This is a genomic window from Jeotgalibaca ciconiae (genome assembly GCF_003955755.1).
Classification (GTDB): Bacteria; Bacillota; Bacilli; order Lactobacillales; family Aerococcaceae; genus Jeotgalibaca; species Jeotgalibaca ciconiae.
In genome coordinates this window covers 1,095,759-1,211,101 of record NZ_CP034465.1, presented here as the reverse complement: position 1 = coordinate 1,211,101, position 115,343 = coordinate 1,095,759, and the positions used below count along the sequence as shown (strand labels likewise).

Annotated in this window: 102 protein-coding genes, 4 tRNA genes, 3 rRNA genes, 1 other RNA gene, 1 riboswitch and 2 other annotated features (1 of these 113 only partly in view); of the genes, 81 read left to right on the top strand and 29 right to left on the bottom strand. The window is 38.4% G+C overall.

The window, feature by feature from the left end; translation table 11 throughout:
* Positions 1-272: 272 nt before the first annotated feature.
* Positions 273-1,004, bottom strand: coding sequence for a prepilin peptidase (locus EJN90_RS05580; RefSeq protein ID WP_164544016.1), 732 nt, complete (start codon positions 1,002-1,004; stop codon positions 273-275).
* A 237-nt stretch (positions 1,005-1,241) separates the two neighbouring features.
* On the opposite strand from EJN90_RS05580, the gene EJN90_RS05575 reads away from it, so the two are divergent.
* From EJN90_RS05575 to EJN90_RS05530, 10 genes are all read left to right on the top strand, one after another.
* On the top strand, positions 1,242-2,129 hold the full coding sequence (locus EJN90_RS05575; RefSeq protein ID WP_227872592.1) for a DUF368 domain-containing protein: 888 nt from the start codon (positions 1,242-1,244) through the stop codon (positions 2,127-2,129).
* Positions 2,130-2,728: 599 nt separating this feature from the next.
* Positions 2,729-4,282, top strand: a 16S ribosomal RNA gene (locus EJN90_RS05570).
* A 211-nt stretch (positions 4,283-4,493) separates the two neighbouring features.
* Positions 4,494-7,411 (top strand): 23S ribosomal RNA (locus EJN90_RS05565).
* A 95-nt stretch (positions 7,412-7,506) separates the two neighbouring features.
* A 5S ribosomal RNA gene (gene rrf / locus EJN90_RS05560) occupies positions 7,507-7,622 on the top strand.
* Together the 16S, 23S and 5S rRNA genes with 4 tRNA genes alongside form the textbook arrangement of a ribosomal RNA operon.
* Before the next feature lie 45 nt (positions 7,623-7,667).
* Positions 7,668-7,740: transfer RNA gene (locus tag EJN90_RS05555), tRNA-Val, on the top strand.
* Between the two features lie 78 nt (positions 7,741-7,818).
* Positions 7,819-7,891: transfer RNA gene (locus EJN90_RS05550), tRNA-Lys, on the top strand.
* Positions 7,892-7,901: 10 nt separating this feature from the next.
* Positions 7,902-7,974: transfer RNA gene (locus tag EJN90_RS05545), tRNA-Thr, on the top strand.
* Positions 7,975-8,022: 48 nt separating this feature from the next.
* Positions 8,023-8,096, top strand: a tRNA-Arg gene (locus tag EJN90_RS05540).
* Between the two features lie 261 nt (positions 8,097-8,357).
* On the top strand, positions 8,358-8,822 hold the full coding sequence (locus EJN90_RS05535) for a CtsR family transcriptional regulator (protein ID WP_126109336.1): 465 nt from the start codon (positions 8,358-8,360) through the stop codon (positions 8,820-8,822).
* Positions 8,823-8,857: 35 nt separating this feature from the next.
* Positions 8,858-11,365, top strand: a complete 2,508-nt coding sequence (locus EJN90_RS05530; protein ID WP_126109334.1) for an ATP-dependent Clp protease ATP-binding subunit — start codon at positions 8,858-8,860, stop codon at positions 11,363-11,365.
* 198 nt (positions 11,366-11,563) lie between these two features.
* Here EJN90_RS05530 and EJN90_RS05525 read toward each other — a convergent pair whose 3' ends face one another.
* Positions 11,564-12,739, bottom strand: a complete 1,176-nt coding sequence (locus EJN90_RS05525; RefSeq protein WP_126109332.1) for a cation diffusion facilitator family transporter — start codon at positions 12,737-12,739, stop codon at positions 11,564-11,566.
* A gap of 169 nt (positions 12,740-12,908) precedes the next feature.
* Here EJN90_RS05525 and EJN90_RS05520 point away from each other — a divergent pair, with 169 nt between their 5' ends.
* The 5 genes from EJN90_RS05520 (at position 12,909) to EJN90_RS05500 (ending at position 19,160) form a co-directional block, all read left to right on the top strand.
* Positions 12,909-13,253, top strand: a complete 345-nt coding sequence (locus EJN90_RS05520) for a hypothetical protein (protein ID WP_126109330.1) — start codon at positions 12,909-12,911, stop codon at positions 13,251-13,253.
* Between the two features lie 230 nt (positions 13,254-13,483).
* Positions 13,484-14,794, top strand: a complete 1,311-nt coding sequence (gene xylA, locus EJN90_RS05515) for a xylose isomerase (protein WP_126109328.1) — start codon at positions 13,484-13,486, stop codon at positions 14,792-14,794.
* Positions 14,795-14,806: 12 nt separating this feature from the next.
* Positions 14,807-16,300 (top strand): xylulokinase, encoded by a 1,494-nt coding sequence (gene xylB, locus EJN90_RS05510; protein ID WP_126109326.1) that lies wholly within the window; start codon positions 14,807-14,809, stop codon positions 16,298-16,300.
* 178 nt (positions 16,301-16,478) lie between these two features.
* A complete protein-coding gene (locus EJN90_RS05505) occupies positions 16,479-17,588 on the top strand; it encodes a glycosyl hydrolase family 8 (RefSeq protein WP_227872591.1) in 1,110 nt (369 codons plus the stop codon).
* Between the two features lie 36 nt (positions 17,589-17,624).
* Positions 17,625-19,160 carry a glycoside hydrolase family 43 protein gene (locus EJN90_RS05500; RefSeq protein WP_126109324.1) on the top strand — a complete coding sequence of 512 codons (1,536 nt, stop codon included), beginning with the start codon at positions 17,625-17,627 and terminating at the stop codon, positions 19,158-19,160.
* A gap of 73 nt (positions 19,161-19,233) precedes the next feature.
* Here EJN90_RS05500 and EJN90_RS05495 read toward each other — a convergent pair whose 3' ends face one another.
* A complete protein-coding gene (locus tag EJN90_RS05495) occupies positions 19,234-20,397 on the bottom strand; it encodes an ROK family protein (protein WP_126109322.1) in 1,164 nt (387 codons plus the stop codon).
* Between the two features lie 866 nt (positions 20,398-21,263).
* On the opposite strand from EJN90_RS05495, the gene EJN90_RS05490 reads away from it, so the two are divergent.
* The 5 genes from EJN90_RS05490 (at position 21,264) to arfA (ending at position 27,158) form a co-directional block, all read left to right on the top strand.
* Positions 21,264-22,970, top strand: coding sequence for a type 2 periplasmic-binding domain-containing protein (locus EJN90_RS05490; RefSeq protein WP_126109319.1), 1,707 nt, complete (start codon positions 21,264-21,266; stop codon positions 22,968-22,970).
* A 98-nt stretch (positions 22,971-23,068) separates the two neighbouring features.
* Complete coding sequence (locus EJN90_RS05485) at positions 23,069-24,016, top strand: ABC transporter permease (protein WP_126109317.1); 948 nt, start codon at positions 23,069-23,071, stop codon at positions 24,014-24,016.
* Positions 24,017-24,027: 11 nt separating this feature from the next.
* Positions 24,028-24,915: a carbohydrate ABC transporter permease gene (locus EJN90_RS05480; protein WP_227872590.1), complete on the top strand. Its 888-nt coding sequence runs from the start codon at positions 24,028-24,030 to the stop codon at positions 24,913-24,915.
* Between the two features lie 11 nt (positions 24,916-24,926).
* Positions 24,927-25,568, top strand: coding sequence for a YesL family protein (locus EJN90_RS05475; protein ID WP_126109313.1), 642 nt, complete (start codon positions 24,927-24,929; stop codon positions 25,566-25,568).
* 90 nt (positions 25,569-25,658) lie between these two features.
* Positions 25,659-27,158, top strand: a complete 1,500-nt coding sequence (gene arfA / locus EJN90_RS05470) for an arabinosylfuranosidase ArfA (RefSeq protein WP_126109311.1) — start codon at positions 25,659-25,661, stop codon at positions 27,156-27,158.
* Between the two features lie 343 nt (positions 27,159-27,501).
* Here arfA and EJN90_RS05465 read toward each other — a convergent pair whose 3' ends face one another.
* Both EJN90_RS05465 and EJN90_RS05460 read right to left on the bottom strand, forming a co-directional pair.
* Positions 27,502-28,476 (bottom strand): L-threonylcarbamoyladenylate synthase, encoded by a 975-nt coding sequence (locus EJN90_RS05465; protein WP_126109309.1) that lies wholly within the window; start codon positions 28,474-28,476, stop codon positions 27,502-27,504.
* A gap of 198 nt (positions 28,477-28,674) precedes the next feature.
* The gene (locus EJN90_RS05460) at positions 28,675-29,556 is read right to left on the bottom strand and encodes a helix-turn-helix domain-containing protein (protein ID WP_126109307.1); all 882 of its coding nucleotides are present in this window, start codon (positions 29,554-29,556) and stop codon (positions 28,675-28,677) included.
* Positions 29,557-29,684: 128 nt separating this feature from the next.
* Between EJN90_RS05460 and tadA the strand changes: the two genes are divergently transcribed.
* A complete protein-coding gene (gene tadA / locus EJN90_RS05455) occupies positions 29,685-30,194 on the top strand; it encodes a tRNA adenosine(34) deaminase TadA (RefSeq protein WP_126109305.1) in 510 nt (169 codons plus the stop codon).
* Between the two features lie 60 nt (positions 30,195-30,254).
* Positions 30,255-30,340, top strand: an RNA gene (gene ffs, locus EJN90_RS05450) — signal recognition particle sRNA small type.
* Between the two features lie 227 nt (positions 30,341-30,567).
* On the opposite strand, the gene EJN90_RS05445 is transcribed toward ffs, so the two are convergent.
* Together EJN90_RS05445 and EJN90_RS05440 are read right to left on the bottom strand one after the other, a co-directional pair.
* The gene (locus EJN90_RS05445; protein ID WP_164544015.1) at positions 30,568-31,311 is read right to left on the bottom strand and encodes a general stress protein; all 744 of its coding nucleotides are present in this window, start codon (positions 31,309-31,311) and stop codon (positions 30,568-30,570) included.
* A 111-nt stretch (positions 31,312-31,422) separates the two neighbouring features.
* Positions 31,423-31,764 (bottom strand): general stress protein, encoded by a 342-nt coding sequence (locus tag EJN90_RS05440; RefSeq protein WP_126109300.1) that lies wholly within the window; start codon positions 31,762-31,764, stop codon positions 31,423-31,425.
* Positions 31,765-31,985: 221 nt separating this feature from the next.
* On the opposite strand from EJN90_RS05440, the gene dnaX reads away from it, so the two are divergent.
* From dnaX to EJN90_RS05370, 14 genes are all read left to right on the top strand, one after another.
* Complete coding sequence (dnaX, locus tag EJN90_RS05435; protein ID WP_126109298.1) at positions 31,986-33,860, top strand: DNA polymerase III subunit gamma/tau; 1,875 nt, start codon at positions 31,986-31,988, stop codon at positions 33,858-33,860.
* 12 nt (positions 33,861-33,872) lie between these two features.
* Complete coding sequence (locus EJN90_RS05430; protein WP_126109296.1) at positions 33,873-34,187, top strand: YbaB/EbfC family nucleoid-associated protein; 315 nt, start codon at positions 33,873-33,875, stop codon at positions 34,185-34,187.
* Positions 34,188-34,215: 28 nt separating this feature from the next.
* Entirely contained in the window at positions 34,216-34,812 is a 597-nt protein-coding gene (recR, locus tag EJN90_RS05425) for a recombination mediator RecR (protein ID WP_126109294.1), read from the top strand.
* A gap of 30 nt (positions 34,813-34,842) precedes the next feature.
* The gene (locus tag EJN90_RS05420) at positions 34,843-35,154 is read left to right on the top strand and encodes a DUF2508 family protein (protein ID WP_126109292.1); all 312 of its coding nucleotides are present in this window, start codon (positions 34,843-34,845) and stop codon (positions 35,152-35,154) included.
* Between the two features lie 69 nt (positions 35,155-35,223).
* Complete coding sequence (gene tmk, locus EJN90_RS05415) at positions 35,224-35,871, top strand: dTMP kinase (protein WP_126109290.1); 648 nt, start codon at positions 35,224-35,226, stop codon at positions 35,869-35,871.
* A 20-nt stretch (positions 35,872-35,891) separates the two neighbouring features.
* Positions 35,892-36,221, top strand: a complete 330-nt coding sequence (locus tag EJN90_RS05410; RefSeq protein WP_126109288.1) for a cyclic-di-AMP receptor — start codon at positions 35,892-35,894, stop codon at positions 36,219-36,221.
* Entirely contained in the window at positions 36,221-37,204 is a 984-nt protein-coding gene (gene holB, locus EJN90_RS05405; protein WP_126109286.1) for a DNA polymerase III subunit delta', read from the top strand. The genes EJN90_RS05410 and holB overlap by 1 nt, the downstream gene beginning before the upstream one ends.
* A 36-nt stretch (positions 37,205-37,240) precedes the next feature.
* On the top strand, positions 37,241-38,047 hold the full coding sequence (locus EJN90_RS05400) for a PSP1 domain-containing protein (RefSeq protein WP_126109284.1): 807 nt from the start codon (positions 37,241-37,243) through the stop codon (positions 38,045-38,047).
* Between the two features lie 44 nt (positions 38,048-38,091).
* On the top strand, positions 38,092-38,445 hold the full coding sequence (locus tag EJN90_RS05395; protein ID WP_126109282.1) for a DNA replication initiation control protein YabA: 354 nt from the start codon (positions 38,092-38,094) through the stop codon (positions 38,443-38,445).
* On the top strand, positions 38,442-39,212 hold the full coding sequence (locus tag EJN90_RS05390) for a tRNA1(Val) (adenine(37)-N6)-methyltransferase (protein WP_227872589.1): 771 nt from the start codon (positions 38,442-38,444) through the stop codon (positions 39,210-39,212). The genes EJN90_RS05395 and EJN90_RS05390 overlap by 4 nt, the downstream gene beginning before the upstream one ends.
* On the top strand, positions 39,205-39,498 hold the full coding sequence (locus EJN90_RS05385) for a GIY-YIG nuclease family protein (RefSeq protein WP_126109278.1): 294 nt from the start codon (positions 39,205-39,207) through the stop codon (positions 39,496-39,498). Before EJN90_RS05390 ends, EJN90_RS05385 begins: the two co-directional genes overlap by 8 nt.
* Entirely contained in the window at positions 39,476-40,348 is an 873-nt protein-coding gene (gene rsmI, locus EJN90_RS05380) for a 16S rRNA (cytidine(1402)-2'-O)-methyltransferase (protein ID WP_126109276.1), read from the top strand. The genes EJN90_RS05385 and rsmI overlap by 23 nt, the downstream gene beginning before the upstream one ends.
* A gap of 14 nt (positions 40,349-40,362) precedes the next feature.
* The gene (locus tag EJN90_RS05375; RefSeq protein WP_126109274.1) at positions 40,363-41,376 is read left to right on the top strand and encodes a YdcF family protein; all 1,014 of its coding nucleotides are present in this window, start codon (positions 40,363-40,365) and stop codon (positions 41,374-41,376) included.
* Between the two features lie 173 nt (positions 41,377-41,549).
* The gene (locus EJN90_RS05370; RefSeq protein WP_126109271.1) at positions 41,550-43,310 is read left to right on the top strand and encodes a family 43 glycosylhydrolase; all 1,761 of its coding nucleotides are present in this window, start codon (positions 41,550-41,552) and stop codon (positions 43,308-43,310) included.
* A gap of 131 nt (positions 43,311-43,441) precedes the next feature.
* Here the strand turns inward: EJN90_RS05370 and EJN90_RS05365 are convergent, their stop codons facing one another.
* Positions 43,442-44,308, bottom strand: a complete 867-nt coding sequence (locus EJN90_RS05365) for an AraC family transcriptional regulator (RefSeq protein WP_126109269.1) — start codon at positions 44,306-44,308, stop codon at positions 43,442-43,444.
* A gap of 201 nt (positions 44,309-44,509) precedes the next feature.
* Between EJN90_RS05365 and EJN90_RS05360 the strand changes: the two genes are divergently transcribed.
* The 6 genes from EJN90_RS05360 (at position 44,510) to EJN90_RS05335 (ending at position 52,324) form a co-directional block, all read left to right on the top strand.
* Complete coding sequence (locus EJN90_RS05360; RefSeq protein WP_126109268.1) at positions 44,510-46,924, top strand: glycoside hydrolase family 2 TIM barrel-domain containing protein; 2,415 nt, start codon at positions 44,510-44,512, stop codon at positions 46,922-46,924.
* Positions 46,921-48,414, top strand: a complete 1,494-nt coding sequence (locus EJN90_RS05355) for a glycoside hydrolase family 30 protein (RefSeq protein ID WP_126109266.1) — start codon at positions 46,921-46,923, stop codon at positions 48,412-48,414. Before EJN90_RS05360 ends, EJN90_RS05355 begins: the two co-directional genes overlap by 4 nt.
* Before the next feature lie 23 nt (positions 48,415-48,437).
* A complete protein-coding gene (locus EJN90_RS05350; RefSeq protein WP_126109264.1) occupies positions 48,438-49,736 on the top strand; it encodes an ABC transporter substrate-binding protein in 1,299 nt (432 codons plus the stop codon).
* 83 nt (positions 49,737-49,819) lie between these two features.
* Positions 49,820-50,731, top strand: a complete 912-nt coding sequence (locus EJN90_RS05345; RefSeq protein ID WP_227872608.1) for a carbohydrate ABC transporter permease — start codon at positions 49,820-49,822, stop codon at positions 50,729-50,731.
* A 1-nt stretch (position 50,732) separates the two neighbouring features.
* Positions 50,733-51,602, top strand: a complete 870-nt coding sequence (locus EJN90_RS05340) for a carbohydrate ABC transporter permease (protein ID WP_126109262.1) — start codon at positions 50,733-50,735, stop codon at positions 51,600-51,602.
* A gap of 29 nt (positions 51,603-51,631) precedes the next feature.
* The gene (locus tag EJN90_RS05335) at positions 51,632-52,324 is read left to right on the top strand and encodes a DUF624 domain-containing protein (RefSeq protein WP_126109260.1); all 693 of its coding nucleotides are present in this window, start codon (positions 51,632-51,634) and stop codon (positions 52,322-52,324) included.
* A gap of 94 nt (positions 52,325-52,418) precedes the next feature.
* Here EJN90_RS05335 and EJN90_RS05330 read toward each other — a convergent pair whose 3' ends face one another.
* From EJN90_RS05330 to EJN90_RS05300, 7 genes are all read right to left on the bottom strand, one after another.
* On the bottom strand, positions 52,419-52,712 hold the full coding sequence (locus EJN90_RS05330) for a hypothetical protein (protein ID WP_126109258.1): 294 nt from the start codon (positions 52,710-52,712) through the stop codon (positions 52,419-52,421).
* 66 nt (positions 52,713-52,778) lie between these two features.
* Positions 52,779-53,186 (bottom strand): large conductance mechanosensitive channel protein MscL, encoded by a 408-nt coding sequence (mscL, locus tag EJN90_RS05325; protein ID WP_126109256.1) that lies wholly within the window; start codon positions 53,184-53,186, stop codon positions 52,779-52,781.
* 48 nt (positions 53,187-53,234) lie between these two features.
* Positions 53,235-54,368: an NAD(P)/FAD-dependent oxidoreductase gene (locus tag EJN90_RS05320; protein ID WP_126109254.1), complete on the bottom strand. Its 1,134-nt coding sequence runs from the start codon at positions 54,366-54,368 to the stop codon at positions 53,235-53,237.
* Between the two features lie 157 nt (positions 54,369-54,525).
* Positions 54,526-55,794, bottom strand: a complete 1,269-nt coding sequence (locus EJN90_RS05315; protein ID WP_126109252.1) for a glutamate-5-semialdehyde dehydrogenase — start codon at positions 55,792-55,794, stop codon at positions 54,526-54,528.
* Positions 55,795-55,808: 14 nt separating this feature from the next.
* The gene (proB, locus tag EJN90_RS05310; RefSeq protein WP_126109250.1) at positions 55,809-56,627 is read right to left on the bottom strand and encodes a glutamate 5-kinase; all 819 of its coding nucleotides are present in this window, start codon (positions 56,625-56,627) and stop codon (positions 55,809-55,811) included.
* Between the two features lie 645 nt (positions 56,628-57,272).
* Positions 57,273-58,787, bottom strand: a complete 1,515-nt coding sequence (locus tag EJN90_RS05305; RefSeq protein WP_126109248.1) for an ABC transporter permease/substrate-binding protein — start codon at positions 58,785-58,787, stop codon at positions 57,273-57,275.
* Positions 58,784-59,764, bottom strand: coding sequence for an ABC transporter ATP-binding protein (locus tag EJN90_RS05300; RefSeq protein ID WP_126109246.1), 981 nt, complete (start codon positions 59,762-59,764; stop codon positions 58,784-58,786). The genes EJN90_RS05305 and EJN90_RS05300 overlap by 4 nt, the downstream gene beginning before the upstream one ends.
* A 164-nt stretch (positions 59,765-59,928) precedes the next feature.
* On the opposite strand from EJN90_RS05300, the gene EJN90_RS05295 reads away from it, so the two are divergent.
* From EJN90_RS05295 to nrdF, 10 genes are all read left to right on the top strand, one after another.
* Positions 59,929-60,492: a general stress protein gene (locus EJN90_RS05295; protein WP_126109244.1), complete on the top strand. Its 564-nt coding sequence runs from the start codon at positions 59,929-59,931 to the stop codon at positions 60,490-60,492.
* Positions 60,493-60,516: 24 nt separating this feature from the next.
* Positions 60,517-60,945 carry a hypothetical protein gene (locus tag EJN90_RS05290; protein ID WP_126109242.1) on the top strand — a complete coding sequence of 143 codons (429 nt, stop codon included), beginning with the start codon at positions 60,517-60,519 and terminating at the stop codon, positions 60,943-60,945.
* Positions 60,946-61,227: 282 nt separating this feature from the next.
* A complete protein-coding gene (mgsA, locus tag EJN90_RS05285; RefSeq protein WP_126109240.1) occupies positions 61,228-61,656 on the top strand; it encodes a methylglyoxal synthase in 429 nt (142 codons plus the stop codon).
* 59 nt (positions 61,657-61,715) lie between these two features.
* On the top strand, positions 61,716-62,465 hold the full coding sequence (gene nfsA, locus EJN90_RS05280; RefSeq protein WP_126109238.1) for an oxygen-insensitive NADPH nitroreductase: 750 nt from the start codon (positions 61,716-61,718) through the stop codon (positions 62,463-62,465).
* A gap of 200 nt (positions 62,466-62,665) precedes the next feature.
* Positions 62,666-64,837 (top strand): anaerobic ribonucleoside-triphosphate reductase, encoded by a 2,172-nt coding sequence (gene nrdD / locus EJN90_RS05275; protein WP_126109236.1) that lies wholly within the window; start codon positions 62,666-62,668, stop codon positions 64,835-64,837.
* A gap of 17 nt (positions 64,838-64,854) precedes the next feature.
* Positions 64,855-65,409 carry an anaerobic ribonucleoside-triphosphate reductase activating protein gene (gene nrdG / locus EJN90_RS05270; RefSeq protein WP_126109234.1) on the top strand — a complete coding sequence of 185 codons (555 nt, stop codon included), beginning with the start codon at positions 64,855-64,857 and terminating at the stop codon, positions 65,407-65,409.
* 13 nt (positions 65,410-65,422) lie between these two features.
* Positions 65,423-65,653 carry a glutaredoxin family protein gene (locus tag EJN90_RS05265; protein WP_126109232.1) on the top strand — a complete coding sequence of 77 codons (231 nt, stop codon included), beginning with the start codon at positions 65,423-65,425 and terminating at the stop codon, positions 65,651-65,653.
* The gene (gene nrdI / locus EJN90_RS05260; RefSeq protein ID WP_126109230.1) at positions 65,650-66,018 is read left to right on the top strand and encodes a class Ib ribonucleoside-diphosphate reductase assembly flavoprotein NrdI; all 369 of its coding nucleotides are present in this window, start codon (positions 65,650-65,652) and stop codon (positions 66,016-66,018) included. Before EJN90_RS05265 ends, nrdI begins: the two co-directional genes overlap by 4 nt.
* Positions 66,005-68,203, top strand: a complete 2,199-nt coding sequence (gene nrdE / locus EJN90_RS05255) for a class 1b ribonucleoside-diphosphate reductase subunit alpha (protein ID WP_126109228.1) — start codon at positions 66,005-66,007, stop codon at positions 68,201-68,203. Before nrdI ends, nrdE begins: the two co-directional genes overlap by 14 nt.
* Before the next feature lie 36 nt (positions 68,204-68,239).
* The gene (nrdF, locus tag EJN90_RS05250) at positions 68,240-69,214 is read left to right on the top strand and encodes a class 1b ribonucleoside-diphosphate reductase subunit beta (protein ID WP_126112314.1); all 975 of its coding nucleotides are present in this window, start codon (positions 68,240-68,242) and stop codon (positions 69,212-69,214) included.
* Between the two features lie 116 nt (positions 69,215-69,330).
* On the opposite strand, the gene EJN90_RS05245 is transcribed toward nrdF, so the two are convergent.
* Both EJN90_RS05245 and EJN90_RS05240 read right to left on the bottom strand, forming a co-directional pair.
* On the bottom strand, positions 69,331-69,786 hold the full coding sequence (locus EJN90_RS05245) for a hypothetical protein (RefSeq protein ID WP_227872588.1): 456 nt from the start codon (positions 69,784-69,786) through the stop codon (positions 69,331-69,333).
* A gap of 190 nt (positions 69,787-69,976) precedes the next feature.
* Positions 69,977-70,870, bottom strand: a complete 894-nt coding sequence (locus EJN90_RS05240) for an SDR family oxidoreductase (RefSeq protein WP_126109224.1) — start codon at positions 70,868-70,870, stop codon at positions 69,977-69,979.
* A 168-nt stretch (positions 70,871-71,038) separates the two neighbouring features.
* Here EJN90_RS05240 and EJN90_RS05235 point away from each other — a divergent pair, with 168 nt between their 5' ends.
* From EJN90_RS05235 to EJN90_RS05225, 3 genes are all read left to right on the top strand, one after another.
* Positions 71,039-73,399: a phosphoketolase family protein gene (locus tag EJN90_RS05235; RefSeq protein WP_126112312.1), complete on the top strand. Its 2,361-nt coding sequence runs from the start codon at positions 71,039-71,041 to the stop codon at positions 73,397-73,399.
* Positions 73,400-73,577: 178 nt separating this feature from the next.
* Positions 73,578-74,225 carry an HD domain-containing protein gene (locus tag EJN90_RS05230; RefSeq protein ID WP_126109222.1) on the top strand — a complete coding sequence of 216 codons (648 nt, stop codon included), beginning with the start codon at positions 73,578-73,580 and terminating at the stop codon, positions 74,223-74,225.
* Between the two features lie 403 nt (positions 74,226-74,628).
* Positions 74,629-75,567, top strand: coding sequence for an aminoglycoside phosphotransferase family protein (locus tag EJN90_RS05225; protein ID WP_126109220.1), 939 nt, complete (start codon positions 74,629-74,631; stop codon positions 75,565-75,567).
* A 53-nt stretch (positions 75,568-75,620) separates the two neighbouring features.
* On the opposite strand, the gene EJN90_RS05220 is transcribed toward EJN90_RS05225, so the two are convergent.
* The 6 genes from EJN90_RS05220 to EJN90_RS05195 form a co-directional block, all read right to left on the bottom strand.
* Positions 75,621-76,472, bottom strand: a complete 852-nt coding sequence (locus EJN90_RS05220) for a CPBP family intramembrane glutamic endopeptidase (RefSeq protein WP_126109218.1) — start codon at positions 76,470-76,472, stop codon at positions 75,621-75,623.
* An 86-nt stretch (positions 76,473-76,558) separates the two neighbouring features.
* Positions 76,559-77,758: an amidohydrolase gene (locus EJN90_RS05215; protein ID WP_126109216.1), complete on the bottom strand. Its 1,200-nt coding sequence runs from the start codon at positions 77,756-77,758 to the stop codon at positions 76,559-76,561.
* Positions 77,759-77,835: 77 nt separating this feature from the next.
* Positions 77,836-78,702, bottom strand: coding sequence for a MetQ/NlpA family ABC transporter substrate-binding protein (locus EJN90_RS05210; RefSeq protein ID WP_126109214.1), 867 nt, complete (start codon positions 78,700-78,702; stop codon positions 77,836-77,838).
* Between the two features lie 88 nt (positions 78,703-78,790).
* Entirely contained in the window at positions 78,791-79,651 is an 861-nt protein-coding gene (locus tag EJN90_RS05205) for a MetQ/NlpA family ABC transporter substrate-binding protein (RefSeq protein WP_126109212.1), read from the bottom strand.
* Positions 79,652-79,704: 53 nt separating this feature from the next.
* Positions 79,705-80,385: a methionine ABC transporter permease gene (locus tag EJN90_RS05200; RefSeq protein ID WP_126109210.1), complete on the bottom strand. Its 681-nt coding sequence runs from the start codon at positions 80,383-80,385 to the stop codon at positions 79,705-79,707.
* A 2-nt stretch (positions 80,386-80,387) separates the two neighbouring features.
* The gene (locus EJN90_RS05195; RefSeq protein ID WP_126109208.1) at positions 80,388-81,461 is read right to left on the bottom strand and encodes a methionine ABC transporter ATP-binding protein; all 1,074 of its coding nucleotides are present in this window, start codon (positions 81,459-81,461) and stop codon (positions 80,388-80,390) included.
* Positions 81,462-81,531: 70 nt separating this feature from the next.
* Positions 81,532-81,777, bottom strand: a binding site (T-box leader).
* 55 nt (positions 81,778-81,832) lie between these two features.
* Positions 81,833-82,102 (bottom strand) — a binding site (T-box leader).
* Positions 82,103-82,311: 209 nt separating this feature from the next.
* Here EJN90_RS05195 and EJN90_RS05190 point away from each other — a divergent pair.
* The 12 genes from EJN90_RS05190 to EJN90_RS05135 all read left to right on the top strand — a co-directional run bounded on the left by EJN90_RS05190 (position 82,312) and on the right by EJN90_RS05135 (position 94,716).
* On the top strand, positions 82,312-82,803 hold the full coding sequence (locus EJN90_RS05190; protein ID WP_126109206.1) for a GNAT family N-acetyltransferase: 492 nt from the start codon (positions 82,312-82,314) through the stop codon (positions 82,801-82,803).
* Positions 82,804-82,820: 17 nt separating this feature from the next.
* On the top strand, positions 82,821-83,975 hold the full coding sequence (locus EJN90_RS05185) for an aminotransferase class I/II-fold pyridoxal phosphate-dependent enzyme (RefSeq protein WP_126109204.1): 1,155 nt from the start codon (positions 82,821-82,823) through the stop codon (positions 83,973-83,975).
* A gap of 39 nt (positions 83,976-84,014) precedes the next feature.
* The gene (locus tag EJN90_RS05180) at positions 84,015-84,440 is read left to right on the top strand and encodes an HTH domain-containing protein (protein WP_126109202.1); all 426 of its coding nucleotides are present in this window, start codon (positions 84,015-84,017) and stop codon (positions 84,438-84,440) included.
* A gap of 237 nt (positions 84,441-84,677) precedes the next feature.
* Positions 84,678-84,784, top strand: a riboswitch (THF riboswitch).
* Positions 84,785-84,826: 42 nt separating this feature from the next.
* On the top strand, positions 84,827-85,372 hold the full coding sequence (locus tag EJN90_RS05175; protein WP_164544014.1) for a folate family ECF transporter S component: 546 nt from the start codon (positions 84,827-84,829) through the stop codon (positions 85,370-85,372).
* 261 nt (positions 85,373-85,633) lie between these two features.
* Positions 85,634-86,581 carry a serine hydrolase gene (locus EJN90_RS05170; protein WP_164544013.1) on the top strand — a complete coding sequence of 316 codons (948 nt, stop codon included), beginning with the start codon at positions 85,634-85,636 and terminating at the stop codon, positions 86,579-86,581.
* Between the two features lie 297 nt (positions 86,582-86,878).
* Positions 86,879-87,820 (top strand): serine hydrolase, encoded by a 942-nt coding sequence (locus EJN90_RS05165; RefSeq protein WP_126109196.1) that lies wholly within the window; start codon positions 86,879-86,881, stop codon positions 87,818-87,820.
* Between the two features lie 25 nt (positions 87,821-87,845).
* The gene (locus EJN90_RS05160) at positions 87,846-88,820 is read left to right on the top strand and encodes a Gfo/Idh/MocA family protein (protein WP_126109194.1); all 975 of its coding nucleotides are present in this window, start codon (positions 87,846-87,848) and stop codon (positions 88,818-88,820) included.
* A gap of 213 nt (positions 88,821-89,033) precedes the next feature.
* A complete protein-coding gene (gene purB / locus EJN90_RS05155) occupies positions 89,034-90,329 on the top strand; it encodes an adenylosuccinate lyase (protein ID WP_126109192.1) in 1,296 nt (431 codons plus the stop codon).
* Positions 90,329-91,585: an adenylosuccinate synthase gene (locus EJN90_RS05150; protein WP_126109190.1), complete on the top strand. Its 1,257-nt coding sequence runs from the start codon at positions 90,329-90,331 to the stop codon at positions 91,583-91,585. Before purB ends, EJN90_RS05150 begins: the two co-directional genes overlap by 1 nt.
* A gap of 329 nt (positions 91,586-91,914) precedes the next feature.
* On the top strand, positions 91,915-93,348 hold the full coding sequence (locus EJN90_RS05145) for a 6-phospho-beta-glucosidase (protein ID WP_126109188.1): 1,434 nt from the start codon (positions 91,915-91,917) through the stop codon (positions 93,346-93,348).
* A 362-nt stretch (positions 93,349-93,710) separates the two neighbouring features.
* Positions 93,711-94,229, top strand: a complete 519-nt coding sequence (locus tag EJN90_RS05140; protein WP_164544012.1) for a VanZ family protein — start codon at positions 93,711-93,713, stop codon at positions 94,227-94,229.
* A gap of 70 nt (positions 94,230-94,299) precedes the next feature.
* Entirely contained in the window at positions 94,300-94,716 is a 417-nt protein-coding gene (locus tag EJN90_RS05135; RefSeq protein WP_126109184.1) for a hypothetical protein, read from the top strand.
* A gap of 221 nt (positions 94,717-94,937) precedes the next feature.
* Here EJN90_RS05135 and EJN90_RS05130 read toward each other — a convergent pair whose 3' ends face one another.
* The 3 genes from EJN90_RS05130 to EJN90_RS05120 form a co-directional block, all read right to left on the bottom strand.
* Positions 94,938-95,576 (bottom strand): hypothetical protein, encoded by a 639-nt coding sequence (locus EJN90_RS05130; protein ID WP_126109182.1) that lies wholly within the window; start codon positions 95,574-95,576, stop codon positions 94,938-94,940.
* 287 nt (positions 95,577-95,863) lie between these two features.
* A complete protein-coding gene (locus EJN90_RS05125) occupies positions 95,864-97,231 on the bottom strand; it encodes an HD domain-containing protein (protein WP_126109180.1) in 1,368 nt (455 codons plus the stop codon).
* A gap of 18 nt (positions 97,232-97,249) precedes the next feature.
* The gene (locus EJN90_RS05120; protein WP_126109178.1) at positions 97,250-98,083 is read right to left on the bottom strand and encodes a lipoate--protein ligase family protein; all 834 of its coding nucleotides are present in this window, start codon (positions 98,081-98,083) and stop codon (positions 97,250-97,252) included.
* Between the two features lie 175 nt (positions 98,084-98,258).
* Between EJN90_RS05120 and EJN90_RS05115 the strand changes: the two genes are divergently transcribed.
* From EJN90_RS05115 to EJN90_RS05075, 9 genes are all read left to right on the top strand, one after another.
* Complete coding sequence (locus EJN90_RS05115) at positions 98,259-98,690, top strand: DUF1934 domain-containing protein (protein WP_164544011.1); 432 nt, start codon at positions 98,259-98,261, stop codon at positions 98,688-98,690.
* A 44-nt stretch (positions 98,691-98,734) separates the two neighbouring features.
* On the top strand, positions 98,735-99,328 hold the full coding sequence (rpoE, locus tag EJN90_RS05110) for a DNA-directed RNA polymerase subunit delta (protein ID WP_227872586.1): 594 nt from the start codon (positions 98,735-98,737) through the stop codon (positions 99,326-99,328).
* A 176-nt stretch (positions 99,329-99,504) separates the two neighbouring features.
* Entirely contained in the window at positions 99,505-101,097 is a 1,593-nt protein-coding gene (locus tag EJN90_RS05105; protein WP_126109174.1) for a CTP synthase, read from the top strand.
* Positions 101,098-101,236: 139 nt separating this feature from the next.
* On the top strand, positions 101,237-102,094 hold the full coding sequence (gene fba / locus EJN90_RS05100) for a class II fructose-1,6-bisphosphate aldolase (protein ID WP_126109172.1): 858 nt from the start codon (positions 101,237-101,239) through the stop codon (positions 102,092-102,094).
* Positions 102,095-102,352: 258 nt separating this feature from the next.
* On the top strand, positions 102,353-103,150 hold the full coding sequence (locus EJN90_RS05095; RefSeq protein ID WP_126109170.1) for an AAC(3) family N-acetyltransferase: 798 nt from the start codon (positions 102,353-102,355) through the stop codon (positions 103,148-103,150).
* A 115-nt stretch (positions 103,151-103,265) separates the two neighbouring features.
* On the top strand, positions 103,266-104,531 hold the full coding sequence (locus tag EJN90_RS05090) for a UDP-N-acetylglucosamine 1-carboxyvinyltransferase (RefSeq protein WP_126109169.1): 1,266 nt from the start codon (positions 103,266-103,268) through the stop codon (positions 104,529-104,531).
* 39 nt (positions 104,532-104,570) lie between these two features.
* Positions 104,571-105,830: a transcription termination factor Rho gene (rho, locus tag EJN90_RS05085; RefSeq protein WP_126109168.1), complete on the top strand. Its 1,260-nt coding sequence runs from the start codon at positions 104,571-104,573 to the stop codon at positions 105,828-105,830.
* 48 nt (positions 105,831-105,878) lie between these two features.
* Complete coding sequence (locus tag EJN90_RS05080; protein WP_126109167.1) at positions 105,879-106,238, top strand: thioredoxin fold domain-containing protein; 360 nt, start codon at positions 105,879-105,881, stop codon at positions 106,236-106,238.
* Between the two features lie 621 nt (positions 106,239-106,859).
* A complete protein-coding gene (locus EJN90_RS05075; protein ID WP_126109166.1) occupies positions 106,860-107,123 on the top strand; it encodes a type B 50S ribosomal protein L31 in 264 nt (87 codons plus the stop codon).
* A gap of 68 nt (positions 107,124-107,191) precedes the next feature.
* Here the strand turns inward: EJN90_RS05075 and EJN90_RS05070 are convergent, their stop codons facing one another.
* A complete protein-coding gene (locus EJN90_RS05070) occupies positions 107,192-107,713 on the bottom strand; it encodes a VOC family protein (protein ID WP_227872585.1) in 522 nt (173 codons plus the stop codon).
* A gap of 209 nt (positions 107,714-107,922) precedes the next feature.
* Between EJN90_RS05070 and EJN90_RS05065 the strand changes: the two genes are divergently transcribed.
* A complete protein-coding gene (locus EJN90_RS05065; protein WP_126109165.1) occupies positions 107,923-108,486 on the top strand; it encodes an NADPH-dependent FMN reductase in 564 nt (187 codons plus the stop codon).
* Between the two features lie 208 nt (positions 108,487-108,694).
* On the opposite strand, the gene EJN90_RS05060 is transcribed toward EJN90_RS05065, so the two are convergent.
* The gene (locus EJN90_RS05060; RefSeq protein ID WP_126109164.1) at positions 108,695-109,834 is read right to left on the bottom strand and encodes an acyl-CoA dehydrogenase family protein; all 1,140 of its coding nucleotides are present in this window, start codon (positions 109,832-109,834) and stop codon (positions 108,695-108,697) included.
* A 60-nt stretch (positions 109,835-109,894) separates the two neighbouring features.
* Positions 109,895-110,623 carry an SMI1/KNR4 family protein gene (locus EJN90_RS05055; RefSeq protein ID WP_227872607.1) on the bottom strand — a complete coding sequence of 243 codons (729 nt, stop codon included), beginning with the start codon at positions 110,621-110,623 and terminating at the stop codon, positions 109,895-109,897.
* Between the two features lie 329 nt (positions 110,624-110,952).
* On the opposite strand from EJN90_RS05055, the gene EJN90_RS05050 reads away from it, so the two are divergent.
* The 4 genes from EJN90_RS05050 to EJN90_RS05035 all read left to right on the top strand — a co-directional run.
* Complete coding sequence (locus EJN90_RS05050; RefSeq protein WP_126109162.1) at positions 110,953-111,702, top strand: hypothetical protein; 750 nt, start codon at positions 110,953-110,955, stop codon at positions 111,700-111,702.
* A 120-nt stretch (positions 111,703-111,822) separates the two neighbouring features.
* Positions 111,823-112,908, top strand: a complete 1,086-nt coding sequence (locus EJN90_RS05045; RefSeq protein WP_126109161.1) for a D-alanine--D-alanine ligase — start codon at positions 111,823-111,825, stop codon at positions 112,906-112,908.
* A gap of 83 nt (positions 112,909-112,991) precedes the next feature.
* Positions 112,992-114,383 (top strand): UDP-N-acetylmuramoyl-tripeptide--D-alanyl-D-alanine ligase, encoded by a 1,392-nt coding sequence (locus EJN90_RS05040; protein ID WP_126109160.1) that lies wholly within the window; start codon positions 112,992-112,994, stop codon positions 114,381-114,383.
* A gap of 394 nt (positions 114,384-114,777) precedes the next feature.
* A protein-coding gene (locus EJN90_RS05035) for a 6-phospho-beta-glucosidase (RefSeq protein ID WP_126109159.1) crosses the window boundary here: on the top strand, positions 114,778-115,343 show its 5' end (the start). 832 nt of this gene lie beyond the right edge of the window; only the first 566 of its 1,398 coding nucleotides appear in the window; it begins with the start codon at positions 114,778-114,780; its stop codon lies off the right edge, out of view.

The following is a 115,343-nucleotide window of genomic DNA, read 5'->3' as shown; positions in this document are numbered from 1 at the left end:
CATAGGTCAAGGCGGACTTGTCCGCTTTTCTTATAGACTAGGGGATTATAAGTTCAGCCATCAATGTCTAGCTCCCAAGTCCTGACCTAGTGAAAAAAAGATAAATTTGGCCCATTGCGCGCTTCGCTGCTCATTCAGGGTCAAATTTCCTATTTTTTCATAGGCCAAGGCGGACTTGTCCGCTTTTCTTACCATTAATGTCTAAAAATCACAGACCGTCTCTGTGAAATTAAAGAACTCGTAACCGTTGTGCATACCGTATCTACAAGCAGCTAAAGCTGCAAAATCCCCTCCTTAATGAGCCAAAAGCTTATGACAAGAAAAGGGCCAAAAGGAATGGGAGAAGAAAGATTACGTTTATAAAAAAAATGACTAAAGGAAATAGATAATAGTCCAAGAAGCGCAGCAAAGCAAAGGACAAAAGAAGCGTTATAAAACCCCAAGTTTAAACCAAACAAACTCATTAACTTGATATCTCCTCCCCCTAAACCCTCTGGAACCATGGCACTGGCTAAAAAGCCGACTGCAAACATTCCTACTAATCCATAAAGGCAGCTCTTATCAAATGAAGCTCCGCTTAAGTAGCGATCCACCAACAAAAGAAGAAATAGGATGACTTGCAGTGAATCGGGAATGATAAAATATTGCTGATCAATGGCTGCTATAAGAAATAGTATGCTGTAAAGAAACATGTAAAATAAAAACATTCTTGGCGAAGTGATATAATGTAGTCCGTTCTGAATGAAAAAAATGCCGCCAACAAGTTCGAATATACAATAAGCGGCTGAAAGACTGTGACCGCAATAACGGCAACGGCCTTTTAAATAAAAATAAGAGAAAACAGGAAACAAATCCCAAAAACCTAAACGGGTATGACAGCTCTCGCACTTTGAACGTGTCCAAACAACTTTTTCTCTACGTGGAATACGCGCTGCTAACAGATAGTAGAAAGAAGCAAAAGAACTGCCGATAAAAAATAAATACGCATAATAAATAAAGTTCATACAAACACATCCTTTCATATATAAAGTACGCAAAAATATAGCAAACCTTTTTAAAATATTGATCAGGAGTTCTTTTAAGAAAAATGAAAGAAAACTTATCTTTTCAGAGATAGAAAAATCGATATAATAGTAGATAGAGTTAGTCTTCCATAGGACAGAAAACGATCTTTGCGTTATACTGGAACATTAGAAGCGCAATAATAAAGAAATATAAAAGATAAGTGAAGGTGAGATTGAGTGAAGGAAAATAATGCAATATTAGAAAAAGATAATCCGACTAAATGGTTGATTCGGATGCTAAAAGGAATAGCAGTAGGGATTGGTGCCATTTTACCAGGTCTTTCTGGGGGAGTATTAGCTGTTATTTTTAACGTCTACGACCCATTGTTGAAGTTTTTAGGTAATATTCGAAAGAACTTCATGGCAAATGTTCGTTACTTTATCCCAATTGGAATAGGGGGCGTTGTGGGAGTCGTCGTTTTTTCCGTATTTGTGGAAAAAGCATTTGGACAATACGCGGCGCAATTTACATGTCTATTTATTGGATTTGTCGCTGGAACATTCCCCTCCCTCTTTAGAACAGCTGGAAAAGAAGGCAGGAACACAGGAGATTGGTCTGTCTTGGTAATATCTGCCATTGCAATCTTCTTGGTAATGTTAATGGGAAGTGCAAGTTTAACTCAAATTGAGCCAAGTTTTCTAGCATGGATTTTCTCAGGAGCTATGGTTGGCTTGGGCATGATTGTTCCAGGTATGAGTCCAAGTAACTTCTTAATCTATTTTGGTTTGTATGACAAAATGGCGGCAGGAATCTCGGCGTTTGATTTCAGCGTAATTATTCCTTTGGCGATTGGTCTCGTCGCATGCGTTTTATTATTTGCAAAATTAGTGAATTGGTTATTTGGACGCTATTACTCAAAAATGTACCATTTTATTTTAGGGATGGTAGTTGGATCATCCGTTGCGATTTTCCCTACAACTGTGTTTCCTTCATTAACTACCGAAGGATTAGCAAATTCAGGTTTAAGTTTTCCTATGGCAATCATTTTCTCCATTGTGATGTTTATATTGGGAACTATCTTTTCTTTCTGGTTCAGTAGAATAGAAGATAAATACTCAAAATAATAATAACGAAGCTGTTTCATAGGGCTTTTTGCGTGTATTGACATCTGCAAAAAGCCCTTTTTGTATGCAGTAGGGCAGAATAAGTTTTTCCATTAAAGCAACAAGTCTCTCGGTAATTTTCTGAAAATTTTAGAATTTATTTTTTAAAAATCTAATACAAGGTAACGTAAAGAGGGTTGCTCTCCAAGTCGTGTTTGCTTTTTTTTCATAAGCAAAGGTGGATTTATCCGGCTTTTTTAATTTATTTAATTATTTAGGAATAAAAGTGTTGACGTTGAATGGAGCCAGTGGTATTATATAAAAGTTGCCAGTGACGAAAAACAAGTCGATAAAAAAACTTTTAAAAAAGTTAAAAAAACTATTGACACTTTAACAGTCAGGTGGTAATATTAAGAAGTTGTCACGAAGAGAGTTACACCTAATACGTGATAGCGGATTTGACCTTTGAAAACTGAACAAAGAATGAACGAACCAAACGTGCAGGGCATCTTTTCGAAGATGCACACAATAAAGCCGGTACTTTGTACCGCAAACATTAAGTCAGCAAAAAAAGAGCTATTCAGCTTATCATGTCGGATTTCTGTACAAGAGTCCACATTTAACATGAGAGTTTGATCCTGGCTCAGGACGAACGCTGGCGGCGTGCCTAATACATGCAAGTCGTACGAACCGAAGGGGAGCTTGCTCCCTGGACGTTAGTGGCGAACGGGTGAGTAACACGTGGGTAACCTGCCCTTAAGCGGGGGATAACATCCGGAAACGGGTGCTAATACCGCATAGTTTCCCTCTTCACATGGAGGGGGAAGGAAAGACGGCCTTTGTGCTGTCGCTTAGGGATGGACCCGCGGCGTATTAGTTAGTTGGTAGGGTAACGGCCTACCAAGGCGATGATACGTAGCCGACCTGAGAGGGTGATCGGCCACATTGGGACTGAGACACGGCCCAAACTCCTACGGGAGGCAGCAGTAGGGAATCTTCCGCAATGGACGAAAGTCTGACGGAGCAACGCCGCGTGAGTGAAGAAGGTTTTCGGATCGTAAAACTCTGTTGTCGGAGAAGAACAAGCAGGAAAGGAACTGTTCCTGCCTTGACGGTACCCGACCAGAAAGCCACGGCTAACTACGTGCCAGCAGCCGCGGTAATACGTAGGTGGCAAGCGTTGTCCGGATTTATTGGGCGTAAAGCGAGCGCAGGCGGTTCCTTAAGTCTGATGTGAAAGCCCACGGCTCAACCGTGGAAGGTCATTGGAAACTGGGGAACTTGAATGCAGAAGAGGAGAGTGGAATTCCATGTGTAGCGGTGAAATGCGTAGATATATGGAGGAACACCAGTGGCGAAGGCGACTCTCTGGTCTGTAATTGACGCTGAGGCTCGAAAGCGTGGGGAGCAAACAGGATTAGATACCCTGGTAGTCCACGCCGTAAACGATGAGTGCTAAGTGTTGGAGGGTTTCCACCCTTCAGTGCTGCAGTTAACGCATTAAGCACTCCGCCTGGGGAGTACGGCCGCAAGGCTGAAACTCAAAGGAATTGACGGGGACCCGCACAAGCGGTGGAGCATGTGGTTTAATTCGAAGCAACGCGAAGAACCTTACCAGGTCTTGACATCCCTTGCCATTCCCAGAGATGGGAGGTTCCCTTCGGGGACAAGGTGACAGGTGGTGCATGGTTGTCGTCAGCTCGTGTCGTGAGATGTTGGGTTAAGTCCCGCAACGAGCGCAACCCTTATTGCTAGTTGCCAGCATTCAGTTGGGCACTCTAGTGAGACTGCCGGTGACAAACCGGAGGAAGGTGGGGATGACGTCAAATCATCATGCCCCTTATGACCTGGGCTACACACGTGCTACAATGGATGGTACAACGAGCAGCGAACCCGCGAGGGCAAGCGAATCTCTGAAAGCCATTCTCAGTTCGGATTGCAGGCTGCAACTCGCCTGCATGAAGCCGGAATCGCTAGTAATCGCGGATCAGCACGCCGCGGTGAATACGTTCCCGGGTCTTGTACACACCGCCCGTCACACCACGAGAGTTTGTAACACCCGAAGTCGGTGGGGTAACCCTTACGGGAGCCAGCCGCCTAAGGTGGGATAGATGATTGGGGTGAAGTCGTAACAAGGTAGCCGTATCGGAAGGTGCGGCTGGATCACCTCCTTTCTAAGGAATTTAACGGAACCTGCCGAAGTTCATCATTCTTGTTCAGTTTTGAGAGGTCAACTCTCAATGAATCTTTGTTCCTTGAAAACTGAATAGCATAACATGAAATACAAAGTAAGAAACCAAAACATTTTACCGCGTTACACGTTGGACGATTTTTTAACGAAAACGTTCGATAGTAAAGGCCAGCAATGGCCGAAGCTTGACCACAGGTTAAGTGAATAAGGGCGCACGGTGGATGCCTTGGCACTAGGAGCCGATGAAGGACGGGACGAACGCCGATATGCTCCGGGGAGCTGTAAGTAAGCATTGATCCGGAGATTTCCGAATGGGGCAACCCAATATCTTTGATAGGATATTACAAACACGTGAATACATAGCGTGTTTGAGGTAGACGCAGGGAACTGAAACATCTCATTACCTGCAGGAAGAGAAAGAAAAATCGATTCCCTGAGTAGCGGCGAGCGAAACGGGAAAAGCCCAAACCAGAGAGCTTGCTCTCTGGGGTTGTAGGACTGGGACGTGAGACTGCAATGGATAGCAGAAGCCGGCTGGAAAGCCGCGCAAGACAGGGTAACAGCCCCGTATGCGAAATCCAACGCAGCTCTACCAGGATCCTGAGTACGGCGGAACACGAGAAATTCCGTCGGAATCCGGGAGGACCATCTCCCAAGGCTAAATACTCCCTAGTGACCGATAGTGAACCAGTACCGTGAGGGAAAGGTGAAAAGCACCCCGGAAGGGGAGTGAAATAGTACCTGAAACCGTGTGCTTACAAGTAGTCAGAGCCCGTTAAGGGGTGATGGCGTACCTTTTGTAGAATGGACCGGCGAGTTACGATCCCATGCGAGGTTAAGCCGAAAAGGCGGAGCCGCAGCGAAAGCGAGTCTGAACAGGGCGAATGAGTATGTGGTCGTAGACCCGAAACCAGGTGACCTACCCATGTCCAGGTTGAAGGTGCGGTAATACGCACTGGAGGACCGAACCCACGTACGTTGAAAAGTGCGGGGATGAGGTGTGGGTAGCGGAGAAATTCCAATCGAACCTGGAGATAGCTGGTTCTCTCCGAAATAGCTTTAGGGCTAGCCTCGGATCAACGAATCGTGGAGGTAGAGCACTGTTTGGACTAGGGGCCCTTCTCGGGTTACCGAATTCAGATAAACTCCGAATGCCATGGATTCAAGTCCGGGAGTCAGACTGCGAGTGATAAGATCCGTAGTCGAAAGGGAAACAACCCAGCCCACCAGCTAAGGTCCCCAAGTATCTGTTAAGTGGAAAAGGATGTGGGGTTGCACAGACAACTAGGATGTTGGCTCAGAAGCAGCCATCATTTAAAGAGTGCGTAATAGCTCACTAGTCGAGTGACCCTGCGCCGAAAATTTACCGGGGCTAAACAGATCACCGAAGCTGTGGATGGAACCCATTGGGGTTCCGTGGTAGGAGAGCGTTCTAAGGGCAGAGAAGCCGGACCGTGAGGACCGGTGGAGCGCTTAGAAGTGAGAATGCCGGTATGAGTAGCGAAAGACGGGTGAGAATCCCGTCCACCGAATGACTAAGGTTTCCTGGGGAAGGCTCGTCCTCCCAGGGTTAGTCGGGACCTAAGCCGAGGCCGACAGGCGTAGGCGATGGACAACAGGTTGATATTCCTGTACCAGTTGTTTTTGTTTGAACGATGGAGGGACGCAGGAGGCTAAGGAAAGCGTGCGATTGGAAGAGCACGCCCAAGCAGTGAGTCCGGGGGAGAGTCAAATGCTTTCCCCCGCACGGATGAGCTGTGACGGGGAGGGAAATTGAGTACCGAAGTTCCCGATGCCACACTGCCAAGAAAAGCTTCTAGTTAGAAACCAACTGCCCGTACCGCAAACCGACACAGGTAGTCGAGGAGAGTATCCTAAGGTGAGCGAGCGAACTCTCGTTAAGGAACTCGGCAAAATGACCCCGTAACTTCGGGAGAAGGGGTGCTGACCGCAAGGTCAGCCGCAGTGAATAGGCCCAAGCGACTGTTTATCAAAAACACAGGTCTCTGCAAAATCGAAAGATGACGTATAGGGGCTGACGCCTGCCCGGTGCTGGAAGGTTAAGAGGAGAGGTTAGCCGCAAGGCGAAGCTTCGAATTGAAGCCCCAGTAAACGGCGGCCGTAACTATAACGGTCCTAAGGTAGCGAAATTCCTTGTCGGGTAAGTTCCGACCCGCACGAAAGGCGTAACGATTTGGGCACTGTCTCAACGAGAGACTCGGTGAAATTATAGTACCAGTGAAGATGCTGGTTACCCGCGACAGGACGGAAAGACCCCATGGAGCTTTACTGCAGGTTGATATTGATTGTTTCTGCCACATGTACAGGATAGGTAGGAGCCGTAGAAGTCGGGACGCTAGTCTCGATGGAGGCGCCATTGGGATACTACCCTTGTGGCAGGAACACTCTAACCCGCTGCCCTTATCGGGCAGGGAGACAGTGTCAGTCGGGCAGTTTGACTGGGGCGGTCGCCTCCTAAAATGTAACGGAGGCGCCCAAAGGTTCCCTCAGAATGGTTGGAAATCATTCGCAGAGTGCAAAGGCAGAAGGGAGCTTGACTGCGAGACAGACAAGTCGAGCAGGGACGAAAGTCGGGCTTAGTGATCCGGTGGTACCGCATGGAAGGGCCATCGCTCAACGGATAAAAGCTACCCTGGGGATAACAGGCTTATCTCCCCCAAGAGTTCACATCGACGGGGAGGTTTGGCACCTCGATGTCGGCTCGTCGCATCCTGGGGCTGTAGTCGGTCCCAAGGGTTGGGCTGTTCGCCCATTAAAGCGGCACGCGAGCTGGGTTCAGAACGTCGTGAGACAGTTCGGTCCCTATCCGTCGCGGGCGTTGGAAATTTGAGAGGAGCTGTCCTTAGTACGAGAGGACCGGGATGGACACACCGCTGGTGTACCAGTTGTTCTGCCAAGAGCATCGCTGGGTAGCTATGTGTGGAAGGGATAAACGCTGAAAGCATCTAAGCGTGAAGCCCCCCTCAAGATGAGATTTCCCATCATTTTAAATGAGTAAGACCCCTGAGAGACGATCAGGTAGATAGGCTGGAAGTGGACGCGCAGCGATGTGTGGAGCGGACCAGTACTAATCGGTCGAGGACTTAACCAAGAAACAGACGGTAAGGCGGAAGAATGGTTTCTTTCCGGTAGATCATGTGGCTATTCAGTTTTGAGGGAACGAAGTTCCTTTGAAAACAAGATATGTGCGGTGGCGATGGCAAGAAGGTCACACCTGTTCCCATCCCGAACACAGAAGTTAAGCTTCTTAGCGCCGATTGTAGTGAAGGGTTTCCCTTTGTGAGAGTAGGACGCTGCCGCGCATTTTTTGTTTTATTTTTATGCTCTTTTATGTTTATTATAATCCCGGAGGTTTAGCTCAGCTGGGAGAGCGTCTGCCTTACAAGCAGGATGTCAGCGGTTCGATCCCGTTAACCTCCATTATCATGTCTATTGTTGTATTAGCAGCTTACGGACATGATGGACGTGAGCAATTGCTCATAGTAAACTTCATATAATGAGTCATTAGCTCAGTTGGTAGAGCATCTGACTTTTAATCAGAGGGTCGCAGGTTCGAGCCCTGCATGACTCATTTTTATTTAGCCGGCTTAGCTCAGTTGGTAGAGCATCTGATTTGTAATCAGAGGGTCGAGGGTTCAACTCCTTTAGCCGGCATTATTAAGGAAGTGAAGGTCGTTTTGTAGACTTCATCTTCCTTTTTTAGCACCCATAGCTCAATTGGATAGAGTATCTGACTTCGAATCAGACGGTTGCAGGTTCGACTCCTGCTGGGTGCATCATGCTTTAAAAGTTGAAGAAATCATTTTATTAAATGCATTTTTACTTATGATTTTGAAATCATATTGTAGAAATGCTTTTTTTTGCAAATTCTATTTAAGGAAGAATAGTTTATCTTTTAGACGGATTAAGCTATAATAGAAAGTCAATACAATATAAAAACCTGTATTTGTCAATCTTTCCATTTGACAGAGACTGCAGAATGCCTTACTATTTAATTGTAATAGTCAAAATTAGTCAGGTGAGAGGAGGCAGTTCTTTTGCAAAACCAAAATATGTCTGATATCATTGAAGATTATATTAAAAAGATATTGAAAACAGAAGAACAGGTAGAAATTCGCCGTAATGAGATGGCTGTACATTTTAATTGTGTTCCTTCCCAAATCAATTATGTAATTAATACTCGGTTTACTGAGCAGCATGGCTATTTGGTAGAGAGTAAGCGCGGCGGTGGTGGTTATATCCGCATTATGAAGGTAAAGTTCCTTGAAGAAGTTGATTTACTTAATGAGATGATTCGAATTATTGGAGATAGCATTAGTGAGCGAGATTCCTATGCAATTGTCCAAAATTTATATAATCAGCAGGTTATCTCAAAACGGGAAGGTAATTTGATTTTGTCAGTAATGGAAAAAGTCTTTTTACATTATTTTGAGATAGACGAAGATAGAGTACGGGCACAGTTATTAAAAAAACTATTAACCAGTTTGCGGTATGAAGCATAATCATTCGCAGATGCTAAGTAAAGGAGGCGTTAAGAATGGATGAACTATTTACAGACAAGGCTAGCAAGGCGTTGATCCTTGCAACAGAAGAAGCACATTATTTCAAACACCAGTCCATTGGAACCGAACATATTCTACTAGGCCTTATTCGAGAAACAGAAGGAATTGCTGGAAAAGTATTGCGTGGTTTTCATATCGATGAAACTCTTATACGTGAAGAAGTTGAACATTTAACCGGATACGGAACAGCACGTCCTTTAGCAAACCAATTTACGCCTATGCCATTTTCGCCTCGCGCTAAAAAAGTAATTATGTATGCAACAAATGAATCACAAAAATTAGCAGTTCCATTAGTTGGAACGGAGCATATTTTGCTAGGGATTTTGAAAGAAGAAATTTTAGCAGTTAAAATATTAAAAAATATTGGTGTGGATTTAAATCTACTTCAAAAAACGTTATATGAAAAACTTGGTTTAAAAGATGCCCCAAAAGGAAATGGGAAAGCTGGCAAAAAGCCACTCAAAAATTCTGAAGGTACGCCTACTCTGGACTCTCTTGCACGTGATTTAACGGATTTAGCTAAAAATGATAAACTAGATCCAATTGTAGGACGAGATCGTGAAGTGAGAAGGATTTTACAAGTTATTTCTCGTAGAACAAAAAATAATCCTGTCTTGGTGGGAGAACCAGGGGTTGGAAAGACAGCTATTGTGGAAGGTCTTGCACAAAAAATTGTGAATGGTGAAGTTCCAGAGCAATTAGCTAATAAGCGTCTCATGATGCTTGATATGGGGTCATTAGTAGCAGGTACGAAATACCGCGGTGAGTTTGAAGAGCGAATGAAGAAAATTATTGATGAAGTTTATCATGATGGCAATGTTATTCTCTTTATTGATGAACTACACACATTGATTGGTGCTGGCGGTGCAGAAGGTGCAATTGATGCATCAAATATTCTAAAACCAGCGTTAGCACGAGGAGAACTTCAAACAATTGGGGCAACTACCTTAGATGAGTATCAAAAATATATTGAAAAAGATGCTGCTTTGGAACGTCGCTTTGCACCTATACACATTGATGAACCTACAGCGGAAGAAACAACAGCAATTTTGAAAGGTCTTCGTAATCGATATGAAGAGCATCACCATGTGGAGATTACTGACGAAGCAATTGAATCTGCAGTGACATTAGCGGTTCGTTACATTACTGCTCGTCGCCTGCCGGATAAAGCAATCGATTTGATTGATGAATCTGCCGCAAAAGTTCGCTTAGATGTTACTCATGGCGATACGCCAGCCGGGAAATTGGAAGACGAATTAGAACGCTTAAGCAAAGATAAAGAGCAAGCGATCTTGAATCAAGACTTTACAAAGGCTGCTCAAATTCGTAAAAAAGAAATATCACGCAAACAACGTCTTGAAAAAGTAAGAGAAGCGAGCTCTATATCAGATGAGGGCGCATATACATTAAGTGTTGACGAAACAGATGTGGCGCAGGTTGTTGCTTTGTGGACGGGAATCCCTGTTTACCAAATGGAACAAAAAGAAAGCGAACGTTTGATGAAACTAGAGAAAGTCCTTCATGAGCGTGTGATTGGACAAGAAGAAGCAGTAAGTGCTGTGGCTCGCGCGATTCGCAGAGCCCGCTCAGGCTTAAAGGACCCTGCTCGCCCAATCGGAAGCTTCTTATTCCTAGGTCCTACCGGTGTAGGTAAGACTGAGCTAGCTAAGACACTTGCAGAGGCAATGTTTGGCTCAGAAGATGCGTTGGTACGGATCGATATGTCTGAATTCATGGAGAAATTTACGACGAGTCGTTTAGTTGGCTCTCCTCCAGGTTATGTTGGTTATGACGAGGGTGGACAGTTAACAGAAAAGATTAGACAAAAACCCTATTCTGTTATTCTTTTAGATGAGATTGAAAAAGCACATCCTGATGTCTTTAATATCTTGTTGCAAGTTTTGGATGATGGTCATTTAACAGATTCTAAAGGAAGAAAAGTAGACTTCCGTAATACTATTTTAATTATGACATCGAATTTAGGAGCGACCGCTTTACGTGATGAAAAGATGGTTGGTTTCAATGTGAAAGATGCAAAACACGATTACACGGCAATGGAAAAAAGAATTCGTGAAGAGCTGAAAAACAGCTTCCGTCCGGAATTCTTGAATCGAGTGGATGAATCGATTGTTTTCCATTCGTTGGCTGAGGAAGAATTACATGAGATTGTTAAGCTAATGGCGAATAATATTGTAAAACGTCTAGAAGAGCTAGATATTCATGTGAAGATCACTCCTACCGCGATTGCTGTTGTAGCGAAAGCTGGTTTTGATCCTGAATATGGAGCACGTCCAATTCGTCGTGCGATTCAAAAAGAGATAGAAGATAAGTTAAGTGAAGAAATGTTAAGTGGCACGATTAATTATGGAGATCATGTAACCATCGGAGCCCGCAATGGAACCATCCGTATTACTGTAAAAGAAAATAAAAAATCAACCACAACCGATAAAAATGAAAACGGCGAATTAGTCGGAAGTAAGTAAGCAAAAAAGGGAAGCCCTCTCGATGAAGGCTTCCCTTTTTTCATAGACTAGGGGATTATAAGTTCAGCCATCAATGTCTAGCTCCCAAGTCCTGACCTAGTGAAAAAAAGATAAATTTGCCCCATTGCGCGCTTCGCTGCTCATTCAGGGTCAAATTTCCTATTTTTTCATAGGTCAAGGCGGACTTGTCCGCTTTTCTTATTCTTCTACTTCTTTTAATAAATCAAGTCGATCGAATTCAATGTCTACGTCATATGGACCAATTTGTTGGTGAATATTTTTTGTAATAGCTGCAAGTAACTCGTCGTCCGTTTGTTTCGTGTCATCAGAAATTACTACATCAAATTGAATGGTTTGATTTTCGTTTGTTTCCATAATCCTAAAATCATGAAACCTTAAATTCAAGAAATAGGTTTTGAGGATTTGCTTAACTTCTTGGTAAATTCTTGTATGTTCTTCATTGTGAACGGCGATGGGATCCATGTGACAAACCAATTCTACATCCAATTCTTCTAAGAATTTTTTCTCAATTTTATCAATGAGGTTGTGGGCTTGGTTCAGACTCCAACTGTCATCAATTTCAATATGAATAGTTGCGAAAGTTTTATTAGGTCCATAGCTGTGAACCAATAAGTCATGATAGCCAACGATGGAATCGAAACGTTCGAGTAAATCTCTCATTGCAATCAGCTCGTCTTCTGAAGGTCGAATACCCAATAAATCATCAATTGACTTTCGAATCATTTGAATACCGCTGTACATAATGAAAACGGCAAGGAAAGCACCAGCAAAACCGTCGATATTCCAATCAGTCATTGATTCAATAATCGATGCAACTAGAACTACAAGAGTAGAATAGACATCATTAAAACTATCTTGTGCAACACCAAGAAGAGTATTCGATTTGATTTCTTTTGCAATCGTTTGATAGAAAAATCCTTGAATAATTTTTGCAGCGATTGATATAACCAAAAGAGCAACGATTAGCGGGCTCATTTGTAGATTGGTAGGATTAAATATACGATTAATGGACGTAATTAAAAACTGTCCTCCAACAAAAATGATCACTAGAGAAATTAATAACCCACTGATATATTCAGAGCGTTCATGGCCATAGGGATGTTCCTTGTCAGCTGGCTTTGCTGCTGCATAAAAACCAAACAACGTAAGAATGGAAGATGCGGTGTCAGATAAGTTATTCATTGCATCGGTAATAATTGAGATACTACCAGAAATGAGACCGGCTAATATTTTAATGACGAATAAGAGCAAGTTAGAAACAAGCCCTACTTTTCCGGACAGTAATCCCATCTGTGTACGATTGTCTGAATGATTATGGAATTTCATGTATTTTTGAAGCCATTTTGAAAGCATAGTTACACCTGCCAATAAAATTGAAGTAATTATCTCATTATGCCATGACAGAGTAATTATTTCTAGAGAAACGAAAAACGATAAAGTAAATCTTTCTTTTCATATCATTTCGGTTATTGTTTTGATGTATGTTAAAATGGATTTATAGAGATAAGAAGGAGCGATCAATATGAAAAATTCAAAAAAAGCGTTATTAGTAGGATTAACCGCTACAGCAGCAGTTGCGGCAGTTGCAGCAATTATTGCCTATGAAGAAGATGCAGTTGATAGAATCGGGTCCTATATTAATCGACAACGTGTGAAGAATTATGTGAAAAACAAGTTTAAAGGGAATAGCAAAGTCCTTAAAGCAGTTGAATCTTTAAGTGATGGAGAGATTGATACTCTGCTAAAAATTCTTGATCGTACAGGCAATTGGAAAGATGCTGCGATGGATGTATTTTCTGATGTGAAAGATAAAGCGGTTGACTACAAGGATTCTGTTGTCGATACAGTTGAAGATACCTTTAAATAATAAAAAAGACCCGATAGATTGGACACTATAAAGTGGCCTCTACCGGGTCTTTTTTTAGTGTATATTCTAATTGTACAACATTCCAAAATCAAAAAAAGGAAAAATTATTTTGAATAGATTTATAAGTTATAAAAGTGGAATAAACAATGATGAAAACGCTTGACAACTTTTTGTATTTGTCATAAACTGAAGTTAGTTAATTATGCAAACAAACAAAAAGGAGAATGAATATGGCTTACTTTCCAAATATCGAAAAAATTAAATATGAAGGTATAGAAACGAATAACCCGTTCGCATTCCGTCATTATAATCCAGAAGAAATTATTTTAGGTAAAACAATGAAGGACCACATGCGCTTTGCAGTTGCATACTGGCATTCATTTGTTAACGAAGGAAATGACCCATTTGGTCAAGGTGTAAATGAACGGACGTGGTTAACAGAAGATCCAATGGAAACAGCAAAAAATCGTGTTGAAGCTGCTTTTGAATTCTTTGAAAAATTAGGTGTTGAGTACTTCTGTTTTCACGATATGGACGTTGCGCCTTTTGGCAATTCTCTAGAAGAATTTTTCAATAACTTAGATATCATTGTAGATTTAATCGAAGAGAAAATGAAAGAAACAGGCATCAAATTACTTTGGAATACAGCTGACCGTCATGCTAACCCAATTTACGTAAACGGAGCTGCATCTTCAAACAATGCGGACGTTTATGCAGTATCTGCCGCACAAGTTAAAAAAGGTATCGACATCAGCAAACGTCTCGGCGGAAAGAACTTTGTATTCTGGGGTGGACGGGAAGGCTACGAAACGCTATTGAATACCGATATGGCTTTCGAAGAAGAAAATATTGCACGTTTATATAAAATGGCAATTGCTTACTCTAACGAAATTGGTCACGAGGAATTAGCGTTCCTATTAGAACCAAAACCAAAAGAGCCAATGAAACATCAATATGATTTTGATGCAGCAACATCAATGGCGTTCTTACAAAAATATGACTTAACTGATCGTTTCAAATTAAACTTAGAAGCTAACCACGCAACATTGGCTGGTCATACATTCGAGCACGAAATGAACGTTGCACGCAACTACAATGCACTCGGTTCATTAGATGCAAACCAAGGAGATATGTTATTAGGATGGGATACAGATGAGTTCCCAACTGATTTATACTCTGTAACATTAGCGATGTATGAATTACTGGAAAATGGTGGTATCGAACCAGGCGGAATCAACTTTGACGCGAAAGTTCGTCGTACCTCATTTGAAATGGAGGATTTATTCCTGGCACATATTGCTGGTATGGATACATTCGCACGTGGATTGAAAGCTGCTGCACGTTTGAAGGAAGATAAATTCTTTGATAATTTGAAAGCAGATCGCTATGCAAGCTACCAAGAAGGCATCGGTAAAGATATCGTCAGCGATAAGACAGATTTGAAATCGTTAACTGAATATGCATTAAACAACAAAGAAGTTAAAAATAAATCTTCACATATTGAATTAGTGAAAGCGAAATTAAACGACTACATTTACTAGGAGGCGAACCTTATGCGTTACGTACTTGGGTTAGATTTAGGGACGAGTTCATTAAAAGGTCTCTTAGTGAATCAAGAGGGGGAAGTGGTTTATACCACTTCTTCTGACTATCCACTGATACACTTCCAGTCGGGGTATAGCGAGCAGGATCCACAAGAGTGGTACCGTGCAGCTGTTGAAGTGATGGCGTCTATTGTTGAAAAAGTTCCGGATGCAAAAGAAGGACTTGAAGCAATTAGCTTTTCAGGACAAATGCACAGTTTAGTTCTTTTGGATGAAAACGATGCTGTCTTACGAAATGCGATTCTTTGGAATGATGTGCGGACAACTGCACAATGTAATCAAATCAAGGATGTTTTGGGCGAAGAACTTATTTCTATCACTCAAAACAAAGCACTTGAAGGATTCACACTACCAAAAATTCTTTGGGTAAAAGAGTATGAACCAACAATTTTTGAAAAAGCCCGTCAATTTTTATTACCGAAAGATTACTTAGGATTTCGTTTGACAGGTTCTAAGCAGATTGAATATTCAGATGCTGCTGGAACATTATTATTGGACTTAAAAGGTAAAAAGTGGAGTGAAAAAATTCTGGCAACTTTTGACTTGCCAGAATCTATTTGCCCGCCCCTTGTCGAGTCCGGTGATAAAATTGGAACGCTATCAGAAGAGTTATCTACACAAATTGGCTTTACTCAAACAATCAATGTCTACGCGGGTGGGGCGGATAACGCTTCTGCAGCATTAGGTGCTGGTATCATTTCGCCTGACATTGGCATGGCAAGTATTGGTACTTCAGGTGTGTTCTTGGCATACGAAGAAGCCGGTAAAGAGTACCAAGGGGACTTGCACTATTTTTATCATGTTCTGAAAGATTCATTCTATTCAATGGGTGTAACGTTGGCAGCTGGACACAGTTTGTCGTGGTTTAAGAACACCTTTGCTCCGAATGAAGATTTTAACGCCTTGTTGAAAGATATTGGCACAATTCCAGCGGGATCAGAAGGCTTGTTATTCATGCCGTATATTTCTGGCGAACGCACACCGTACACGGACAGTAAAATCCGTGGTAGTTTCTTGGGAATGGATCAAGGGCATACACGTGACCATTTTGCACGTGCTGTATTGGAAGGTATTACGTTCTCCTTGAAAGATTCGCAAAAACTAATGGAAGAGCGTGCTGGCAAGAGCTTCAGAAAAATCGTTTCTGTTGGCGGCGGAGCGAAAAATACGGATTGGTTACAAATGCAAGCGGATATTTTTGATGCGACCATTGTGACTTTGACAACAGAACAAGGACCAGGAATGGGAGCAGTTATGCTTGCAGCAATGGGTCAACGTTGGTTTGACAGCGTTGAAGAACTTGTATCAATATTTGTTAAAGAAGCAAAAACATTTGAACCAGTAAAAGAGCAAGTTGACCAATACGAGCGTATCTATGCAATTTATCGTAAAGGGTATGATGCAACGAAAGACATCAGTCACGCTTTGCAAAGAATAGAATAGCCATTAAAAGTAAGAGAGAGAGTAAGAATGTATCCTTACGCTCTCTCTTTTTAAAATGAAAAGTATGCAAATAGGCATTATGATCACAACCTATCTGTTTATTAAAGATGACAGAAATAAATCGTGGTGAAGAGCTTTAACACGATAAAAATGTTGATTTAAAAGGAGAGATTGAAGAGTGAAACAATACCGTAACTTATTCGCTGAATGCGGCTATAGTCAAGAAGAAATCGATCAAAAGTTACAAGATACATGGAACAAATTATTCATGGACGACAACGCAGCAGAGAAAATCTACTACACAGATGACATGGGTGGTTACTTACTGGATACAGGTAACGATGACGCACGAAGCGAAGGAATGTCTTACGGCATGATGATGGCTGTTCAAATGGGCGATAAAAAAGTATTCGACAACATTTGGGCATGGTCACATAAAAACATGTATCACCAAGAAGGCTTTAACAAAGGCTACTTTGCATGGCATTGCCACACGGATGGCACAAAGATTGATGATGGTCCAGCTCCGGATGGCGAGGAATTTTTTGCTATGGCTTTGTTTTTTGCTGCAAATCGTTGGGGTAACGGCGAGGGAATTTACAACTACGCAGAGATGGCACGTACCATTCTTTCAGACTGCCTGCACAAAGGTTACGAGCGTGAAGGGCATGCGATGTGGGACCGCGAAAATTACTTGATTCGTTTTGTACCAGGCGTTGATTTTACAGACCCTTCTTACCATTTACCGCACTTCTATGAATTATTTGCAGAATGGTCAAATGAAGAAGACCGTGAATTCTGGGCTGAAGCAGCCAAACACAGCCGTGCTTACTTGGTTACAGCTGCACATCCAGAAACAGGCTTGACGCCAGAGTACTCATTTGATGATGGCACACCAAATCATATCCGTGGTTTTGGAGATTTCTACAGTGACTCATATCGTACTGCGGCTAATATCGGAATGGACTATGAATGGTGTAGACGTGAAGAGACACCTGTTCAAATTGTTGAAAACATTCAAAAATTCTTCGAAGGTGTCAATCCAGAAGACTACACACGTTACAAAATCGATGGAACGAAATTTGATGAAAGAGCGCGTCACCCACTGGGGCTATTAGCAACAAACGCAGCTGCATCACTTGCATTTGATGATGGCACAAAAGGTAAATGGTTCATCGATTTACTATGGAACACACCCATGCGTACGGACCGCAACCGTTACTACGATAACTGCCTATACTTCTTTGCTATTTTGGCATTGAGCGGTAACTACCGTATATGGAAATAAAACTGACAAATATTAGTGATAATAGGAGCTGACGTTTTGAATAAATTTAAAAATCCAATCATTGAGGGATTCTCACCAGACCCATCAGTATGTGCAGTAGGGGAAGATTTTTATTTAGTAACTTCCAGTTTTGGATATTTCCCAGGAGTGCCAATCTACCACAGTAAAGACATGGTTAACTGGCAACAAATCGGAAACGTGTTAGACCGTGAAAGCCAATTAAACTTAGATGATGCGGGTAGTTCGCGCGGGATTTTCGCACCGACGATCCGTTATCATGATGGGATATTTTACATGATTACAACAAACGTTACTTACGGAGGAAACTTCGTCGTAACAGCAACAGATCCAGCAGGTCCATGGTCTGAACCCTATTACTTGGAAGGCGCAATTGGAATCGACCCAAGTCTATTCTTTGACGAAGATGGTCGCTGCTACTATTGTGGAACACGACCAAACCCAACCGGCGTTACGCACAACGGAGACTGGGAAGTTTGGTTACAAGAGTTAGACTTGAATACTATGCAACTGACAGGCGTGAGTACGAAGATCTGGAAAGGTGCAATGCGTAATGTGATCTGGCCGGAAGCACCACATATTTATCGCAAAGATGATTATTATTATGTCATGATTGCTGAAGGTGGAACAGGTCCAAATCACAGTGTAACTATTGCACGTAGTGAGAAAATTGACGGACCGTACATCGGTTTTGCAAACAATCCAATTTTGACGCACCGTCACTTAGGGTCAGCTTTCCCAGTTCAAAACGTTGGACATGGTGACTTGGTTGAAACGCCAGATGGTCAATGGTTCATGGTTCTTCTTGCAAGCCGTAAGTTTGAAGGAAGTAGTAACTTGGGACGTGAAACGTTCTTGGCAGAAGTAATTTGGGAAGATGGCTGGCCAGTTGTTAATCCAGGAATCGGTCGCTTGCTGGAAGAACAGGAAATCAAACTACCATTGGTTCCGGTTGAAGAAAAAACAGACTATCATTTGAATGACATTCACCGCGAATTCCTATTTATCCGTAATCCAGATATGTCACACTACGATACAGATGCACGTGAAGGTTGGATTCGTATGACACCAACTGCTGGAAGATTTAAAGATGAAAAAGGTTCGCCAACTTATATCGGTTTGCGTCAGCCATCGCTATGGTTTGAATATACAGCTGCATTGGATATTCAATTGACTGATGGCGGAGAAGCTGGTATTGCTGTTATCCAAGGCGAGAACCACACATTGAAATTGGCAGTTCATGCTAAAGACTCAGAGAAAGTTGTTCAAGTTATTACAACTATTGACGGTGAAGAGAAAGTTCATGGCGAAACAACAGTGACTGCATCTGAACTGGAATTGAAGTTTATTGGAGAAGGACAAAAAGTAAAAGGTGTCGTTTTAGCTGACGGCAAAGAAGTTGTTGTCGCTGAAAACGTTGCAACGCATTACTTAAGTACTGAATTGGCAGGCGGATTTGTAGGCTGTACAGTGGGTATTTACACAAGCTCTGATGTAGAAGCACCAGGTTATGTGGATGCAAATTGGATTAAATTAGAAAAAACAAACCAATAAGATGAGTAAAAGCCAGGCATACCGATGGGTATGGCCTGGCTTATTTGAGTTACAGAACAGCTGAATTCACGGTTTACATGGATTCTTTTGATAAATATAAATGAGGAATATTAAAAAAGTTTTGTAAGTTTAGCACAGCTGCACCAAGCAGTGAGGCTGTTGCACCCATATCTGAAGTGAGGATAGGAATATCCTTTGAAAATTTACTGCTAATATGATTACTAATTAAATTAAGGAAAAAAGGCAGTTTTCGAGTTAAAGGACTGTTGATGTAGACAACGCTTGGAGCGAAGCAAGAGATGATATTGCGTACCCCAATACTGATTTCATGTGCTGTTCCCTCAACCAATTCAATGACATCCTGGTTAGCAGCGCTGTAATCATTGGCTAAATCATAAAGGGTCACGTCTTCGTTAGCTTTTAAACATCTATATTGCTTGAGAATGGATTTTTCCGAACAATACTGTTCTAAACAGCCCTTATTCCCACAGGGACATGCGATGCCATTGGGATACAAAATCATGTGCCCAACTTCGCCACTGTGGCCGTTCCTGCCGTGATATAATTCGCCATTAATGATGATACCAGCACCTATCCCGCTATGGATACTAATGCTAACTAAATTGGGTTCGTTTGTTGAAAATGATGTTTCTGCAAGAGCAGTTAAATTCGCCTCGTTCTCAATATAGACAGGAATACCTAATTCACTTTGGAGTTGTTTAGCCAAATCGAGTTGATCCAAATCATAATAAGGCGTGAAAACAATGCTGCTTTGATCAACGATTCCGTGAACAGCAAGAGCAACACCGATAAGACGGAATCTACAAGCAGAATAGTAAAACTCATAAGATAGGACAATTTCTTTAATTTTATTGATTACATTTTTTTTACGAATGTAGAAGTTTCTTTCTTTGAATTGTGCTACAACTTCACCATTTAAATTTGTGAGCATGGATGAAATGTAATCATATCCCAAGTCAATGCTTAATGAAAAACCAGCATCTTTATTTAAAGAAAGCTGGATAGGACGACGGCCGCCTACTGATGTGCTATCGCCAGTGCCTGTTTCAATAACTAAAGATTCATCAATTAAGTCTTTAACAATAGCGGAAGTGGATGCTTTGTTTAGGCCTGTTAATTGAGAAATGCTAGCTCGTGAAATAAGCGTATTATGAATAATAGTTGATAAGACTAATGTTTCATTTTGTTCTCGTATTTTGTAACGGTCTGTTATCACAATCATTTCTCCTCACGATTTGTAGCTTATATAGTCGAATAATAAGTGGACTCAATTAATTAGTTTTCTATGCAAACTAACGCTCTTGATGTAACAGTACCACAATTCGATAATTTTGAAAAGAAAAATTGTAAAAGTCGAAGGCTAGATACCTATATAGAAGAGAAAAACTCGCTAACAAGCTGTGGCTATTTTAAAGGAAAAATTCGGTTAGGGATAAGACTTTAAACCACCCTTAAATCCCACAGTATCAAAAATAAGATCACTAGCGTCCGATTTTTCATGTCACTCATCCTTTTTTTGATAGAAGTTGTACAGATGCGAATAGCATATATAGCCGATCACAGTATGGAAAATATTAGCACAAAAGAACTTGCAGCCTGTCCACAGTACGATTACGTCTATCGATCTAAGCTTTTCCAACAAAGCACGAGTTACTGATTTACAGAATACTTAATCAATATCGTATTTGTCAATCTCGTTAAGTGTATAAGGTAAAAATGTCGAGAAGGCCAGAATAGTAGGCTTGAAAAATCCCACAGTAAAGGTTTTTATCACAATTAGTCAAAGAAAAAAGATGAAATATAAAAATATCATTGACAGAGTGGACATTATAGATTAAACTTTAGCTAAGTTAGTTTAACGTATTAACAAACCTCGATGCTGTTCTGTAAACGGCAAAAAAACTAACTGGAGGAATGTAAACGCTCCCTTAAAATCTGATGAAAGTTTTTTTAGGAAGGAGATTGTAGAGTAGTAAATAGAGTGAAAGTCGTTACAAAGGGAAAACCAAGACAGTTGTATTTTTATTATTGTTATGAATTGATGGTTAGTGCTTTTCAAAAAAACAATATGGAGGAAGTCAAATGAATAAAATTGTTAAATGGTCTTTAGCAGCCCTTTCCTGCGCTACGCTGTTAGCAGGATGCGGCAATGGAAATGATGCAAGCAGCGATGGCGTAACAAAAGAGAACAATCAAGCGACTGATGCTGATGGAATTAGAGTTTATAGTGCCTTTATAGGTGTTGCAGGTAAAGAATTGCCTGAAGATAACCGTCTTAACAAAGCATTAGCGGAAGTTGTTGGAGCAAGAGCAGAAGTAACCTGGTTAACTGGTCAAACGGCTAAAGAACGAATCGGCGTTATGATTGCTGGGGGCGAGTATCCAGATTTAGTGGATGCTTCTGATGGCTACTCACAAATGGTCGATGCAGGCGGCTTCGTTCCGTTAGAAGATTATATTGATGACTATCCAAACTTAAAAGCGTTGTATACAGATCTTGAATGGGAAAAAATAAAAGCAGCCAACGATGGCCACATTTATACTATTCCACAGTTTAGTTCCGTAAGAGGGGAAAACATGGAAACCACTTATGGACAAGAAGCTTTCTGGATTCAAAAGAGAGTTCTACAATGGGCAGATTACCCAGAAATTACAACAGTCGATGAGTACTTTGACTTAATCAACGCATACTTGGCAGAACATCCAGAAACAGATGGGCAACCAACAATTGGATTTGAAATCCTATCTGATGACTGGCGTTACTTTGCTTTAGAAAACCCACCTGCATTCCTTGCTGGTTACCCTAACGATGGAGCAGCAATTGTAGATCCAGATACGTTGGAAGCAAAGGTATATGATAGGATCCCAGAAGCAAAAGAATACTTCAAGAAATTGAGCGAACAATTTGCAAAAGGCGTTATCGATCCAGAGACATTTACTGCGAAATATGACCAATATATTGCGAAAATCTCTTCCGGACGCGTATTAGGTATGATTGACCAAAACTGGCAATTTGAGCAAGCATCAAACTCTCTAAGATCACAAGGTAAAGATGAGCTGACTTACATCCCATTTGGTCTTGTTCTTGATCCGTCAGTTAAACCACAATACAAAGAAGCACCATCATTGAATACAAACGGTGGGATAGGTATTACAATCAGTAACGATGATATTGAAGGAACACTTGAGTTCTTAGACGGCATCGTAAGTGAAGAAGCAATGATTATTCGTAGCTGGGGTGAAGAAGGCATCGACTATGAAGTCGACGAAGAAGGTAAATTCTACCGTACAGAAGAGCAACGTGCTAACTGGCGTAATACTGATTGGGTAGATACAAATGGGCTAGACTATGGGTACTTACCTGCATACAAAGGTATGCTGCCAGATGGTATTAACGCTGTATTACCACACGAGCAACCTGAAGAATTCCGATCTGCCCTAGTTGATATCGACGTTGAAATACTTGAAGCATACGGTCACGAGAAATGGGCAGACTTCATGGCAGTTCAAGATCCTGTAACACCTTGGTTCCCAATCTATACTGAGCGTGGTTCATGGTCAAACAACGATCCAGCCGGAGTTGCTAACCAAAAGATGACTGAAGTTAAGATGAAATGGTTGCCTCAAGTTGTTATGGGTGGACCTGACAAGTTTGAAGAAAACTGGGAAGCTTACATGGCAGACTACGAAGCAAACGTTGACTACAAAGTATATGAAGATACATTAACTGAAGAAGTTAAACGTCGTGTTGAAGTTGAAAAAGAAATCCTAAAAGAATTAGGAGAATAATAATAAATAAGACAGATAAATGTTGTGAAGAGACATCAGTCTCTCCACAACATTTATCTAAGCTTTAACTATGGTAAAGGAAGGTGGAGGAATTGTATATGGATGCAGCAAAAGATGTCGTGGTGAAAAAGAAAAAGAAGACTCTGAGGAAACGATTATGGCAACAAAAAGAATTAATATTGCTTGCTCTACCCTTTGTAATCTATATTCTTATCTTTAATTATGCCCCATTAATGGGGTGGTTAATGGCGTTTCAAAGGTACCGCCCAGGATTGGGCATGTTCGAACAAGAGTGGGTGGGGCTAGAGAACTTTAAAATGCTCTTTTCGGATGCTTCTTTTCTACAAGTTATTCGGAATACTTTTTCTATGAGTATTATTAATTTATCCCTTAGTTTCTTCTTCTCAATCACATTTGCTATCATGCTAAATGAACTAAAAAATAAATCAATTAAAAAGGTCATCCAAACAGTTTCCTACTTGCCGCACTTTTTATCTTGGATAATTGTAACCGGTATCGTTTTAGACGTATTGTCTACAGAAACTGGTGTTATTAATCAATTGTTGGTAGCATTGAACATCATTGATCAACCGATAAATTTCCTTGCAGATCCTAAATATTTCTGGTGGATTGTTGGATTTTCCAATGTTTGGAAGAGTACAGGTTGGGGAAGTATCATTTATCTCTCTGCAATGTCTTCTATAAATGAGGAACTTTATGAAGCAGCTGAAATGGATGGAGCAAGTCGTTTAAGAAAGATTTGGCATATTACACTACCAGGTATCAAACCAACTATTTTTATTCTGCTACTAATCAATATCGGGAACATCTTGAATGCTGGATTTGAAGTACAGTACCTCTTAGGTAATGGCCTTGTTCAAGAAGTTTCACAGACGATTGATATTTATGTTTTAAGATATGGAATTAGCTTGGGGAACTACTCGTTAGCTACAGCAGCTGGTATCTTTAATAGTGTCATTTCCGTAGTCTTAATAACTATTGCTAACAAGCTTTCAAAATCAGCTGGCGAAGAAAGTCTGTTTTAGGAGGGATTGTATTGAAAAGTAAAGTATTTATTTCAGATATAGTGTTTGATATTATTAAGTGGCTATTCTTGATTTTCTTCTTTTTAGCGACTCTTTACCCAATCTTAAATACATTGGCTATTTCATTTAATGATGGTTTAGACGCTATACGAGGCGGTATTTATATCTTGCCTAGAGAATTTACATTAGACAATTACCGCTCAGTGTTATCTAAAAGCTCTCTTTTGACAGGTGCCTATAACACTGTGCTAAGAACAGTGATTGCGACGATTTCGCAATTGTTCTTAACATCTCTACTCGCTTTTGTATTGAGTAGAAAAGAATTTATGTTCCGTACACCCATTACATTGTTGTTTATCTTTACAATGTATTTTAACGCTGGTTTGATACCCAACTACTTGTGGTTAAACCGCTTAGGCTTCACTAATACCTTCTGGGTATATGTTATTCCAGGTATGATTAGTGCTTTTAACTTACTGGTAATTCGGACCTATATTCGTGGAATTCCAGAAAGTTTAGTAGAATCTGCTCAGATTGATGGTGCTGGCTATCTAACAATCTTTATGAAAGTTATTATACCGTTATGTAAACCAGTATTAGCAACGGTTGCATTATTTATCGCAGTTGGCCAATGGAACTCATGGTTTGATACAATGATTTATAATGGATTTAATGAACGTTACACAACCTTGCAATATGAATTGATGAAACTCCTTTCTTCTGTAACAAGTCAAGGAGCAAATCCAAACGATGTGAAAAACGCTGGAGGATCGATGGTAACACCAACATCAATCCGAGCTGCAACGACGATTATTACAGCTTTACCTATTGTATGTTTATATCCATTTTTACAACGTTACTTTATTAGTGGTTTAACAATTGGTGGGGTAAAAGAATAAGAGGGGATAATATGTTTAAATCAAAAACTGGAACAATACTGATGGAAAAAATGAGCTGGATCGCGGACATATTAATTTTCAGCATATTGTGGTTTATTTTTTCAATCCCAATAGTGTCGGTTGGAGCAGCTACAAGTGCTATGTACCGTAGTATCCAATCGAGAATTCAAAATGGGGATGGTGAAATCTGGGGCGTTTTTTGGAGAACCTTTAAAAGTTCCTTGCCACAAGCAACTGTATCTTGGTTAATCTACCTGCTGTTAGCGCTGATATTCGGTTTAAATCAGGTTTTACTAACAAGTAATTTAGCAATGTCCTGGTTGAATCATTTTTCTCAAGTATTTCTCTTAGTCCTTTTAATTGCGATTGCACCAGTTTTAATAATGGTTTTTGCTTATACATCACGATTTGAGGATCAGTTGAAGACCGTATGGAAAAATACATCCTTGCTAGCTCTCGCTTACTTTAAAGATACGCTCTATATTTTATTTGTTTTAGCCGTATCGGTTTCGATTGTCTATCTTGTTCCAATTTTGGTTGTTTTTATACCTGCCTACGCCATTTCAAAAATTTGTCCACGCTTAGAAACGATATTCAATCGTTATACTGATGAGGATTTATTAGAAAAAACAAATAGTAATGCTACTCTTTAGATTTTTTGAAGGAGTCAAAAGCACATAGATAGAGTGTTTTTGGCTCCTTAAAAATTTTTAAAAATGAAGAAGTTATAATGGGAGGATTCTATGAAAGCAAAGTTAAAAGTACAGCGTCATCAGGAAATTAGTGAAATCGATGCACGTTTATATGGGTCATTTGTGGAACACTTAGGAAGAGCTGTCTATAACGGTATTTATGAGCCAACTCATCAAAGCTCGGATTCTGAAGGCTTTCGAGACGATGTGAAGCAACTGGTCAAGGAACTGAATGTCCCTCTCGTTCGTTATCCAGGAGGGAACTTTGTCTCTGGTTACAAATGGGAAGATGGCGTAGGACCCAAAGAGAATAGACCTCGTAAATTAGATTTAGCCTGGCGAACAATAGAAACGAACGAAGTCGGTGTCCATGAATTTGCGAAATGGGCAAAAGAAGTTGATGCAGAGGTAAATATGGCCGTTAACCTGGGGACAAGGGGGATTGAAGAAGCAATTGAGCTTCTAGAGTACTGTAACTTCGAAAGTGGCACCTACTGGAGTGATTTGAGAAAAGAACACGGCACAGAAGAGCCATTTGGATTCAAGACTTGGTGCTTGGGCAACGAGATGGATGGACCTTGGCAAATTGGTCATAAAACGGCTGACGAGTATGGTCGATTAGCTGCTGAAACTGCTAAAGCTATGAAATTAGTAGACAGTACAATCGACTTGGTTGTTTGCGGAAGCTCATCGAGCACCATGCCGACATTTGGAGACTGGGAACGGATTGTTTTAGAGCACACTTACGAATACGTAGACTATCTATCGCTACATTGCTACTATGGTAATCGTGATAATGATTTAGAAAACTATTTAGCGCAGTCATTAGATATGGATCAATTTATTAAAACGGTCGTGTCCATTTGTGATTATGTAAAAGTAAAAAAAGGAAGCGATAGGAAAATTAATCTATCTTTCGACGAGTGGAATGTTTGGTACCACTCAAATGATCAGGATGACGCTATGGAACCATGGCAAGTTGCACCACCATTACTGGAGGATATTTATAATTTTGAAGATGCGTTGTTAATCGGCTGTTTATTGATTACGTTGTTGAAGAATTCTGATCGTGTGAAGATTGCATGTTTGGCTCAATTAGTAAATGTCATTGCACCAATTATGACTGAAAATGATGGAGAGACTTGGAAGCAAACAATCTTCTATCCTTTTATGCAGGTTTCCAATTATGGACGAGGAGTTGTACTCACACCTTCTGTTGAATCAGAAGCTTACAGTGCTAAAGGGTTTAAACATGTCCCTTACTTAGAATCGATAGCAACATATAACGAAGAAAATAATGAATTGGTTGTTTTTGCTGTCAATCGTTCTCAAGACGAAGCACTTGAATTTATCTTTGAACAAGAAGGCTTTGTCTTCGATTCAATCATTGAAGAAAGCACTATGGAAGGCTTCGATATTAAAGCCGTAAATGGTGTAGGAGCAGAAGTTGTAAAACCATCCATGGTAGAAAAAGCTAAACTTGAAGGCACTTGTCTAATAACAACACTATCACCATTATCATGGAACGTGATTCGGATTAAAGTAAAATAAAGAGGCAGTTATGGAAGTGCCAGTGGATGGAAGCCATCACTGGCACTTTTTTGTTCTAGACTAGGGGATTATAAGTTCAGCCATCAATGTCTAGCTCCCAAGTCCTGACCTAGTGAAAAAAAGATAAATTTGCCCCATTGCGCGCTTCGCTGCTCGCTAACGCATATCATTCGACTAACCCGCTGAAGCGTGAAGTCTCCTGACAATTCAGGGTCAAATTTCCTATTTTTTCATAGGCCAAGGCGGACTTGTCCGCTTTTCTTAGCCCGTACTGAGCGAACTCTACCGGACGCGTGTCTCGAATGCGACCCATCTGTGAATAATACAGAGTATGGAAAGAATTTTAAACTTCAGAGAGTTTCCTTCCCTGTGCAACTGATGTTACTCGATCGTTATAGGCGCTGTCATCATCTGGTCTTACTTCTAAGACGAAACCGTTAATAGCTTTATTGGCATTCATTTCAGCGATTGATGTATAAAGTTGGCTTAAAGCTTCAGAAATGTCTTCACTTAAAAAAATACTCTTTTCAGCAATTTCTTTCGGTAATTTTTTAATGATATTGTTGCTAGCGATAATGCCAAAATTTTTGTCTATTAACAAATTTTGTGAAGAAAGAATTTCCTCAGCTGTCGCATAAACGACTTCTGTTTCAACAGAGTAATGTCTGTATTTTTGAGCGATTGTACTCATTTTTTCTTCTACAGATATTCCCAGCACTTCTTCTATTTGCTTTTTTTGAATACTTCCTGGACGAATGATGGTTGGAATATCAGTTGTTAGATCAATCACGGTTGATTCAATACCAATTTTAGAAGGACCTCCGTCGATGAAAGCTGCAACATTGTCTTGAAAATAATCCGTCACTTGCTTAAAGGATGTAGAGGATAGTTGTCCGGAAACATTTGCGGAAGTACCTGCCACGGGTCTTCCAAGCCCTCTTATTAGCAAAGTTGAAATCTCATTGTCAGGCAAACGAAATCCTACTGTTTTTTTGCCAGCATTTACATTTGGTGAGACAGTATTCTCTTTTACATTGAGAATAATGGCTAATGCTCCAGGCCAAAAAGCTGCCATTAACTTTCTGGCTGCTTCTGTAACTTCCGCTACGTCCATTACCATCTCGACATCTGAAACATGAAGAGTAACAGGATTGTCTTTAGGACGTTTTTTTACTTCAAATAATTTATCAACTGCATCATAATTTGTCGAATCAACGCCAACTCCATAGACTGTTTCAGTTGGAAAAACAACGACCTCGCCTTCTTGAAGAGCATCAATTGCTTGTTCAATTTGTAATTTAATTTGTTCGTCAATCATCTAATCACCTCAAATTTGAATAAAAAACACTCTTCGTATTATGCGCTCTTTTTGCAAAAAAGCAAAAAACTTTGCTCGTACGGTTAGAGAAAATCCGTGTTTCAAACAAAGTTTTCTTGTAGACAAGGGGACTATAAGTTCTGCACTCTATTTCGCGTTGCCAATTCGGACTTTTCCGCTTTTCTTATATCATTCAGTTCATGATTCATTCCGAGAAATGATGGCTAAATAACTCAGTAATAAATCGTCCATTGTTTTTAAATTAATACCCGTCTCCTGAAAGAAGCGGTCAATACGATACTGTAAGGTATTTCGGTGTACGTATAGTTCATTTGCCGCTTTTGATATATTTCCTAAATTATTCCACATAGACACGATCAACTCGCTTCCGCCATCAATGGAAAGAATTGATTCTTTTAATGTCTGAAGAATCGTACTTTTCGAAGTTGCTTCGTGAGAAAAATGAGTAAGAGCATTGTCTGCTAAAGTAGCAATTTTTTTTCGTTGAAAGTGAGAATGCTGATCCATAAAAATTTGCTGTTCTTCTGCGAATAGTTTAGGTAAGTTTTCTGTTACAAACCAATTTTGTCCTAAGTAGACAGAAGTTTGTACAGTAAAATCATCATCTAGAACGTTTAGTATTCCTTCGATTTCATCCAATAAATCAATATGGGTAGGATTATAGATAATCAAAACGCCATATTGCTCCGTAATAAAAAAACCATCTTCAATAAAGCTGAGTGTATTTTTGAACGAATCTAACCAGAGCTGATAATCAAATGAATCATTATTGGTAATCTTTATAGAAACTTGTAGAAGTTGGATTTTTTCATAATCGACAGGAATCTGCTTGGAGCCTTCCAATAAGAACTTTGCCCAGCGATTGGTTTGTTTCTTAAAAGGAACTGTTTCAGGAGACATTAATTGAACAATCAGTTTTTTCTCCCGTTCAGTAATGGAATCGTTTGGAAAGTGAACCCATTTCTCTTCATATGGCACACTAAAATAGTCTTCTCCTACCCAGGAAGAGTTATTGATTTGTATTTCCGGGAATAGTTCTTGTAATAAGTCATCAATCAAAATGTTCCCCCACAATCAAAATAATAGTAAAAAGTATACTTTGTCAGTATTATTTTATCATTAACTCGTAAGAATTGCTAAGAGCACTCAAAGAAATATGCTATAGTTAAGTGGAAAAGAGGGTTGGTATGGAGCAGAATCAGAAGGAGTTTTTTATGAGTGAAGCACTCAAAGAAGCAAGAAAAGCGAAGAATATAGGAGAAGTTCCCATCGGTGCGGTAATTGTCTTGGATGGAACGATAATTGGACGCGGGCATAATGAACGAGAAACTTCGAATGATGCGACAACACATGCTGAAATGAATGCCATCCGACAAGCAAATAAAAAACTGGATAATTGGCGTCTGGAAGATGCAGAAATGTTTGTAACGCTAGAGCCTTGCCCAATGTGTAGCGGGGCTATTATTTTATCCCGTATCAAAAAAGTTTATTATGGAGCTTCCGACTTAAAAGCAGGAACTGCTGGAACATTAATGAACCTACTGGAAGATGAACGGTTCAATCATCAAGCTGAAGTTGAAAGAGGACTTTTACTTGAAGAGTGTAAAGAGCTTCTACAATCTTTTTTTCGAGAGTTACGTAAAAAGAGAAAAGCAGAAAACAGAAAACACCTGAAGCGAACAAAGGCAGCTGAATAGAATCTAAAAAATGTCTTGCCATCTGCAAGCGAATTATGTTATACTGGTGTTTGCCGAAAGGCCTTATGGCAATGGCGGTCTTGTGAATGAGTCAGGTCCGGAAGGAAGCAGCTATAAGCTCGATTCGCCATGTGCTGTAAGTTAATCTAATAATAAGCAAGGTCTGGAATGAATATTCCAGACCTTTTTTCTATTTTTCAAAAACCTCTGGCTACGCTGAAGGTACCAAAGAGCTTCAAGCGTGGGGCAAAAATTCTTTGGATTTTCCCTCTATTCGATTGGTCAGGATTTTGTGAATGGATTCCTATAAACTTAAAAAGCCAAGAGCCTGTTTTTAAACAGTGCTCTTGACTAAAAGGGGAGTTATACAGAGTTATCTGCGTGTATCTCTGTCTTCTAAATCAATGACGTTCGGGTCACCAGTCGTGCCTTCTTCGCCATCAATGTAGCTAGTTCCTTCCACCTCGTCCACCAAGACTCCATCTTGTGGTATATCGTCGGGATCATGGTGATCTTTGTGGACTACTTGAAAAGGTTCGTTAGAATCAATAACATCCTCTTCGCTTGGAGGCGTATAAGTTGTTTCTTCTTCTAAAATATCTTCGTTGTATTTAATATCTGGATGGGAATCTTCTTCTAAAGTTGCTTCTTTCATCGCTTCAGATGGAGAAGCATCTCTTTCTTTAACTGCACCAGGGTTTCCTTCTGTTGCATCGATGTTTAATTTGGCTTCTCTGTTTAGAAGATCCTCTACTAAAATGATAATTTTTCCATCCTCTAAGTCAGAGCGATAACCAGCTATCATCGCATCAGTGTCATCCTCACCTTCTGGCAGCGGTTCGCTTGTATTTCGATCAACTACGTCTTGATTAAGGAAAAAACCTGTAAAAGTTTGGGCAAAGCGTTCCCAGAATGAAACTTCTTCTGCATTTGGTAAAGACGAAGACTCTTCATTTTTAACCTCTGCATTAGTTCCTCTTTCAATATTACGAATATCCTCTTCGTTATTAGCAATAATCGTAATGGCGCTTTCAGGATAACCATCTGCTTCTAAAACACGTAAAGCATCTTTTACTTCAGTAACAGTTGCATATGGACCTTTTATAAATTTAGCCATAGTATTTCCCTCAACTTTCCTTAAGATCAGATTTTGTATTACGTTCAACATAAGTGTATCTGAAAAAGAAGATCACTGCAAAAGATACGGTTAATTCTAATAAAAAATAAATTAAGAAGTTGTCATGATGGCAACAACAAGTGTGCCATACCCAATTGATTCATAGTAATCTTTCAGTGGATCAGCTTGGCCTTCAAAAAGCGGATTTCTTTTATAAAAATCCTCATATTCCTGCAGGTGCAAAATACTGTGGACATTTTCCAAAAGACGATGAGAAGAAAAAATAGAGCCATCTTTTTTTCTTAGATCATAATTATTTCGAATCGTATCTTTACTCGCCTGATTGGTAATGATATAAATATTGTCTTTCGAAACACCGTTTTCTCGTAATTGATCCACGGAGTCCATAATTTCAGCAATTGAAGTTGAACGGAATTTTACAGTGAGTTTCATCTTTCATTCCTCCTTTACAAGCATAACCATGCTTGCATTCTCTTTCGATAATTCTATTATCTAATGAAAAAGTAAAATACGCTAGTGACAACGTTTTAAACGTGAAAAACATTGGTAGAACAATGATTTTTCAGGAGAGGAGAGTAGAACCCAGCCCTTTCTATTTTCCTCTTTTTACCGTATAATGAAGAAATGAAGAACAAAGGGAAAGAGGGGGAAGAATGAGCTATCAGGCACTTTATCGAGTATGGCGTCCACAACGGTTTGATGATATTGCTGGTCAAGAAGCAGTTACTCGGACATTAAAAAATGCATTGATACAAGGAAAGAACAGTCATGCTTATTTGTTTACTGGACCAAGGGGAACAGGGAAAACAAGTGCAGCGAAAATATTCGCTAAGGCCATCAACTGTCCGAACCAAGAAGATGGCGAACCTTGTAACCAATGTGAAATCTGCCAAGCGATTACAGAAGGCAGACTAAATGATGTAATTGAAATTGATGCTGCCAGTAATAACGGTGTTGAAGAAATCAGAGATATTCGTGATAAAGCACGTTATGCCCCTACCCAAGCAGAATATAAAATTTATATTATCGATGAAGTTCATATGCTCTCAACAGGAGCATTTAATGCATTACTGAAAACGTTGGAGGAACCGCCTGCCAAAGTAATCTTTATATTAGCAACGACAGAACCACATAAGATACCATTGACCATCATTTCGCGGACACAACGTTTTGATTTTAAGAGAATTACTTATCAAGCGATTTTGTCACGAATGAGTTATATTTTAGAACAAGAAGGAATTAAGTACGAGGAACAGGCGCTTCACGTCATTGCTCGTGCGGCGAACGGCGGTATGCGTGATGCCTTAAGTTTACTAGACCAAGTGATTTCCTATGACTCGGACTGTGTAACTTTCGATCATGCTATTCAAGTTTCAGGAAGTTTAACAGAAGAAATGATGATTGCATTCCTGGAGGCTTTATGGAATGGTAATGCAGAATCGGCGCTTCATATTCTGCATGATATTTTAGAAAATGGGAAAGAAGCAGGACGCTTTCTAGAAGAGATGATTCTTTTTTCTCGAGATATTCTCGTTTATAAGCAAACAGAAAATCAAGCCGACTCAAGTGAACAAACGACGGAACAATTTCGATCTTTCTCAAAAGAAGTAAACAGTTCCTTTTTGTATCGAGCTGTAGAAGAATTCAGCTACACACAAAAAGAAATGCGTTTTTCTACACAACCAGATGTTTATCTGGAAGTATTGGCCGTAAAACTCTCTCAATCGGACGTAGTCGTAACAATTCCTGCTGAGGTAAGTGAGAGCCATACAAACCCACAAGATGTAAGCCGTCTAGAAAAAGAAGTTGCTTCTTTGAAAAAAGAATTGGCAGCCCTGTTAGATAGCGTTAAAAATGGTACGATTCAAGCAAGTGATACACCAGCTGCCAAGCCAACCACATCGCGGCTAGCAGTTTCTAAAAATGGAAGCAGTTTTAAGCCAAACTTTACTCGCATCCAAGCCATCATGAGGTCTGCTTCTAAACAGGAGTTAGTAAATGTAAAATCGAACTGGGTGGATATTTTGGATACATTGTCTGTAACGCAAAGAGCTGTGTTACGGCAAGCTGAACCAGTTGCTGCAAATGCCGAAGCATGTATTTTATCATTTGAGTATGAGATTTTGTGTCAAAAAGCAAGTGAAGACGAAGAATTGCGAGCAGCTCTGGAAGAGGCAATCAGTAGAATGTCGAATCGTCCTGGAGACTTTGTCTGTGTTACAGCGGAACAATGGGGATCATTGCGTAAAAGCTATGTACAAGAACTAAAAGCTCGAAAGCATGAACCGTCTTCTGCTGCCAGTGAAAGAGAGAACCAAACAGACGAGAAACAAGAGCAACCAAAAAGAACCAATATTCCGGCAGACCAACCTTTAGCGGATTATGATGACCGGGATGCGCCACCGATTTTTGATGATTTAGCCATTGAAATGAGTCCTTCTGATGAAGAAGAAACGAAACAACAAGAAGTGGTTGAGCAGGCAATTAGTATATTTGGAAAAGAGAACATTACAGTAATTAACGAATAGGAGAGAAAAAATATGCGTGGAAATATGGGAAATATGCAAGGCATGATGAAACAAATGCAAAAAATGCAAAAACAAATTGAGGAAACACAAGAAGTATTGAATCAAACAGAGTATGTGGGGGCAGCAGCTAATGATTTAGTCATGATCACAATGACCGGCGATAAAAAGGTTGTTGATGTAAAAGTAAAAGTGGAAGCAGTTGATCCAGACGACGTTGAAATGCTGCAAGATCTTATCTTGATGGCAACCAATGATGCTCTTGAGAAAGTAGAAACCGATCAGACAGCAAAATTAGGCAAATTTGCAAAAGGAATGCCTGGTTTTTAGGAACGAAAAATAAAGGAGCAGAGTAGGAATGCAGTATCCAGAACCAATAGCGAAATTAATCGAGAGCTTCATGAAGCTGCCTGGAATTGGCCAAAAGACAGCAGCTCGTCTGGCATTCTTTTGTTTAGATATGCAGGAAGAGGAAGTTGTCCATTTTGCTAATGCTTTAATCAGTACAAAAAGGGACTTGCACTACTGCTCAAAATGTGGAAACATCACAGAAAGCGATCCGTGTATCATTTGTTCTGATGAAACGAGATTACGGTCTACTGTGTTAGTAGTGGAAAACCCAAGAGATATTATGTCTATGGAAAAAATCCGAGAGTATAATGGTTTGTATCATGTCTTGCACGGTGTTCTTTCGCCGATGGAAGGGACCGGACCAGAAGATTTGAACATTCCTAATTTAATTAAACGCCTGCAAGAAGAAGAAATCAATGAAGTCATTATTGCGACGAATGCAACAGCCGAAGGAGAAGCGACGGCCATGTATCTTTCGCGTTTGATAAAACCAGCAGGTATTAAAGTAACTCGTTTGGCATATGGTTTGGCAGTCGGAAGCGATATTGAATATGCGGATGAGATGACGTTATTCCGAGCGATCGATGGAAGACGCGAACTGTAACAGCTTAAGTAAGGAGTTTGAAAAATAGTAATGGCATTCCACTTACTGAATAAAAAACAAAAAAATCATTATCAGAAACGCATAGTGGATGAACAACTTACGGAAACAATGAAAGAAGTTTATCATAAGTACCAGTTACTCCAAGAGTTGGAAAATGCCGCTTATGATGTCTCCGATGATCTTTATATTTTAAGGAAAATAGAAGGTGCCAAATATCTTTTTTTAATGAGAGAAGCACGTTGCCGCAATATTTCAGGAGATATTTCTACGCCTAAAAAAGCAAAAACTTTTCGTGTAAAGAAACGTGGTTACCAACGAGATCACTTATTTACTCAAGAGTGAGACGATTGTCTTATATAAAAAGAGGGACAAGTAGCGTATAATGAAACTATACGAAACAAGGAGCAGAACATGAACGGAATATTTATCACATTAGAAGGACCGGATGGATCAGGAAAAACAACTGCCTTGCAGGCGATTGCGAAACAATTGCCTGAATATACGGACAAAAAGATTGTTACGACACGAGAACCAGGTGGTAGTCCGATTGCAGAAAGAATAAGAACGATTATATTGAATCCGGAACATACCGAAATGGATGCGCGAACCGAAGCATTACTTTATGCGGCAAGTCGCAGACAACACTTAGTCGAAAAAGTGATACCTGTTCTAACAAACGGTGACCTCGTTTTATGTGATCGTTTTGTAGATAGCTCCATTGCCTATCAAGGATACGCGAGAGGCATTGGGGAGGAAGGAATTTTCCAAATCAATGACTTTGCGACAGAGGGGATTCAACCCGACTTAACACTATATATCGATATCGATCCAGAAGAAGGAATTAATCGAATTCAACGAAGTGAAGGCAGTCGGGAAAACAACCGCCTAGACCAAGAAAAATTGACTTTCCATGAAAAAGTACGTGAAGGCTATTTGCAATTATTGAAAAAACATCCCAATCGGATCGTTAAGATTGATGGAAGCCAGAGCCCTGAAAAAGTGGCTGAAAATTGTATAGAACAAATTTTGACTCATTTTTCAACTAACAAGAAATTATAAAGAAGAAAGAGGAGATTGATATGAAACTAATTATGGCTGTTATTCAAGATAAAGATAGTGCATTGCTATCAGATGAGTTGGTAGAAGCGAATATTCGAGCAACGAAACTATCTTCAAGTGGCGGGTTTCTTCGCTCCGGAAATACAACCTTTATGATTGGGGTAGAAGACGACCGTGTTGAAGAGGTTCTCAATATCATCAAGGTAAACTGTGAATCAAGAGAGCAATACACAACTTCACCAGTGAGCTTAGACGTTTCATTGGATAGTTCCATTCCGTACCCAATGCAAGTTCATGTTGGCGGTGCGACAGTATTTGTTCTTCCAGTAGAAAGTTTTCATCGATTCTAATGAATGAGATGTCAGTAAAAGAGAAGCAACCCAGACTTCTGGAATTGTTTGTTCGTTCCATCAGAAATCAGCGATTAGGCCATGCCTATCTTTTTGAAGGAGCACGAGGAACAGGAAAAAAAGAATTAGCAAACTGGATTGCCCGTACTATTTTCTGTGAAAACCCTCAAGATGGAAACCCGTGCTTTTCCTGTCGAAGCTGCTTACGGATTGATGAAGGAAATTTACCTGATTTAATTGAGCTGGCACCCGATGGTCAATCAATCAAGGTTGACCAGATTCGGCAGTTAAAAACAGAGTTTTTCAAGAGCTCAGTAGAAAGCAGCAAGAAAGTTTATATAATTGAAGATGCTGAGAAAATGACCATTAGTGCTGCAAATAGTCTTCTAACATTTTTAGAAGAACCTGGGAAAGATACTTATCTATTTTTGCTAACAACGGTAAAGGAAAACATTTTGCCTACCATTCGTTCGCGATGTCAAATCATCCATTTTCAACCGCTAAAGCGAGAAGTTATGGAAGAGCTGTTGTTGTCTGCAGGTATTGACTCGCAAGACGCAGAATTATTATCTGCTGTCACGAACGATTTGGAAGAGGCAAAAGGATTAGCTGAAGACGAATTATTTCATGCGTTAAAGGAAAAAAGTTGGAATTGGTTCAAGCTATTAACCTCTTCTGATCCCATGGCATTTATCTATGTTCCAACAAGCTTGTTGGAAATTTTAAAAGATAAGTCCCATAGTCTGTTTTATTTAGATTTATTATTGTTCCATTATCGCGATTTATTGTATGTATCTTTTGGAAATGAAGAGGCAGTTGTACAAAAAAAACAATTGCCAGAATATAAAAAAATGGCACAGTTTTTAAAAGACTCTAAAAAGATTACACAAGCAATTGAAAGTATTTTACAAGGCAAACAAGCTTTAAATGCAAATGTACAAACGCAGGGTGTCTTAGAAAGCATTGTACTTAAAAATCAATAGTAAAATCGCATCAACAAAGCAAAGGAGCGTAATGGTATGAAAGAAGTAATGGGCCTGAGGTTTATCCCGAATGGAACGATTTTTTACTATGAAAAGGGGAACCAGTCTTATCAATTAAATGAAAAACTGATTGTTCAGCATGGTGAAAATGAGGAGATTGCCAAAGTTGTCATTTATTCAAAAAAATGCCATGAGCAAGATGCTGCATATGCTTCTGATAATATTATTCGGAAAGCAGAAGATGCTGATTTAATAAAAGAAGAGAAAAACAAGATTGAGGCGGCACAAGCTCTGCGGATCGCCAAAGAACGAGCAAGAGAAAATAAGCTGGAAATGAAAATCATAAAAGCTCAGTATTCTTTTGATCGTCAAAAACTAACTTTCTTATTTAGTGCAGCTGGCCGGGTTGATTTTCGCGTATTAGTAAGGGAGCTCGCTTCAATTTTCCGAACAAGAATTGAATTACGTCAAATTGGCGCACGGGATGAAGCAAAAATCCTTGGGGGAATTGGCCCTTGCGGTCGACCATTGTGTTGTTCGACTTTCCTAGGAGACTTCATGCCAGTTTCGATTAAAATGGCAAAAGATCAAGGTTTGTCGTTGAATTCAGCAAAAATATCTGGAATTTGCGGTCGTTTAATGTGCTGTCTGAACTTTGAAAATGAGGCCTATGAAGAATTAAAACGTAGTCTGCCTGATTATGGCGAAAAGATTGATACACCAGAGGGTCAAGGGAAAGTAATCGGTCTGAATATTCTATCTCAGATTGTAACGGTTCGCTTCTTCAAGGATAACAAGACCGCGGATTATACGTGGGAAGAATTAAAAGGCGAATTAGTATAGTTGTCGTAACTAGTGAAGAAAACAAAAAAATGTGAGTGAATAAAATGGATAAACGAGCCTTGTTTGATCAGTTTCACCGTATGGAAAGTCGTGTTTCCGCAGTTGGAGAAGACTTAATCGATGTTCAGGAGAAATTAAATCAATTAATCGAGGAAAATACAACTTTACAGATTGAGAACCAACATTTACGGGACCGAATTGACTATTTGACGAAACAAATGGAAGAAAATGCAGCAAGCATTGAACCTGAAATGTCTAAATCACGATTAAATTTACAAAAATTATATGAAGATGGCTTTCATGTCTGTAATGTCTATTACGGTAGTCGCCGTTTAGATGATGAGTCATGTGTATTTTGTTTGGATGTCATCTACGGAGAACGGGAGCAACGCCATTGAATGAATCAAGTCAAAAGAAGAGTCAGTTACTAAAAGCGGGAGAACGCTTGGATATATTAAAGAAAGAAAACATCCAAATCATACAAAGCCCCTCCGTTTTTTCTTTTTCTTTAGATGCGGTATTATTAGCGAACTTTGCTTCCGTACCTTCTAGCCGTAAAACAAAAATCGTCGATTTTTGTTCGGGTAATGGAGCGGTTGCTTTTTTATTAACCGGAAAAACGACCAACCCGATTATCGGTGTGGAGATACAGGATAGGTTAATTGATATGGCTAAAAGAACCGTTCAATTGAATGAACTAGAAGATCGGGTATCTTTTATTCAGGCTGATATTAATGAGATTACAAGTGAAATTCAGCCAGATTCTGTAGATATCATTACTTGCAATCCACCTTATTTTAAAAATATTCCTTCAAGTACAAAAAATACTTATTCGGAATTTACGATTGCCAGACATGAAATAAAACTAAACTTGAATCAATTAATGAAAAAAACAGGCCAGCTCTTAAAAATGAACGGGAAGGCATATTTTGTGCACCGTCCAGATCGACTATTGGAAATACTGGATACCATGCGGGCGAATCGTCTAGCTCCTAAAAAGATTCAGTTTATCTATCCAAAAGCTGGTAAAGAAGCGAATATGATATTAATTGAAGCAATCAAAGATGGTAAGGAAGATGGTCTGCACATCTTGCCGCCCTTTTATGTACACGATGAAACAGGCGAATATACCAAAGAAGTGAAGGCGATTCTTTTTGGTGAATAAGGAACAAAATACAAACCAAGAGAAGCGCCATTATTTTTATGTATTGGAGTGTGCAGACCGGTCTTTTTACGCCGGTTACACAACCGAACCGGAACGGCGTGAAAAGGAACATAATACTGGAATTGGATGTAAATATACAAAAAGCAGGCGTCCTGTCAGAATGATTCACCGAGAAGGATTTGCTACGCGGAGTGAAGCAACGAAGGCAGAGGCTGCTTTTAAAAAGTTAACTCGGAAAGAAAAGGAAAAGAGGGTAGGAAGAGATGGAGACACAGAAGAGTTATGAAGTTCAGACAACGGGAACGTTGTATCTTGTTCCTACACCGATTGGGAATTTAGGAGATATGACTTTTCGAGCGGTAGAGGTACTGAAAGAGGTTGATTGGATTGCTTCTGAAGATACAAGAAATACTCGAAAGTTATTAACTCATTTTGATATTTTGACTCAACAGCTTAGTTTTCATGAGCATAATACCCAAGAACGCATTCCGCAGCTTATAGCGATGTTAGAGTCGGGAGAATCGATTGCACAGGTAAGTGATGCAGGAATGCCTTCGATCAGCGACCCTGGCCATGAGCTCGTTCAAGCTTGTATTGAAGCCAGTATCCCGGTTGTACCTTTACCCGGAGCGAATGCAGGTATTACTGCGTTGATTGCTTCCGGTCTCACGCCGCAGCCTTTTACCTTTATTGGATTTTTAAAAAGAAAGAAAAAAGACCAGCGTGCACAATGGAAAGCTTTGGAGCAAAAAGAAGAGACGATGATTTTTTATGAATCTCCTTATCGTTTAAAGGAGACGATCGAGAATCTAGCTGCCGTGCTGGGTGAAGAACGCCGCGTAGTCATTTGTCGTGAATTGACGAAACGCTATGAGGAATTTGTCCGCGGAAATGCAAAAGATGTATTAGAATGGTTGAATCAGAAAACCGTAAAGGGAGAAATTTGTTTACTTGTAGAGGGTAATCAAAATCCAGAAGCAGTTGTCGAGAAAGAGCCATTTCCTGAAGATTTGAAAGAACATGTTGAAATAGTTATGCAGGAAGAAGATGTTTCTTCCAAAGACGCTATTAAGCAAGTCGCGAAATTAAGAAATAGAAAGAAACAAGAAGTATATCAAGCCTATCACGAGATTTAAAAGGGGGAAAGCCGATGATTTTCTATGTTTTCAGTATGTTGAGTTTGTTTGCTTTTATCATGCTTTCATTAAAACAAAAACATTCTCAAGGGAAAATCATCTTTCTCTTTGGTGCGGGCTTGGCCGTTTTTTTCGGAATTATTCAAAGGCGCGCTATGCCAATGGAGTCAGTAGTGGTTCGGTGGGCAATTCTCTTTATGAAATTTATTTATAGCGTAGCACCTTATTTTCTAGGATTATTCAGTATGATAACGCTTGTTCACGCTGTTCAAAGACTGCAAAAACGAAGGAAATCACGAAAGTATTTAGCTCTTGTAGCTTTAAGTTTCTTGCTGCTTTTTTTAGTAGTCATTGTCATTTGGAACAAATTTACCATTCAATTAAGATGGATTCACTCTTTAGAATATTTGCTAGCATATGTATTGATATATATGGTTTTTTCTTTCTTACTGTTTGTAATAAGTGTCATAATCCACCAATTTAAACAAATACAGTTAAGCCAAGACTATCTTATTGTGCTAGGAACGGGCATATTACCCGATGGAACAGTAAGTAAAATTCTGCAATATCGTCTGGACAAGGCTCTCTCTTTTTATAAAAAACAAAAAGAACAGGGTGAAGAACCAGTTACTTTAATTGTGAGCGGTGGAAAAGGACCAGACGCGCCTCAATCAGAAGCAGAAGTAATGAAGCAATACCTCATTCAAAAAGGGATGGATCCTCAAAATATCATAGCAGAAATGAATTCCGTAAATACCCATCAAAATTTCCTCTTTAGTAAAAACATTATTACAAAGAAAAAAATTGGGGACAAGGGAGTTTTTGTTACGAATAGTTTCCACATTCTTCGCAGCAGCTTATATGCACGTCAATTGGGTGTAGATGCAATTGGAATCGGCGCCAAGACACCTTGGCATTATTTACCCTATGCTTTGGTGCGTGAATACATTGCCTTATTATTAATTTATCGTCATTTTCATATTGCAACAGCTTTGTTATTTTTAGGAATTGCTCTTATATTAAGGTGAAAAGAACTTTCTTCAGGTGAAGTTAGTTCTTTTTTTGTATATAAAAGTATGGAGCAATTTGTTTCAAAATCTTATAGAAGATAGTTCAACAACTTATACAAATATGCTGTTGTTTCCTTACAATAAGTAGTAACAACGAGAGTTCTTACTATGACAAAAGAAAGAGGCGTATCATGGCTGCTTATTTATTCACTCATTTTATTGGAGAACAAAAAGATGGAGAGCAAGTATATTTTAGTATCAGCAAAGATGGATTAAACTTTTTAGACTTGAATCAAGGAACGCCTATTTTAAAAAGCAAGCTCGGAGAAAAAGGGGCACGCGATCCCTTTCTTATTCAAGGAGAAAATAAATATTTTTTAATTGCGACTGATCTTCGTATTGAAAAAGAACTTGGCTGGGATCATGCACAAGCGAATGGAAGCCGGGATATCCTTATTTGGGAATCGACAGATTTAGTTTATTGGAGGGAACCGTGGACGGCAACCATCGCTCCTAAGGAAGCAGGAAATTTATGGGCACCGGAGGCTATCTATGATCCACAGGCAGAAGCGTTTCTTGTCTTTTTTGCCTCAAAAGTAAATGGAAAGCACAATATTTACTATACTCATACGACTGATTTTCGTTCATTTACTGAAGCTGAGTTGTTTATAGAAAAAAGTATGAATGTCATTGATACAACTATTACGCTTAGTGATGGCTACTATTACCGCTTCACAAAAAACGAAGAAAACAGTCGGATTTTTATGGATCGAAGCCAGACATTACTTGGAGAATATGAAGAAGTTCATTCAGACTATCTCGAGCATTTAGAAGGTGTAGAAGGACCGCAAATTTATCAATTGTCGGATGGAAAGTGGGCATTGATTGTGGATGAATTTAAAAAAGGAACAGGCTATACGATTGCAATTAGTGAAGATCTTTCAACAGGCTACTTCGAGCCTGCTCCACAGTTTAACTTTGGAAAGTCTATTAAGCGTCATGGAAGTGTGCTTAAAATTAACGATGAAGAATATAATCAATTACTTAAATATTATCACCAACAAAATCCTGTATTGGACGGTTTATATGCCGATCCGGACTTGGTTGTATTTAACGAAAAATTTTACATATACCCGACATCAGATGGCTTTACCAATTGGTCAGGTACGAGTTTTTCAGTGTTTGAATCAGAAGATTTAATCAATTGGGAAAATAAAGGAGTCATTCTTGATTTGGCTTCAAGTCAAGTGAAGTGGACAATTGGAGGAGCTTGGGCGCCGTGTGCAACGGAGAAAGATGGAAAATTTTATTATTACTTTACTGGAAAGAGTATTGAGGGTCGTTCTGGAATCGGAGTGGCATATTCTGATAGTCCAACCGGTCCTTTTATTGCAGAAGATGAGCCTTTATTGAGCCCTGATTTGATTGAAGATTATTCATTAAATATGAGCCAAGTCATTGATCCATCGGTCTACAATGAAAATGACAAATATTATCTGCTATTTGGCAATTCAGCAGGGGGAACAGCTGCCATTGTTGAACTAGCTGATGATATGAGATCAGTGAAGATGGAGAGTTTGAAAGAATATGAAGGTTTGAAAGACTTTCGAGAAGCTATTACGGTTTTGAAACGTGATAACATCTACCATTTTACTTGGTCAGGAGAAGATACCCGTAGTGAAAATTACCATGTTAATTATGGTACATCGGATTCCCTCTATGGACCGATTCATTACCATTATCCGATTCTACAAAAGAATGTGGATAAAGGAATTTTAGGAACTGGACATCACAGTATTTTAGAATATGAAGGGCAATATTACATTGCCTATCATAGCTTCGGGCTGCCATTCTCAGACTTTCAGGATGAAGAAAGAGGTTATAACCGACAAACTCGCATTTCGCCGCTAGATTTTAATGAAGATGGATTAATGAGACGAGTAATTGTATAAAAAATAAAGTGGAAAAAAAGGCGATTAGCTCCGAATCACTGGAGCGAATAAGCACAGGATGGATGCAGTCCATCCGAGCTTTATTCGTGAAGTGACGTCGGAGCTGCCTTTTTGAGCACGTTTACGCTTCGTTATTCAGGTATAGGAAAGAGGCAAAATGAATTAAGATTTATTTTTTTGCGGGTTTTAGAAGGAGCGAGGCCATAATGTTTTTTGAAGAGTTTACTAAAATAGAATGGATCTTGATATCCTACTTCTTCGGAGATTTCTTTGATCGTCAGATTTGTATGGATGAGTAATTCATATGCATGCTTTAATCGAATTTCAATGAGATACTTAATTGGACTTTTACCTGTAATGGTACGAAAAACCTTTGATAACTGAGTGGGACTTATGTAGAGCATGTCTGCTAAAGTTTCTAATGTAATATCCTCCTGATGATGATTCTCAAGGTAGTAAACCGTGTGATTCACGAGTGTTTGTTTTTTCTTATCTTTTTCGGAGATATTTGCTAAGAATTCATCTGATTGTTGAGAACTTAAGCATCTTAAAATTAATACAAGCATCTCAAGAAGAATCCCTTTTCCCATGAGTTCATGATGTAAACCATGATTATTGAACTCATTTGTAAGCTGCCATGCTTTTTTTACAAATTCCTCTTTATAAATTCCCAGATCAAGGACGGGGTTTTTATTTGGGAAATTATTAAAAGGCAGTCCTTCAATGAGGATGTTGGAAAGTCCGATATGAAGTTCGTGAGATTCCATTCCTCTCGGGTGAATTTCCGTATGAGGGATACCAGGATTGAAAAGCAAAGCATCACCAGCATGTAATCTTGTACGTGTCTCGTTGAATTCATAATCAACCGTTCCCTCCAGTACGATACTAATCTCAATAAAATCATGATGATGATATCCTCTAAGATTCTTCTTTTCATTCCAAAAATCAACAACATATATGATTTCAGGATTAAATATATTTGAATGAATATGGTACATGATTGCCTCCTATTAAAAACAACGATAGCAGATGGATAATCTTTTCTTTCTTTATATCATATAATACATGAAAATGTATCAGATAGACCATGTTATTTGGTAAACTATTTAGTAAAATTATACCAAAGACTAGATGCTCTTATAAAAAGAAAGCGATTTCTTATTATAGTATTATATTGAAAGAAGGGAACGAGCTCATAAATGAAAAAATTATATTTGAAAGATTGGTTGTTTTTAAGAGAAGAAGAAAAGGAAGCTTGGAAAAAGGATTTCGATGATTCTTCTTGGAAAAAAATAAAAGTTCCTCATGACTGGAGCGTAGAATATCCATTTGAAAAATGTTTTTCAAGTGGAACGGGGTACTTACCGGGCGGGGTTGGATGGTATCGGACTAAATTATCTTTAAAAGAACTAGGAGATTTAACAAATAAAATCGTAAAAATCCATTTTGAGGGTATATACAAGAACGCTCGTGTTTGGATTAATGGCTATCATATGGGCTTAAGACCTTCTGGATATGCTTCATTTCACTATGATTTAACGGATATCCTGCCTTATGCACCGGACGATGACTTGATCATAAGCGTACGAGTAGAGCGATCTGATTTGGCAGATTCAAGGTGGTACAATGGAAATGGAATTAATCGAAATGTTTCTATTGAAGTGCACGACTGCATTTATATTGAAGACTATGGAACAGTTTTTTCAACTCCTGATGTAAATAAACAAGAAGCAGAAGTAGTAATCGAACATCAAATAACAAATTCATCGAACCAGGATAAAGTAGTAACCATTATACAATCCCTTGAGAGTTTACAAACAAAAAAGGCAGTTACATTCGAACAAGAAGTTAACCTTTTAGCAGGGAAAAGCCAGGCAGTTAAACTATACAAAAAAATTAGCAATCCGGAATTGTGGTCGCCTGCGCAGCCAAATTTGTATCGTTTACATACTAAATTGAAATTTCAAAATGATTTTATGGAAGAAAATGAGAACGTATACACAGAGCACGTAGGGATCAGAGAATTCAATTTTGATTCAAACAGTGGGTTCTACTTGAATGGGAAGCAGACAAAGATTAAAGGAGTTTGTCTTCATGAAGATGCAGGATCTTTTGGAACAGCAGTGCCAGTCTCTGTGTGGACTCGACGATTATTGAAATTAAAAGAAATGGGAACAAATGCAATCCGCATGGCGCACAACCCACATTCTTTTGATTTGTATCGATTATGTGATGTGTTAGGGTTTTTAGTATTTGACGAAGCTTTTGACGAGTGGGAGAATCCTAAAAATAAATGGTGGCAAGGGCACAATATTTATCCTCCAAAATTAGAAGGGGCAGCAGAGCATTTTCCTAATTGGTATGAGGAAGATTTAAAAAATATGATTTTGCGCAATCGAAATCATCCTTCTATTATTGCATGGAGTATTGGGAATGAAATTGATTATCCGAACGATCCATATGCAAATCCAATTTTCGCTGAAATGACAGGTAATAACGATAAAAGCAAGCCAGCCGCTGAGAGGATTTATAATCCCCATCGTCCGGACATGAGAAGATTAAGTACAATAGCTGATAAGTTAATCAAAATAACAAAAGAACTCGACCCGACTCGACCTGTTACTTTAGCAGCAGCATTTCCTGAATTATCTACCAAAATAGGTTTAATTGATAATCTTGATGTAGTTGGATACAACTATAAAGAACATTTGTATGAGGAAGATCACGAAAGATTTCCTGACAAGCCATTCATAGGAAGTGAGAATGGTCATGGATTTAAAGAGTGGAAATTTGCAAAAGACTTGCCATACATATCTGGACAATTTTTATGGACAGGAATTGATTATTTAGGAGAAGCTCATGGTTGGCCGATTCACGGATCTGGTGCAGGGCTACTGACTTTAGCAGGATTTGAAAAGCCAAGTTATTATAAACGGAAAAGTTGGTGGAGCTTTGAACCTACTGTTTATCTAACGACGCTTCCATATGATAAAAACAGCGAACATCCTGAATGGGAACCGACTTTTAGGAAATGGGAGTATTTAACCGATCAAGAAGTAGAAGTAAGATGTTACACGAATTCAGAAAGTATACAATTAAAGATAGGAGAGCAAATAGTCTCAGAAGTATCTTATAATGAAGACTATGGTTACTATTCGGCAGTAGTGAAGTATAAAGGACAGTCCTTAAGTGTTGAAGCAAAATTTGAAGAAACGTTCCTTGTGGATGAAATAAGTCCTGCTTACTCTCCAGCTGCGTTGGATGTTGAGATAGCAGATATTCCTACAGCGTGGATCCGTAAAATAGAAAGTGCTGACTTAAATTTCGAAAAAAATCTTTATCAACTTGAATGCCAGTTAATTGATCAAGAAGGGAAACCAACATTATCAGAGGTTCCTGTGTATGTAGAAGTAGAGAATGGGACATTATTAGGATTGGAAAATGGTGATTTGTCTGATATTACATCATATTCAGAAACGTTTAGAAGAACGTTTCAAGGGAAATTGATGTGTTTTGTGGAAGGAGATATTGGAAAGGAAACATATATCACCATGCGTTCACCTGGCCTTCCTGTTAGTCAACTTAAATTAGAGAACAAGCAGGAGGACTCATGAATAAAAAGGAATTTTTAATCATTCCCATCATTTTAATAAGTAGTATAGCTGGTGGATGCAGTTCGAATGAAGAGAGTGCTGCAGTAAAGGATGATACAAACTTAGAGGAAGCAGTAGAAACAGCGACTGTAAAAATTGATTTGGAAGAGACGTTCCAAACAGTTGAAAGCATTGGTGCTAGTGGGGCTTGGTGGAGCCAAGATATAGGTGGTTGGACTGAAGAAGAGACCTCTGAGCTTTCAAAAAGAGAATTTATTGCTCAACTGTTATTCGATCAAAAAGATGGAATTGGACTTACTTCTTATCGATATAATCTGGGAGCAGGAAGTACGTTAGAGAATAGTCCCAAGATAGACGATCCATGGAGACGGGCAGAAAGTTTTGAAGAAGAACCAGGAACATATAATTGGACGAATGATGAGAATGCTCAATGGATGTTAAAAAAAGCAGTTGAATATGGACTGGATGATATCTATTTATTTGTCAACAGTCCCTTGACCCGACTCACTAAAAATGGTTCTGCATATGGCGATATGATTGAGGGACAGAGTAGTAACTTGGCCTCTGAAAATTATCAATCTTTTGCAAATTATGTATATGATGTTACAGAATACTTTTTACAAGAAGAAATTCCGGTTACTCACGTGTCCCCTATTAATGAACCACAATGGGATTGGACTGGAGGACAAGAAGGAAATCATTACGAGCCAGAAGAAATGGTCGCTCTTTTAGAAGTGTTTATAGACGAGAAGAATAGACGGCCTGACTTGGAAAAGGTTGCTTTATCGATGCCAGAACTTGGAGAGTGGGCAAATAGTAGTAATGAATATTTCAATAAGATTATTGAGAATGAAATTTTAATGAATTATTTTGACACTTGGGAAGTTCACTCATACTGGTCGAACTACATCGCAAAAACAGATTTCAAGAAGTGGTTGGACGAAAAGGAACTGGATATTACATTGAAGATGTCTGAATGGACAGAAATGGTTAATGGTCGCGATTATACAATGGACTCTGCACTAACATTAGCTAACGAATTCCACGACGATATGACAATTCTTAATGTAATAGCTTGGCAATATTGGATTGCTGTAAGTAGTTATGACTATCGAGATGGATTGATTTATGTGGATCTAGATACTAAAGAAATCCTTCCAACAAAACGTCTTTGGGGAATGGGAAACTTTAGTAAATTTATTCGTCCAGGATATACAAGAGTTTCCTCAATCAGCGAGGATAAAGAGTTGAACACGATTAGCTTTTTGGGAACGAACGAAAGAGATGAAGAAGAAATTATTATAGTAATGATTAATAATGGCTTTTTTGAAAAAGAAATTGATATAGAAGGAATTGAGTTTGAGGATATTATTAGTTATACCACAGATAGTGAAATGGATTTAGAAGAACAAGCAATCGATAATCAGGGAATTATTGTACCAAGGCAATCAATTGTTACCTTAAAAATTTTAAATACTAATACTAAATAACAACATGAAAAGAGGAATTAAGTATGAAATTAGGGAGAAAATTAAAGGCAATCACAATGTTAACTACTACAGCACTAACTTTAATTGCTTGCGGTCAAGGTAACGAAGATGGAAGTTCGGAAGCTGCTGATGGAGAAGTAACTACTATCCAGTTCTATACATGGGGCGGTGAAAGCGACCTTCCAATTTATGAGCCAAGAATCCAAGCTTTTGAAGCTGCTAATCCTGACATAAAAGTAGACTTTGTCCAAGTTCCGAGTGACTATGATACAAAATTACAAACAATGTTTGCAGGTAATGAAGCACCTGACGTAGTCCAAGTTGCAGAAAATGGACAGAACTTTGCTTCGAAAGGATTATTCATTGATTTAACAGAATACATTGAAGAGTCAAGTATTGACGTTGAAGATAATTGGGCAGATACAATGACCCAATACACATATGATGGTCAACCATTTGGTCTACCGGATAGAGGAGGCCCAGAAATATTATACTATAATAAAGATTTGTTTGACGAAGCAGGAATAGAGTATCCTACTGTTGACTGGTCTATTGAAGAATATACAGATGCAGCTGAAAAGTTAACAAAAATTGAAAATGGTGAAACTGTTCAATACGGAGCTAGCGGGATGGACTGGGTACCCAATTGGGGTGTTTTCATAAAATCGAATGGAGGCTCACTAGTTGAAAATAATGAGGTTGTTATTAATTCTCCAGAAAACTTAGAAGTTCTTACTTGGTTTAATGATTTATATCAAGATGGTTATGTTGGAACTTATGAATTCTATGAATCTGTAGCACAGTCGGGTGCAGACTCTATGTTTTCTCAAGGGAAAATTGGTATGTTAACAACTGGATTCTGGAATATCGGAAACTTTACACAACTTGACGATTTAAATTTTGATATTGCTCCAATGCCATCTTTCAGTGAACAAGTAACTTGGCCATTTGGGAGTGCGCTAGCAATTTCTAAACAATCTGATAAACAAGATGCTGCATTTAGGTTCGTCGAATATATGACAAGCGAGGAAGCACAACAAATACTTGGAGAAGGCTTAGTTGATTCTCCAGCAAATATCAAAGTGTTAAATTCGGAAGAGTTTACTAATAGACAAGTAAATGAAAAAGACCTTAATTTAGATGTTGTTGGGATTTCTACAGAACGAGTAATAATTGATGGGATTTTTGAAGGACCATACTATGGTGAGCTAACTGGTGAATTTAGTAACCAAGTTAAAGAAATGCTATTGGGTCGTTTAACACCAGAAGAAGCCCTAGAAAAAATGCAAGAATCTGGAGAGAAAATAATGGAGCAGTATTAAAAAAATAATGGTATCTTAGGGAAGAAAGAAATAAAAGCTTCTTCCTTAAGGTACGTATTTTAGAAGGAGGAGTTCTATTGGATATGCCAGCTACGCAACTTCAATTAAATCAAAAAAAACGTAAACGAACACAATCACGCTGGTTTTTTGCTTTTGTTTCACCCTGGATTATTGGTTTTGTTTCTTTTACAATTGGGCCCATGATTTTTTCCGTGATTATGAGTTTTACTGATTGGGATATGTTCTCAGAGTTTAGTTTTGTCGGATTTGATAATTATATAAGATTATTTAAAGATGAAATATTTATTAAAGCCTTGTCAAACACATTCAAATATACGTTAATAAGTGTACCTATAAATTTGTTATTATCACTTGGGATGGCATACTTGTTGAGTTTCCATTTAAAAGGAATGCGAGCTTTTCGAACAATTTATTATCTTCCCTCAATAGTCCCAGTTGTTGCTAGTACAATGCTATTTACTCGCTTGTTATCTTCTAAAGGCTTAGTAAACCAAGCATTGGCATTGTTTGGAGTTAATGGACCTGCTTGGCTGTTAAGTAAAGACCACGTACTGTGGAGTTTTGTCTTCCTATCATTGTGGGGCGTTGGCGGAACAATGATTTTGATGCTCTCAGCAATTAATAGTGTGGGTGAAGAGATGTATGAGTCTGCATTGCTCGACGGGGCTTCCAGGCTTCGAATGTTTATAAGTATTACCATACCTCAAATTTCTCCAATATTATTTTTTAATCTTATCACCGGAGTAATTGGTTCCTTACAAACGTTTACTCAAGTTTATATGATGACTGGCGGCGGGCCAGACTATGCTAGTGAAATGATTGTACCTTATCTTTATCGAAACGCATTCTCGTTCTATAGGATGGGTTACGCATCAGCTATGGCATGGGTATTGTTTATCATAGTGATGATATTATCATTAATTGTTTTGAAGAGTTCGAGTCTATGGGTGTTTTATGAAGAGGAGGTGAAGTAAGTTGTTAGATAAAAATCTGTCTAAAGTTTCTAAACTTACTATCTATATTACTTTGATTGTTTTTGCTGGCATTTTAATTGTGCCCTTTATATACATGATTTCAATTGCACTTGCTTCGCCAGAGTCAAATATTAAAGAACAGTTTACTTTGCTTCCTACAGAATTCTATTTTTCTAATTTTACAAATTTATTTAAAGACTCGTTAACGGGCGAACGGCCAATTTTGTTGTGGTTCTTTAACACGATGTTGGTTGTCGTACTAAGTATTATTGGGCAAATCATTTCTTCTACATTAGTTGCTTTTGGTTTTGCTCGAATGAAATATAAGCATAAAAACAAGTTATTTCTGCTGGTTTTAGGAACAATGATGTTGCCAGGACAAATTACGTTAATTCCAGTATTTTTAATTTTTAGAAATTTGGGACTATATAACACTCTTTGGCCATTGATTATTCCTCAATTTTTTGGATCAGCCTATAATATTTTCTTTACTCGCCAGTTCATAACCTCTATTCCTGGCAGCTTATTTGAGGCTGCAGAAATGGACGGATTAGGTCCTATGGGCTCATTTACGAAAATCGTTTTACCACTTATTAAACCAGCAATGGCAGCTATTGCGATATTTACATTTAACTCTGCTTGGAGTGATATTATGGGACCATTAATCTATGTATCGGATACCAGCAAAATGACTTTGGCATTGGGAGCTCAATCCATGTCTGCAACTTCTAATCCTGCGGGTACCGTAAACATGTCTATGTTGATGGTGATGTCGCTAGTGCTTACCCTGCCACAAATTGTCGTCTATTTCTTAGGACAAAAATATTTATTCCAAATTAATTTAGGAATTGGTAATAGTGGAACGAAATAACGATTGAATCAGTATAAGGAGAGATAATAATGAAAAATTCATCAAATCAAACAAATTCAAATCGAAATGATATGTATAAACTTTTTCATTATATCTCTTATTTGAATTACATCATTTATACATTTGTTGGGACCATTCTTTTTTGGCTACTCAATGTTCCATTGTTATTTTTATTATTGACAATGGAGCTAAAAATTAGTACTTTACCATTTTTTTTACTTGCTGCAGTGCCAGTTGGGCCAGCAACCACAGCCCTTCTAACGTATTTGAAAGAGGCGAAAGAGAAAGATGGTACTTTTAAATCATTTTTTAAAGCATATCAGGAAAAGTTTAAAATGAGTATCTTAGGATGGGTCACTGCTTTACTTTTAATGGGTGTAAGCGGCACAAACTTGTTATTAATGAATTTTATTACTTCTTTTGATAGCTTAAGATGGTTAAATGTACTTATTCTGATTGCATCAATTACTTTCTCATTGAATTATTTTTTACTACTTTCTCGTTTCGAAATTACTTCTTTTAAACAAGCGTTATCTCTTACTGTCAAATTATCAATTATCAAATCAATAAGATGTTCTTTAAATTTTATGATAATAATTGGAAGCTGGTTGTTATTAAATTTTATTCCCATTTATTTAGCCCTATTCGGAGTAGGAATTGTTGGTCTGTTATTACTATTAAATTTTGAACCTGTCTTTGAATTTGTTCAAAAACAGCAATGATAATTGTGTATAAAAAGTTAGTTAATCAAGATTTTAGTAAAGAAAAATACCCAGAAGTAATTATTATGAATTACTCCTGGGTATTTTTTCTGTTTTATCCTGGCATAAAAGCATACCAAATAAAAATACTAAATAACATTCCTAAGATAAAGCTGGTGTATCCCACCATTAACAAAATATTTGCGACCCTTTGTTTAATGGAACTGTGCTGCGCGTTTTTAACAAACAGTCCAAATACTAATAAAGAAATAAGAAGTAAAATGATTTGGATAAAACCAATTGGATAGTAACCAAGGTACCATTCATATGGCAAAAGAATGTAAACAGCGAAAGTCCCCAAAAATAGAAAAACCAACATGGAAAGGGTAAAAAAACTTTTTCGGATCATCCATATAACCCCCTTTTAAATACTAAAAAGCAAGGCAGCTCAAACTTTATGCTGTCTTGCTTTTTTTTAAGGCAATCGATCTTCTTTCATTGAATCAATTTTCTCAGCAGCTAATAAGTCACGAATGTCTTTTAGATATAATTCTGCTGTTGGAATTTCAACTTCGTCCACGTCTGCTTCTGGATTTTTACGTTTGAATTTGTTTGCGGCTTTAATAATAAGGAACAGTACCAATGCGATAATAAGGAAATCAATAATGGCTTGGATAAAGTTTCCGTATCTAAGCGTTGCTTCCCCGATTTGTACAGATAAATCTTCGATAGAAGCTTGGGAAGTAAGAGAAACAATAATAGGAGAAATTAGATCTTCTACTAACGAATTAACAATTGCGGAGAAAGCAGCACCGATAATAACCCCGACAGCCAAATCTAAAACATTGCCACGCATAATAAACTCTTTGAATTCTTTAATCATGTTTTTCACCTCCTGTAATATCTCTATTATAATGAATGTAAGTTAATTTTAGCAAATATTAGTATCTATGAATGTTAGATAATAATCAGGAAGATAGTCGCTCGATGAAACGGTTGTTTCCTGACCATTAGCAAGCAAGGCGAGCTGATATCCGATAAAAGGTCCTGTTGTTAAACCGGAAGAACCTAACCCACTAGCAGTGAGAACTGTTTCTTGTTGGGGGAGATAGCCGAAAAAGGGGCTAAAGTCAGAAGTATATGCCCTCGTTCCAACTTTTCTTTCAATCAGTTTTGCATCTTTTAAACGAGAAAACAGGGTTTCTCCGCTCTTGATCATTTGATTAACAATAGTTTCATCAATTGTTAAGTCGTATCCTTTATCATTTTCATGTGTCGCGCCTACGAATACTTTTCCATCCCCAACGGGTAAAACATCAATTTCACCTTCGGGCATAATAACCGGTAAATGACCATTGTTTACATCATCCGTTTGAAGTACTGCTAGTTGACCTTTTTGTCCGCGGATATCTACTTCCCACCCCAGTGGCTCTAAAATTTGTGGCAACCAAGCACCTGCAGCAAGAATAATAACATCATAGGACGTTTTTTCTTTGTTTATTTGGATGGTGTATCGTTCATTTTCTTTTATAAGTGAAGCTTTCTCGTGTCTTACACTGCCACCCTGATTTTGTACATAATGTAATAGGGATTCGACGAGTGAACTTCCATCCACTCGCGCCCCTCCTTCTACGTATAGCGCATTTTCTTGCTGTTGAAGAGTAGGGAGTAATTGAGTCAGTTCTTCTTGTGTTAAGATTTTCAACTCTCCAATTTCAGGTGCATCTTTGCGACGTCCTAATCCAATTTGATACTGTTCTTCAGTAGAGCTAGCTTTTTTCTTTAATAATAGGGCACCTGATTTATGATAGAAAGAAGTATCTTGGTGATCTTCTTCCAAGTCAGTTAATAATTGTTGATAAAATGCTGCCCCGCCGGCAGCTAATCGATACCAACTTTTATTTCTTCTTTTTGACAGCCAAGGACAAATGATTCCTGCTGCGGCAGAAGTAGCTTGACCGGTTCCTTCATCGTAGACGGTAATCTGATGGCCAAAACGTGTTAAATAATAAGCAGCTGTTGCTCCAACAATCCCGCCGCCGATGATTGCGATTGATTTTGTCATGTTATGAGACTCCTTTTTCCAAAGCTGTAAATTTTTTCTGCTTCCATTATAACGCAAGCGGGAAAAGTGTTTCAAAATTTTCTGTATTATCAAACTAAAAGAATGAAAAGAAGATAGAAGGCATTCCAATACTGCCCTCTATCTTCTTTATTAATTACTAGTATTCCGCTCCGGTTGTCCCGCGAATTTGTCCTTCTCCGAAAATAATGTATTTATACGAAGTTAATTCTTTCAATCCCATTGGGCCGCGTGCGTGTAATTTTTGCGTACTGATGCCGATTTCACCGCCAAGACCGAAGCAGCCTCCGTCTGTAAAACGAGAAGAAGCATTTACATAAACAGCTGCTGCATCAATATCTTCTAAAAACTCTTGTGCAGTTTGATAGTTATCTGTAACGATTACTTCGGAGTGACCGGTAGAGTGTTCTTGAATATGTGAAATTGCTTCACCATAGTCTTTTACCACTTTTACAGCCAAGACAGTATCAAGGAATTCTGTATTGTAATCTTCTGCTTCAACAGCAATCACTTCTGGGACGAGTGCTTGTGTTTTTTCATCGCCACGTATTTCAATATGATGCTCTTTTAAAGCATCCGCAAATACAGGCAGGAATTCTTCTGATACGGCTTCGTGAATGACTAAATTTTCGATGGCATTGCATACAGAAGGGCGATCAGCTTTTGCGTTCACAAGAATACGCGTTGCCATTTTTAAATCAGCAGCTTCATCAACATACAGGTGACAATTTCCCACACCGGTCTCAATGACCGGAACAGTTGCATTTTTCAATACATTTTGAATCAGACCCGCTCCCCCTCGAGGAATAAGGCAGTCTAGGTATTCATTCATGCGCATAAATTCCGCTGCGAGCTCTCGGGAAGGATCGGTAATCAGTTGGATGGTATCTTCTGAAAGCCCTACTGAAACAAGCGCTTCTTGTAAAGCAGCCAAGATTGCTTTATTTGAATGTAATGCTTCTTTTCCGCCACGTAAAATGACAGCATTTCCTGATTTGAAACAAAGTGCTGCTGCATCAGCCGTTACGTTTGGCCGGGATTCATAAATAATTCCGATAACGCCAAGAGGAACCCGCTGTTTACCAATCTTCAATCCATCTTCAGAAGTAATCATTTCTTCTATATAACCAACAGGATCAGCTAATTGTGCAATTTGGTGGATGCTGTCTGCCATTCCTTTTATGCGATCGCTATTTAATGTAAGACGCTCAATCATCGGTGTTGGCAGGCCGTTTGCTTGGGCATTTTGGATGTCTTGTTGGTTTGCATCGATAATTTGCTTTTCATTTTTGTATAAAACTTGCTCCATTGCGAGCAGTGCTTCATTTTTTTTCGCTGTCTTTGTTTTTCGAAGTTCATTGGCAGCTTTTCTTGCTTGTTTACCCATTTGATGTAATAAACCAATCATTAAAAATCCTCCCTTTATACGTTAGACTCACGAGAAAAATATGTTCCAATTTCAATCCCAGCTAGAATATCAAAAAGAATTGTTGGGTCTTCTGCGGATGCTAAGACCATTTCTTGATTATGGGCTAATAGGTGACGAGCTGCTTTTAGCTTTGTAATCATACCGCCTGTACCAAATGTTGAACCGCGTTCTCCAGCCAAAACCATCTCTTCCTCATCAACTTTATTAATCGTGTGGAATAAAGTAGCATCTGGATACTTTGTTGGGTTTTTATCATAAAAACCATCGACATCGGAGAGCATAATCAATAAATCAGCCTGGATAATTTCTGCAACAAGTGCTGAAAGTTGGTCATTATCACCAAATTTAGTTTCGTGTTCCAGCTCATCAACTGCCACCGCATCGTTTTCATTTACGATAGGGATAATGCCCATACCTATTAATGTCTCGAAGGTATTCACTACATTTTTATGGCTTTCTGGAAACTCCACAATATCACGTGTCATCAAAATTTGCCCAACCGTTTGTTTATAGTGTGAAAAAAAGCGGCTGTACAGGTTCATCATTTCGCTTTGTCCCACTGCAGCAACGGCTTGTTGTTCACGAATCGTTTTGGGTCTTTCTGTAAGGTATAACTTGTCCATTCCCACCCCGATGGCACCAGAAGATACTAAAACAATTTCCTTACCGGATTTATGTAACGAACTCAGTACATATGCAAGTCGATCAAATTGTTGATAATTAACTGTTCCATCCGATTTCATGATTGAACTGGTACCTATCTTAATGACGATTCGTTTACTATTCGATACTTTCTCTCTATTAGATTTCATTTAGATTCCTCATTTGTTCCTTAATTGTTTTTAATGTTATGTATACTAATGCCTATACTAACACGGATATTCCAAAATGATAAGGGAAAATAATCAGGAAGACAATCAATTGTAAGAAACAATCCTACGTTTATAAGGTATGAATCGTGAGGGGAAGTCTATTTTGTCTAGTGAAGCAATTTTTGATTCCCACTAGATGGGATTAGGTGTGAATTTAATGGAGTGAGTAAACAATTGAAGCGCCACTAGATGATATAGTGATGTTATTCCATCCACTGGGAACGATAAAAGAGTTCACTAGATAGAAAAAATGGATAAGAAAAGCGGACAAGTCCGCCTTGACCTATGAAAAAATAGGAAATTTGACCCTGAATGAGCAGCGAAGCGCGCAATGGGGCAAATTTATCTTTTTTTCACTAGGTCAGGACTTGGGAGCTAGACATTGATGGCTGAACTTATAATCCCCTAGTCTACAAAAAAGAAAAGGCTGGGAAAAATTCCCAGCCTTTTTCTCAAAGGAGTTATTCTTTATTTTGGAGGAGTAAAGAATAAAAAGATGTTTATTAATTTGGCTTAGTGATAGAGTACTTTTTATTTATGAAAGAAGTATGAAGGATTTTGTAAAGAAATGATAAGAAAAATTTATCATTGGGCTAGTAGTCCTTCTTCGATCAAGAAATCTCTAGCAGCATTTTCTGGTGATTTCCCATCTACGTCGACGCTATAATTAAGCTCTCGCATTTGTTCGTCGCTGATTTTTCCGGACAATTGGTTGAGAATTTCTTCTAAGTCTGGATATTCATCAATGGTTTCTTGTCTTAACAAAGGTGCACCTTGATAAGGTGGAAAGAGACCCAAGTCATCTTCTAACACGACAAGCCCATATCGAACGATCTCGCTGTCGGTGCTGTAAGCATCCAGTAAATTGATATCGCCAGTTTGAAGCGCTTCGTACCGTAGTTGCGGCTCCATCGTACTAATATTTGGCAATGAAATGCCATACAATTCTTGTATTCCTAAATATCCATCTTGTCGGTCTGTAAATTCTAGTGTAAAACCTGCTTGTACTTCCGATTCTATTCCTGCTAAGTCAGAAATGGTTTCCAATTCATGTTCTTCGGCTAATTCTGGAGTAACAGCAATCACATAGGTATTGTTAAAGGTCATTGGTTCCAACAACGCCATGTCGTATTCCTCAGCCAAACCGTCCTTTGCTTGTTCGTAAACGACTTGTTCATCTGTTTCATCTAAGTCTTCATCTAGAAATGTAGAAAGAACCGTTCCGGTAAATTCTGGATAGAGGTCGATTTCTCCGGATTTCAATGCATTGAAGACAAAGGTAGTCTTTCCGAAGTTCGGCTCAACTGAAACAGTTAAATCAGAATTTTCTTCAATTAACAATTTATAAATATTCATCAATATCTCAGGCTCTGTGCCCATTTTACCGGCAGCTGTTAAGTCATCTTTCTCAAAGAAAATAGGTGTGACCAACAAAGCAATGATGATAAAAGCAATCGTTCCTAAAAGAGTCGCTGATTTTTTAACAGACATGCGTTGTAATAGACCGATGAGTCCATCAAAGATAATGGCTAATAATGCGGAAGGAATAGCTCCTAATAGAATCAAAGCATTATTTCCGCGGTCAATCCCTAGTAAAATCAAACTACCTAATCCACCAGCTCCAATTAAAGCAGCAATGGTTGCAGTACCAATAATCATGACCATGGCTGTGCGGATACCTGCCATGATGACTGGTAAAGCCAGCGGTAATTGGACTTTGCGTAATTTACGTTGTCGGTTCATCCCCATCGCATCGGCTGCTTCGAGGAGAGCAGGATCAATTTCAGAAACTCCTGTATAAGTATTTCGCAAAATAGGCAGTAAAGCATAAATGATCAAAGCGGTTATTGCAGGTACTGCGCCAATCCCAACGAGTGGAATCAATAACCCCAAAATCGCTAAAGAAGGGATGGTTTGGAAGACAGCAGTTACTTGAATAATCGGTCCAGCAATCCTTTTATGGTAGCTCAAGAAAATTCCTAACGGCACGGCAATTAAAATTGCGATTACTAAAGCAATAAAAGAAAGTTGGATGTGCTCAATCAAAGCAGTCCCTAAATCACCGCTTCGTTCCTGGAATGTCTGTAAGAATTCAGTCATTTTTCAGACACCTCCACTTTTTTGTTTGCTTCGTCAGCAAGAAACGCAAGTAAAAGCTGCTGGGTAATTTCTCCAACGAATTGTTCGGAGGAATCTTTTATGCGAACTACTTCATTCGTAGCTAGTAGCCGAACAGCTTTTTCAATGCTATCCGTAACAGAAAGAACCGGAGCCATTTGATTTGCTTCTGAGAGATTTTGTAGATAGCCCGTTTGAATGGCTTGTTCAACTTTGACGGTTTCTTTATAACCTGGCAGGCCGGTTTGTAAAAAGCTCCGTACAAATTCATTCTTTGGTTCTTCTAAAATTTCTTGTGGCGTGCCGACTTGTATGATTTCTCCATGATTCATCAAACAAATTCGATCACCTAGTTCAATTGCTTCTTGCATGTCATGCGTAACGAAAACGACTGTTTTCTGCCATTTCTTTTGTAATTCAGACACATCTTTTCGTAATTGGTTCCGGCTGATAGGGTCGAGGGCGCTAAATGGTTCATCCATTAAAATGATATCCGGATCGGCTGCTAATGCGCGGAGAACGCCTATCCGTTGCTGCTCGCCCCCAGATAAAGCGGAAATTTCACGGTCCCGGTACTGGTCCGGCTCCAATCCTACGCTGTCTAATAATTCAGTGACACGGTCTCTCATTTTCTCTTTGGGCCATTTTTTCATTTCAGGTACCACCAAAATATTTTCTTCCACCGTCATATTTGGAAACAAGGCAATTTGTTGAAGGACGTAGCCAATGTTCCAACGCAATTCTTGAAGATTAAAATCACTGATCGGCTTTCCATTAATAGTGATCCAACCAGAAGATAGAGGGATTAAACGATTAATCATTTTTAACGTGGTTGTTTTACCACTGCCACTTGGACCGATTAACACAAAAAACTCGTTGTCTTTTATTTGTAAGTTGAAATTCGACACGACTGGTTGACCTGAGTTGTATTCTTTAGATACTTCTTTAAATTCAATCATAACGCGCTCCTTTCGAAGTCTGACCTTCCTTTTCCACATCATAACAAAAAAATAAACAAACCAATATTATTTAGACCTATATAGAAGAGAAATAGGTATTACTTTGGTTGGAAATTTAAACAAGGTATAATAAAATTAAGAAAACAAAATGAGGAGGACTAAAGATGACAACACAAAATCGCTATGTATTGGGTTGTTTTGATACAGTGGATGAAGTAGTGGATATAATAAAAGACTTAAAAGAGAAAAATTTCTCCGATGAAGATATCACTTTGGTTACACGTGAAGATTACGTTCCAACTTATTCAGAAAAGACAGATGTAGCCTTTCGTACAGAAGAACAAGTGTTGGCTGATCCTGAACCAAGAACAGAAGAAAATGAAAATCTTTGGGATAAAGTAACCAATGCATTTTCAATCGAAAGTCATACGGCTAGGAGACCAGATCCGGATTATCGGACAGATGACGACCCGCTTTATGCCTATCAAGATCATTTAAATCGCGGTTGTATCGTGGTAATGGTAAACGGTGCAAAGTGGAATCCTGGTCAAAAGGAAGAGAGAAATTCCGCAAGTGAAAATGAAGCAGAAACAATTGTGGACATGACGGATGCAATGCGCTCGAATGTGATTACTTCTACTGGAAAAGAAGAAATACTAGATAGTAATATTGAGTTGGACAGCATCGATGAAGGCAACTTGCACGACAATGAGTCACATACTGATTAATTATTAAAACAAAGAGGTAAGCGAATGAGGAACATCAATTTTTCATCTTGGACAGGAAAGATTGTCTGGGCAGCAGGGCTGGTTTTACTTATTTTGGGAAGAAACTATATAGAAGAACAATTTTTATGGCAGCTCCGTATAGCGAATGATAATCTCTTTTTATATAATGGCATTGTTTTTCTGCTTCCATTTTTAACAGGAATCTATCTTTCCCTTTTATTTTTATGGAGTAACTTCAAGGTAAATGATGCGTCGCTTCTTTTCATTGTAGCGATACCCAGCTTCATTTTATCCGTGCTGCCGATGGTAATCCAACAAGTTTCTATCCCTTTGCCCCATACCATTATTTGGCTGGTTTCAACATTAAACATCGGAGAGATATTGCCGCTTGTTGCAGGGCTAACGATTTTACCAAGCTTCAGCCTAGGAAGAAAAACAACTGGAAGACGATGATAATTTTATATAGAGTCCTTTCCCTGATATACAAGATATTTCTATACAAAAAGGCAACCTTCGTTTAGAAGGTTGCCTTTTTTAAGGAGTTTTCTTTACTTGGAGGAGCAAAGAATAAAAAGATTGTTTGTGATTGGCTTATTTATATAATAGTCCTTAATTATGAAGAAAATATGAATTGTTTGTAACGAATTTTGGAAAGTTTTTTCCTCTGCTTTATCCCAGAAAATCTCCAGATAATGGTATACTAAAAAGGAGATGGTAATAATGAGGAGGGTATTTATGAAAGTAGCATTGATTGCACATGATAGAAAAAAAGATTTGATGATTCGCTTATGTACGGCATACCAGCCAGTCTTGGAAGGACATGAATTGTTCGCGACAGGGACAACGGGTTTGCGTGTCTCGGAAGCGACGGGACTGGAAGTGCATCGTTTTAAGTCAGGTCCTCTTGGAGGAGATCAACAGATTGGAGCAATGATTTCTCAAAATGAAATGGATTTGGTAATCTTTTTACGTGATCCTTTGGCAGCTATGCCTCATGAACCAGATGTTACGGCATTGATTCGTTTGTGTGATGTCTATGAAATTCCATTAGCAACAAATATTGGAACCGCGGAAGTTCTCCTGCGTGGATTAGACAGTGGTTACCTGGACTGGCGACACTTTTATAATACAGATGAAAAAGATGAGTTAACACCAGGATATTAAAATAGAGAAAGGACGCTGGGAAAAAATTCTCGGCTTTTCTTTTTTGAGGAGGAAAATGGTTGAATAAAACAATCGAAACAATATTAAATCATCGTTCTGTAAGAGAGTTTGAACAGCGCAGCTTGACAAAAGAACAAATCGACATATTGGTGAGTAGCGCCCAAGCAGCTTCCACTTCAAGCTATGTCCAAGCCTATTCGATCATTGGTGTTACGGATGATGAAAAGAAAGCTGAATTAGCGAAGTTAGCGATCAATTCGAACACTGTTATCAATAGCGGACATTTTTTTGTTTTTTGTGGCGATTTGCATCGGCATGAAATCATTGGCGAAATGGAAGAAAAAGAAGTTACTACTGCGATTGAAAGTACAGAAATGTTTATGGTTGCGCTTATTGACGCCGCTTTAGCTGCTCAAAATACAGCCATTGCAGCTGAATCAATGGGATTAGGGATTTGTTACATTGGTGGAATACGGAATGATTTAGAAAAAGTAAGCCAACTATTAGAGACTCCTTCGCATTGCATTCCGTTATTCGGACTGGCGATTGGTTACCCTTCAGTCATTAACGACAGAAAGCCTCGGTTGCCAAAAGAACATATTTATCATGAAAACCGTTATGAATCAGATAAAACGATTTATAAAAAACAACTAGAAGAATATAACGCAACGACAACGGAATATTATCATGAACGGACAAATGGTGAGCGACAAGACAGCTGGACGGAACAAATTGGCAAGGCGTTAGAAAATCCTAAACGTATGTACATGCAGGATTTTGTCAAGGCTCAAGGACTAAATAAAAAATAAAGCAAATAAATGAATAGAAAAAACTCTGAAAACAGGAGGGTCTCCTGTTTCTCAGAGGTTTTTTATCTTGGCAATTTATTATCGTTTACTCATGTATGTCATTGTGCTAAACTAAATGTAACACCACATATGGTATCTGTTAATTGACTTAAGTACTATATGTTGTATGGACGTTGTTTTATACAAAGGAGGTTTAGCAAGTGAATCGTGTGATTTATAAGGAAAGAACGCAAGATTACTTTGAAGAATTAAGTGTAAAAAAATCAGATGGACGAATTGTTCCCTTTAATGAACAGAAAATCGAAGATGCTATTTTACAAGCTAGCGGGGTATCTCAAATTTCCATTATACAGGAAAATAAGAAAAATAGTGAGTTATTATCACTTGTAAAAGATCAAATTTATTTGCAAAATTTAGAAAGTATTTCAACAGAAGAAATTCATGAGCTTGTCGAATCTGCACTAAGAGATTTGAGGTTAGAAGACATTGCAACGGCTTATCATCAGTACCGGATTCGGAAAAAAGAACACAAAGCAGAGCAACGCGACATTGAATCTCGTATCCAGCAATTGGTTCATGCAGACGAAACCATTTTAAATGAAAATGCGAATAAAGACAGCAGGGTATACAATACTATTCGTGACCTAACAGCAGGAGTGACGGCAAAAGCAATGGGCTTGCGTATGCTTCCGCCCCATGTGGAAAATGCACATTTAAGAGGAGATATTCATTTTCATGATCTAGATTACCATCCCTACTCACCGATGACCAATTGCTGCTTGATTGATTTTAAATATATGTTTGAAAATGGATTTTCAATTGGAAACGCTGAAGTGGAACGGCCAAAATCGATTCAAACGGCAGCTGCTCAAATGGCGCAAATCATTGCAAACGTGGCGAGCAGCCAGTACGGTGGGACGAGTGCAGACCGAGTGGATGAACTTCTTAGTCCTTATGCGGAAATGAATTATCAAAAACATATGAAAGATGCTGAAAAATGGGTGATACCTGAGCACCGTGAAGAATACAGCTGGGAAAAGACAAAAAAAGACATTTATGATGCGATGCAAAGTCTTGAGTATGAAGTAAACACACTGTATACATCCAATGGGCAGACACCTTTTGTTACTTTTGGCTTTGGTCTGGGAACCAATCGATATGAGCGTGAAATTCAAAAAGCAATTTTAACCGTTCGTATCCAAGGTCTTGGAAAAGAAAAAAGAACGGCTATTTTCCCTAAACTTGTTTATGGTATTCGGAATGGCGTGAACCACAAATCAACAGATCCGAACTATGACATCAAGCAGTTAGCAGTAGAATGCGCAACGAAAAGAATGTATCCGGACATTTTAAACTATGACAAATTAGTTGAATTAACCGGTTCTTATAAAGCTCCGATGGGATGCCGCTCTTTCTTGCAAGGATGGAAAGATGAAACTGGCAATGATGTAAGTAGCGGAAGAATGAATCTAGGCGTCGTTACGCTAAATCTACCGCGTATCGCTTTGGAATCAAAAGGAAATAAAGAAGCATTCTGGGATTTATTTACAGAGCGTGTAAATATCGTAAAAGATTCTCTTGTTTACCGCGTGAAGCGAGTAAAAGAAGCGAAACCTGAAAATGCACCCATTTTATACATGAATGGTGCATGGGGACATAAATTGGAAGCAGAAGATTCAGTAGATGAATTGTTCAAAAACAAACGAGCAACCGTATCATTGGGATACATTGGACTTTATGAAGTTGCAACCTTATTCTATGGACCAGATTGGGAAACAAACCAAGAAGCCAAAATATTTACATTGGATATTTTGAAAAAATTAAAGAATAACTGTGATGCTTGGGGCATTGAATATGGCTATCATTTTAGTGTTTATTCAACACCAAGTGAAAGCTTGACCGATCGTTTTTGTCGTCTGGACACAGAGAAATTTGGTAAAATAAAAGACATTACGGATAAAGAATATTACACAAATAGTTTTCATTATGATATTCGTAAAAAACCAACTCCTTTTGAGAAATTAGATTTTGAAAAGGATTATCCAAAATATTGTTCCGGTGGCTTTATCCATTATTGTGAGTATCCGAATATTCGTCAGAACCCAAAGGCACTGGAAGCTGTATGGGATTATTCGTATGATAAAGTAGGATATTTAGGAACCAACACGCCAATCGACAAATGTTACGACTGTGGTTATGCAGGCGAATTTAACCCGACTGAACGCGGTTTTGAATGCCCACAATGCGGCAATCATAATCCAGATACATGTGATGTAGTGAAAAGAACATGTGGTTACTTAGGCAATCCGCAGAAACGGCCAATGGTTCGAGGACGTCACAAAGAAATCGCTGCAAGAGAAAAACATATGTAAAGGAGGCAATACAGCCAATGAGGAATCCAACACCTGGTGAGTGGACTGCCGAAAAATATTCACGTGGATATGTTGCAGACTATAAACCCTTTAACTTCGTTGACGGTGAGGGCGTCCGTAACAGCATTTACGTAAGTGGTTGTTTGTTTGCCTGCCCAGGCTGCTATAATAAAGCAGCTCAATCTTTTACATACGGAAAACCCTACACGGAAGAGTTAGAGGAACAAATTTTAAAAGATTTGGAATTTGATTATGTCCAAGGCCTCACCTTATTAGGAGGGGAACCTTTTTTAAATACCAATATCCTGATTCCTTTGCTAAAAAGAATTCGTCAAAATTTTGGTGATACAAAGGACATTTGGAGTTGGACTGGCTATAGCTGGGAAGAAATGATGCTGGAAACGCCAGATAAGCTGGAGTTATTATCAATGATTGATATACTAGTGGATGGCCGTTTTGAACTTGAAAAAAAAGATTTAACCTTGCAATTTAGAGGTAGTTCAAACCAACGTATCATAAAAGTAAAAGAGAGCATTGCCCAAGAACAAGTCGTTTTGTGGGAGAATCATTAAGGAGGAATTTATCATGGAAGTATCATTATATACAAAAAACAATTGCGGGATGTGCAAAAATACAAAACGTTATCTACAAATGATCGGTGTGCCGTTCGTTGAGAAAAATATCGAAGAAAACGAAGTATACATGGATGAAGCTCGTGAAACTGGTTTTACTGCTTTACCAATTGTAAAGACAGCTGAAGAAGTTTTCAGTGGACATCAACCAGCAAAACTAGAAGAGCTTTTTGGTAGCTTATGAAAGTCGTTTTTTTCTCTCTTACTGGAAATGTCAGACGGTTTGTAAAGAATTTAGCTGACTACCCGTCTTTGGAGATTACACAAACCGATCCATTCGTAGAAGTGAATGAGCCCTTTGTGTTTATCGCTCCAGCTTACGAAAAAGAGGTTACTGAAATTGCTTGGGATTTTATGTCCACAGGCAATAACGCTTCCTTTTGTAAAGGTGTCATTGGGAGTGGGAATTTAAATTTTGACTCGCTCTATATATACACAGCAAAAGACTTAGCTCGTGATTACGAAGTACCATTACTAGATAGTTTTGAATATTTTGGAACGAGCAAAGATATCGAACGAATAAAGGAGAAAATCAATGCAATCGCCTAAAATTATACCCGCAAATAAAAAAATCGAAGCGAATTACTTCGAATTAAATAACCAATTGAATATTCCGAAAGACAATAAAATCCAATTGAAAAAAGACACGGAAGCGGTGCGTACGTATTTCTTGACATACGTAAACCCGAATACCGTTTTCTTCCATAACCTAAAAGAGAAATTAGACTATCTGGTAGATAATCATTATATAGAAGAAGAATTAATGGAACAGTATACATTTGAATTTATTAAGAGCTTATTTAAACGTATTTATGCGAAAAAATTCCGTTTCAATACGTTCATGGGCGCATACAAGTTCTATCAACAATATTCCTTAAAAACGAATGATGGCAAACGTATTTTAGAACGTTATGAAGATCGTATTGCGTTTAACGCATTATATTTAGCAGATGGCGATGAAGAATTAGCCAACAATTTAGCAGATGAAATGATTTCACAACGTCTACAACCTGCAACACCAACGTTCTTGAATGCAGGTAGAAAACGTCGTGGAGAACTTTCTTCTTGTTACTTAATCTCATTAGAAGACGACATGAACTCTATCGGTCGTGGAATTAACTCTGCTCTGCAACTATCAAAACGCGGTGGCGGGGTAGGAATCAATTTATCCAGTATCCGTGCGAAAAACGATCCGATTAAAGGAATCGAAGGAGCTGCAGCAGGTGTTGTTCCGATTATGAAGCTATATGAAGATTCGTTTTCATACGCGAATCAATTAGGACAACGTCAAGGTGCTGGAGTTGTTTACTTGAACGTCTTCCACCCGGATATCGTTGACTTCCTAGCAACTCGTAAAGAAAATGCGGATGAAAAAGTTCGTATCAAGACATTGTCACTTGGTCTGGTAGTTCCGGATAAGTTCTATGAATTGATTAAAAATAACGAAAAAATGTATTTGTTCAGTCCTTACGACGTAGAACGGATTTATGGCGAACCTTTCTCTTATGTAGATATTACAGCAGAATATGACAATATGGTAAATAACCCTGAAATTCGCAAGTCAAAAATTAATGCACGTGAGTTAGAGACAGAAATTTCGAACTTACAAAACGAAGCAGGTTATCCATACATTATTAACATCGATACGGCAAATCGAGAAAATCCAATTGATGGACGTATTATTATGAGTAACTTGTGTTCAGAGATTTTCCAAAGTATGACGCCGTCTGTCATCAATGATCGTCAAGAATTCGATGTATTAGGGACAGATATTATCTGTAATTTAGCTTCAACGAACGTAACTAATTTAATGGCTTCACCGGATTTTGGTAGATCTGTAAAAGTTGCTTTGCGTGCTTTGACAAATGTCAGCCTAAAAACCAATACAGCTTCAGTGCCAACCATTGAAAATGGCAATAAGCGTAATCACGCAGTTGGACTGGGTGCAATGAATTTGCATGGTTTCCTTGCTAAAAATAAAATGCACTACGGTTCTCCTGAATCCATTGAGTTTACAGATTTGTATTTCATGCTGTTGAATTACTGGACGCTTGTAGCAAGTAATGAAATCGCGATCGAAAAGGGAGAAACCTTTGCCGATTTCGAAAAATCAGAATACTATACAGGTGCCTATTTTGAAAGATATCAAGAACGCATTACCACTCGTGAAGAAATTCAACACGATGCAGTAAAAGCATTGTTCGACGACATCTATATTCCGACAAAAGAAGACTGGGAAAAATTGGCAAGCAATGTGCGTGAGCATGGTTTGTATAACAGCTACCGCCAAGCAATTGCGCCAACTGGATCGATTAGCTACATTAACGAATCAACAGCGTCCATCCACCCAATTATTCAAAAAATCGAAGAGCGTGTAGAAGGTTCTCGTGGGAAAGTTTACTATCCAGCACCATATATGGATGAAGATACAATTCCCTACTACACTTCTGCTTATGATATTGACCAACGTCGTGTGATCGATGTTTATGCAGCGGCACAAAAACACGTTGATCAAGGTATGAGTTTAACACTCTTTACTCGTTCTGAATTCAAACCAGGTATGTACGAATGGAAGACAGATCCGAACTATCTAACGAAAAAGACAACTCGTGATTTGAATATGTTCCGTAACTATGCTTGGACGCAAGGAATTAAATCGTTATACTACGTTCGTACTTTTACGGATGATGCAGAAATCAGCTCCGTAAACGAATGTGAAAGTTGCTCGATTTAAGAAAAGAATAAGGGGGACGAGATATCAATGGCTAGAATGAATACGAGAGAGTACGATGCAAGTGCTTCTTATAAATCAATTAACTGGAACGTTGTAGAAGACATGGTAGATAAACTGACTTGGGAAAAATTAACTTCTCAATTTTGGTTAGATACCCGTATGGTTCCATCAAATGATAAAGCAGACTGGTCCAAGTTGACAGATGCTGAAAAAACTCTTTACAACAAAGTGTTCGGCGGATTGACCATGTTGGATACTTTGCAAGGGGAAGACGGAAACGCCGAAATCATGAAAGATGCACGCACCCAACATGAGATTGCTGTATTGACGAATATCCAATTTATGGAGCAAGTACATGCGAAAAGCTATTCAACTATTTTTAGTACTCTTTGTTCACCAGCTGAAATCAGCGAAATATTCCGTTGGACAGAAGAGAATGAGTACCTACAGTATAAAGGACATCGTATCCGCGAGATTTATCTAAACGGAACGCCTTTACAAAAGAAAGCAACCAGTGTGATGTTGGAATCATTTTTATTCTATTCCGGCTTCTATACACCGCTTCGTTATATGGGAAATGGAAAAATGGTAAACGTGGCTGAAATTATTCGTTTGATTTTGCGTGATGAGAGCGTTCATGGCACCTATATTGGTTACAAATTCCGTGTAGGTCTAGAAGAGCTGCCGGAAGATGAACAACAAGAAGTAATTGACTGGGTTTATGATTTACTGTTGGACCTTTATCGCAATGAATCTCGTTATACAGAAGAGTTGTATGATGAAATCGGCTGGACTGAAAGTGTAAAAGTATTTCTAAAATACAATGCAAATAAAGCATTGATGAACTTAGGATTAGATCCATTCTTCTCCGAAACGGTAGAAGACGTTGATCCGATCGTGATGAATGGAATCTCCACAACAACAAGTAATATGGACTTCTTCAGTTCAGTAGGAAATGGCTACCTGCTTTCAGACGTGGAAGCCATGAAAGATGAAGACTACGCTTACTAATAGAAAAATCTCCCACTTCGTTTCTACGAGCTGGGAGATTTTTATTGTGCTGAACTGTATCATACAGCCTCAAAAAATCAGCTGTATGATACAGTTCAATAAGAAAAGAAAAATTATTATTTAATCTCAAGCTCTCTTAAATCAATAAAATCTAAATCTTTTTCAGCATCTTCTTTTGATTGATAGAAAGTTAAGCCATTATATGGCGTCATATTACTTTGCCAAGATAATTTATTTTCTAAAAATTCTTCCCAGCTATTTGCAATTAAAAAGCAGTCAAGGTTTTGGTTGATATAAAGGACTGCTTCATCATTGGTACGAGCAATAAAGCCTTCCTTACTATCATTCGCCAAAATTTCCAGACTGGGAACGCTATAAAAAGAAATTTCTGGGATAGCATCTTCGAAAATAAAATGAATATCATAATCATCTGCAAAACGTTGGTACTCCTCATTCCTATCTCTGACACTCAGTGAATGAATAGTCGTTCCCGCCAATGCGATTTCCGCATCTGGTACCGACACGCCAATAGCGCCTGAGAGCCCTGTACAGTCTAAATAAAGTTTTTTCATGTGTTCCTCCATCACTCCTGCTCCTCTTTACTCTCATTCACTGAAGATGAGAGCGAATATTAATAGATATATAATAACAGACTCACTTTCAAGATACGATAAATCTTAGTTCGTTCCTCAACTCATAGGTTTAAAGCTATATAAAAGTGGAAACTTCAGAAATTTCCGAAGTTTCCACTCTTTTTATTAATTAAAGGTCAATTGGCGATCCACCTGTTACACCATAAATTTGTCCCGTAATATAACTTGCTTCTTTGGATGCTAAAAGAACATAAACCGGAGCCAACTCTACTGGCTGTCCAGCACGGCCAAGGGGACTATCTTGTCCAAATTCAGGAATTTGTCCTTCTAATTTACCGCTGTCCAATTGAAGCGGTGTCCAGATTGGTCCCGGCGCAACACCGTTCACTCGAATTCCTTTTGATGCAAAATAGGAAGATAAGGATACGGTAAAGTTACTGATGGCACCTTTTGTTGCAGCATAATCCATTAAAGGTTGACTCGGGTTAAAAGATTGCACTGAAGTTGTTGTGACAATGGCGCTTCCTGGTTCTAAATATTTTTCAGCTGCTTGTACAGTCTCGAACATACTGATAATATTTACTTTAAAGGTATCTTCTACTTGTTTTATCGTTAAGTCACTTAAAGATGGTTGTGCAATTTGCTGGGCGGCATTTAAGACCAAGGTATCAAGTGATCCAAATGCTTCTACTGTTTTTTCAACAATTTCTGTTGCTGCGCCATCTTCACGCAAATCATATGGAAGCAGTAACGATTTTCTTCCTTCTTTTTCAATCAATTCTTTTACTTCATTTGCGTCTTCTTCTTCGCCTGGGAAGAACTGAATCGCCACATTTGCACCTTCGCGAGCATAGGCAATAGCTGCTGCACGGCCGATACCAGAGTCCCCTCCAGTGATTAAAGCGTTGCGTCCTTCTAATCGATTGTGTCCTTTGTACGATTCTTCACCGCAATCTGGTTTTGGCATCATTTCTTTTTGTAAAGCTGGAGTGTCTTGTTCTTGATCCGGAAACTTCTCTGTGTAATAGAGCTTACGTGGGTCAGTTAAATGTGGATTTTTCATCAAAATCATCTCCTATTTGTTTGTTCTTACGCTATTAAGGATAACAATATTATTTTTGTAACGCTATTAAAACGCTTTATCCGTCTGGGAGGGTTATTATTTTTAGATTTCCTTCGTTCGTTATATAGTAAAACTAACGAGAAGAAAGGGGTTCTTTTAATGACTGACATGGTTGATTATTCCTCAAAAGAATATTTTGAAAAAGTAGACGCATGGTGGCGAGCAGCAAATTACCTTTCCGTAGGCCAACTGTATTTAAAAGACAATCCGTTATTACGACGCCCTCTTGAAGCAAGCGACATAAAAGTGAATCCAATCGGACATTGGGGAACGATTCCAGGACAAAATTTTATTTATGCTCATTTAAATCGAGTCATTAATAAATATGATTTGAATATGTTTTACATCGAAGGTCCCGGTCATGGCGGACAAGTGATGGTTTCGAATGCATATTTGGATGGCAGCTACACAGAAATTTATCCAGAAATCACTGAAGATGAAGCAGGAATGCAGAAGCTGTTTAAGCAGTTTTCGTTTCCTGGTGGTATTGGTTCTCACGCAGCGCCCGAAACACCGGGATCCATTCATGAGGGAGGAGAACTGGGTTACTCCTTATCACATGGAATCGGAGCAGTATTAGACCATCCAGATGTGATTGCGACTGTTGTGATTGGCGATGGAGAGGCAGAAACAGGAGCACTCGCTGCTTCTTGGTTTTCGAATGTTTTTCTCAATCCGGTGAATGATGGCGCAGTCTTACCAATCCTCCATTTAAATGAATTTAAGATCGCAAATCCAACAATTTTAGGACGTAAAACTGATAAAGAGTTGAAGGCTTATTTTGAAGGGATGGGTTGGGAACCTTTCTTTGTCGAAGGAAATGATCCACAAAAAATTCATATGGAATTAGCTGAAAAATTGGATGCTTCAATCGAAAAGATTCATAAAATCCAATCAGAAGCTCGTAAAAAACCAGCATCAGAAGCAACGATGCCGAAATGGCCGGTATTAGTTGTGCGCACACCAAAAGGTTGGACTGGACCAAAAGAGTGGGAAGGTAAACCAATCGAAGGTTCTTTCCGTTCCCATCAAATTCCAATTCCTGTTGATCAAGATGATTTAAAGCACGTGGATGCTTTGGTAGACTGGCTGGAGTCTTACGATCCGGAACAGTTATTTGATGAAGAAGGGAAATTACTTCCAGAAATAAAAGCCATGGCACCAAACGGAGAACAACGCATGGCAATGAATCCTATTACGAATGGCGGGATTGATCCGAAGCCCTTGGTCATTCCTGATTGGAAAGATTACACGTTAGAGACAGAACAACCGGCTGCTGAAGAGGCAGAGGATATGACAGAATTAGGAGGCTTTATCCGCGATATTATCCAAAAAAATCCGCATAACTTTCGTGCTTTTAGCGTGGATGAGATGGATTCCAACAAGCTGGATCGGATTTTTGAAGTGACGGATAGGCAATGGATGGAGGCAATAAAAGAACCGAACGATGAATTTCAGGCACCGGCAGGTCGAGTTATCGATACCCAACTTTCTGAGCACCAAGCAGAAGGCTGGTTGGAAGGCTATGTCTTAACTGGCCGCCATGGATTCTTCGTAAGCTATGAAAGTTTCTTGCGTGTAGCCGACTCCATGTTGACCCAACATTTTAAATGGATTCGAAAAGCGGATGAGCTACCATGGCGCAATAAATACCCATCGCTGAATATTATCGCTTCTTCCAGTGTATTTCAACAAGACCATAATGGTTATACCCATCAGGATCCGGGTATTCTAACCCATTTAGCAGAGAAAAAAGGCAAATATATCCGTGAATATTTACCAGCAGATACGAACTCTTTATTGGCTGTAATGGATAAAGTGTTTCGCTCCCAACAGAAAGTTAATGTCATTATCTCCAGTAAGCACCCTCGTCCGCAATTCTATAGCACAAAAGAGGCAGAGGAACTGGTGGAAAAAGGCTTGAAAGTAATTGATTGGGCGAGTACCGATCAAGATGGGGAAGCAGATTTAGTAATCGCAGCTGCTGGGACGGAACCCAATTTAGAAGCATTGGCTGCTCTTACGATCTTTAACAAAAAATTTCCTGAAGCGAAGGTTCGCTTTATCAATGTGGTAGAGTTATTGAAACTAAGAAACAACAAAGATACACCGAATGGACTGACTGATAAAGAATTTAATGAATATTTTACCAAAGATAAGCCAATCGTCTTTGTTTTCCATGGCTATGAAGGCTTGATTAGGAATCTCTTTTTTGACCGCGATAACCGTAATTTAACTGTACACGGATACCAAGAAGAGGGCGCCGTGACGACGCCGTTTGACATGCGTGTATTGAATGAGATGGACCGCTTTACCTTAGCTAAATCTTTCGCCAAAGCAAGTGGACAAGTCGACGAGAAATTCCGAAATGAAATGGACACCTTGCTTGAAAAACACCATGACTATATCCGAGAAGAAGGAAAAGACATCCCCGAAGTGAACGATTGGAAATGGGAGCCGTTAGAGTAGAGCTAAGACATAGTAGGAAGACTTCACGTATTTTTCCACTTAATGAGAAGCTGATTTCGGTATCATACCGGAGTCAGCTTTTTATTTAATAGATGATTTTGGGAGCGACATTCAAAAAAAGAGCACGAATACAAAAGGAAATGATACTATATAAGATGCTGACAAAAGGAGGAAAAAGATGAACATAGATGTTTTATATGATTTTGTGGAAAAGAAATTAGGAAATGATACAACTGGGCATGATTTGAGCCATATAAAAAGAGTGGAGAACCTGGCTGCAACCATTGCTGAACAAGAAGAAGTGTCGGAAAATGACAAAAAAATTATTCGAGCAGCTGTCTTATTGCATGATGTGATTGATGAGAAATTAACAGAGGATGTGGATAAGGAAAAGCGAGAAGTAACGAAAGTCCTTCAAGAAAGTGGCGCATCAACCAGTGAAATAGCGCTCATCCAAGATACCATTGAAAACATCTCTTACTCAAAAAATCTATCAAAAAAACGCGAACTGACGAAAATAGGAAAAATTGTTCAAGATGCAGACCGCATTGATGCAATTGGAGCAATCGGAATTGCACGAACTTTCTATTATGGTGGAGCGAAAGGCCATACTATGTATGATGATTCATCCCCTATAAACACAGCAGCCTTAGACGAAAAATCTTATCGCAATTCTGCCAATGTCGTGAACCATTTTTATGAAAAACTGCTTCATTTAGAAGGCCTAATGAACACAACAGGAGGCAAAAAACTTGCCAAAGGTAGAACTAAATTTATGAAGGCTTACTTAGAACAGTTAGACTTTGAAGTAAAAGGCGAAAAATAATACTTAAAGTGCTTAATAATTACATGCTCCCAATAAAATACTACTATAGAAAGCAATCACACCCAAGAAGAATGCAAACTGCGGTGATCGCGGAATTTTATAATAGGGCAACCAGCAGCAGTCAACAGAACGACAATCCAGATAAGAGTATATAAAACATTTTCATCCAGTGAAGAAAAAAATTAACTGCACTGAACGAGAATGTGTCAGAATTTCATCAAGTGGAGAGAGATCCCACCTGACTTGATGAGGAGGCATGTTCCGCAGCTCTTTCATTGGATTCAATTCTTAAATTTTAAGGAGAGATTTGATTGTGTATGATTGATTGAGGGCGGATAGTTTGTTATTCTTATAAGCAAAAAAATTACATTAATAAGAGGGGTATGGGAAGGGGGAATCATTTTTGTCAATCGAAAAAATTAATGTAGGGCAAAGCAAATATGAAGAAATTCAAACTTTATTAAGTATCGATTCTATTCAAGCAATCGAACAGTTTATTGATCCGGAGCTTGATAAAATCTATGATACGTATCTTATTTCTCTTCCATCTGATCAATATGTTTTGAAGAAAGCTCAAGAAAGTGAAGTAGAAGCGTATCGCATTTTAGCAAATACTGCAGAATCTTTTTCCGTTCCAGATTTTATAGATTGTTATGAATGCAATCAGGTTGAATGGATTTTAATTGAATACGCAGCAGGTAATGATTTACAGATCTTGGATGAGATTTCTGCCAAAAAAACAGGAGAATCATTGGCCCAGATCGCTAGCTATTTCTACTATTCTGAAACACCAGAAAACGTTGAAAAATCAATGGAAGCTTCCATAAAACGACTATTGAAATTGCCGCCCAATTCAGTCTTGAATCAGGCATATCGATTGTACTTGGAGCGTCGTAAAAATATGCCTCGTACATTTGTACATGATGATTTATTGCCGATTAACGTTTTGTCTCACAAAGGAGAAATAACCATAATCGATTGGGGATATGGAAGGAAAGGAACTTATGTCAATGACGTTGCTCGATTCCATAGCTTCTATTCGAATCAAAAAGATTCTTATGAGAAAGGTTTTTCGTTTTTGGGTGAGGAAAAAGACAGAGAAATATTCTTGAACGCTTATTTTGACGGGCTGACTGGTGAGTTGAAAAAGCAGCTCTCCAAAGAACAATTTTTATTTGATGTACAGTTGGAGATGCTTAATCAATATCTCTTAAATATTAACCATTTAAAAACAATATCTTCATCTTCCTTGTCGTCAGAGTGGGATACATTCTTTTATGAAAAAGCAACCGATCAAGCAGAATTACTTTTGAAGCGTAGAAAAAGTATACCCAGCAATTAGTACGGAATTTTCTAAAGGAAAAATGGTTAATTTAAATAAATTTGGAAAGAATTTTAGACTATTTTGTTGATAATGCGAGCCAACGGAACTGTTTTTGGTAACTTCTTGATAGACTTATAAAAAACATAGCTGCAGACCAGTACGAGTATCGGCAAGATTATGGTCTCTTGGGTAAGAGAAGCTTCTAAGGTGGCGAAGGGAGGAGTCTGTAAAAACTCCAGCCTGGTAAAGTGGACCAAAAGCAGTGGAAGAGCATTTGATATCATATGTAATAAAATCGGTACAATCAGTTTTTTTGTCTGAATATAGCAAATTCCAAAAAAAAGTCCGGCGAAAAACTGAGCAAGAGTGAGGCCATTCAAGTGAAATACAGAAAATATTATGGAAGACAGCAATAAGGAAGAAGCAGTTGTTTGCTTTTCACCTATTTTATTCAATAGAAATCCTCTGAATAGAACCTCTTCTACAAATGGAGCAAATATAACCATGAGTAAGGAGCTCGGCAAATGATAGAGGGTTTCCTTCGGAGCTGGTAGGAATCCATTTAAGATTTTCAGGGAAAATAAACTTTGGGATTCTAACAAGGTCGCCATGAAAGGAAGATTTAAAAAAATGATGAATAAATTAATCGTTAGTAATTTAGTCCAAGGGACCTTTTTTATCGAAAAGCTACCCATTATTTTTTTAAATGAATAAGCATTGAGTTTAATTAGAGACTTAGCAAATAAAAAGAAAATCGAGTATTTGACAGCATTTATGAAAAATCCAGTCTCACGAGGATAGGATTCCCCCCAAAAAATAACAATAATGTCAGCAATGATGGACCAAACAGCCAACAGAATCAAAAAAATGAATAATGATTTCCAAAACTTAGCTCTTTTGGATTTTCGAGCTTTTTTCTGCATGTTTCATTTACTCCTTCGTAATACAAATAATGCAACTATTTTACCATAAAAAAAGCACCAGCTTTTTACAGCCAGTACCTTAAATTTTAAAACGGGTTTTCCAAATAATCTAAAGCATAGGTCACGTGTAACTCTGCTGCATGCAGCAAGCCTTTTTCATCAATATCAAATCGTTCGTGGTGATGATTAAATGCAGTTTTCTCGCTGCTTTGTGTTCCGACAAAGCAATAAATACCAGGAGCAACTGCTAAGAAGTCCGCAAAGTCATCTGCCCCCATGCTTTTTGGTGCATCAGTGATGATGTTTTCTTCCCCGACAATTTTTGCAGCTGCTTGGAAGGCATGTTCCGCTGCTCTTTCATCGTTGATTAAAGGAGCTGCTGCATCATAATTAGAGAAATCGATGGAAGTACGGTGCGCTTCAGCTGTCAAACGAGCAATACGTTCAACAGATGCTAGAACTTGCTCACGGACATCTGGGTCAAACGTACGAACGGTTCCTTCAATGATTGCTTCATTGGCGATAATATTGTAATTCGTTCCCGCTTGTAAGACACCAATTCCAACAACTACTTCATCGGAAGGTTTCACTTCGCGTGCAACGATCGTTTGTAATTCAGTAACAATAGCAGCTGCACTCACTAGAGCATCGCGGCCTAAATCAGGATTGGAAACATGCCCGCTTTTACCATGAACGTTAATTTTAAAAATATCGCAGGAAGCATTTGTTGGTCCTGGAGTAGCAATGATTTTACCGAGCTCATTACGAGAACTTAGATGAATTCCGAAAACATGGTCTACATCATCCACAAAGCCGCCACGGACAAATTGACGAGCACCTGCGCCGATTTCTTCTGCGGGTTGAAAGGCAAATAAAATCGTTCCTTCAATATCCGCTTGGCGATTCTTCAAGACTTTTGCTGCACCAAGTAGGGCAGAAGCGTGGCCATCATGACCACAAGCGTGATTCGCACCTGGGTTTAAGGAAGCATATTCAGCACCCGTTTTGTCATCCATCGGTAAAGCATCAATATCAGCACGAAGCAGTAATTTTTTACCTGGCCCCTTACCTCCCTCAAGTGTTGCCAGAACTCCTGTTTCTCCCACATTAATATAAGGAAGGCCAATCCCGTCTAGCTCTTCGCGGATACGTTGGATTGTTTTGAATTCTTTTAAACTAACCTCCGGATATTTATGAAAGTGACGGCGTAATGAAACAATGTAATTCTCTTGGTTTAGAACCTCTTGATGAATTTGTTCTTGCGTTGTAGTGTTGTTTGCAGCCATATTTTCCTCTTCCTTTCTTGATTCTAGCTATGGAAAAAGAGTAAAGTTTCCTTTACTCTTTCCTAATTTTCTAGTTATTATTGTCCATCCCAAACTGGAATTGATGATCCTTTAGAAGATTCTTCAATTACTTGAGCAGTTCCTTCTGATTGGTAATATTCAACGATTGTTCTATACAACTCACTATCAGCATCTTCTCCACGAGATGCAATTACGTTGTAGTACGGTTGAGAATCGTCACTTACTGGCTCTAAGAAGATTGCGTCTTCTGTTGGAATATAACCAGCATCTACAGCCATACCGCTATTCACGATAGAGATATCCAAGTCTTGAAGAGCACGTGCAGTTTGCGCTGAATCAAGTTCAGTAATTTGCAGGTTCTTTGGATTGTCTGTAATATCGTCAACTTGCGGTGTTAAGCCAGTATCTGGGTCAACTGTAATTAAACCAGCTGTTTGCAACAGTCGCAGCGCACGGCCATTGTTTGTTGGGTCGTTTGGAATTCCTACAGTTGCCCCATCCGGAATATCCGCCACGTCAGTATACGTTAATGAATAAATACCAAGTGGAGCAATAACGGTATAACCCAAAGTCGTTAAGTCTGAACCAGTATCTTCATTGAAGCTATCCATGAAAATTTCTGTCTGAAAAGCGTTCAAATCAACGTCTCCATCTGCTAATGATTTATTTGGTGTTGCATAGTCAGTATATTTTACTAACTCAATCTCGATATTTTCATTTTCTTTCAATTGTTCCGCTACATATTCCCACGGTTCGTTGATTTCTCCAACAACGGCAACTTTAACGTGAGTCGGATCGTTTGATGTTGCTTCATCTGAAGTTGCTTCGTCTGAAGCAGCGTTTCCGCCACCACCACATGCTGCTAATAAAAGGGCACTCGCTGCCACAAATCCACCTAAATATTTCTTTAAACTCATAACCATTTCCTCCCATGTTTTTAAATAGAATAATGGGCTTCACTCCCTGAATGCTGCAACATGCAGGAATCCCTTTTTACTCACTTATTTACTTTTATTCCCAAGCAGGGACATCGTTTCCTTCTGTTACTTCTTCAATTTTCTTAGCTGTTTCTTCTGATTGATATGCTTCAACAACCTTCAAATATGCTGCGTTTTCTGCATCTTCAGAACGAGTAGCAATCACGTTTTTGTAGATTTCATTTACTTCGGCAATGTTGTCTGTGTCCAAGAACAAAGCATCTTCGCTTGGATTCAATCCAGAGTCTGTTGCGTAATTGGTATTAATGATCGCTGCATCTACATCACCTAATGCGCGTGCAGTTTGGCTGGCATCTAATTCAGTAAAGGTAATATTTTTTGGATTATCAGTAATATCACTAACCGTTGCATTTGTTCCAGCCGCTTCATCTAGAGTAATTAAATCGATTGCTTGTAATAATAGGAGAGCACGACCGCCATTTGTTACATCATTTGGAATCGCAATTTCTGCTCCTTCTGGGATATCATTGTAGTCTGTTAAAGAATCAGAGTACAAGCCAAGTGGGGAAACATAAGTAAATCCAATCGGAACAATATCGGAACCATTGTTTGCATTGAATTCTTCTAAGTAAGCTACGTGTTGGAAAGCATTTAAATCTAAGCTGCCATCTGATAATGCCACATTTGGTTGTACATAATCTGTGAATTGTTCAATGGTTAATTCAATGTTTTCTTCTGCTAAGCGCTCTTTGACATCTTCCCAAACGTCAATTTCTACTTCACTAACAACTCCCACAGAAACTTCTGTTACTTCTTCTGTTTCAGATGATTCTACAGCTCCAGTTGAAGAGTCTGCATCGGAACCAGTATTTCCACAAGCTCCTAAAAACAATACTAACGTTGCTGTTGATAATGAGATTAATTTTTTATTCATGATAAATTCCTCCAATATAATTTTTTGTACGGGTTCGTCCCGCTGTTCTTTTTTTAGTGGCTTACTTTCTTAACTAACGCATTGCCAATTGCTTGGCTGATAAAAACGATGATTAAAATTAAAATGGTTGCGACAAAAATAACATCTGTTTGGAATCGATTATATCCTCGCGTAATTGCTAAGTTTCCAAGTCCACCGGCACCAACTGCTCCAGCCATTGCTGTTAGTCCAATTAAGTTAATAATGGTAACAGCTGAGACACGAATGATTGAAGCCAAACCTTCTTTTAAATAAACACGAAAGATAATATCTAAATTGCTTGTTCCCATTGCTTGAGCAGCTTCCACAACTCCTGGGTCAACTTCCAGTAGAGCGTTTTGAATCTGACGAGCATAGAAAGGAACGGTTGATACTACTAAAGGAACAAGTGCCGCTGTTGTTCCGATTGCAGTTCCAACAATCAAACGAGTAATGGGGTAAATCAGCGTAAGTAAAATAATGAATGGCAGAGAACGGAATGTATTTACCAGTTTATCCAAAGTATTATAGAGAAAATGATGAGGCATTAAGCCATTTTCGTCTGTAATGAGGAGAATAACTCCTAAAATAACTCCCAGTACTCCAGCAATTACACCGGAAATGCCTACCATATAAAGGGTTTCTCCTAGACTTTCCCAGACAATATCCCATATTCCTGAGACATTCGGAAGTAGATTATTAATAAATTCAGTCATTTTTATTCACCTTCTTCTTTCTTTTGTCGCTCTTCAATATATTCAGTTGAAATAATCGATACGGTTACCTCGTTCGCTTGCAAGTAATCAATTGCTTCAGCAATTTTTTCTGTTGAACCAGATAAAACGAGAAGCAATGTTCCAACAGGTGTGTCTTGTAAGATTTCTACATTTCCAAAAAGAATGTTTCCTTGTACTTGGAAAGAGTTATTTAACTTAGCAATTAATGGTTCACTGGTTGAACCGCCTACGAAGGAAAGTTTTGCAAGTACATCATTTTCTTTTAAATTCAATAGAGTTGGATGCGTAAGAACTGTTTCAATTCCTTGGTCGACATGTGTTGCTGTATTAATGAAATCTTTTGTTAATTGGTTTTGTGGACTTGTAAAAATTTCAAGGAGACTTCCTTTTTCAATTACGTATCCATCTTCCATTACGGCAACCTTATTACAAATTTCTTTTACTACTTGCATTTCATGAGTAATAATCACGATTGTAAGATTCAAGTCTTTATTTAGTTTTTTTAATAAAGCAAGAATAGAAGAAGTGGTCTTTGGATCCAATGCGCTTGTTGCTTCATCACAAAGTAGAATCTCTGGATCATTTGCTAAGGCACGCGCTATGGCAACCCGTTGCTTTTGTCCACCTGATAATTGAGAAGGGTAAGCTTTTGCTTTATCCCCCAAGCCAACCAACTCCAGCAAATCTAGAACTTTATCATTAATTTCTTTTTTTGTAAGGGTAGAACGTTTTAACGGAAAGGCAACATTATCGAAAATGGTTCTTGAATCCATTAAGTTAAAATGTTGGAAAATCATCCCGATCTTTTTGCGAGCATTCCGCAGTTCTGACTCGTTCATATTAGTCAAAATTTTATTATTCACAACAACTTGTCCGTTTGTTGGACGTTGTAGCAGGTTAATCGTTCGAACAAGGGTACTTTTACCAGCCCCGCTATATCCAACGATTCCATAGACATCTCCTTCAGCAACTCGAAGGGAAACGTCTTGTACTGCTTTAATTTCTTTTTGCTGGTCACCTGAAAAGGTGACGGAAACATTTTTTAAATCGATCATCTGTTATTTCCTCGTTTCTGTGTTTAATGAAAAAAACACTCATCCGATACCTTCTATACTTTAGAAGAATACGAAGGACGCGTGTCAGTTACACCGTGTTACCACCTTGTTTTAGACTTTCCTCACAGAAAGTCCCTCTAGAAGTGAGTATATTTTTCACTTCATCGCTGTAAAGGGCGTTCCCTTCAAAGACTTGCACTTTTGTTCATCTTTGACGCTCCGAGACCATTTTCCAGTTATTCCGTATGCCTGTTTTCACCTGTCCAGACTCTCTATGAAACTTCCTAAACTGTACTTTCCTCTTCATTGCGTATCATTAATATATTTTGATAATAAAAAAATCTCGTCCAATCAACACAAATAAACTGCGCTGAAAGGACGAGATATCTCATTTAATCTCGTGTTACCACCTTAATTTACAAAAGTATCGCTACTTCTGCCTCAATCAGTACCGTCACTCATTGCCATGACTGATACTGGGACACTATAACGGGCGTTCCCGTCTTATCCTAAAGCTTGATTACATTCGGATAAGCCACTCAGAGACCATCTTCAGATACTTTTTACCTTGCTTGCTTTCACCAGACCAAGCTCTCTATTTAAAGGAATTCATATCTTACTCTTCTCTTCAATGTGTTTTTACGATGTGCTTACTATAACCAATTTCTCATTTACTGTCAACAAGAAATGTAAAAACTTTTTCTTTTTCTTTGAATAACAGAAGATATCCTTATTATAGATAAACAACAATTCATTATTTCAAAAGGGGAAAAAGACTGTTACAATGGGAAATAACAAAAATGAGAAAAGGTACGTTATTCTCATAAAAACTTAAAGAAAGAACGAGTATATGAATTTAACTGATTTTACTATCCGAATGGCATCAAGGGAAGATGCATCGATTATTTTGAATTTTATTAAAGAATTAGCTGCTTACGAAAAAATGACGGAAGAGGTCGTTGCAACCGAGGCAAGCTTAATCGATTCATTATTTGTCAAAAAACAAGCTGAAGTTCTAATTGGCGAGCGAAAAGGCGAGCCGGTTGGTTTTGCTTTATTTTTCCATAATTATTCTACTTTTCTAGGAAAAGCAGGAATTTATTTAGAAGATTTTTTTGTCTTGGAACCATACCGAGGAAATGGTTACGGAAAAGCACTTTTTCAGGAAGTAGCTCGAATTGCAACGGAACGTGGCTGCGAAAGGATGGAGTGGTTCTGTCTTGATTGGAATGAGCCAAGTATTCAATTTTACAAGGCACAAGGGGCCTTTCCCATGGATGAATGGACTGTTTATCGTTTAACAGGTGAAGAGCTGACAAAATTTAGCAAAAACAACGAATGAGACAGGAGGAAGAATAGATGGCTTTGACAACAAATAAACAGTTGGAACGAATTCAAGCATCGCAAATAAGAGGATTTGATCAACTATTTCGTAGTATTGAGGACTGTATTATGATGACCTTAGGAGAACCTGATTTTGCTATGGCAGATAATATCAAAGAAGCAGCCATTCAAGCAATTCGGGAGAACGACTCGCACTATGCACATTCCATGGGTGATAGGGGAGTTCGAGAAGCAGTGGCTGATTTTTTAAAAGAGCGATACGAAGTCTCTTATAACCCAGAGACAGAAATCATTATGACGATTGGTGCTACTGAAGCTATTTTTTCTTCTTTAACGGCAGTACTGAATCCTGGAGAAAAAGTATTGGTTCCGACACCTACTTTTCCGCTTTATAGTCTTGCAACTACGGTAGCGTATGGAGAAGCAGTGGAAGTAAATACTGCTGAAACAGGTTTTTTATTAACTCCTGACAAAGTACATCAAACACTGGCTGCTCATCCAGAGATAAAAGCAATTGTATTGAACTATCCAAGTAATCCCACCGGCGTTACTTACACGCGAGAAGAGCTGACTGCTTTGGCAGAGGCAATCAAACAGTATGAGGTTTTTGTAATCAGCGATGAGATATACAGTGAATTAACTTACGGAGTCGAACATGTTTCCATGGCTGCACTTTTACCAGAACAAACAATTTTGATTAATGGTGTCTCGAAAGCTTATGCCATGACTGGTTGGCGAGTGGGCTTTATCGCAGCACAAGAAAAGTGGATTCCGCCTCTTTTTAAAGCCCATCAAGCAGCTGTTACAACAGGGGTATCTGTGTCATACAAGGCTGCAGAAGAAGCTTTCAGAAATAGTTCTGATTCGGTAGAACGGATGCGTCTGGAATACGAAAAACGAAAAGATATTTGTGTTGCTGCATTGAAAGAAGCTGGTTTTTCGGTTGCAGAACCCAAAGGAGCTTTCTACATCTTTGCTAAAATTCCAGAAAAATTTGGTACAGATGATAAAGAATTTTGTCGAAATCTAGCGGTTGAAGCGAAAGTTGGGATTATCCCAGGGAGCGTCTTTGGACCTGGAGGAGAAGGATACGTACGAATGAGTTTTGCCTTAGGAACGGATGATATCATTGAAGCAATGAAACGAATTAAAAAATACGTAGCGAAGTAATGCTCGATGTTTTCTGGCAATTTGTAAGGAGGGGATAGAATGATGGATATGAGTTCAGAAGAGAATAATCTTCGTGACTCCATCGCTGCTCTTGAATCACGTTATCATATGACGACAGATACGATTGAAAAAATGCTTGGTTTTAGAGAAGGTACTCTGTTGAGGTATTTAGCTGGTGAAGATAATCTAGACAGAAAAGAAGCGGGGAATCTTTTCATGTTTTGCGAAATTCTTTTGGATGGCATGACCGCTGTTGACAATGACGAGCGTCTTAGAGCGGTTCTCGATCACTTAGTAGAATTGTTGGGTATGACTTATCAAACGCTCTCTATTTTTTCCAATGTAGCAGAGCATGAAATAAAGGACTTTCGAGAATCGAAAAAGCCTCTTTCAAGCGAAATGAAGTATCGATTAGCAGTAAAAAGTTATTATTTGTTGCTGACGATTGTTCAAAATCAAGAATAATTCAGGAAGATTCGCTCATTTGATTACTGACACTTCATAGGTTCAACCGATCTCTAGCTCCCAAGTCTTGGTCTAGATAAGGCGACGTAAGCAGCGTTGATTTCCAAGCCAAATTTCCTATTTTTTCATCAGCCAAAGCGGACTTGTTCACTTTTCAAAAAAAATTTCAGATAAAACGTGTTGTATTTAACGCTTACCCGTCGTAAAATGTATGTAATCCCGTAATGGGAAATAAAAAACAGAGTAGAGAATAAAGCGTTAAGTGTCGGATGGATGGGATGTTGCCTCCGAACGAAAAGTGAAGGGAGACCTTGGCTTGCGGTTTTGTTCTCGCATTCGCTGCATATGAGAAATCTTGTAGCGGCTCTATGAAGGAGTTGCTGTCAATGGAACAGAAAAAATCCATGTCATTTACAGCCAAAGACATTGCTGTCATTGGTTTAATGATTGCTTTAAAAGTTGTGCTCACACGCTTTTTAGCAATCGAAACCCAATTTGTTCGGGTTAGTTTTACCTTTATACCAACAATTTTGTTGGCAATCATGTATGGACCCTGGGTAGGTGCCTTTTCGGGAGCGTTGGCAGATGTTGCTGGCTTTTTCCTGTTTCCAAAAGGTTTTCCTTTTTCACCTGGATTTACCATTTCTGCTGCGGTAGCGCCCATGATTTATGGACTTATTTTACATCGCAAGCCGCTCACATTGCGACGTATTATTCTGGCTTGTTTAGCGGTTACCGTCATTGTGAATGTAGGCTTGAATTCGTTGTGGTTAAGAATCCTCTATGACCAAGCTTTTTGGGGAATGTTGCCTATTCGTTTGTTCGAAAATATCGTAACGCTGCCAGTAGAAGCAGGAATTATTTACTGGATTACAGGAAACAAATCAATTCAACGAGCAATGAAAGGTTATCCAATTAAATGGATTCGTTAAAAAATGTAAGTAATAGTCTAGAAAGTTTTCCTTTAAGGAATCTTTCTAGGCTTTTTTTGTGAAGGAGAGTGTTATACGTTTTTCTGCCATTAATCTCTGGCGTGCTGAGCCTGTCTTTCGGAAATGAGGGAATATTTGTCCCGCTTCTTTAACTTAATAAACACCTTTGATAGCGCTATCCTACCTGAAAGCATATTTAAGGTAGATTTAAGGTATTTGTGTTATCGTTTAATTAAGTCAAATTTGTTTCAGGAGAGGTTTATGGGTAAAAAAAGAAAGTTTCAAGTGTTGCTCGTAGCTATTGTCCTGCTACTTTCGATTGTGTTGGTAGTACGACTGTCAAACACAGACGATTCTGGAAGGAACTCTGAAAGCAGTGTGATCATACCCTCTGATATAGAATTGGAAGAATCAGGTACAGAGGTTGAATCGGAAGCAGAGCCTGAAAGTCTATATGATGCTGATACGACTGCTGCTGAAGTGATTGAAAGAGTCATGAACGAATATGAGGTTTATCCGGATCAGGTTTCAATTGTGTATAGAGGTCTTCAAAATGGAGATCAGTATTTATTAAACGAAGAAGAGATTTTTTATGCGGCAAGTACTATAAAAGTAGCGATTGCGGCGATATATGTAGACTTAATTGAGCAAGGTTCATTAGGATGGAAAAGTGAACTTCCCTATTCTGATTCTTACTATGAAGAAGGAGAAGGCGATATTACGAACTTAGAAAAAATGTCTGCTTATCCTGTGGATGAATTAATTTACCAGATGCTCATTTATTCGGATAATACCGCTACAAACGTTCTAGCCGCATACTATACAAGTACATTTGAGGATTATCGCAGTGCCATTTATGAATTGAGTGGAGTAGAATATATAGATCCTGAATTATATGAAGGAAATTATATTACAGCTGAAGTTCTGGCTCAGATCTTGCTTATTATTTCCGAAAATGATCGCTATGATTCCATTGTTGAAATCATGAAAGAAGCTCAAACAGGTTATCGTTTGAAACAATATGTTTCGGAAGGAATGGCTGCAAAATATGGAAGTTATGAAGAATGGCAGCATGATACAGGAATTTATTATGATGGAGAAACACCGGTCTATCTTTTGGTAGTCTTAACAAATGGTGTTGGAAATGTAGATGAGTTTATGGGGGATTTGAATCTCCAAATCAATGAATGGCAAGAAGCAGTTCAATAGAGTTTATAAGGGATAGCTTGAAAAGAGTTTTGATGCTCTTTTCAGGCTGTTTTTTTATAGACTAGGGGATTATAAGTTCAGCCATCAATGTCTAGCTCCCAAGTCCTGACCTAGTGAAAAAAAGATAAATTTGGCCCATTGCGCGCTTCGCTGCTCATTCAGGGACAAATTTCCTATTTTTTCATAGGCCAAGGCGGACTTGTCCGCTTTTCTTATAGACTAGCTCCTATTTAAGTTTGGCTTAAGGTGTCTTTGTTAGTATGTAACTATTGAAATATAGTTACTTCAGGAGGTTATATGAAAAGAAAAAGGAAGTTTCAGTTGTCGTTAGTTGCATTCTTTTTATCGTTTTCGATTGCAGCGTTAGTGAACTTATTCGGCGAAAGTGAACCATCAGGAAATCCGAATCGTATTGTATCGACATTTTCCGAAACAGAAGCAGCTAATCTTGCTGATAGCGAAGCAGTTGTTTTCAATGAGCAAGCGAGCGAAAATACAGCTATTGCGGAAGTTGTTCAAGGATTGCTGGATGAATATGGGACTACGCCTGATCAAGTATCCATTGTCTATTATGACCTTCAAAATGGGAATCAATATTTATTAAATGAGGATGCTATTTTCTATGCAGCTAGCACGACAAAGGTAGCAGTTGCAGGAATATATATAGATTTGATGGAGCAAGGACTTCTGAATTGGGACAGTGAATTACCTTATTATGATTCCTACTATGAAGAAGGAAACGGAGAAATTACCAATTCAGAAAAACGATTGGCATATCCTGTTGATGAGTTAATCTATCAAATGTTAACTTATTCAGATAATACTGCTACGAATATTTTAGAAGAGTATTACACTGACACATTTGGAGATTATCGTACTGCCGTGATAAAATTTAGTGAGATAGAAAATCCAAGTTCAGAATTATATCAAGGAAATTATGCTACAGGAGTCTTGCTTGCTGAAACGCTGGTAAAAGTTGCAGAAAACGATCAATACGAGGCGATTACCGATATAATGAAAGAGGCTCAGACTGGTTATCGCTTAAAAGAATATATCTCAGAAGGAGTGGCTGCAAAATATGGCAGTTATGATGGATGGGAACATGATATTGGGATTTTTTACGATGGGGACGCTCCTGAATATGTGTTAGTTGTTTTGACAAATGATATGGGGGATGTTGATGAATTTATTGGAGAATTGAGTCTTCAAATAAATAAAACCCGGGTAAATGCAAGTTAAAAAATAAAATCGGAGGGATAGCTATATGGTTAAGAATCAATTAAAGTGGGCAATTGTTGGAACAGGAACGATTGCGAATGAGTTTGCAAGTCAGTTTCCTGTAGAAAATGCTTCTGTGTACGGAATCGTTTCCCGTACGAAAGAAAAGGCACAGGCTTTTGCAGAGAAATATCAAATTCCACAAGTTTTTGATGAATACAGCGAATTGTTAAAAGAGGAAGCGATACAAGTTGTCTATATTGCAACGCCTCATAATACACACCATGAATATATCATGGCTGCTTTGGAGGCAGGAAAACACGTTGTTTGCGAAAAGGCAATTACAGTCAACAAACAGCAGCTTGATGATGCGTATCAATTAGCACAAAGAAAGAATTTATATTTATTTGAAGCAATGACGATTCATTTTATGCCATTGTATCAAAAGATTTTCCAATGGTTGGCTGAACAAAATTTAGGGCCGTTGAAAATGATACAAGTGAATTTTGGCAGCTACAAAGATACCAATCCTAACTATTATTATTTTAACAAGGATTTAGCTGGTGGTGCATTATTGGATATTGGTGTATATGCACTTCATTTTACACGTTGGTTCTTGTCGAGCAAACCTACCGAAATCCACACATTGGGAAATCTTCACGAATCCGGAGTGGATGAAAGTTCGGTAATCATTTTGCGAAACAAAGAAAACGAACTCGCAAATATATCGCTAACCTTCCATGCAAAGATGCCAAAACAAGGAATGGTTGTATATGAAGAAGGATATGTGACAATCACTGATTACCCGCGTTCTAACAAAGCGACTTTGACAAAATTATCCGGGGAGACGGTCACTTTCGAAGAAGGAAAGTCAGAGCAAGGCTTGCAATATGAAATAGCAGCAATCTCAGACATTATTTTAAATGAAAAAGAAAATCCTTATTTTCAATATAGCTTAGATGTATTGGAAGTCATGGATGAAGTCCGCAAGCAATGGGGCTTAAAATATGACTTTGAATAGAAAAAACAACTATTGTAAAAAGGAAATATTGTTTATTTTCGTAAATTAATTTTCGGAATAAATGAACATAACAGGAGATTTTCAAGTGATCAATGAATGTTTATCAATTAAAATGAGATACTTCAAATAATTAGCGACATGTTGAGAACGTTATTTTTTCATTGAAAATAATCAAAAATTGACGTAAACTAATTGTGAAAAAGAGGTGGTCAAATGATTGAACGATATGCACTTTCGCCAATCAAGGAATTATGGGAACTTGAATCGAAATATCAGAAATGGTTGGAAGTGGAATTAGGCGTGATCCATGCGTATGAGGAACAAGGCATTTGTGAGACAGGTACCTATGAAAAAGCTTTGAAAGCTGCAAAGATTAATGTTAATGAAATTCTGGCTGAAGAAGAAATTGTGAATCACGATTTTATCGCTTTCGTTAATTGCGTAACGAAAACAATGGGAGATGAAAGTAGATTCTTTCATTTAGGGCTTACGAGTTCAGATGTAGAAGATACAGCGACTAGTCTGCTGTTAAGAGATGCTTTGGATATCATTTTCGAATCACTTGAAAATTACCGACGTGTATTATATGAAAAGTCGTTACAGTATAAACATACGGTTACAGTAGGAAGAACACATGGCATCCATGGTGAACCTACGAGTTTTGGCTTTAAATTATTAGGTTACGTAGCTGAATGTGAACGAAACCTGGAACGTTTAAAAACAATTAGAAAAGAATTGTCTGTCGGCACATTGTCAGGAGCAGTAGGAAACTATGCAAATATCGATCCTGAAATTGAGAGAATCGCCTTAGAGTTTTTTGATTTGGATCCAACTGCTGTTGCCACTCAGGTAATCGCAAGAGACATCCACGTAGATTTCCTTCATGTCTTGGCGATGATTGCTTCTTCCATTGAAAGAATTTCTGTGGAAATCCGCCACTTACAAAAGACAGAAGTTTTGGAAGCACAAGAAGGATTTAAAAAAGGACAACGTGGTTCCTCCGCTATGCCGCATAAGAAAAATCCGATTCTTTCTGAGAGGTTAACAGGTTTATCTAGGATGGTTCGCTCCATGGTTCCGATTGGTTATGAGAATATTATTTTATGGCATGAACGAGACATTTCTCATTCTTCAACGGAACGATTTATTTTTCCAGAATCGACACAAATCGTGTATTACATGACGGAAAAAGCACAAGACCTACTAAACAATCTTGTAGTAAATGAAGATCGTATGCTCAAAAATATTGATGCATCTTATGGATTGGTTTATTCCCAGCGCGTGATGTTGTTTTTAATTGAAAAAGGAAAGACACGCGAGTATAGTTACAAATTGATTCAAAAAAATGCTATGAAAGCCTGGGATACGAGAAGCTCATTTAAAAAGTATTTGTTGGAAGACACAGAAGTGATGTCTATTATTACTGAAGAAGAATTGAACAGTTTGTTTGACCCAACATTTTACACCAGAAATATCGACGCCGTATATAGAAAGTTCGAGGAATCATAATGAAAAAACTAGCGATTGTAGGAGCACAATGGGGAGACGAAGGAAAAGGGAAAATTGTTAATTATTTTTCTAAACAGTATGATTACATTATCCGATTTTCAGGTGGAGCGAATGCTGGACATACCATTTACTATAATGGGAAAAAATATGTGAATCATTTACTGCCTTCTATCACGCCAGAAACGAATTCCATTGGTGTTTTATCAAAGGGAATGGCTTTGGACTTAAATCAGATGATTAAAGAGCTAGAGGTTTTGGAAGAGGATTTCAAAGGAATCTCCAGACGATTTGCGATTGATAAAGAAATTTTCTTGGTTCTTTCTTATCACAAAGAAGAAGATGCGGTATTAGAAGGTATGCGAAAATATCCAATCGGCACGACAAAAAAAGGAATCGGCCCAAGCTTTGCGGATAAAGTATCCCGTGAAAATATCCGCTTAATAGATTTATTTGATGAAGAACGATTGTACGAGCGTTTAGAGAATATTATTTATTTAAAGAACAATGTCTATCAAGGGAAGCTTTCGATTAATACGGATGACGTATATGAAGAGCTTTTAAAACAATTCCACAAACTTCAAGCATTAGGCTGCCAATTTATTTCCAGCTCTGAGATTTACGAAGAATTGCAAACGAAAAGAGTTCTGTTGGAAGGTGCACAGGGAATAATGCTAGATTTGGATTCTGGTACCTATCCATTTGTGACAAGTAGCCAAACAACGGCACATGGAGCTTCTACAATTGATATAACTTTGACGGATGAAGACGAAGTAATGGGCGTCGTCAAAGCTTATACAACACGCGTTGGAGAAGGTGAATTTCCAACAGAGATATTGGGAGAGGAAGCAGATGAGTTACGGACATTAGGAAATGAATTCGGTGCTACGACCGGAAGGAACCGAAGAGTGGGCTGGTTAGATTTACCGCAATTACGCTATGCAATCCGTAAATCAAAACTAAATTCGATAGTGCTGACAAAAGGCGATGTCTTAAACGGCTATGATGAAATTAAAGTTTGTACTGGCTATGAATCAAGTGGTACTATCAAAAAAATGCCAATGATCGCGAATGAATTTCGTGATGTCAATCCAGTCTATAAAACATTAAAAGGCTGGAAAAGCGTTTTTGATATCAACTTTTTAAAATACATTACTTTTATTGAGCAAGAACTAGATTTAGAGATTCATTACATTTCATATGGGCCAAATACAGAAGATATTATGAGTAAAAAAGAATTTATCCTTAATATCAATTGATTGGTAAGTAGGTGAAGGAACGCAGGCAGAAAATTTCTGCTTGTATTTTTTTGTTTTTCAAAATTAATTCGATGAGGGGAGTTATTTCATCCAGTGAGTGATTGCCATGTACATCACTAGAAGAAAAAAAGTTTGAATCTCGTTCAGCGGAATCTTTGACTGAGAGCCACTAGATGAGATTCGATCATATTCTCATTCAGTGGAAAGGAAAAAGCAGGCTCACTAGACGAAAATAAACAGAAGGTATGCCTTAAAAATAATTGACGTTTCGTAGTTTGTATTATATAACGAAGGTGAGTAAGTAAAATTATCTAGGAGGCTAACAACCAATGGGATTTAGAGAAGATTTTCTATGGGGCGGCGCAACTGCTGCGAACCAATGTGAAGGTGGCTATAATGAAGGGGGACGTGGGCTGGCAAACGTCGATGTTGTTCCAATAGGAGAAGACCGTTACCCAATCATCACGGGCCAAATGAAGATGTTCGATTTTGATGATGAGCATTTTTATCCTGCTAAAAAAGCAATCGATATGTATCATCGTTATAAAGAAGATATTGCATTATTTGGCGAAATGGGTTTTAAAACCTATCGTCTTTCCATCGCATGGTCACGGATTTTTCCAAAAGGTGATGAGGCAGAACCAAATGAAGAAGGGCTCCAATTTTATGAAGATTTGTTTAAAGAATGTCATAAATATGGAATTGAGCCATTAGTAACCATTACTCATTTTGACTGTCCCATGCATCTTGTTGAAGAATATGGCGCTTGGCGCAATCGCAAGTTAGTTGGTTTTTATGAGAATCTTTGTCGGGTAATTTTTACTCGTTACAAAGGACTTGTAAAGTATTGGTTGACATTTAACGAAATTAATATGATTTTACACGCACCGTTTATGGGAGCAGGCCTTTATTTTGAAGAAGGCGATAATCAAGAACAAGTAAAATACCAAGCAGCGCATCACGAGTTAGTGGCGAGCGCAATTGCAACGAAAATCGCCCATGAAGTAGATCCAGAAAATCAAGTAGGTTGCATGCTGGCAGCGGGTGGTTATTATGCTTACTCATCTCACCCAGAAGATGTTTTTGAAAGTCGAAAAAAAGATCGTGAAAATTATTTCTTCATTGATGTACAATCACGTGGAGAATATCCAGCCTATGCGCTAAAAGAAATGGAGCGCAATGGGATTCATGTTGAAATGGAAGAGGGCGATTTAGCCTTATTGAAGGAACATACGGTAGATTTTATTTCTTTCTCTTATTATTCTTCTCGCGTTGCTACAGCAGATCCAGAATTATTAGCACAAACAGAAGGAAATATTTTTGCTTCTGTAAAAAATCCATACTTAGAAGCAAGTGAATGGGGCTGGCAAATCGATCCACTAGGATTACGTATTACCATGAATGATTTGCATGACCGCTATCAAAAACCGCTTTTTATTGTAGAAAATGGTCTTGGAGCAGTTGATACACCCGACGAAAATGGCTATGTAGAAGATGATTATCGTATCGAATATTTAGCTGCCCATATCCAAGCTATGAAAGATGCGGTTGAACTAGATGGGGTGGACTTACTAGGGTATACGACTTGGGGCTGTATTGACCTTGTTTCAGCAGGAACCGGAGAAATGAAAAAACGCTACGGATTTATTTATGTAGACCGTGATAACGAAGGTAACGGTACGCTAAATCGTAGCAAGAAAAAATCATTTGACTGGTACAAAAAAGTCATCGCAACGAATGGTGAAGACTTGACGAATAAATAAAGAATAGAAAATAGGAGTTGAGTGGGAATAATCTCAGCTCCCGATTTTATTACAATGAAAAATAATCATCTCAAACTGCCAAAGTTGAAAGATGATTATTTTTTGTTTATTCAATTCCAAACCACTGTGTCAACGGAACTTTTCTTCCCTTGTCATGCCATTGATGATAAGCTTTAAATACAAGCAAGGGATCATTTTGATGTTGTTCTACTAGCTCCTTTACTGCTAAATAACTTCGCCAATATTCATAAAAAATACTGGAAAGATTTACTCCATACATACTTTAAGAAAGAGTCGGGGTAGCAATTTTTACTGTTTTTTGTTATTTTAAAAACTTAATGAATAGTTGAGGAGTGACCTCGTTGAAGAATAAAGAAAGTCTAGGGAAAATACTGTTTTTTCTCTATATACTAGCAGTTATCTGGATTATTTTGTTTAAATTCCAATTACACATTGATGATATAAAGCTACTGAGCGATTTTAATTTTGGCACCGTTAATTTACAACCTTTTCAAGCACCTCGTCGTATTAATGGTGAAGTTGATTATTCAGAAATTATTTATAATGTACTTATTTTGATTCCTTTTGGTATCCTACTCCCTGTGGTCAGTAAAAAAATGGGTTGGCTAAGAAAAATTGGAGGTATTCTCTTATTTACAATTTTGTTAGAAACCTCCCAATATCTTTTTTCTTTAGGTGCATGTGATATCACGGATGTTATCACTAATTTAACGGGTGGCTTAATCGGCTTGATCAGCTACAGTACTCTAAAAAAGTGGATCGAAGAAGAAACGTTAGATCGTTATTTAATTCCTATTGGGTACATTCTTTTTATTTTCTTTCTTTTTTTGTTCGTTATTATAATGAATATTCATATATGAATATTTTGATGATATTTAAAATAATAATGATAAACTAGTAGTATACCATCGACTGAAGGAGGAGATACTAGTGAGAAGTAAAGCTTCGAAAAGAAAAAAACATCTATTACGATTCCTTTTCTTATTATCGATTCCTCTAGTAATCTTTTTTTGCTATCAAGCGTGGTCTAGAAACCAGATTATCAGTCTAGAAAATATTGAAAATGCTGCTATTTCCTTAAATGGTAAAATTTTAAATGAGAATAGCGTTGTTACTGTTCATGTGAATCTGAATCGTTTCTATGATTATGAAGGCTATTTTATTGATTGCACACTCGATGCTGAAGTTGCTCAGATTGAACTGCATCAAAAATTTTCTTTTATTCATCCTGCAAAAGAACTATTTTTGGATGTTCCCTTGATAGGCTTAGGCGACTATGAAAAAATTTCAGAAGTTCAATTGGTAAACTTATTTAAGAAAGAGACAAAAACGATTTACCAAAAATAAGGTGAGATGCTATAAGAGAGTGGGAAAAAAGGCGTTTAGATCCGAATCACTGGAAGGAATAAGCACAGGATGGACGAAGACCATCCGCGCATTATTCGTGAAGTGGATGTCGGATCTGCCTTTTTGAGCACGTTTACACCACTATTATTCGTTAATACTAGAGGGCCGGGAATTTTTTCCCGGCCCCTTATTTATTTTTCTGTTCCAGACTGGTATAAGGCTTATTTAATCACGTCAATTGTAACGGCATCAATGGGAGCTGTATTTCCAATCGTTTTTTGAGAATGAATACCAATAAAGGATCCTGAGGGACTATACTTTTTCCAATAAAGGATACCTGAAGAACGTGCTCCTTGTTGGTAGACGTTTATATCCATCTTTTCTCCTGATTCTACTACGACAGGAGTGGCAGGATATGCCTCATTTAAGCTGGCAACAGCTTGCACTTTCGCTTCAGCTTGTACTGACTCGCTTATTTGATTAAAAAAAGCCTCTTTAAAAACAATATTTTTGCTAAATTCCTTATCGACATCCCAATCAATTCGTATAAGCCGAACCTGATTATATTGTGTCTCTACTTCCGTAGAAGAGGTATTATTCACTGTGAAAGAATCAATTAATTGAAAACGTTCCAGCACTTCTAGCTCTGTTTGCTTATAGCAAAAGGGCTGATAGCGATAGCCGTCTTTTGGAAGACGTACGGTATTTTTCACATAGTCAGCTTCAAATCCGTATAAAGAAGCAGCTTCTTCTTGTGTCCAGAAGTAAATGACCGGCTCGTCTACTGTCGCAGAAACAATCGGATTAAAAACAAGTTGAAGCAGGAAAAACAATGAGGTAATTTGTATCAATTTTTTCATGGCTGTACTCCTAAATAGAATAATAAATTTTGGTAGCGGTTCCAATTAGTTTCGTTAAATTATCAAAACGATTTCCGTAACTAACAAAAAAGAATATACGATTTAAAATCGGTAAGTTTTTGTGAATGATTCCTCGCAATTTTAAACCTTCTTGTTTCAATTATACAGAAAAATAATTATAAGAGGGATAATTATTTTAACTTTCTACATAAAAAGCACTATAAGAACTTTTGTCTAATAGTGCGTTGGGTCTAGAGCAGCCAGTGTGTTTGTTCTGCTTTTCTTATTTATTTCGGGGTGATGATTTCTTCGTTCTCAATATAACTCTTAAATTTTTCAGCAAGATTATCAAATAAATTTACGCCTTCTCTGGAGAAACCATGCGTGACTTCTCGAGGGAAATATAATCGCTCGTCGCCTCGCATTTTTCCGGTTAAGGAAGAGACGATGGCACTTGCTTGGGAAAGCTCAATCATTGCACCGTTTTTTTGTACAAACTCAATTTGCGTTTTACTGCCGGCATCGCCAGAGCGGTAAAGGTCGTAGGGCAGGTCGAAGCTATTATTTGTAGACGAATAATAATCAGGATTATAGCCCATTTCTTCAATGAGTGATTGTAAAAGTTGAATAGTCTCCATGTCTTTATTCCGATCAAAACGAACCGATTTAAATGGTTTTCGGTTTAGGAATCGGCTCGCCAGGTCACTCAAGGTCGGGTCACTATCATCAGACCAATGATTAAAGTAGGTCATTAAGACCCCGTCATCCAACCGCAAATAATCTTTCAACGTCCAGTTTTTTTTGAAAAAGGGTTGTAAGAAAGTAGCTTTGTGATGCATTTCTAATTGTTCATCCAAGTAAATATCTTTTGCACGTTTCATGAGATGGTATAAGACAACTTCCATCCCTCGAGAAACGGAGTGGAAATATACTTGCATATACATCTGATAACGACTCACAATATAATCTTCTACAGCATGCATACCTGATATCTCAAATGTTATTCCTTTTTTATAAGGACGAATCACTCGCAGGATTCTTGTTAAATCAAAAGTTCCATAAGTAACGCCTGAATAATAAGCGTCTCTTAATAAATAATCCATTCGATCAGCATCGATTTGACTTGAAATCATTTGAACGACTTGCGGGTTCGGATATGTTTTTGCGATAACAGAAGCCACTTGATTTGGAAAGTCAGAACCAATTTCCAGAAGTACCTGATTTATTTCTGTATCTGGAGAAGTAATGATTTGGATGGTGAGCGCTTCATGGTCGGTGCCAAAGATTTTCTCAAAAGTATGAGAGAAAGGTCCGTGGCCAACATCGTGAAGAAGGGCAGCACATAGGGTTACTAAGCGCTCACGGTCATTCCACAGACCGTCCTCGGGTTCAACGCTTGGATAGTTACGGATGAATTTATCGCAAATTCTGCGCGCGATTTCGTAGACGCCCAAGGAGTGATTAAAGCGTGAATGTTCGGCACCATGGAAAGTAAAGGAAGAAGTTCCTAATTGCTTAATCCGACGAAGCCGTTGAAATTCTTTTGTATTGATAAGATCTAGAATCACACGATGTTGAACATGAACGTAACCATGAACCGGATCACGAAAAACCTTTTCTTTAGCTAGCATTTCCGTTTCATAAAAAGCTTTCATCACTTCACCTCATTTTATTTAGTTACCAAAAGTTTGAATATTTCTCTTTTCCATTTTGTCATAAGCTGATTGATATTCGGTCATTAATTCAGCTGTATAATTTCCTTCGATTAATCGGTTCTCTTCTTCTTTCAAAGCAGTAAGGACCATTTCTTTTATTTGTGGAACGGTCAATGAAACCCCTAATAAATCGGATAAATTTGCCATGGAATCAGGGTTGACTGCTGGATATTTCCAGCGCGTTTCTTCTCCTCGCATCCCTTTTTCGTAGAGCGTTTGAATGAGTTCTCCACGTCGTTGCTGATTCCCTTCAACGCTTAAGTAAATCATGATGGCAATTCCTTTTTTAAAACGCCTTTGAGCAATTCCTGCAAATTTTTTGCCATCAATACTTAAGTCAAATTTACCGGGGCAATAAGAATCTTCGATTTCATAGGCTTTTATTTCTTCATTATAAGGAGCCAACACTTTTTGAATAAGTCTCAGCATGACTTCGTATCCAGCATCGATTGAAACTTTACTATTAGCTGGTTCTTGTAAAATAAGTGAAAAATTGATGATACCTGGGTCGGCTACAACGGCTAATCCACCTGCCGGACGAACACATACTTGGTATCCTTCATTTTTTAAAAAAGAAACCCCTTCATCTAAATAGGGCAGTTTCGTATCCATCATCCCTAAAATAATCATTTGATCAATTGGCCAAAAATGAATGATGGCAGGAATGTCTTCTGTGTTTACTTGGCGAATCAAGGCATCTCCTAATGCAAAATGAGAATAAGTCTGCGTTTTTAACGCGCTGATGGAACTGTCATAAACTTGATAGGTTGAATTCGTTAAAAAATCTGTCATACGTTTGCTTCCAATCTACTTATAATTAGTTTTTCTTATGGACTAATTATAACAGACTTTTAGCGGAGAATAAGTTTTGGATGATTATTAGTAACCCATAGTTGACCCCCATCCTGCTAAAAAGTTATACTAAGGGTGCAAATAGAATAAAAAGGCAATGTAAGGAGTGGCTGAATTGCCAGTTGATAAAAGTACAGTTATTGAATATCGTTTAGAAACAGTTATTGAACAAGAAGGAGAACGTGAAGTTTTCCTTTACGAAGGAAAAGGAAAAATCGTTCGAATGGGAGAATGGCTTTATCTTCGTTATGAAGAGGAACATACAAACAATAAAGTAACGATTAAACTTTCTCAAGCCGGAAAAGTGACGATTATTCGTCGTTCAGGGGAAGAGTTGGCTTCCAGAATGTCTTTTGAGACAGCAGAAAAAGGTAGCGCTCTACTGCCAACGCCTGCTGGAATGATGGAACTTGAGACAAATACGAAACGTTTATTGCAAAATTATCAAGACAGGCCCTTTTCTGGTACAATTCAATTAGATTATACGTTGGGTTCCAACAATCAGGTACTGGGAAATTATGGATTGTCATTGCAATTTACTACCTAATTATTGTATGATTAAGAGTAGAGTTTTTGAAAGGACGTGGCACGGTGAGGCTGACGGAATTAGAGGGAATAAATAAAAATGAATTATCGATGATTGAAGTTGCACATGCACTTTTAGAAGAAACCGGCGAAGTTATGGATTTCAATGTGTTGCTTGTTCGTGTTCAAGAATACTTAGGTATGTCTGAAGAAGAACTAGAAGGCAAAATGGTTCGTTTCTATACAAATTTAAATATTGACGGAAGCTTTATCTCATTAGGAGAAAACCGCTGGGGACTGCGTTCTTGGTATCCGATTGACTCCATTGATGAAGAAATTCTTTCTACAATTGACGAAGACGAAGTTCGTGTTCGCCGTAAGAAACGCAAGAAGCTGAATGCTTTTGCTACATCTGACGATGATGACGTGATTGATTACAACGATGACGATCCAGAAGATACTTTTGCATCTGATGAGGATGAGGAAGAAGATGAGCGCGAAGTAGATGAAGTTGTTGAAGATGTTGATGATGAAGTAGAAATTGATGATGATTTGGATGATAATTTAGACGATGAATTAGATGATGTTCCTGAAAGCATCGAAGAAGACTTGACACTCATTGACGATGATTTTGAAGATGAGGATGAAGAAGAATTATAAAATTCTTTTGATTGACGTTGAAAATAAAAAAGCGTAATATACTTATTGGGCTCCCAAGTATTCAGAAATGATACTGAGAGCACGATAAAATGAAATTTTCTCCCTATTCCATGCAAAATGGAGTAGGGATTTTTTCTTTTTATTCCTCCCTAAACAAAAATTCAGGAGGAATAAGCATGACAAAGTATATTTTCGTATCCGGAGGAGTTGTATCTTCTATTGGAAAAGGAATTGTTGCAGCTTCACTGGGGAGGTTATTGAAAGAGCGAGGTCTGAATGTAACACTTCAAAAATTTGATCCATATATTAACGTGGACCCAGGAACAATGAGTCCCTACCAGCATGGAGAAGTTTTTGTAACAGATGATGGGACAGAGACGGATTTAGATCTAGGACATTATGAGCGTTTTACAGACAGTCATCTGAATCAATACTCGAATCTTACGACAGGTAAGATTTATTCCGAAGTTATCCGGAAAGAGCGGCGCGGGGATTATGAGGGCGGAACTGTACAAGTGATTCCGCATATTACAGATGAAATTAAATCAAAAATCATTAGTGCAGGCGAATCGACTGACTCTGACATCGTGATTACTGAGATTGGCGGCACAGTTGGTGATATCGAATCGTTGCCTTATTGGGAAGCGTTACGACAAATGAGGAATGATGTAGGTAAAGAAAATATTCTATATATCCATGTGACGTTGTTGCCTTATTTAAAAGCTGCAGAAGAGTTAAAAACGAAGCCAACCCAACACAGTGTGAAGGAATTAAGAAGCCTGGGAATCCAGCCGAATATTCTTGTTGTTCGAACAGAACAAGAAATTCCAGAGGCAATAAAAGAAAAATTAGCTCGTTTTTGTGATGTGGACTCCAATGCTGTTTTTGAATCCCAAGATACGTCAAGTATTTATCGTATTCCGTTGCTTTTAAAAGAACAAAAAATGGACGACATTGTTCTGCAGCAGTTAAATATGAAAGCTCCTGAAGCAGATTTAACAGACTGGAAAGAACTTGTGGAGAATATTGATCGAATAGAAAAAACTGTTCGAATCGCCATCGTTGGAAAATATGTTTCTTTGCCGGATGCCTACCTTTCTGTAGTGGAATCTTTGAAGCATGCTGGCTATCATTTAAAAAGACAGATTCAAATCGAATGGATTCATTCAGAAGAGCTAAGCCCTGAAACAGTTAGTGAACGATTAAGAGGGATGGATGGTATTCTCGTTCCGGGAGGTTTCGGCAGTAGAGGAATCGAAGGAATGATTCTGGCGATTCAATATGCAAGGGAACAAGGTGTACCATTTTTAGGGATTTGTCTGGGAATGCAAGTAGCGTGTATTGAATTTGCTCGTAATGTTGTGGGGCTGAAAGAAGCAAATTCAACAGAAATTAATTCTGAAACACCTGACCCTGTTATTTCTATCATGCCTGATCAAGATGCAGAAGGTGATTTAGGAGGGACGTTGCGTTTAGGATTGTACCCTTGCCATTTAAAGCCGAAAACATTGGCACATGAATTATATCAGAAAGATTCAATAGAAGAGCGCCATCGTCACCGCTATGAATTCAATAACGATTATCGTGATACTTTAGCAGAGAAAGGCTTAATTTTTTCTGGGATTTCACCAGATGGAAGATTAAATGAAATTATCGAATTGAAAGATCATCCATTCTTCATTGCTTGTCAATATCATCCAGAATTTTTGTCGCGGCCAAATCGCCCGCATCCTTTTTTCTTTGGAATGATTAAATCTTCTATGCAATAAAACAATAAAATGTTCATTTTTAAGTTTGATTACCTTATTTGACCTTATTTGGTAGTAATCTTGAAAGAATTTTGTTAAAATAGAAATGTTAGTGAGTCCAATAAACAAAGAAAATGGTTAGTCCCAAGGAGGCAGAAACATGAGTCGTTTAGTAAATATGACAGAAATGTTAAACAAAGCGTTGGAAGGTAAGTATGCTGTTGGTCAATTCAATATCAACAACCTAGAATGGGTGCAAGCAGTATTACAAGCAGCACAAGAAGAAAACTCTCCAGTTATTTTAGGTGTATCAGAAGGTGCAGCAAAATATATGGGTGGACATCTAGTTGTTGCGTCAATGGTAAGTGCATTACTAGAAACAATGGATATTACTGTTCCAGTAGCACTTCATTTAGACCATGGATCAAGTTTTGACAACTGTAAAGAAGCAATTGATGCAGGTTATTCATCTGTAATGATTGATAACTCTAAATACCCAATTGATGAAAATATTGAACAAACAAAGCGTGTAGTAGAATATGCACACTCAAAAAATGCATCAGTTGAAGCAGAAGTTGGTACTGTTGGTGGTACAGAAGACGGTGTAACTGGCGGAGTTCAATATGCAGACGCTCAAGAATGTCTACGTATGGTACAAGAAGCAAAAATCGATACTTTAGCAGCAGCTTTAGGATCTGTTCACGGACCATATGAAGGTGAACCAAAACTAGGCTTTGATGAAATGAAAGAAATCTCTGAATTAACAAACACACCTCTAGTGCTTCACGGTGGATCAGGAATTCCTCAACATCAAATTGAAAAAGCAATCGAATACGGTCACAGCAAAATTAACGTGAATACAGAATGTCAACAAGTTTGGACAGCAGCTGTTCGCGATAAATTAGCTACAGACTCTAATGTCTATGACCCACGTAAAATTATTGGGCCAGGAAAAGATGCAATCGTGAAATTGGTAAAAGAAAGAATGCAAGTATTTGGTTCTAGCCAAAAAGCGTAATAGAAAATTTCAAAAACCGGGGCTTAGGCTCCGGTTTTTTTATAGACTAGGGGATTATAAGTTCAGCCATCAATGTCTAGCTCCCAAGTCCTGACCTAGTGAAAAAAAGATAAATTTGCCCCATTGCGCGCTTCGCTGCTCATTCAGGGTCAAATTTCCTATTTTTTCATAGGCCAAGGCGGATTTGTCCGCTTTTCTTACTAATATAATTTTTATGTAAGTAAACCGTTATTGTAATAAATGGAGGGAATTTATCAGATGTATACGAAGCATGATTTAATCAATCAATTAGAAGAATTGGGAATTAATAGAAATGGAACCGTATTAGTTCATTCCTCTTTTAAGAGTATTGGCGAGGTGGATGGCGGTCCTGATACGGTTTTGGATAGCTTTATTGAATACATGCAAGATGGACTTTTGGTATTGCCGACTCACACATGGGCATATATTAATGAACAAAATCCTGTGTTTTCTGTTGAAGATTCAAAAACAAATGTGGGGATTCTCACAGAACTTTTCCGCAAACGCGAAGGAGTCGTTCGTTCTTGGCATCCAACGCATTCTGTAGCAGCTTTAGGAGAAGGCGCAGAAGAATTTGTCAGCGGCGCAGAGAAGTTTGATACACCTTGTGCACGAGGATCTGTTTGGGGAAAATTATTAGATAATAAAGCTCAGATTATTTTGTTGGGAGTGAATTTAACCAGAAATACCTATATTCACGGCATTGAAGAATGGGTTGATATTCCTGGAAGAATTTCTGATACTCATCAACAGCTTTATAGCTTATTACCCGACGGAAGAAAAATTTCCGTACCATCAAGAAGGCATACAGGTGCTTCTTGGTCGGAACATTTTTGGAAAGTGGATGAAGTGCTTATCGAAGAGGGCGCAATGTATATAGGGAAATTTGGGGATGCGGAAGTTAGAGTATGCGATGCAGAGAGATTAAATGAAGTATTAACGGAAATGCTTCATGCGGACCCAGATTTGTTTACTAAAAATGAACCTTTAAGTGAAGAAATGAGAACTTTTTTTCATAATAAAGAAAAAAATTAAGGAAATTTACACGATAACTTAGTAAATCATAGCCAAGTAGAAGAATAGTCTGATAGAATGAAGGTAGCTGATTTTTTCGATAGAATCATAGACAAATACAAAGTGAGGTCTTTTCATGAAAAAGATAATCATCAATGGAAACAAACCATTGAATGGTGAAGTAACAATTAGTGGAGCGAAAAACAGTACAGTTGCTTTAATTCCTGCATCTATTTTAGCAGATTCTGTAGTGACCCTTGAAGGGATTCCGAATATTCAAGATGTTCATTCACTGATTGAGATTCTGCTTGAATTTAATGTAAAAGTAGAATTTGAAGAAGAAGCGGGTATTCTAACCATTGATCCTTCTAAAATGATCTCCATTCCTATGCCAAATGGAAAAATTAAGAATCTTAGAGCGTCTTACTACTTTATGGGTGCTATGTTATCTAAGTTTGGTGAAGGTGTAATTGGCTTGCCTGGAGGATGCTATTTAGGTCCACGCCCGATCGATCAACATATTAAAGGATTTGAGGCGTTAGGAGCTACCGTGCGTAATGAATTAGGTGCCATTTATTTACGAAGCCCAGAAGAAGGCTTAATAGGAGACCGTATTTATTTAGACGTAGTTTCAATCGGCGCAACGATTAATACGATTCTAGCTTCTGTAAAAGCAAATGGAAGAACGGTCATCGAAAATGCGGCAAAAGAGCCAGAGATTATAGATGTTTGTACGCTATTAAATAATATGGGCGCAAAAATTCGTGGTGCTGGCACGGATGTTATTCGAATCGATGGAGTAGAAGAATTAAAAGGCTGTCGTCATACAGTTATTCCAGACCGAATCGAAGCAGGCACTTATTTAACAGCAGCAGCGGCAATGGGTGAAGAAGTTTTAATTAAAAATGTTATTGTAGAACATATTGAAGGACTCGTAGCCAAAATGGAGGAAATGGGCGTTGATATGGAAATTGGTGAGGACAGTATTTTGGTTCACGAGTCTTCTGATTTAAAAATGACTCATATTAAAACCTTGCCTTATCCAGGATTTGCAACGGATCTTCAACAGCCACTAACACCCTTACTTCTAAAAGCACAAGGTGATGGTACAATTATCGATACTATTTATCCAAAACGTGTGAATCATATTCCAGAGCTACGTAGAATGGGCGCAGCCATAAAAATTGAGAGTGATACAATTATTCTAAACGGACCAAATGAATTAACAGGTGTAGAGGTAACCGCAAGTGATTTACGGGCTGGCGCTTGTTTAGTTATTGCAGGTTTGATGGCAAAAGGACAGACGACGATTTCAGGAGTAGAAAATATTCTACGAGGATACGATGGTATTGTTGAGAAGTTAACAGCACTAGGTGCAGACATAAAAATGATTGAAGAATAGATTGAACAAGAAAGAGAAAAGGAAGGTGGGTGACCACAAATGGAAGATATGCTGTCCCTTCAAGAACTTGAAAAGAAAACATTAAAGGAAATATATACGTTTGCCAAGGAATATAAAATTCCTTATTACAGCCAAATGACGAAAAAAGAACTTGCTCATGCAATTATTCGTGCGCAAGAAGAAAAGCAAGGATTTTTTATGACTGAGGGCGTTCTTGATATCATTTCGCAGGAAGGCTATGGTTTTTTACGGCCAATTAATTATTCACCGAGTCAAGAAGATATTTACATTTCTTCTTCTCAAATACGTCGTTTTGATTTACGTAACGGAGATAAAGTAGGTGGGAAAGCACGACCGCCAAAATCTTCCGAGCGTTATTATGGGTTAATGCAAGTAAACAGTGTAAATGGCAGAAATCCGGAAGAGGCAAAAGAACGTTCGCATTTCCCTGGGCTGACACCCATTTATCCTGACAAAAAAATTATTATTGAAACAACACAGAAAAACCTTTCAAATCGAATGATTGATTTGATTTCACCTATCGGCTTTGGACAACGTGGTTTAATTGTTGCGCCCCCTAAAGCAGGAAAAACTTCTCTTTTAAAAAGCATAGCGAACGGTATCACTGCGAATTATCCGGATGTAGAATTGATTATGTTATTAATAGATGAGCGTCCTGAAGAAGTAACTGATATTGAACGAAGTGTAGATGGCGATGTTGTTTATTCTACTTTTGACCAGCAACCGGCCAATCATGTTCGTGTGAGTGAACTTGTATTGGAGCGAGCAATGCGTCTCGTGGAAGACAAGCGTGATGTCGTTATTTTAATGGATAGCATTACTCGTTTGGCACGTGCTTATAATTTAGTGGTTCCACCAAGCGGTCGTACATTAAGTGGAGGGATTGATCCCGCTGCATTGTACCGCCCGAAACGATTCTTTGGCGCGGCTCGTAATATTGAAGACGGCGGAAGCTTAACCATATTGGCGACCGCACTAGTAGATACGGGAAGCCGGATGGATGATATGATTTATGAAGAATTTAAAGGAACAGGAAACTCTGAACTGGTCCTATCTCGTGAACTGGCAGAGAGAAGGATATTCCCTGCGATTGATATTAAAAAGTCTGGTACGCGTCGCGAGGAATTATTGCTGAACTCAAAAGAGATGGAAGGCATTTGGAAGCTTCGTAAAGCAATGCGCGGCGATACGTTGGAGTATACAGAAGAATTCTTGAAACAACTGCGCACCACAAGAAATAACGAAGAGTTCTCAACGCGAATTTCTTTAATGAAATAAAAAATCATGCTAAGATGAGTGATAGGAAGTAATAAAGGAGAGATACGAATGAGTCAAGAACAATACGAAGAAGTTGTAAGTAATTTTATTGAAATTACTGCTCAAGATGTTGAAAACCGTTTGGCTAAGGGAGAAAAAACTATTCTCTTTATTGGGAAACCGACCTGTCCATACTGTCAAAAGTTTGTTCCAAAGTTAGATAATGTCCGTGAACAAAACAATTTGACTATTCATTACTTAAATAGCTTGAATACACCAACAGATGCAGAAATTAAAGCGCTGCGCGATAAAATGGAAGTTCCGTTAGTACCACAAGTAGTAACAATTGATGGCGAAAATGCCTTCACAAACTTAAAAATCGACAGCAGCGCATCTGAAGAAACATTAGCAGAACTATTAGCTGAATAATATACAAAAAGAGAGTGGGAAAAAAGGTGTTTAGCCCCGAATCACTGGAGCGAATAAGCGCAGGATGGTTGCAAACCATCTGAGCATGATTCGTGAAGTGGACGTCGGGGCTGCCTTTTTGAGCACGTTTACGCTGCATCATTCGGGTATAGTCAAGGGGCTGGAGTTTCTTTCCAATCCCTTGCATATATTGTAACTGTATAATAAAGAACATAAAATTAAGATTAATGAAAACGAGTTTCTTGACGATCGACAGATGAATATTTCTTTGGCGCAAGTAAGATATTTAATACATCTTAGGCTCGGTCAAGTTGAGTCAGTGGACTATGAACGCGGAGCCGTTCTGATTTAAAATTACCATTCTTTTCAAAAGTCTGGACTTACCATGGCTTTCCTACTTTCAAACAATATTCCCCCTTTATCGGGTATATCCGCAAATAAAACCAGATTAGCTTTTATATAACCTCATCTATTTGCTTAACAAAATGTGGTAAAAAAGAATTGCATTTTGCTTTCTGGAGTGTTATTATCTTACTGTTATAGACACGAATCTTAATTCGGCGGAGATAGCGAATAACTCTGATTTAGGAAATAACTCAGGGCGTAAAGGAGAGAGATAGAATGAAACAAGAAATTCATCCAAATTACCAACAAGTTGTATTTATGGATACTACAACAGGTTTTAAATTCTTGTCTGGTTCAACAAAAGGATCAAGCGAGACAGTTGAATGGGAAGACGGAAACACATACCCATTAATCCGTATGGAAATTTCTTCTGATTCACATCCGTTCTACACTGGTCGTCAAAAATTTGCACAAGCAGAAGGACGCGTTGGTCGTTTCAACAAGAAATATGGTTTTACTCAAGAAACAGAAGAAGCATAATTTTTACAAAAAAAGAGTTAGGGCGAAAATCGTCCCGACTCTTTTTTCTTTTGGATAAAAATTCAATTTCATACTTGCCATTTCTCTCGAGGTGCCTCTTTTATATAGGGTTGCGAAGTGGGGTAAGAGATCAGTTCTAAAGTAGAACCCCATGGAGTTCTTATGTAACAAAAAAGATTACCATCACCCGCTTCTAAACCGCTTAAGGGTTTTGGATCTGCTAAACGATTGCCTCCAGAATCTTCAACTGCTTCTAAAGTTGCATAAATGTCATCCGTGTAAAAAGCTACATGGTTCCAACCCAAATCCGAAGAACGAATAGGAGGAGATTGTTCATTTCCGTCATATTCAAATAGTTCAATTTGAGACCCATTCGGAAAACCAAGCATTCGGATAGCTCGTTGTGCCATATCAGGAGAAATTCCTAATCTATGTTGCGTCTCAGGAGAATCACGTTTTGGCTCTGATTTGGTAAATGTATCATAGATTACTTCGCCTGCTAAAGCTTTTTTAAAAAAAGTAGTAGCTTTTTCAATATCAGGTACGGTTAAACCAACGTGGTCAATGCCATGAACTCGTTTTTTAATCAAAACAGTCACATCCTTTTACTTTCTCATCTTTAGGATAACATCTTCTTTATTCGCTTACTAATTAAAGAGTTTAATTTAAAATATCTCCTTTTCGGAAATTTCTAATTAAAAGTACTTTCTTTTCCAGTCGTTCTACGGTATACTGTTTTTGTGGGTTACTTACTAAATAGAAGTAACGGAAGAACAAAAAACTTTAGGAGGATGTTACATTGGTTAAAATTGGTATTATTACAGGAAGCACGCGAGATGCTCGCGTAAATACGCAAGTAGCAGAATATTTATTAAACAAAGCAAAGGATATTCAGGGAGCAGAATTTGAAATTGTTGATATTAAGGACTTCAACCTTCCAGCATTAAATGAAAATGTACCAGCTGCGATGGCAAACAAACAATATGAAACGCCAGAAGCAAAAGCTTGGTCTGAAAAAGTTGATTCGTTGGATGGATTTATTTTTGTAACACCAGAATATAACAAAAATGTATCCCCATCTCTATTGAACGCAATTGCATATTTGGCACCTGAGTTTTCAAATAAAGCAGCAGGAATCGTTTCATACGGGTCAACTTTAGGAGTAGCAGCAAACTTTGCATTGCGTACAACACTGTCAAACTTTAATGTGGCAGTTGTAGGTCCATTTGGTGCATTCAGCTTATTCACTGATTTCGAACAAATGAGCACATTCGCTCCAGCTGAAGTACATGAACCAACGATTCAAGCTGTTCTAGCGACAACAGTTGCTTGGAGTACAGCTTTAAAAACACTACGTAATTAATTGAAAGTTAAAATAGAAAAACGGTCAAGTCCAACTTGGCCTATAAAAAAACTATCCCAAGCTGTTAATTGGGATAGTTTTTTTCATTTACAAAATTACGACAATGGAAGAACACCGAAAAGAGGAACTGCAGTCATAATTGGGTAAGCGTAGAAAAGGAAAAGCCTATGTTTATATCACTGATATTGATTTGGAAGCTCACATAAATTTATTCTTCAATCGGTCCCAATAAGACACTTGCCCAAGCATCGTGCAGAGATTCTTGGTCAGATGGTTGGAATAATCCCGCATACACATCACGCAACAACCGCGATAACTCTGTATCATTGTAATAGGAACGGCCGCCGCTTGCACGCACCATCTCTTCAACTGCTTTAATGGAAGTTTCCACAGAATAGTTTTTAATAGCTGATAATCGGGGCATCCATAAGTCGCCGTAATCTGCATCGGATTCGATGTCAGTGGCTAATGCATCGATTTGCGGTTGGATACTGTTTAATAGCAGTGCCGCTTCAGCAATTCGCCAACGAATATTTTTGTCTTGAGCATAGGTAATCCCTTGTGATATGGATTTACGTTTTTTAACAGTCTCGATGCCTAGCTCCAATGCACGCTTTCCAATGCCATGGTAGGTTGCAGCTAACAAAAGCTCAAAGTGGGCAAAAATACCAAATACAACAGGATTGAAATTTGGACCCGGCGCTACTTTAGTTAAAATTTGTTCCTTCGAAGCATAAGCACCCGCCAATTCGACACTGTACGATTGCGTGCCGCGCATCCCTAATGTATCCCAATCACGCTTAATACGAATGGTTTCTTCATTGTTTTCAATATAAGCAAAGACGGATTGAGGATGGCCGTCGTTATCATCCATCCCGTATGTCACCATACGAGAACATTCGGCGACCATGGAAATAAACACTTTCGGACCATAAAAGTGATAACTACCATCTGCATTCGCTTGAGCTTTGCAAATGGAACCGAATAAAACGCGGTCATTTGCTGGTTCGGAAATAGCAAACGAAAGTAAGTGGCCATCTGCTGCATCTTTCAAGATTTGCTCACCTTGCAGATTCCCGTGCTTCACCATGTATTTGGCGACCCCCACAATGATTTGGTGCATATTGATTCCTAAAGCCGTTGCAGGCGCAGCTTTTGCAAGGCGTGTTTGTTCATGAGCAATTTCTTTTAAGCTCAAACCGAATCCGCCATATTTTTTCGGTACAAAGGCACGATAATAACCAGCTTCCTTCAAAGCAGCATAATCCTCATAAGGGAATGTATTCTCCTTGTCATACTTTTCAGCACGTCCATGAATTTCTGACAACAAATCTTCCTTTAAAAACATTCAACCAACCTCTTTCTGTTTCAGTATAGTTATTATCATAGCAATCGTTTGGAAAAAATGTCAGTTATCTTTATATTCTTTCCGTAAAATCTCTGCCTGCATGCAGAGATCTTCCTTCTCATCCGACAAAAATAAATCCAATACATCTTCTGCATTTTTCGGTAGTTGCAAACGGAAGTAAAGCAGCTGCGTCTCCAGTGCTTGAAGAGTAGCCTTCCGAAATGAAACCTCAGCATGCTCGGCAAAAAAAGCCAGCCAGTTAAAAAGCCACTGCTTATCAAAGCCATCTTCTAAATGAAGCCAAAGATTTTCTAAATAAGCAGCGTCTTTGGCTAACAACAGGCTATGTTCAACCTCAGACAATGTCATTTTTCCAACTAATGGAATTTCCATTTGATAGGAATTTGTTTTTTCCAGCAATGCAGCCAAGTTGGGCGCAACAGTTTGCCAGTTATCGGTTTCTAAATCTAAATAACGAATGGCTGGTTCACCAAAGTCGTCGATCACGGAATAATCAAAAGCAAAAAGTTGTTGCTCATTGGCACTAAAAACAATAAAATAATCCGGTAAATCATTTCGTTGCTGCTGGAAAATGCCATGCGATGTTTCTTCGTGAAGACCCAAAATATAATGAATCAAGCCGTAATTTAATCCATCAGAAGTTGGTTCCGCTGTAGAGAAGCGCATATTCTCCATATATCCTCCGTTTTGTCTGCTAACGAGTTGGTAATAACTTCGCGGTAAATCATCGCTAGAGAGGCGGGAGGTAAGTGCGGAATTTCCTTTCATTATCGGTATAGGTTTTTCAAGGGGGTTCTGTATTAAGGGCATCCATAAATCACTCCTAACTGCAATGTTCTCTCCCTTTCATTTTAAAACATTTTTCAAAAATAAGGTAGCTGCATTGAACAATTTTTCGACATTTTGACCTTTATATCTTATAATAGAGTGTGTAGAGTTGGTTAAAAATTTATTTAGTGAAAATTTAAAAGAAATTTAGAGCATTTATTTAAAAAAAGATATATGATTGTAATAATATTAACATCTATTTGATACCCAACTACTTTATCCGGGTAGTACAATGGATGAGAAAAGTTTGAGGGAAGGGAGGATATAGAGTGCCAGGACAAGTTATTTATATTTATTATGATACGGTAGGAAATAATGTATTAAGTAAAGGAATTATAAATTTAAACAAAAAGAACGCCTTAAGAAGGACTCCAAATAATCTTTTATTAATAAAAGATGGAGTGTCGGTAGGAACGCATGATAGTCACACGGGTTTTCAAGTTATCAAAGGCCAAGAAAACGTAAAAGCATTCTTAGATAGCGGCATTAAAAATCCTTCTAATTTAAGTTCGTGGATTGATTTTTCGAGCATCGAAATGTTACATCAATTGACACCGGTAGAAATATCCGAGATTCTTTACATTGCGCATGCTCATAACTACTTACACTCTCCTTTCTATTACAAACTACAAAATAATTATATTTTTCTCTCATTGCCAAATAATTTTATTAAAGTTTATTACCGTTACCTTGAAGAGTTCATGGATCAGTTTGTAGAATCGATTACACAACGGATGCATAATACCGTTAATGAAAAAAAGCGCTTTTTCCAAAAAGAAAAGACAGTTGCTACTTTTTCAATTCCCAATATGGATGAGCTCATTCCTCTTTTTCGTGAAGGAATCTGTTTATCATTCCGACAAATAAAAATTGAAAATGGGGTTTACCAAGTACCTCTTTTCATTGCTGAAGATAGATTATCAATGGTTGACCGCTTATTTGATGGAAATGACTCGTTCGGATATATCGAATATAATACAGAAAGTGAAAAATGGAGTTTGGAGTACCAGTTTGATTAGAGTCTTGCAAAAAAATGAGTGCCAGACTCTTTTTGCTATGTTATGGTTTTTCGTGATATGGTACAATGTCCTATGAAAAAGATCTGATTATACCTAAGTCCAAAGCTAAGGAGAAAATGTATGAAAGTTTTTCTAATCTATGGAGGCAAGAGTGCCGAGCATGATGTTTCGATACTCACGGCCCACTCAATTGTTAAAGAAATATATTATGAATATTACGATGTTATTCCGATATACATTACTCGCAAAGGGGACTGGATCCAAGGAGAAACCTTGTATGCACCCGTCGAACATTCTGAGTTCTTACGTTTAGCTGAAAATGCTGAAGCAAGTATGGCAACAGAAGAAGGAAATCTTTCTTATGGAGTGAAAATTACACCTGCAGCCATTCAATCTGAAGATGCAGTAATTTTCCCGGTCTTGCATGGTCCAAACGGTGAGGATGGAACAGTCCAAGGATTATTTGAAGTCCTGGATATGCCTTATGTGGGTTGCGGTGTATTAGCAAGCGCGGCAGGTATGGATAAAATCACTAGCAAGCAATTATTCCAGCAAGCTGGTTTGCCCCAAGTGCCATATGTACCTGTATTTAAGTTTGATTGGAATAATGACCAAGAAAAAATATTTATGCGTTGTGAAGGGTCATTAATTTATCCTATGTATGTGAAACCAGCGAATATGGGGTCAAGTGTAGGGATTTCAAAAGCGTCAAACCGTGACGAATTAATTGAAGCAATTAACAAAGCTCTTTTGTATGATCATCGTATTGTGGTGGAACAAGGGGTTGAAGCAAGAGAAATTGAAATTGCTATTCTTGGAAATTCAGATGTCCATACATCTGTGCCTGGTGAAATTGTGAAGAAAATCGATTTTTATGATTATGAAGAAAAATATATTAACAATGCTGTTGATTTACAAATTCCTGCTGAACTTCCAGAAGAACTTGTTGCGAAGTTACAGAATTATGCATCAAAAGCATTCCGAATTATTGATGGTACGGGGTTGAGTCGTTGTGACTTTTTTGTAACCAGCAATAACGAAATATATTTAAATGAAGTCAACACATTACCTGGCTTCACGAAGTTTTCCATGTATCCATTGTTATGGGAATACACAGGGTTGAAGTACAGCGATTTAGTGGAAGAGTTAATACAACTAGCATTAAAACGTCATTCTGAAAAAATTAATTACGTTGATGTTGATTAATTAGTAAAACTAAAAAAGAATAGATGCTGCCCTCCAAAAGAGGCGGCTTTTTCTTTTATCAACTAGGGAAAGAAGGGTCAGCAATGAAGCCAATTCGTATTATTGATATTGTAAAAGCAGTACATGCAATCGATTATAGTTCCCCAAATCGTTTTGCAGAAATTGATTCGGTTGTATTTGATTCCCGTAAAGCAAAAGAGAACACTCTATTTGTGCCATTGAAGGGAGAGACAGACGGTCACGATTATATTCAATCTGCAATTGCCAATGGTGCAATTGCAACGCTGTGGAGTCGATCTGAATCAGAAGCTCCTGAAGGAATTGCGGTTATCTTAGTAGATGACACTCTAAAAGCTCTTCAAGATTTAGCAAAAGCTTACTTAGCAATGATTCAACCAAAAGTAGTTGCAATCACAGGCAGTAATGGAAAAACAACTACAAAAGATATGACAGCAGGAGTGCTGGCAGCGCGCTATCGTGTCCATAAAACAGAAGGAAACTATAACAATGATATTGGTCTACCAAGCACTATTTTGGATATGCCGGAAGATACAGAAATCATTGTGCTGGAAATGGGCATGTCAGACTTTGGAGAAATTTCGTTATTAAGCAAAATTGCGGCACCAGATGTTGCAGCTATTACTCTGATTGGCGAAAGTCATCTGGAGCACTTAGGTACTCGCAGAAATATTGCTAAAGCAAAGCTAGAGATTCTTGATGGTTTGAAGGAAGATGGCTTGTTCATTTATCCAATTAACGAACCATTGATTCGCGAAGAAATGCCGCTTGACGGAACGTATTCAAAAGCAACTTTTGGAATTGACAAGACTGCGACGATTTTTGCATACGCGATTGAAAGTGGGAAAGATTATACAAATTTCAAAGTGAATTTTGATGATACAGCTACGTTAACAATTCCGGTTTTAGGGGATTATAACGTTCAAAATGCCCTCATCGCTTTGTCGATTGCCAGTCATTTTAATTTATCAATGATTGAAGTAAAAGCTTACTTAGAAAACTTCAAGTTGACAGAAAACCGCACACAGTGGCTTGAAGGCATGAACGGTGTACAAATTTTAAATGATGCTTACAACGCGAGTCCAACAGCAATGAAGGCTGTATTAAAAGCATTTCAGAATGTTCCTCGTGAAGAAAATGGTCGTCGCATCGTTTTATTAGGAGATATACGTGAGTTAGGAGAACAATCAACCAAACTGCACGAATCATTATCGACTTCGCTTTCTCCAGAAAATTTTGATGAAGTATACCTATATGGTGATGAAATGCTTGCATTGTATGAGGTATTAAAGGATTCATTTTCAAGTGAAAATCTCCATCATTATACAGGCGAAAAAGCACTATTGATACAGGCTTTAAAAGACGACTTAAAAGAAAATGATCAGATCTTAATTAAATCAAGTTTTGGAACAGACCTACTTTCAGTAGTGAAAGAACTGCGTGTTTCAGAAAGATAAATCAGAAACTGAGTGGAAGACGCTATAGAGCGATTCTGCTCAGTTTTTTTATAGACTAGGGGATTATAAGTTCAGCCATCAATGTCTAGCTCCCAAGTCCTGACCTAGTGAAAAAAAGATAAATTTGCCCCATTGCGCGCTTCGCTGCTCGCTAACGCATATCATTCGACTAACCCGCTGAAGCGTGAAGTCTCCTGACAATTCAGGGTCAAATTTCCTATTTTTTCATAGGCCAAGGCGGACTTGTCCGCTTTTCTAATAGAAAAACGTTTCAAATGTGAAACAAAAACCAATCAATCTCGTCTTGTCTCATTATCAAGAAAATGTCTTTTTAAGTCTGTACTATATGCTAAAGTATAGACAAATGAAAACCTTATCAAATGGAGGGAAATGAATGGATAAAAAAGGACTAAAAATCGTAACAATTGGTGGCGGTTCCAGTTATACGCCAGAACTAATTGAAGGATATATTACAAGAAAAGATCAATTGCCAATCAAAGAAATTTGGCTGGTTGATATCGAAGCGGGACGAGAAAAATTAGAAGTAGTAGGCGAAATGGCTAAACGTCAAATTCGTGCTGCAGGGCTAGATTGGGACGTACATTTAACGTTAGATCGTTTTGAAGCTTTGAAGGAAGCTGACTTTGTAACCACTCAATTTCGGGTAGGGCTTTTGGATGCACGTGTGAAAGATGAGCGAATTCCACTATCTCACGGCGTATTAGGACAAGAGACAAATGGGGCTGGCGGTATTTTGAAAGCTTTCCGTACAATTCCGATAATTGGCGAAATTATCGCTGATATGAAAATTCAGTGTCCCGATGCTTGGTTGATTAACTTTACTAATCCAGCTGGAATGGTTACAGAGGCAGCTGTTAAGCATTTTGGCTGGAAGAAAACGATTGGACTATGTAATGTGCCGATTGGCCACCGTAAAGCCGTTTCAGAAAAACTTGATAT

Bases quoted from the DNA above. Each gene is read 5' to 3' on its own strand.
- EJN90_RS05525 (WP_126109332.1), bottom strand. From the start codon at position 12,739: ATGCTTTCAAAATGGCTTCAAAAATACATGAAATTCCATAATCATTCA.
- EJN90_RS05075 (WP_126109166.1), top strand. From the start codon at position 106,860: ATGAAACAAGAAATTCATCCAAATTACCAACAAGTTGTATTTATGGAT.
- rsmI (WP_126109276.1), top strand. From the start codon at position 39,476: ATGGAGACACAGAAGAGTTATGAAGTTCAGACAACGGGAACGTTGTAT.
- EJN90_RS05520 (WP_126109330.1), top strand. From the start codon at position 12,909: ATGAAAAATTCAAAAAAAGCGTTATTAGTAGGATTAACCGCTACAGCA.
- EJN90_RS05440 (WP_126109300.1), bottom strand. From the start codon at position 31,764: ATGAAACTCACTGTAAAATTCCGTTCAACTTCAATTGCTGAAATTATG.
- nrdF (WP_126112314.1), top strand. From the start codon at position 68,240: ATGAATACGAGAGAGTACGATGCAAGTGCTTCTTATAAATCAATTAAC.
- EJN90_RS05080 (WP_126109167.1), top strand. From the start codon at position 105,879: ATGAGTCAAGAACAATACGAAGAAGTTGTAAGTAATTTTATTGAAATT.
- EJN90_RS05045 (WP_126109161.1), top strand. From the start codon at position 111,823: ATGAAAGTTTTTCTAATCTATGGAGGCAAGAGTGCCGAGCATGATGTT.
- EJN90_RS05235 (WP_126112312.1), top strand. From the start codon at position 71,039: ATGGTTGATTATTCCTCAAAAGAATATTTTGAAAAAGTAGACGCATGG.
- nrdG (WP_126109234.1), top strand. From the start codon at position 64,855: ATGAGGAATCCAACACCTGGTGAGTGGACTGCCGAAAAATATTCACGT.
- EJN90_RS05290 (WP_126109242.1), top strand. From the start codon at position 60,517: ATGAGGAACATCAATTTTTCATCTTGGACAGGAAAGATTGTCTGGGCA.
- EJN90_RS05230 (WP_126109222.1), top strand. From the start codon at position 73,578: ATGAACATAGATGTTTTATATGATTTTGTGGAAAAGAAATTAGGAAAT.
- EJN90_RS05305 (WP_126109248.1), bottom strand. From the start codon at position 58,787: ATGACTGAATTCTTACAGACATTCCAGGAACGAAGCGGTGATTTAGGG.
- arfA (WP_126109311.1), top strand. From the start codon at position 25,659: ATGAAAGCAAAGTTAAAAGTACAGCGTCATCAGGAAATTAGTGAAATC.
- EJN90_RS05125 (WP_126109180.1), bottom strand. From the start codon at position 97,231: ATGAAAGCTTTTTATGAAACGGAAATGCTAGCTAAAGAAAAGGTTTTT.
- EJN90_RS05245 (WP_227872588.1), bottom strand. From the start codon at position 69,786: ATGAAAAAACTTTATTTAGACTGTACAGGGCTCTCAGGCGCTATTGGC.
- EJN90_RS05055 (WP_227872607.1), bottom strand. From the start codon at position 110,623: ATGAAAGGAAATTCCGCACTTACCTCCCGCCTCTCTAGCGATGATTTA.
- EJN90_RS05530 (WP_126109334.1), top strand. From the start codon at position 8,858: ATGGATGAACTATTTACAGACAAGGCTAGCAAGGCGTTGATCCTTGCA.
- EJN90_RS05295 (WP_126109244.1), top strand. From the start codon at position 59,929: ATGACAACACAAAATCGCTATGTATTGGGTTGTTTTGATACAGTGGAT.
- nrdI (WP_126109230.1), top strand. From the start codon at position 65,650: ATGAAAGTCGTTTTTTTCTCTCTTACTGGAAATGTCAGACGGTTTGTA.
- purB (WP_126109192.1), top strand. From the start codon at position 89,034: ATGATTGAACGATATGCACTTTCGCCAATCAAGGAATTATGGGAACTT.
- EJN90_RS05300 (WP_126109246.1), bottom strand. From the start codon at position 59,764: ATGATTGAATTTAAAGAAGTATCTAAAGAATACAACTCAGGTCAACCA.
- mscL (WP_126109256.1), bottom strand. From the start codon at position 53,186: ATGATTAAAGAATTCAAAGAGTTTATTATGCGTGGCAATGTTTTAGAT.
- EJN90_RS05210 (WP_126109214.1), bottom strand. From the start codon at position 78,702: ATGGTTATGAGTTTAAAGAAATATTTAGGTGGATTTGTGGCAGCGAGT.
- EJN90_RS05265 (WP_126109232.1), top strand. From the start codon at position 65,423: ATGGAAGTATCATTATATACAAAAAACAATTGCGGGATGTGCAAAAAT.
- EJN90_RS05345 (WP_227872608.1), top strand. From the start codon at position 49,820: ATGCCAGCTACGCAACTTCAATTAAATCAAAAAAAACGTAAACGAACA.
- EJN90_RS05475 (WP_126109313.1), top strand. From the start codon at position 24,927: ATGTTTAAATCAAAAACTGGAACAATACTGATGGAAAAAATGAGCTGG.
- EJN90_RS05420 (WP_126109292.1), top strand. From the start codon at position 34,843: ATGGCATTCCACTTACTGAATAAAAAACAAAAAAATCATTATCAGAAA.
- EJN90_RS05180 (WP_126109202.1), top strand. From the start codon at position 84,015: ATGATGGATATGAGTTCAGAAGAGAATAATCTTCGTGACTCCATCGCT.
- EJN90_RS05240 (WP_126109224.1), bottom strand. From the start codon at position 70,870: ATGAAAAATCCACATTTAACTGACCCACGTAAGCTCTATTACACAGAG.
- EJN90_RS05395 (WP_126109282.1), top strand. From the start codon at position 38,092: ATGGATAAACGAGCCTTGTTTGATCAGTTTCACCGTATGGAAAGTCGT.
- EJN90_RS05485 (WP_126109317.1), top strand. From the start codon at position 23,069: ATGGATGCAGCAAAAGATGTCGTGGTGAAAAAGAAAAAGAAGACTCTG.
- EJN90_RS05095 (WP_126109170.1), top strand. From the start codon at position 102,353: ATGTATACGAAGCATGATTTAATCAATCAATTAGAAGAATTGGGAATT.
- EJN90_RS05315 (WP_126109252.1), bottom strand. From the start codon at position 55,794: ATGATTGGTTTATTACATCAAATGGGTAAACAAGCAAGAAAAGCTGCC.
- EJN90_RS05105 (WP_126109174.1), top strand. From the start codon at position 99,505: ATGACAAAGTATATTTTCGTATCCGGAGGAGTTGTATCTTCTATTGGA.
- EJN90_RS05335 (WP_126109260.1), top strand. From the start codon at position 51,632: ATGAAAAATTCATCAAATCAAACAAATTCAAATCGAAATGATATGTAT.
- EJN90_RS05185 (WP_126109204.1), top strand. From the start codon at position 82,821: ATGGCTTTGACAACAAATAAACAGTTGGAACGAATTCAAGCATCGCAA.
- EJN90_RS05365 (WP_126109269.1), bottom strand. From the start codon at position 44,308: ATGTACCATATTCATTCAAATATATTTAATCCTGAAATCATATATGTT.
- EJN90_RS05200 (WP_126109210.1), bottom strand. From the start codon at position 80,385: ATGACTGAATTTATTAATAATCTACTTCCGAATGTCTCAGGAATATGG.
- EJN90_RS05130 (WP_126109182.1), bottom strand. From the start codon at position 95,576: ATGAAAAAATTGATACAAATTACCTCATTGTTTTTCCTGCTTCAACTT.
- EJN90_RS05190 (WP_126109206.1), top strand. From the start codon at position 82,312: ATGAATTTAACTGATTTTACTATCCGAATGGCATCAAGGGAAGATGCA.
- xylB (WP_126109326.1), top strand. From the start codon at position 14,807: ATGCGTTACGTACTTGGGTTAGATTTAGGGACGAGTTCATTAAAAGGT.
- EJN90_RS05175 (WP_164544014.1), top strand. From the start codon at position 84,827: ATGGAACAGAAAAAATCCATGTCATTTACAGCCAAAGACATTGCTGTC.
- recR (WP_126109294.1), top strand. From the start codon at position 34,216: ATGCAGTATCCAGAACCAATAGCGAAATTAATCGAGAGCTTCATGAAG.
- proB (WP_126109250.1), bottom strand. From the start codon at position 56,627: ATGAAATCTAATAGAGAGAAAGTATCGAATAGTAAACGAATCGTCATT.
- EJN90_RS05465 (WP_126109309.1), bottom strand. From the start codon at position 28,476: ATGATTGACGAACAAATTAAATTACAAATTGAACAAGCAATTGATGCT.
- mgsA (WP_126109240.1), top strand. From the start codon at position 61,228: ATGAAAGTAGCATTGATTGCACATGATAGAAAAAAAGATTTGATGATT.
- EJN90_RS05370 (WP_126109271.1), top strand. From the start codon at position 41,550: ATGGCTGCTTATTTATTCACTCATTTTATTGGAGAACAAAAAGATGGA.
- EJN90_RS05170 (WP_164544013.1), top strand. From the start codon at position 85,634: ATGGGTAAAAAAAGAAAGTTTCAAGTGTTGCTCGTAGCTATTGTCCTG.
- EJN90_RS05160 (WP_126109194.1), top strand. From the start codon at position 87,846: ATGGTTAAGAATCAATTAAAGTGGGCAATTGTTGGAACAGGAACGATT.
- EJN90_RS05165 (WP_126109196.1), top strand. From the start codon at position 86,879: ATGAAAAGAAAAAGGAAGTTTCAGTTGTCGTTAGTTGCATTCTTTTTA.
- EJN90_RS05195 (WP_126109208.1), bottom strand. From the start codon at position 81,461: ATGATCGATTTAAAAAATGTTTCCGTCACCTTTTCAGGTGACCAGCAA.
- EJN90_RS05580 (WP_164544016.1), bottom strand. From the start codon at position 1,004: ATGAACTTTATTTATTATGCGTATTTATTTTTTATCGGCAGTTCTTTT.
- EJN90_RS05205 (WP_126109212.1), bottom strand. From the start codon at position 79,651: ATGAATAAAAAATTAATCTCATTATCAACAGCAACGTTAGTATTGTTT.
- nrdE (WP_126109228.1), top strand. From the start codon at position 66,005: ATGCAATCGCCTAAAATTATACCCGCAAATAAAAAAATCGAAGCGAAT.
- EJN90_RS05430 (WP_126109296.1), top strand. From the start codon at position 33,873: ATGCGTGGAAATATGGGAAATATGCAAGGCATGATGAAACAAATGCAA.
- EJN90_RS05350 (WP_126109264.1), top strand. From the start codon at position 48,438: ATGAAATTAGGGAGAAAATTAAAGGCAATCACAATGTTAACTACTACA.
- EJN90_RS05060 (WP_126109164.1), bottom strand. From the start codon at position 109,834: ATGTTTTTAAAGGAAGATTTGTTGTCAGAAATTCATGGACGTGCTGAA.
- EJN90_RS05150 (WP_126109190.1), top strand. From the start codon at position 90,329: ATGAAAAAACTAGCGATTGTAGGAGCACAATGGGGAGACGAAGGAAAA.
- EJN90_RS05360 (WP_126109268.1), top strand. From the start codon at position 44,510: ATGAAAAAATTATATTTGAAAGATTGGTTGTTTTTAAGAGAAGAAGAA.
- holB (WP_126109286.1), top strand. From the start codon at position 36,221: ATGAATGAGATGTCAGTAAAAGAGAAGCAACCCAGACTTCTGGAATTG.
- EJN90_RS05375 (WP_126109274.1), top strand. From the start codon at position 40,363: ATGATTTTCTATGTTTTCAGTATGTTGAGTTTGTTTGCTTTTATCATG.
- EJN90_RS05400 (WP_126109284.1), top strand. From the start codon at position 37,241: ATGAAAGAAGTAATGGGCCTGAGGTTTATCCCGAATGGAACGATTTTT.
- EJN90_RS05490 (WP_126109319.1), top strand. From the start codon at position 21,264: ATGAATAAAATTGTTAAATGGTCTTTAGCAGCCCTTTCCTGCGCTACG.
- EJN90_RS05330 (WP_126109258.1), bottom strand. From the start codon at position 52,712: ATGATCCGAAAAAGTTTTTTTACCCTTTCCATGTTGGTTTTTCTATTT.
- EJN90_RS05120 (WP_126109178.1), bottom strand. From the start codon at position 98,083: ATGACAGATTTTTTAACGAATTCAACCTATCAAGTTTATGACAGTTCC.
- rho (WP_126109168.1), top strand. From the start codon at position 104,571: ATGGAAGATATGCTGTCCCTTCAAGAACTTGAAAAGAAAACATTAAAG.
- EJN90_RS05410 (WP_126109288.1), top strand. From the start codon at position 35,892: ATGAAACTAATTATGGCTGTTATTCAAGATAAAGATAGTGCATTGCTA.
- EJN90_RS05090 (WP_126109169.1), top strand. From the start codon at position 103,266: ATGAAAAAGATAATCATCAATGGAAACAAACCATTGAATGGTGAAGTA.
- EJN90_RS05215 (WP_126109216.1), bottom strand. From the start codon at position 77,758: ATGGCTGCAAACAACACTACAACGCAAGAACAAATTCATCAAGAGGTT.
- EJN90_RS05040 (WP_126109160.1), top strand. From the start codon at position 112,992: ATGAAGCCAATTCGTATTATTGATATTGTAAAAGCAGTACATGCAATC.
- fba (WP_126109172.1), top strand. From the start codon at position 101,237: ATGAGTCGTTTAGTAAATATGACAGAAATGTTAAACAAAGCGTTGGAA.
- EJN90_RS05445 (WP_164544015.1), bottom strand. From the start codon at position 31,311: ATGGCTAAATTTATAAAAGGTCCATATGCAACTGTTACTGAAGTAAAA.
- EJN90_RS05145 (WP_126109188.1), top strand. From the start codon at position 91,915: ATGGGATTTAGAGAAGATTTTCTATGGGGCGGCGCAACTGCTGCGAAC.
- EJN90_RS05220 (WP_126109218.1), bottom strand. From the start codon at position 76,472: ATGCAGAAAAAAGCTCGAAAATCCAAAAGAGCTAAGTTTTGGAAATCA.
- tadA (WP_126109305.1), top strand. From the start codon at position 29,685: ATGGAGCAGAATCAGAAGGAGTTTTTTATGAGTGAAGCACTCAAAGAA.
- tmk (WP_126109290.1), top strand. From the start codon at position 35,224: ATGAACGGAATATTTATCACATTAGAAGGACCGGATGGATCAGGAAAA.
- EJN90_RS05320 (WP_126109254.1), bottom strand. From the start codon at position 54,368: ATGACAAAATCAATCGCAATCATCGGCGGCGGGATTGTTGGAGCAACA.
- EJN90_RS05355 (WP_126109266.1), top strand. From the start codon at position 46,921: ATGAATAAAAAGGAATTTTTAATCATTCCCATCATTTTAATAAGTAGT.
- dnaX (WP_126109298.1), top strand. From the start codon at position 31,986: ATGAGCTATCAGGCACTTTATCGAGTATGGCGTCCACAACGGTTTGAT.
- xylA (WP_126109328.1), top strand. From the start codon at position 13,484: ATGGCTTACTTTCCAAATATCGAAAAAATTAAATATGAAGGTATAGAA.